A 113,715-nucleotide genomic window follows, 5' to 3' on the forward strand; every position below is an offset into this window, starting at 1 on the left:
GCTGCTGGCTGGCGTGCTGTTTAAAGATGGACTTCCGGCGCAGGACAATCCGCCGGAACAACAGAAACTCGCCGCCTGATGGCCCTACGCTTCAGGATTGGCATACACCAGATTTGACATTAGCTCCAGTCGCACTTGGGGGCATGACAGAGGATAACGGTGCAAGAGGGTTTTTTGCGGTCATTGTTGTTACGCCTGTGGCGAAGGCTTTGATGCCAAGTATCGCCCCGGACATGTTGCCGATGAGATCAACCATTGGGCCGGGTAGATATTTATAGGGTTCGCGTTCCAGAAGAACCTCATATCGCAAAACGATATTTTCTGCGGTCTCAGCAACCACTAGCGCAGGTCTTGTTTTTTGCTCTATGGTTGATTTGAAATATGAAACATGATTGATCAGGCTTGAAACAGTCGCCATCAGATGATGAGTGATCTTGACTAGCTCCTGACGTCGATCATCTTCCCTTTGTATGTCTCCCCTAACCAATATGTGCTTCGCGTTCCTGGATACTAAGAGCGCTGAAAGTGATGTAGCCAATGGCGTAAGGGTAGGCCATAGATCGCCACCCGTGCCAGCGACGTATGCTGTTCGAATACCGAACACAAGAACAAAGAACACTAAGCAATATGATATGCAGTCGATATCACGCTGTATTGCTGTAAGCACTGACAGGGAGGTTTTCAGTCGCATGTTTTTTACAACTGGTTAGGGGGGGCTTAAGTGTAGCTCACTACTCCTGATTGGTGGCAGCAAGAGGCATGACTGGGAGCTTTTGCGGAACTATGCCGAATTTGCGGAACCATTAGATTGGCGGTTCGCAACCTAAGTCTTTGATTTCATTGGAGCGGGTGAAGGGAATCGAACCCTCGTATGAAGCTTGGGAAGCTGCCGTTCTACCATTGAACTACACCCGCGTGCCCCGCATTCTACGCGGGTTCTAACGTTGTTGACAACCTTGCGGCGGTTAGAAGTGACGACTGGCGGTCACAACTTGCCCGCCACCGCCGCTCTCAAGGACGCTATGTTTTATAGTACCGCCAAAATCGTCGGTAATTCGAGGTCTCCTTAGTTCGAAATCAAAAAGAAGCAATAGGGATAAACATAGGTGAGGGTGCCGGGCTTTTATCGCCGTCCAAAAGGTGGAATCCCAGTTTTTGATAAAACCCCTTGGCGATTGCACCGGCATCCGCATCCAGATACATTCCATAACATCCAATATGCGCTGCGCCAGCCTTCGTAATGTCCAAGGCATGATTCATTAGCATCTTGCCGAATCCATTGTTGGAATCGCTGTGGTTAATCCCAAGCATGATCAACCTGACGCATGGAATGACTTTCGGCAATGATCCAAGTTGCAAAGCTGAAAGAGAATCCAAAGGAATGGAGTGGCTAGCTATCGTAAAAAAGCCCACAAACCTGTCATCTGAGTTGGCATCCTGGCTTTCTTCAAGCAGCGCGTAGGCGACACTCAATCCCTGCTTTACCTGCTTTTTCAGTGAGTCTTTGACAAATTTATTGATCTGCTGATGCTGACAGTCAAACTGGTTATAGCCTGCATATTTGGCTGAGGGGTCAAAGCGCGCGATGACAAAACTCATTCACGCACTTTCAGGCGAGGCTGGCGACGCAGCTCTTGCATGGCGTCGGTAGGTGCCGGCTGGTGCTGCAACAAATTGGCAAGTTCTATTTGCCCTTTTGCTGATAAGGCAATGGCGGTGTGGTCACGGACGATGGCGCGTGCTCGATCCATAGCGGAAGCGATCATGAAGGACGACAAGTCCATTCCCTGAAGAACAGCAGCCTTGCTTAAAAATTCTTTGGCCTCGGCCGTGGTTTTCAGCTCCAAGCGAGCGTCTTTGATGGCAAATGTACTCATATCTGATCTCCTGATTGCTCTTTTATTATACGGCTATTAGCCGTATTTTCAAACAAGACAAAGGTAATCGTCGAACGCTCAGTGCTCGCCCTGCTCCGCCCACAACGCCATGTATTCCGGCGAGCGGTTGAGCAGGTTCTGCTCCATGTCGGCCGTGCGCTGCTTCGGCGGCTGCGCGCGATGTGTGTTGAAGCCGCTGTAGCCCAGCCCCATGCGGCCGTCCGGCACGTCGTAGCCGACGAATTCCAGGATCGTAGGCAGCATGTCGAAGTGGAGCATCTGCGCGCGGTTCGGCGGCGGCGCGTCTTGCGCGATGAAGCGGTTGAAGATGGTGCGCTCGCTCACTTGCGACAGCTTCTCCGTCAACGGATTCTTGCGCGCCAGGTGGTCGCCGAGGATGACGATGTTGGTGTTCTGCAGATAGCCGTTGTCCCGCGCGTAGCGCACAAAGTCCGCCACCTCCTGCGCCGTGCACGACACCACGCCCTCAAAGCCGCGAAAGCCGCGCCGCGCGCAGGACGGCGACAGATGCCCTTCCGGTTCATGCATGTCCACCGTCAGCAAGGTCAGGTTGAATTTCTCGCCCGACGCCGACAACTCGCGCAGCCGGGTCCTGGCGCGCGCGAACAGGTCGGCGTCGTACAGGCCCCAGCCATTCATGGCGCTTTCCGGCACGCCGCTCTTCCGCCATTCCGCGCGCCCATACATCTCATGGTAATGATGCTGACTGAGGAATTTGTCCTTGCCGGCAAACGCGGTGGCCGCGCCGCCCATGAAGACGTTGCGGTAGCCGCGCGCCGCCAGCAGGTCGGTCAGGCACACGGCGTTCTTGAGGAAGGAGTCCATCGCCTGCCCCTGCGTATTGCCGTCGAGGAGAGTGACCCGTTCCAGCGGCACGCCGCACTGCGTCGCCACCATCGCGGCGATGGTCCAGCCGGTGCCGGCCACCTGCTGGTAGCTATCGAAGCTGAAGCCCGGCAGATTGTTCAATGGCGCCAGCAGATCGTGGCCGAACACCGCGCGCTGGCCGTAGCCTTGCTCCAGGCTTTCCACATAAATCAGCACCAGGTTCCTGGGCCGGTGCGCGGTGATCGTCACCACATCGGGACGCACGTAGTTGGCGCCGAAATAGTCCGGGCCGAAATCCTCCGTGACATATTTGAAGGCCGATACGTCAGACATCCAGAACAGCGCCGCGCCCAGCACCATCAGTTGCGGGAACCAGCGGTGCAGACGATACAGCAGCGCGCGTCCACGCGGCGGCGTCTTCTCGATCATCCCCAGCCAGCGCCGTTCGGCGTAGTACAGCAAGGCCAGGAAGATCGGCGGCGCCAGCACGCACCAGCGCACAAAGCGCCGCACCACGACCGGGTCGACGGCGTCCGCCAGTTCGACGCCGAAGCTGAGGTGGTAGGCGATCTGTCCCAGGTCCGGCTGGCCGAATGAGCGATGCAGCCAGTAGCTGAAACAGAGCAGGAACACGGCCAGCAAATACGCGCCGCCGCGCAAAAGAGAAGTGGGCATGGATGTCATTGCGCCATCTTGGTTGCCGCAGTTGTCTGCAACATTGCAGAAGGCTTCACTTTTGTATCGGAGTGTTGTGATGCGCTTACATGGATTTACGTTCGCCGGCATCTGATGCAGAATGGCCGGGCCTCCATTAAAACGATAAGGATGTCCCATGAAAGCAGTTGCAGCTTTGAGCGTGGCGCTGGCCTTGGCCGCGCCGATGGCGTTGGCCCAGGCGCCGACCGATCCCGTCTCGCAGTTGGTCAAGCAGTTGGAGCTTGCGCGCTACAAGGCCACCATCAAGGGCCTGACCCAATTCGGCGACCGCCGCCAGGGCACGCAGCGCAATCGCGATGCGCTGGACTGGATCGAGGCGCAACTCAAGTCCTACGGCTGTACCAACATCGAGCGCCTGCAGTATCAATACACCCAGCCGGCACCGGGCGCGCCAGCGCCCAAGCGCGCGCCCGGCATCCCCAGCGGCGGCGCCGGCGGCCCGCCGGGACAAGGCGGCAGCACGCTGTTCGGCAACCGCGTTCCGACCGGCGTCAACACCGACCCGCTGCGCCAGCCGGACGAACGCCTGCGCGCGCTGAACGCCGAGCAGACGCCGGTCGGCACCTCGCTGCGCGAGAACCTCTATTGCACCAAGGTGGGCACCAGCCATCCGGAGGAAATGTATATCGTCAGCGCCCACATGGACGGCATCGGCTTCGGCGAGGCGGCCAACGACGATGGCTCGGGCACGGCGCTGGTGATGGAGCTGGCGCGCATCTTCAGCCAGCCGGGCGTGGAGACCGACCGTTCGATCCGCTTCATCCTGTGGAACAACGAGGAGACCGGCCTGAATGGCGCCGCCGCCTACGTCGAACAGCGCAAGGATTTGCAGGGCATCGAGTCGCCGAAGGGCTCGGGCAAGTACCCCGAGCCGAAGTGGCTGGGCATGATCCAGCACGACATGATGATGTACGACCACGGCATGCCAGTTCCAAAACGCGACGCCAGCGGCAAGCAGGTGCTGGACGAGAAGGGCCAGCCGGTCTACGTGTCGCCGCCGGAGCAGCGTCTGGAGGCGGACGTCAACATCGAGTATCAGTCGGTCTCAAAGCAGGCCGAGGGCTCGGCCAAGCTGGCGTGGGCCTTCCGTGCCGCCAACGACAAGTACGCCACCAACTATCCGGCCGCTGTCGGCTTCCACATGACCAACACCGATTCGACGCCATTCATGGACCTGGTGCCGTCGATTTCGCTGCGCGAGAGCGAGCGCGGACAGCAGATCGGCGCCGGCTGGAATCCGCACTGGCACCAGCCGACCGATCTGTTCGCCAACTACTCCGATAAGGACTTCCTGCTAGGCCTGAACGCGGCCCAGACCACGCTGGCCGGCGTGGCGCGCTTGGCCGGCGTGCGCGTGACGGGTAAATAACGGTGATCAGCCGGGCAACGCGCCGATGCGCTCGCGCATCAGCGCCAGCTGCGCGTTGTCCAGGCGCGACGCGGCATGCTTCAGATAGCGGGCGGCGGCGGCGAAGCCGGCGCGTTCGGCCATCGTCAGCCACAGCCAGGCCTGGCCGGCGTCCGGCTGCACGCCCTGTCCGGCCAGATACATCAGGCCCAGGTTGAACTGCGCGCGCGCATGACCTTGCGACGCGGCCTGCAGATACCAGTGGTGCGCCTGCGCGTAATCGCGCGCCACGCCCAGCCCATTGTCGTGCCGCAGGCCCAGCGCGAACTGCGCCAGCGTGTGATTCTGCTCCGCCGCCTTGCGATACCAGTGATAGGCCTGCATGCAGTCAGGCTGCGGGCCGTCATCGCGGTCATACAGCAGGCCAAGGCTGTACTGGGCCGCCACATAATCCTGCTCGGCCGCGCGCCGGTACCAGCTCATCGCCTTGCGGACATCCTGCGGCACGCCGCGCCCCGTTTCATAGCGCAGGCCCAGGTCGAACTGCGCGCGCAGGTGGCCCTGGTCGGCCGCCTTGCGATACCAGAAGATCGCCTCCTGATGATCCAGCGCGACGCCATGGCCGGCGTCGTGCAACACCCCCAGATGATACTGCGCGCCGGGGAAGCCCTGCTCCGCCGCCTTGCGATACCAATACTCGGCCTGCTGATAATCCTGCGGCACGCCCTGGCCGTGGTGATAGCGCAGACCGAGGTTGTTCTGCGCCGCCGCGTGGCCCTGCTCGGCGGCCTTGCGATACCAGTCCAGCGCCTTCTGTTCGTCGCGCGGCACGCCCTGGCCGTTGTCGTAGATCAGGCCCAGGTTGAACTGCGAACTGGCATGCTCCTGCTCCGCCGCGCGGCGATACCACAGGATCGCTTTCTGCGCGTCGCGGGGGATGCCGTCGCCCTTGTCGAAGCGTAGCGCCAGGTTGAACTGCGCCGGCGCGTAACCCTGGTCGGCCGCCTTGCGGTACCACGACATCGCCTGCCCCACGTCCTGCGGCACGCCCTGGCCGTTGTCGTAGCGCAGGCCCAGATTGAACTGCGCACGCGCATAGCCCTGCTCGGCCGCCTTGCGATACCAGAAGATCGCCTGCTTGAAGTCCTGCGGCACGCCCTTGCCGGTGTCGTACATCATGCCGAGGTTGTTCTGGGCGCCGGCGTCGCCCTGCTCTGCCGCCTTGCTGAACCAGTGCATCGCCTGCTGCGTGTCGTTCGGCACGCCCTGGCCTTTGGCGTACAGCCAACCGAGGTTGTACTGCGCGGCGGCGTAGCCCTGCTCGGCGGCCTGGCGATACCACGCCGCCGCCTCTTCGAAATTCTGGCCGACGCCCTGGCCCTTCTGATACATCACGCCCAGGTTGTACTGCGCGTGTTCCAGTCCCGCCTGGGCGGCCTGGCGATACCACACCACGGCCAGCTCGTAGCTCTGCGCCACGCCCTGGCCGTTGAAGTACATGAAGCCCAGGGTGTGCTGCGCATTGGCGATGCCGCGTTCGGCCAGCCCCTTCACGCGCAGGAATTCCGCGCTGTGAGCACCGCCGTCGCCGGCGTCGGTGGAGCGGTAGTTCGTCATCAAGCCTGGATCGCGATCATGGCCGGGCGATATTCCAACGGCGCAGTAGCAGCGGCAGCGGCAGCGGCAGGCGCGGCGCGGCGGTTCTGCTCCTGCAGCACCTCGATAAAGCAGTTCAGCGACATCGGCCGGTGATACAGGTAGCCCTGCATGGTGCTGCAGCCGTTGGCTTCGAGGTAGCGCGCCTGCACGGCGGTCTCCACCCCTTCGGCCACCAGGTGCAGGCCCAGGCCGCGCGCGATCGAGATGATCGCCAGGATCACCGGGTAGTGGCCGCCCTCGTCATGGATCTCCTTGACGAAGGACTGGTCGATCTTGATGGTGTGGATCGGGAAGCGGTGCAGATACGACAGCGACGAATAGCCGGTGCCGAAATCGTCGATCGCCACCGACACGCCCAGCTGGCACAATTTGTTCAGCTGTTCGATCGCATATTGCGGATTGCGGATGCAGATGTTCTCGGTGATCTCCACCTCGATCTGCGCCGGTGAAATGCCGTAGCGCGTCAGCGCGCCGCGCATCTTCTCGAAGAAGTCGCCGCGGTCCAGATACTGCGGCGACAGGTTCAGCGACAGCCGCAACGCTTCGCCGCCGGCCGCGTTCCATTGCACCAGGTCGCGGCACAGCGCGCCCAGCATCCAGTCGGAGATCGGCAGCATCAGGCCATTGTCCTCGGCGAACGGCAGGAACTCGCCGGCCGACAGCAGGCCGCGCTGCGGATGGTTCCAGCGCATCAGCCCTTCGGCGCCAACGATGCGGCCGGTCGCCACGTCCACCTGCGGCTGAAAGTACATTTCCAGCTCGTTGTGCTCCAGCGCCTTGCGCAGCGCCTGTTCCAGCGCAATCTTCTGGTGCGACACGTCCAGCATCGAGTTGTGATAGAAGCTGTGGCCATTCTTGCCCAGCGCCTTCACCTGGTACATGGCGATGTCCGCATGGCGCAGCAGTTCGTCGATGGTCTCGCCGTCGGTCGGATACACGGCGATGCCGATCGAGGCCGAGATGTGCACCTCGTGCCCGTCCAGATCGAACGGCCGCTGCAGGCTTTCGAGGAACTTGTCGGCGATGGCCTTGGCGTCCTCGCGGTCGCGCAACTCCGGCAGCACGATGGTGAATTCGTCGCCGCCCTGGCGCGCCAGCGTGTCGCCGCGGCGCAGGCAATCCTTCAACCGCGCCGCCACCTGTTGCAGCAGCTCGTCGCCCTTCACATGGCCCAGCGTGTCGTTGACCAGCTTGAAGCGGTCCAGATCGATGAACATCACCGCCAGCTCGGTCAGTTTGCGCTTGGCCTGGATCACCGCCAGCCCAAGCCGGTCCTTGAACAGCATACGGTTCGGCAGGTCGGTCAGGATATCGTGGTAGGCCTGGTAGGAAATGACTTCCTCGGCGCGCTTGCGGTCGGTGATATCGCGCGCCACACCGTAGGTGCCGAAGAACTCGCGGGTGCGCGTGTCGTGATCCGGCACGTGCATGCCGATCGCGTTCAGCGCGATCGTCATCAGCGTGTTGTTGAAGGTGCGTTCGACGCCGGCGCCGGTGTTGCACTTCAGCCGCAGCTCGACGTTGCGCGACGCCCGCTCGTCGACGCGGCGCTCGTTGAAGGCGTAGCGCGCGCGCTCCTGGTCTTCGTCATGCACCAGCACCGAGTAGTGGCGGCCGATCAGCTCCTCGCGGCTGTAGCCGAGCAACTGCTGCACGCGGTCGTTGACGAAGGTAATCTTGCCCTCGTGGTTCAGCGTGTAGATGATGTCCGGCGACGAGTCCACCAGGTAGCGGTACATCTTCTCCGAGTTTTCCAGCTTGGAGGTGATGCGCTCGTTGTCGACCGCGAGGCGGCGCTTTTGCAGCGCGTTCTCCACCGTCTTGAGCAGCTCCTCGCGGCTGTACGGCTTGCGCAGGTAATCGTAGGCGCCGCGCTTGAGCGCGCCAATGGCGGCCTCGATGCCGACATCGCCGCTCATGACGATGACGTCGCCGTCGATCTCGCGCGCGTTGATATAGTCCATGATCTCATGCCCGCTCATATCCGGCAGGCGGAGATCGAGCAGGATCAGATCAAATTTAAGTTTGGTCAACTGGGCCAGCGCCTCGCTGCCGCAGGTCGCGGTCACCAGTTGGTAATCGCGATCGCGCAGCAGCTCATACAACGACGACAGCAGGCGCGGTTCATCGTCGACAAGCAAAAGACGCGGGCGATAATCAGAAGACAGCGATTCGACGGGGGCTAGGTCGAAAGAGTTCAGGTTCATCATGGCCTTAAGCGGAATCCATCGCCCGCGTTTGCACGCCTGCGACTTGGCTGTTACTGCCCTTGGCGGGCAGCAGGATTTCAAAAGTGGTACCCGTTTTTCCGGAACGGCAGGTAATCAGGCCTTGCATTTTCTTGACCAGGCTGTGGACGATGGACAGTCCAATGCCATGGTGGGCGCCCTCCTTGCCGCTGCGGACAGGAGAGAACAGGTTGGCCAGCACGTCTGCCGGCAAACCAGGACCGGTGTCGCTGACCACCAGTTCCAGGTACAGCTTGCGCTCACGATTGACGTGACCGCGGTTGGCGATCTCGATCCGGCCGCCGGCGGCCAGCGCTTCGACGGCGTTCTTGATCAGGTTCACCAGGATCTGCTTGAGCAGGTCGGCGTCGCCGTCGATCTCCGCCGGCTCCTCCTGCATGCGCACCACCATCTGCACCGAGGCCGGCACGAAATCGGTGGCGCGGAACAGGCGCAGCACGTCGTCCACCACCTTGGTGACGTCGGTCACGCGCGAGGTCTCGGTCGGCTGCAGGTCGGCCAGGCCGTTGATCAACTGGCCGACGCGGTCGATCTCCTCGTTCAGGATCGACATCTCGCCGACCACCGGCTCGCGCCGCGCCAGCTTGCTGTCCAACACCGACAGGTAGTTCTTGATGATCGACAGCGGGTTGTTCACCTCGTGCACCACGCGGCGCGAGGCTTCGCGGTACTCCTCCGCCACATGGGCGAGCTGGCGCTTGGCGTGACCGCGCTCGCTCATCGCCGTCTCCAGCGCGGCGGCGGCCTGGGTGCCGAACGACAGCAGGAAGCGCTCGCGCTTTTGCAGCAGTTGCAACTGCCAGGCCGGCGCGCCGCCGATCAGCACACCGAGGCAGCGCTGGTTGGCCACCAGCGGCAGACACACCATGCTGTCGCTGCCGAGGATGCGGAACAGCTGCTCTTCCGGCACGCTGTGGGTCTGGCCGTCGCGGTTGACGTAAGCCAGCGTGCGCTCCAGCGCCGCGCGCGCCATCGGCCCGCCCTGATTCAGCGGGATGACGAATTCGGCCAGCCGTTGCTGGCCTTCGCCGGTGGCCACGCCGTGCAGCGCGTGGCCGGTGGGGTTTTCCAGCAGCAGCACGGCGTTTTCCAGATCAAACAGGATGCGCGCCGAGCGGGTGATGGCTTCCAGCAGGCTGGCCTCGCCGTTCTGACGGGCGAAGGTCTGGCCCATTTCGGACACCAGCATGATGTTGCGCACTTCTTCCGACAGCCGCTGCTGCACCGGATCGACCAGCGGCGGCGCGTAGGCCGCCGGCGCGACGATGTCGTCGGCGCCGGCCAGGTCGATGCTCAGGTAGTCGGCCGATTGTTCCACCTGGCGCGCGGCGCTGTTGACGATCAGCTCCAGCTTGTCGCCATCCAGGTTGCACAGGCGGGCCGCCTCGTCGATGGCCTGCTGCTGGCCGGTATGGCAGCACAGCAGGTGCGCCAGGCGCACGATGCGGATCAGCGGATGCGCCGCCTCCAGCCGCGTGACCGGTTCATGGTGATACAGCACGCTGTCGGCCAGGAACGAATCCAGGCTCCAGCGTTCGATCAGCCAGGCGCCCGCTTCGGCGTGGGTAATTTGCAACGTGCGCTGCTCGACGGCGCACAGCGCCTCGTCGTCGCGGGCGGTGAAGTTGAACGCGTATTCCTTCGGCGCGGCGGCCAGCAGCGCCAGCCGGCCGACGTTGTGCAGCAGGCCGGCCAGGTAAGCCTCCTCGGCGTGCGGATAGTCGGTCTGCCGGGCGAGGTCGCGCGCGATGACGGCGGTGGTCAGCGAGCTTTTCCAGAAACCGCGCAGGTCGGTGCTGGCGGAATGCGGGAAGCTGTTAAAGGTCTGGAACACCGATTCGCTGATCACCAGCGTCTTGATCATGTCGGTGCCGAGCGACACCAGCGATTGCTCCAGCCCCACCGCGCGCTGATTGCGGTGGTAGGCCGAACTGTTGGCGACGGTCAGGATCTTGCTGGTCATCGCCGCGTCCTTGGCGATGAGGGCGGCCAGCTCCGGCATGCCGGCATCATCGGCTTGCAGGTGCTCAATCAGCTTGATCAGGATCTGCGGCATCGCCGGCAGACGGGCTATCAGCAGCCGATTGCGAATATCGTGGTCAGATTGTTGATGCATCGTATCAAACATTGCCGCCGGTAGACATCGATCAAGGGTCGTAACGCCACGGCGAAATGCCGTCAACGTGAGGTTTTATGCGGGTTGTGGCGCGTTTCAGCGGCGCCGCCCTGCCCGCCAAAAAATGATCTTAGCATAAAGTCTGATGCTTACTTAGCACGAGGAAAAATTTCTTACTCAACCAAGTCAATTTCCGTGGCGCAATAATTATCAACCGATATTGCGCGTTAGCATGCTCCGGTAATAGCGCGACGTCAACCACAAAGCCAGAGCAGCGCTACTAAACGCCATCTGTCCGGCGGCTAGCCACAGCGCCGAATGTGATAGGAAGGGGGCGATCACGCCGGCCACGATGGCGCCCAGCAGCGTCACCGCGAACGACTGCACCGAGGCCACCGTGCCGCGGATGTGCGGGAACAGGTCGAGCGCCAGCAGCGTGGCGCCGGGCGCCACGATCGACATGCCGAAGGTGTAGAACAACATCGGCAGCACGGTCCATGGCAGCGCCGGCGGCAGGAAGCTGTGGTACAGCAGGTTGACGCTGGACGCCGCCAGCAGGAAGCAAAAGCCGATGCCGATCTGGCGCGCAAAGGGCATCTTGCCGGCGATGCGGTTGGCCGCCAGCGCGCCGAGGAAGATGCCGGCCACCGACGGAATGAACAGCCAGGCGAATTCCGAGGCGCCCAGGTGCAGCTGCTCCGGCAGGAACACCGGCGCCGCCGCGATGTAGATAAACAATCCGCTGAAGTTCAGCGCCACCACGCCGGTCTTCAGGTGGAACAACGGCGAGCGCAGGATCTCACTATAGTTCCGGATCAGGAAGCGCGGATTGAACGGATGGCGTTTTTCCGGCGGCAGCGTTTCCGGCAGCCGGCGGTAGCAATAGATCAACAGCAGGATGCTGTAGGCCAGCAGCGACAGGAAGATGGCGCGCCAGTCAAACAGCGTGACGATCCAGCCACCCAGCACCGGCGCGATGGCCGGGGCGATGGCGAAGATCATGGTCACCAGCGACAGCAGGCGGGCGGCGGCGGCGTCCTCGTACAAGTCGCGGATGATGGCGCGGCCAACCACCACGCCGGCGCCGGCGGAAATGCCCTGCATGATGCGGAATACCCACAGATAGTGGACCGTATGCGCGGCGGCGCAGCCCAGCGTGCCGATGGCGAACATCGCCAGCGAGACCAGGATGACGTTGCGGCGGCCGAAGGCGTCCGACAGCGCGCCGTGCCACAACACCATGCCGGCGAAGGCCAGCATGTAGAAGGTCAGGCTTTGCTGCACCTCCAGCGGCGTGGCGTGCAGCGTGGCCTGGATGTTGGGGAAGGCCGGCAGGTAGGCGTCGATGGAGAACGGGCCAAGCATCGACAGGCCGGCCAGCATCACCGCCAGCGCGGCGGCGGTGAGCGGCTTGCGGTGCGGCGGTTCGGGTGGCGGGACATCATGGTCGATGTCCTGGTCCGGGAGGTCGGCGGGCGGTGTCGGCAGCATATCGGTTTCCAGTCAGATTGGCCCTGCGCGGGTACGGCGTCGCTTATTCTTTCGGCTTGGCGGCTTCGCGGCGGTTGAAGCCGGCCACCATGTCGAAGCGGAACAACCGGCATTCCAGCGCACCGTTGAAGAATGGCGTCTTGCGCGACTCCTTCAAGCGCAGCAGCTTCGGCACACCCAGGTCGGCCGTGAACAGATACACCGTCCAGCCGGCGAAGCGCTGCTTCAGCGTCGAGCTGAGTTCCGCGTAAAAGCTGTTGGCCAGTTCATCCTGCGGCATGGTGCTGTCGCCGCGCACGCCGATCCGCTCGCCGTAGGGAGGATTGGTCAGCAGGATGCCCGGCTGCGCGGTCGGCGCCTGCACCTGCTGCGCCTCGATCTGCTTCAGCGGCACCTCGAACAGGATGCCGGCGCTGCGCAGGTTGTGACGTGCCATCGCCACCATGTCGCCCGAGATATCGGAACCGAAGATGGTCGGCTCGGCCGGCAGCGGGTTCGGCTTGATGGCGGCCTTCATGTCCTGCCACACCTGGGTCTCGAAATCATGGAACTTCTCGAACGCGAAACGGCGGCGCGCGCCGGGCGGCACGCCCTGCACCATCTGCGCCGCTTCGCACAGGATGGTGCCGGAGCCGCACATCGGGTCGAACAGCGGCATGCCCGGCTTCCAGCCGGCCACGCGCAGCAGGCCGGCGGCCAGGTTCTCGCGCAGCGGCGCGTCGCCGGTCTCGGTGCGCCAGCCGCGCTTGAACAAGGCCTCGCCCGAGGTGTCCAGGTAGACGATAAACTGGTGCGCGTCGACGAAGCCGAAGATACGCATGTCCGGCTCCTTGGTATCGACCGACGGACGCTTTTTATACTGATCGAGGAAGCGGTCGCAGATGGCGTCCTTGATCTTCAGCGTGGTGAACTCCAGGCTTTTCAGCGGCGACTTGACGGCGGTGAGATCGACGCGGATGGTGTGGTCGTAGCTGAACCACTCTTCCCACGGCTGCGCCAGCGTCAGGTCGTAGATATCGTTCTCGTTCTTGTAGCCGCCGGCGGCCATGCGCATCAGCACACGCGAGGCGATGCGCGAGTGCAGATTCATGCGGTAGGCGTCGGTCAGCTCGCCGGAGGCGTGCACGCCGCCCGGCACTTCGTTGTGCACCTTCATGGTGGTGCTGTGTTGCGCGATCTCGCGCAGTTCTTCGGCTAACGCCGCTTCCATGCCACGCGGGCATGGGCAAAAGAAAGATGCCATAGGAGTACCTTTTGTCCGTTAAAAAATGCGCGCCGCCCACGCGGGCGCGGCGCCTGTTGCACGAAGCCTGTTGCAAACAGCTTGTTACTTCGTCATTGCGCGTTCCAGGAAGTCCAGGCGGTCCTGGCCCCAGAAGTTTTCGCCTTCCAGCACATACCACGGCGATCCGAACACGCTGGCGGCGTTCGCATCGTCGGTGTTACGGTCATACTCGGCCAGCACGCTGGCCGTCTCCGACGACTTGACCAGCGCCTTGCCATCGAGCTCGCAATCGCCGGCGATCTGCACCAGCGTGGCCTCGTCGCCGATATTGCGGTCCTCGGCCCACAGGCCGCGCATGATGGCGCCGGCCAGCTTGAGGCCAACTTCGGTGCCATGCGTCATGCGCGCGGCCACGATCATCTTGTTGGCCAGCTCCGGCGACACCGGGAAGAACCGCGGCTGCAGCGTCAGCGCGATCCCCAGATACTCCGCCCAGCGCGCCAGCTCCACCAGGCGGTACGCCTGCCGCTGCGGCGCACGTTTCGCCAGCGGCAGCCCGCCCGACACGCCAAACACCTTGCTCAAATCGCAGGGCTTTACATCAATCTGCACGCCATGTTTGCGCGCCATGGCGATGAACCGTTCGTGGCCCAGATAGGCCCACGGCGAGTGCGCGGCAAAGAAGTACTGACATACCTTGCTCATGAGGCTTCCTTTAGAAAGGCTTCACAACCACCAGCAGCACAATGCCCAGCATCAGGAACACCGGCAGCTCATTGAACACGCGGAACCACTTGTGGCTACGCTGGTTTTCACCACGCTCGAAGCGCTTCAGGATGCCGCCGCAGGCATGATGGTAGCCGATCAGCACCACCACCAGCGTCAACTTGGCGTGCAGCCAGCCAGGCATGTGCACGCCGTAGGCCAGATAGATCAGGTACGCCCCGAACGCCACCGCGAACACCGAGAGCCACATCGAAAACCGATACAGCTTGCGCGCCATGACCTGCAGGCGCGAGATGCTGTTCTTGTCGGTCTCCATCGCCAGGTTGACGAAGATGCGCGGCAGGTAGAACACGCCGGCCATCCAGGCGATGACGAAGAAGATGTGCAGTGCTTTAATCCAGAGGTACAACATGATCTATCCTTATTGTCGAACTTCTCCGTGGCCAAATACCACGTATTTCAGCGAGGTCAAACCTTCCAGTCCGACCGGGCCGCGTGCGTGCAGCTTGTCGTTGGAGATGCCGATCTCGGCGCCCAGGCCGTACTCGAAACCGTCGGCGAAGCGCGTCGAGGCGTTGACCATCACCGACGACGAATCGACTTCGCGCAGGAAACGCATCGCCGCCGTATGGTCTTCGGTGATGATCGCCTCGGTGTGCTTGGACGAGTAGGTGTTGATATGGTCCATCGCCTCATCCATGTCCGCCACGATCTTCACCGCCAGAACCGGCGCCAGATATTCGGTCGACCAGTCTTCCCCGGTGGCCGCCGCCAGATGCGGATAGCCTTGCAGGATCGCGGCCGCTTCCGGATCGGCGCGCAGCTCGACCTGTTTGGTCGCGTACAGCGCGGCCAGTTGCGGCAACACCGCCGGCGCCACCGCGCGCGCCACCAGCAGCGTTTCCATCGTGTTGCAGGTGCCGTAGCGGTGGCACTTGGCGTTGAAGCCGATGTCCAGCGCTTTCTTCAGGTCGGCCTTGGCGTCGATGTAGACGTGGCAGATGCCGTCCAGGTGCTTGATCATCGGCACCGTGGCTTCGGCCATCAGGCGCGCGATCAGGCTCTTGCCGCCGCGCGGCACGATCACGTCCACATACTGCGGCATGGTGATCAGCGCGCCGACGGCGGCGCGGTCGGTGGTGTCCACCACTTGCACGCCGTCGGCCGGCAGACCGGCGCCTTCCAGGCCTTCCTTGACCAGTTTCGCCAGCGCGCGGTTGCAGTGGATCGCTTCCGAGCCGCCGCGCAGGATGGTGGCGTTGCCGCTCTTGATGCACAGGCCGGCAGCGTCCACCGTCACGTTCGGGCGCGACTCGTAGATGATGCCGATCACGCCCAGCGGCACGCGCATCTGGCCGACCTGGATGCCGCTCGGGCGGAACTTCAGGCCGGAGATTTCGCCGATCGGGTCGGCCAGCGCGACGATCTGGCGCAGCCCTTCGATCATCGTGGCGATGGCCTTGTCGGACAGCGCCAGGCGGTCCAGCATGGCCGGCTCCAGGCCGTTGGCGGCGGCGGCGTCCATATCCAGTTGATTGGCGGCGCGCAGCGCGTCGGCGTCGCGTTCGATGGCGTCGGCGATCAGCGTCAGCGCGCGGTTGCGCGTGGCGGTGTCGGCGCGGGCCATGGCGCGCGATGCCGTGCGCGCCTGCCGCCCCAGTTGTTCCATGTACTGCTTGATGTCCATTCTTTATCCCCTGCCCGTCATGCCGGCGCAGGCCGGAATGACGCGCTTATCAGCCACGGGCGACCTTGAGGGCCAATTGCAGCATGGCGTCCCAGGCATCACCGGCAAACGCTTGCGCGCGCAGCCCTTTAATCATCTTGTCCACTTGCGCGGCCTCCTTCATCGCCGCTTCCAGCGTCGGCAACGAAATGCGGCGCAGCGCCGGGTCCATCATGCGTTCCTTCGGCCCCCAGATGCGATGCTCCTTGAGCAGCGCGCCGAGCGGCCGGCCTTGCGCCATGCCCGCCTTCAGCTTGAGCAGCGTGCGGATTTCCTCCGACACCGCCCACAACACCAGCGGCAGCGCCTCGCCCTCGCCTTTCAGGCCGTCCAGCATGCGGATCAGCCGCGCCGGATCGCCCGCCAGCATCGCCTCGCTGAGCTTGAACACATCGTAGCGCGCCACATTCAGCACCGCCGCGTGCACCTGCTCGTAGCTCAGCTTGCCCGGCTCGTGCAGCAAGGCCAGTTTTTGTATCTCCTGATGGGCCGCAAGCAGATTGCCTTCCACGCGATCGGCGATGAAGTCGATGCTCTGCCGGTCCGCGCTCAGCCCTTGTTGGGCGAGACGCTGGCCTATCCAATTGGGCAAATGCGCCCGTTCCACCTGCGGGATGTCGATATACACCGCCGCCTGTTGCAGCGCGGCCACCCAGGCCGCCTTCTGCGTCTGCCAGTCCAGCTTGGGCAACGTGATCAGCGTCAGGTTGTCCGGACTCAGATCCTTGACATAGTGTTGCAGCGCCGCGCCGCCATCCTTGCCCGGCTTGCCGGTCGGGATGCGCAGCTCGATCAGTTTCTTGTCGCCAAACAGCGACAGCGCCTGATTGGCCGCCAGCAGCTCGCCCCATTTGAAGCTGCGCTCCACGGTCAGCACGTCGCGCTCGGAATAGCCCTGGGCGCGGGCGGCCTTGCGGATCTTGTCCGCGGCCTCCAGCGCCAGCAAGTGCTCGTCGCTGGTGATGACGTACAGCTGCGACAGCGATTTGCTCACATGGCCGTCCAGCGCCTCCAACCGTAATTGCATGCGGCGCCTTTACTGAGCCGGCACGGCCGGCGGTGGCGGCAGCGACACGCCGGCCGTCTTGATGGCGGCGATGCGGCGCATCATCTGCTGCACCAGGTCGGTCTGCATATCCTTGTACAGCAGCGCCTCTTCCTGCTCTTTGGCCAGCAGCTGGCTGTCGCTGAAGTCGATCGGGCGCGACAACGCGATGTTGGTCGGCCCCAGCAACTCCTTGCCCTGCTTGTCGAGGACGCGGAAGACGATGCTGTAGCTCAGCAGGTACTGGCGCACGCGGCCATTGTTGTCCAGCGCCAGAATGGTCTTGGTCTTGGTCTTTTCCGGATTGGACAAGACCTCGATCACGCCATCGGCGTCCCTGGCGCTGCCGACCACCGTGGTGCCGCCGTTGGCGCGGATGTTGCGCTTCAAGTCGATCGCCAGCGGCGACGACTCCGGCAGCCCCACATACATCGTCGGGAATGGCAGCGTGTAGTGGCCGCCGTCGCCACGCAGGTGGAAACCGCAGCCCGACAGCGTCAGGGTGGCGGCCAGCACCGCCGCGCACATGAATTTGGAAGAAGTCGCCATATCTGCCTTTAGACCACGATGTTGACCAATTTACCCGGCACCACGATCACCTTCTTCGGCGTGCCCTCGATGAATTTCTGGACCGCTTCATTGGCCAGGGCGGCGGCTTCGATGGCGGCCTTGTCGGCGCCCTTGGCCACCACCACGCTGCCACGCAGCTTGCCGTTGACCTGGATCATCATCTCGATTTCCGACTGTTCCAGCGCGGCGGGATCGACCTGCGGCCAGGCCGCGTCCAGAATGTCGCCAGCGTAGCCGAACTCTTGCCACAGCACGTGGGTGATGTGCGGCGCCACCGGGTTCAGCAGGCGCAGGAAGATCGCATAGCCTTCCGACAGCACGGCCGCTTCCACATCCTTGGCCGATTCCAGCGTGTTGAGCATCTTCATGCAGGCCGACACCACGGTGTTGTACTGGATGCGCTTGACGTCGTAGTCGGCCTGCTGCAGCACCTTGTGCACCTCGCGGCGCAGCGTCTTGCCGGCGTCGGTGGTGGCGGCGGCGTTCAGCGGCGCGCCGGCGGCGGCGATGGCTTCACGCTGCGCGTAGCCGAAGGCCCACACGCGGCGCAGGAAGCGGTTGGCGCCCTCGACGCCGCTGCCCGACCATTCCAGCGTCTGCTCCGGCGGCGAGGCGAACATGGTGAACAGGCGCGCGGTGTCGGCGCCGTATTGTTCGATCTGCGCTTGCGGGTCGATGCCGTTGTTCTTCGACTTCGACATCTTCTCGGTGCCGCCGATCTTGACCGCTTCGCGCCCAAGCTTGAGGAACGCGGCGAAGGGGCGCCCCTTGTCATCCATCTCCACGTCGACGTCGGCCGGATTGAACCAGGTTTTCTTGCCCGACTCTTCCTCGCGGAAGTAGGTCTCATTGAGCACCATGCCTTGCGTGAGCAGGTTGGTGAACGGCTCGTCGAATTTGACCAGGCCGAAGTCGCGCATCACCTTGGTCCAGAAGCGCGCGTACAACAGGTGCAGCACGGCGTGCTCGATACCGCCGATGTACTGGTCCATCGGCATCCAGTAGTCGTTGCGGCTGTCGACCATGGCGTCGTTCGCGCCCGGCGAGGTATAGCGCATGTAGTACCACGACGAATCGACGAAGGTGTCCATGGTGTCGGTTTCGCGGCGCGCAGGCTTGCCGCACTGCGGGCAGTCGCATTGGAGGAAGGCTTCGTACTTGTTCAGCGGGTTGCCGCTGCCGTCCGGCACGCAGTCTTCCGGCAGCACCACCGGCAGGTCTTTTTCCGGCACCGGCACCGAACCGCAGTCCGGGCAGTTGATCATCGGGATCGGCGTGCCCCAGTAGCGCTGACGCGAGATGCCCCAGTCGCGCAGGCGGAAGGTGATCTTCTTCTCGCCCAGGCCGAGGGCGGCCATGTCGGCGGCCACCGCATCCACCGCCTCGGCGTAGCGCAGGCCATCGTACTTGCCGGAGTTGGTGACAATCGCCACTTCCTTGTCGCCATACCATTCCTGCCACGCCTCGGTGGAGAACTCCTGGCCTTCCGCCTTGATGACTTGCCTGATCGGCAGATGGTATTTTTTGGCGAAGGCGAAATCGCGCTCGTCGTGCGCCGGCACGCCCATCACGGCGCCGTCGCCGTAGGTCATCAGCACGTAGTTGCCGACCCAGACCTCGACCTTGTCGCCGGTGATCGGATGGGTGACGAACAGGCCGGTCGGCATGCCCTTCTTCTCCATCGTCGCCATGTCGGCCTCGATCACCGAGCCCAGTTTGCACTCGGCGTTGAAGGCGGCCAGTTCCGGGTTGCTCTGCGCGGCCAGCACCGCCAGCGGGTGCTCGGCGGCGACGGCGCAGAAGGTCACGCCCATCACGGTGTCCGGACGGGTGGTGAACACGTACATCTTGCCGTCGGTGATCAGCTTGCCTTCGGCGTCCTTGATATCGTGCGGGAAGGCGAAGCGCACGCCGGTCGACTTGCCGATCCAGTTCGACTGCATGACGCGCACACGCTCAGGCCAGCCTGGCAGCTTGCTGTCGACATGTTCCAGCAGCTCCTCGGCGTAGTCGGTGATGCGCGCGTAGTACATCGGGATTTCGCGCTTCTCGATCACCGCGCCCGAGCGCCAGCCCTTGCCGTCGATAACCTGCTCGTTGGCCAGTACGGTCTGGTCGATCGGGTCCCAGTTCACGGTGCCGGTTTTTTTGTAGATGATGCCTTTTTCCAGCATCTTGAGGAACATCCACTGGTTCCACTTGTAGTATTCCGGCTTGCACGCGGTCATTTCACGCGACCAGTCGATGGCCAGGCCCATCAGCTCCATCTGCGAACGCATGTGGGCGATGTTGGAATAGGTCCATTGCGCCGGCGGCACATTGTTGGCCATGGCGGCGTTTTCGGCCGGCATGCCGAAGGCGTCCCAGCCCATCGGCATCAGCACGTTGTAGCCGTTCATACGCAGATAGCGGTACATCACGTCATTGATCGTATAGTTGCGGACGTGGCCCATGTGCAGCTTGCCCGATGGGTAAGGCAGCATAGAGCAGGCGAAGTATTTACCCTTCGGGAAGCGCGGGTCGTTCTCGACGGCCTTGTAGGCGTCGATCGCCTTCCAGTGGGATTGCGCGGCTTGTTCAACGTCGGCGGGACTATATTTATCTTGCATGATGGTGTACGGCCATGAGTGAATATGAACCTTACATTATACCTTGAGCCACGCCAGTACAGCGCGGGCTGGCAGAGTCAAGTTGATCAGGAGCGTATCCGATGTTCTACCAGGAGTATCCACCGCATCCGGCGCTGGCGCGGCATGTGGCGTGCGTTTGGGCGGCGCGGGCGCCGGGCGGCGGGCCGGCGCATCGGGTGTTGCCGGATAATTGTGTGGACATGCTTTGGCAGGATGACGGCCAGGCCGGCTTCGCGGTCGGGATGATGTCGTCGGCGATTCTGGTTGCCAGCGCGCGGCCGGTGTGGACGCTGGCGGTGCGCTTCAAACCGGGCATGGCGGGCTCGTTCCTGGCGCTGCCGATGCAGGAAATTACCGATCAGCGCGCGGACATCGATTTGCTATGGGAACGCGGCGAGGCGGAGCGGCTGACCGATGCGCTGTGGACCGGCGACGCGCCGGTGCGGGCGCGGCTGGCGCTGATCGAGCGGGCCTTGCTGCGCCGGCTGCGGGACGGCGGCGACGACGGCGCCAGCACCGGGCTGGCGCAACGCGCCATCGCGGCGCTTGAGGGCAGCGGCGGCGAGGTGCGGGTGGCGGCGCTGGCCGCGCAATTGGGCGTGTCGCGGCAGCATCTGGCGGCGCAGTTCCGCCAGCATGTCGGCCTGTCGCCCAAGCTGTTTGCCAGGATTTGCCGTTTCCGCAAGGCGACGGCGGCGATCAAGGCCGCGCCAGCCCCCGACTGGGTGCAGCTGGCACTGGCCTGCGGCTATTTCGACCAATCCCACCTGATCCACGATTTCCAGGAATTCTGCGGCAGCGCGCCCGAGCGATTCCATTTTTCCAATCCAACCGTGGCCTGATGTGCCAAGATGGCGTTTTGACTAGTTGGAGACCCCCATGATCAACGGACTGCGCAGCGCCATCTACCCGGTGGCCGACCTGGCCAAGGCGAAACAGTGGTACACCGAGGTGTTCGGCGTCACGCCTTATTTCGACCAGCCGTTCTACGTCGGTTACAACGTCGGCGGCTTTGAGCTGGGCCTGCTGCCGGATGGCGGCACGCCGGGCAGGGCCGGCGCCATGGTCTACTGGGGCGTGCGGGATATCGAGGCGGAAGTCGCGCGCATCGTCGCGCTGGGCGCCGCCATCCACCACCCGATCACCGATGTCGGCGAGGGTATCAGGACGGTCGAACTGGCCGACCCGTTCGGCAACCTGCTCTGCCTGATCGACAACCCGCACTTCGATTTGACAGCGGTCCGCTAGCGGATGTGGGAAAATACCGCCTCTGCACATCAAGAGGTCGTCCCATGTCCCGCCCCCGCCACAACGCCAATCTCATCAAAACGCCCGAACAAATGGTGCAAGCCCGCGTCGCCGCCCAACTGGCGGCCGACGTGCTGACCATGATCGCGCCCCACGTCAAACCCGGCGTGACCACGGCCTACCTCGACCAGCTGTGCAACGACTACATCGTCAACGTGCAGCGGGCGATTGCGGCCAACGTCGGCTACGGCGGCTTCCCGGCCACCGTGTGCAGCTCGGTCAACCATGTGGTGTGCCACGGCATTCCGTCGGCCACCCAGGTGCTGAAGAACGGCGACATCATCAACATCGACGTCGCCGTCATCAAGGATGGCTGGCACGGCGACACCAGCCGCATGTACTACGTCGGCGAGCCGTCGAAACCGACCCGCAAGCTGGTCGAGACCACCTACGCCGCCATGTGGGCCGGCATCCGCGCGGTCAAGCCGAAGGCCACGCTGGGCGATGTCGGCTTCGCGATCCAGACCGTGGCCGAGAAAGCCGGCTACAGCGTGGTGCTGGATTACTGCGGCCATGGCATCGGCCAGGTCTACCACGAGGATCCACAGGTGACGCACTACGGCCGGCCAGGCCAGGGCATGGTGCTGAAGCCAGGCATGCTGTTCACCATCGAGCCGATGATCAACGCCGGCAAGGCGGCCACGAAGGAATTGAGCGACGGCTGGACCGTCGAGACGCGCGACAAATCGCTGTCGGCGCAATGGGAACACATGGTGCACGTCACCGACACCGGCTTCGAGGTGCTGACGCTGGCGCCGGGCGAAACCGGCGCGAAAGCCAATATCCCGAACGCCGTGCCGGCGGGACTGGCAATCAGCGCAGAGTGAGTTTCAGGGCCGGCTGCTCGCCGTAGTCCTCATAGCGCTCGTTGAGGCCGGCCACGCAGTAGGTGACTTCCTCCAGGATGTCCGGCTGCATGGCGGCCGCATCCTTGATGACAATTTCCAGCACCTCGTTCGGCTTCAGGCGGAACTTGCTCATGCTGTCTTCGTCGCGCAGGTAGCTCAGGCAATCGACCCAGGCGTCCATGGTGTCGCCATAGGTGTCGGGGAAGCCCATCGCCGCCTTGCACGCGGCGTGGAAGGCGGGAAAATCGTTGATGGCTGCGCCATTCAGTTCTGCGGTTGCCATTACTTTTGCTCTTTCTTGGGGTCCGTGACGAAGCCCAATTTGGTTAATCCATTGCTCTGCGCCGCGGCCATCACCTGGGCCACCACTTCATAGCGCGTGTCCTTGTCGGCGCGCAGCTGCAGTTCCGGTTGCGGGTCCAGCTTGGCCGCCGCGACCAGCCGCGCCGTCAGCGCGTCCTGCTCGACCGGATCGCTATTCCAGAAAATCTTGCCCTTGCCGTCGATCGACAGCGTCACCGTGGCGGCCGGCGGCGACTCCACCGCCGGCGCTTGCGCCTTCGGCAGCTCCAGCTGCACCGAGCCGGTGAACATCGGCGCGGCCAGGATAAAAATCACCAGCAGCACCAGCATCACGTCCACCATCGGCGTGACGTTGATATCGGCCATCGGGCCGGGATTGCGGTGGTGGTTGAAGGTGCCGAAGGCCATGATGCGCTTACCTGGTCACGCCGTTGGTCAAATACGCATGCAAATCATGGGCGAAGGCATCGAGCTCGGCCAGCGTCAGACGGTTGACGCGGTTGAAGCCGTTGTACGCCAGCACGGCGGGAATCGCCACGGTCAGGCCGATGGCGGTCATCACCAGCGCCTCGCCCACCGGGCCGGCCACTTTGTCGATCTGCACCGTGCCGTGCGACGACACATTGGCCAGCGCATGGTAAATGCCCCACACCGTGCCCAGCAGGCCGACGAAGGGCGCGGTGGCGCCGATCGACGCCAGCAGCGTCAGCCCGCCTTCGAGGCGGTTGGTCGAGCGCTGGATCGCCGTGCGCAGCACGCGGGTGACTTGCGCCGAACGGTCCATCTCGCCGCCCAGCGACGGCCGCGCGGCGGCCTTCAGCTGCGTGGCGCCCTGCTCGGCCAGCGGCAGGAAAATCTTTTCGGGATCGGCCAGCGTCAGGCCGGCCACGCCGTCCTGCATGCTTGGCGCCTCCCAGAATGCCTGCACCGCCGGCGCGCCGCGACGGATGCGGTAGGCGGCAAACGCCTTGGCCAGAATGAAGAACCAGCTGACCAACGACATGCCCAGCAGCACAAACGCGACCGCGTGGCTGACGGCGTCGCCCTGCTCCCAGAAGCGGGCCAGGGTGAACTGGCTGGCGGACGGGTTCATTGGTCCTTCAGTCCCAGCACATCGTACATGTCGAACAGGCCGGTCGGCTGGTCAGCCAGGAAGCGGCAGGCGCGCAGGGCGCCGTGCGCGTAGGTCACGCGGCTGCTGGATTTGTGGCTGATCTCGATGCGCTCGCCGATGCCGGCGAACAGCACGGTGTGATCGCCAACGATGTCGCCGCCGCGGATGGTGGCGAAACCGATCGACGACGGATCGCGCTCGCCGGTCACGCCTTCGCGCGCGAACACGCCATCCTTCTTCAGGTCGCGGCCCAGCGCGTCGGCGATCACCTCGCCCATTTTCAGCGCCGTGCCCGACGGCGCGTCGACCTTGTAGCGGTGGTGGGCTTCGACGATTTCGATGTCATAGCCGGTCGACAGCGCCTTGGCGGCCTGCTCCAGCAGTTTCATCGTCACGTTGACGCCGACCGAGAAGTTGGGCGAGAACACGATGGCGGTTTTCTTCGCGGCCTCGGCGATGGCGGCCTTGCCGGCGTCGTCGAAACCGGTGGTGCCGATCACCAGCTTGATGCCGTGCGCGGCGCAGTATTTCAGGTGTTCCAGCGTCGCTTCCGGGCGGGTGAAGTCGATCAGGTAGGCGGCGCCCGCCAGGCCTTGCGACAAGTCCGACGCCACCGGCACGCCGGCCGGCTGGCCCAGGAAAGCGGCGGCGTCCGGCTGCTCCGAGCCGGCGCGGTCCAGCGCGCCGGACAGGCGGGCGTCGTCGGCGTTCTGCACCGCTTCAATCAGGATGCGGCCCATGCGGCCGCCGGCGCCGGCGATGGCGATGTTCATGTGCGTCATGCTGGAGTTCCTGTTATTTCTTGTCGTTGCCGATCGTCGCTTCCACCGGGGCGGCGTTGGCCTTGTCCGGGCCGGAGGGCAGCGGTGCTGCCGGGGCCGGCTTGGCCAGCGCGGCATCCTGCGCCGCTTCCTTCTTGGCGTTCGGCGCCGGGCCGGCGATGCGGGCGATGTATTCCTTCTCGGTCGGCAGGTTGCCGCCTTCCCAGCGCGCCACCTTGCCGTCCTTGTCGAAGAACACGATCACGCGGCTGGTGGTGATTTCGCCGTTGCCCTTGACCAGGCGGAACGCATAATCCCAGCGGTTGGCGTGGAACGGGTCGGTCAGCAGCGCGGTGCCGAAGATGAAGCGGACCTGATCCTGCGTCATGCCGACTTTCAACTGCGACAACATTTCCTCGGACACGAAGTTGCCCTGCTGGATGTCCGGGCGATACGGCGAGAAGAACCACATGAAGCGCTGCAGGCGCGTGATGGTGGTGGTTTGCGCGCCTTTGCTGGCGTCCAGCGTTGGCTCGTGGTCTTTGACTTCGGAGGATGTCTCGCCCAGCGTGGTTTTGGTCGCGCAACCGCCCAGCGCCAGCGCCACGCACACGGCAGCAGCGGCGCCGGCGGCGGGAGTGAAACGGTGCAACAAAGACTGCGAAAAAGCCTGGGTGACGCGCATAAAGGTCCTCAATCTGGTCAAGCGGGAGTGCTGCAAAACGCTATATCATAAAGCACTCGCTGCGGGATGGGGCATTATCCGCCAAAACAAGTGCAAATCTTTGTAAATGAGAAATTCCCACAGGAAATTGTGCGATTTCGCAATGTGGTGCGGAGCGGGTCGGAGTACGTTAAACTAACGCCTAGCTATCGCCAACCACATTAAGAGTCATGACCATGGGTAACAATCCTGCCGATCTGAAGGCCAGCGGCCTGAAAGCCACCTTGCCACGCATCAAAATCCTGGACATTTTCCAGAATAGTGAGGTGCGTCACCTGACCGCCGAGGATGTCTACAAGATCCTGCTGGCCGATAATATGGATGTGGGCCTGGCCACCGTCTACCGGGTGCTGACCCAGTTCGAGCAGGCCGGCCTGCTGAACCGCAACCACTTTGAAACCGGCAAGGCGATCTTCGAGCTGAACGCCGGCTCGCACCACGATCACCTGGTGTGCATGGATTGCGGCCGCGTGGAGGAGTTCTTCGACGAGGCGATCGAAGAGCGTCAGAACGTTATCGCCAAGGAGCGCGGCTTCAAGATTGCCGAGCACGCGCTGGCGATCTACGGCAACTGCACCAAAACCGTCTGCCCGCACCGCCCCTGAGCTTGCCCCTGAGCGTATGCCTCAGTTATGGCTGAGCGCGTTGGACAGCAGCTTGGCCGTGATATCCACAATCGGGATCACCCGTTCGTAGGCCATGCGGGTCGGGCCGATCACGCCCAGCGTGCCGACGATCTTGCCGTTGGCGGTGTACGGCGCGGTCACCACGCTCATCTCGTCGAGCGGCACCAGGCTCGACTCGCCGCCGATGTAGATCTGCACGCCGCTGGCCTTGCTCGACACGTCGAGTAGCTGCATCAGGCCGGTTTTCTGCTCGAATATGTCGAACATCTGCCGCAGCGACGACATATTCGACGACAAATCGCTGACCGACAGCAGGTTGCGCTCGCCGGCGATGACCATGTCGTCGGAATCGTCCTTCATCGCCTCGCTGCCCGCCTCGACTGCGGCCTGCATCAGCCGGCCCATGTCGTCGCGCAGCTGGCGCACCTCGTTCTGCAGGCGCGCATGGACTTCGTCGAACGCCAGGCCGCCGTAATTCTGGTTGATGTAGTTGGCCGACTGCACCAGCTGCGCCGGCGTGTAATCGACCTCGGTCAGCAGCAAGCGGTTTTGCACGTCGCCGTTGGGCGCCACGATCACCAGCAGGATGCGCTTCTCGCCCAGGCGCAGGAACTCGATCTGCTGAAACACCGACTCGCGGCGCGGACTCAGCACCACACCGGCGAACTGCGACAGCGACGACAACATCTGCGCCGCGTTGGTGATCATCTTCTGCGGCTGCGGCGATTGCAGGCGCAGTTGCGCGCCGACCGTCTGCTCGTCGATGTGCTGCACCGTCAGCAGCGTGTCGACAAAGATGCGGTAGCCGCGCGGCGTCGGCACCCGGCCGGCCGAGGTGTGCGGACTGGCCACATAGCCCAGTTCCTCCAGGTCCGCCATGATGTTGCGGATGGTGGCCGGCGACAGCTCCAGCCCGGAAATCTTGGACAGCGCCCGCGAGCCCACCGGCTGACCGTCCGCGATATAGCGTTCCACCAGGGCCTTGAGCAGGGTTTGTGCGCGGATATCGAGTTGCATGCTAAATCTAGTCTCGGTGTTGATCAGTGATGACGGAGGGTTCTGCCTATTATGCACGGCTATGCTGCATCTGCCCACGTATCCAGACCAGCAGCTCGTCAAACGTGGCGCAAATGGCATCCGGCACCACGCCGGCGGCCAGATGCGCGGTGCTGCCGTGGCGGTTCATCCAGACCGCGCGCAGGCCGGCGCTCTGCGCGCCCTGCACGTCCAGCCGCAGATCGTCGCCGACGTAGACCGCGTCTTGCGGCGCCACGCCCATGGCGGCGCAGGCGGCGCGGAAAATCTCCGGGTCCGGCTTGGCGCGGCCGAACTGCGACGACGACAGCCGGTACTCGAAATGGTGGTCCATGCCGATCACTTCAAGATCGGCGTTGCCGTTGGTGATCACTCCCAGCCGCAACATGCCCTGCAACAGCGGCAACACCGGCAGCACGTCGGCATACGGCACCACCAGGTTGCGCTTGACGGCGAAATGCCGCATCGCGCCTTCGATATGCGCCGGGTCGTCGCCGGTTTCGGCAAACACCTCGGCCAGCGCCTCGCGGCGCAGCTGGTACAGGTCGGCAATCAGCTCCGGCCGGCGCTCCAGCAGCGCCATGCGGCGCACGCGCAGCTCGGCCGCGCTGAAGGCGGCGGCCACGCCGGGCGCGTGCTGGGCCAGCCAGGCGTGCCAGCTTTCCTCGGCGGCGGCGATCACCGGGCCGATCGGCCACAGGGTATCGTCCAGGTCGAACAACAGGGCGAGCGGGCGGCGTGCGGTCATATACGGTCAATAAGAATGACGAAATGCATATTGTAAGCCCATGGTAAATTATGCGGATTATTCCCGCTGGAGAACCCGTGCTGTCATCCCTGCTGAAACGCTGTTTACCCGCCGCGCTGCTGGCCGGCTGCGCCGCCACCAATCCATCGCCGCCACCGGACTTCACCGCCTACGTGGTAGTGGGGGAGTACGGCGCCGCCGTGGCGCGCGTGCTGATCGATGCGCCGGCCTGCCCCGCCATCGTGCTCAACCAGCGCAGCCAGCCGATGACGCTGCGCGCGCCGGCCGAGACCATTCCGCTGCGGAGCACGCCGTTCGCCCCGGCCGACTCCAAGCCGGCCGCTTTCCCGCTGCTGACCTGCGAGGCCAGCCTGCCCGCCGGCGTCACCAGCGCCAGCGTGCTGGGCCGCGCCCTGCCGCTGGCCAAGGCCGAACCGCGGCGCATCGTGGTCATCGGCGACACCGGCTGCCGGCTGCAAAAGAGCAGCAACGGCTGGCAGGCCTGCAACGACCGCGAGCAATACCCGTTCGCCACCGTGGCCGCCCAGGCCGCCGCGTGGAAACCCGATCTGGTGATCCACGTCGGCGATTATCACTACCGTGAAAATGCTTGCCCTGAAGGCAACGCCGGTTGCGCCGGCAGCCCGTGGGGCTACGGCTGGGATGCCTGGGACGAGGATTTCTTCGCCCCCGGCGCCAGGCTGCTGGAGGCCGCGCCATGGGTGATGGCGCGCGGCAACCACGAAAACTGCCTGCGCGGCGGCCAGGGCTACTGGCGCTTCCTCGATCCGCGACCACTGCTCAAGGGCCGCGACTGCAACGCCGCCGCCGATGACGACGCCGGCAACTACAGCGATCCCTACGCGATTCCGATCGGCCAGGACACCCAGCTGCTGGTGCTGGACACCGCCAACACCACGTGGAAGGGCCTGAAACCGGGCGACACCGGCTACGCCCGCTATCGCGACCTGTACCGCAAGGTGGACGCGCTGTCGCAACGCGCGCAGAACAACATCGGCATCAGCCACCACCCGCTGCTGGGCATGGGCGCCGACCGCAAGGCGGACGGCGGCATCGTGCTGCTGCCGGGCGACGCCGGCCTGCAGGCCAGTTTCGGCTCGGTCAACCCGCTGCTGTTCCCGCCGGCGATACAGGCCATGCTGTCCGGCCACATCCACCTGTGGCAGCAGTTGAGCTTTTCCAGCGCCCATCCGAGCCAGTTCGTCTCCGGCTTTGCCGGCACCTCGGAAGACATCGTGCCGCTGCCGGAACGGCTGCCGGCCGACAAGCCGCCGGCGCCGGGCGCGGTGGTCGAGCAATTCAGCTCCTGGGTGGACGGCTTCGGCTTCATGACCATGGAACGGCGTGGCCCGCAGCAATGGGAGGTGCTGGTGCACGACCGGCACGGCCAGATCCGCAACCGCTGCCAGCTGGACGGCCGCCGTTCGCAATGCGCGGTGGCCCAGGTGAAATAGCCGGCGGCGACACACGCTGTTACATCCATTTGCACGGACCGCGTTACCAAATGCACTAAAATACGCCGCACAAGTGTAATATGCTGCCTCCCGTGCGTGCTGCCGGGCCCTATTCGTTTTGGAGAGAGAGTTTTTATGAAAAGTTCGTTTCTGCGTGCGGGCCTGGCCCTGCTGTGTGGCGTCATACTGAGCGCCTGTGGCGGTAACAATGGCAGCCTGGCGCTGTCCGGCACGGTCACCTACAACGGCACCAGCACCTCGAGTGTGGTGCTCGCCAACCAGTCCAACGGCGACAAATTAACCGTCAGCATCGGCACCGGCTCCACCAGCTTTGTGTTCGGCAAACTGCTGGCGACCGACGAACAATTCAATGTGGTCGTCGAATCGTCGCCGCCCGGCGCAACGTGTACGACCACCGAAGCCAGCGGCACCGCCTCCTACTACACCGTCTACCGCGTCGCCATCACCTGCACCGCCAACCCCTACACGCTGGGCGGCACCGTCAAGGGCCTGAACAGCAAAGGCCTGGTGCTGGCCAACGGCAGCGACACCATCGGCGTGCTGCCGGCCGCCACCGCTGGCGCCGACGTCAACTTCGCGTTCTCGCTCAAGGTGGGCAACGGCTCCCCGTATGGCGTGACCGTGCTGAGCCAGCCAGACAAGCAGACTTGCGCCGTCAGCCCGAATCTGAATCCGGGCACGATGCCGTCCGCCGACCAGTTGGGCCTGGTCGTGAACTGCACCAACAATCCCAGCAACTAAGCCGCCGGCCGTTTAATTTTTGGAGAATCACATGAAATTTTCGTTAGTAAGCGGCGCCGTGGCGCTGGCCGTGGTGGCCGCGCTGGCCGGTTGCGGTGGCAAGCAGCAGTACACGGTGAAAGGCACGATCGTCAATCTGAGCAACAGCGGCCTGGTGCTGACCAATAACGGCGAAGACCTGACGGTGCCGAACGGCGCCACCAGCTTCGCCTTCGGCAAGCAGATCGACTACGGCACCACCTACAATGTGGCGATCAAGAGCCAGCCTGCCCACATGACCTGCAACTGGAGCAACGGAGCCACCACCATCACGGGCTCGGCCGGCTACAACGTTGAGATCGCATTAGCGCTGGCTTGCGTGCAGAACAGCTACAACCTGGGCGGCCAGGTCAGCGGCCTGACCGCCGCGGCCGACGGCACCGCGCGCACCATCACGCTGATCAACGGCTCGAACACTCAAACCGTGTTGAGCAGCGCCAGCGCCAACGCCGGCACGCTCGACTTCGTCACCGGCACCGTGCCATATGGCCAGGCCTACGGCGTGACCTTCCTCGACACCAACAACGGTCTGACCTGCGACGTCACCAATGGCGTTGGCGTCATGGGAGAAAGCCCCATCAGCAATATCGTGGTGGCCTGCCGCAACAAATAAAGGGGCGCGGAGGAGATATCCGTTATCGGAATAGTTGATATTCGGAAAATAAAGTAGCCTTATAGCTGTCAACGCACCATACTGCACCTGTCTCCTCCACTTCTCTCAAAGAAATGGATTTAAGCCCGCTCAACAGCGGGCTTTTTTTTATTTCACGCCATGATGTAGCCGGCGCCCCTGCCCAGCGCCCCCCTTCGATATGCGAAAACGCCATAGGTAGCGTCAAAAACCTTATACCACCTTAATTGTTGATAGCAATACACTTTATTGCGCGCACTACCTGCCCAACCCTAGCCTGGTTGTCGCCGGATTTGCTTGGTAGCGTACAGCAGCAATAGAGGGCACTGCCCAAAAAAACATTAAGGGGAGCTAGATGAGACACGAAAATACCAAAACGCTGAGAAAAACGATGGTGGCCCAAGCTTGTGCACTTGCACTGGCAGGGCCAATTGCCGCGCATGCGCAGGAAGCCGGAACTGCCAAGGCAAGCGAGGACACGGCTGCCCCGGTTGCCGTCGTCATCACGGGTCAGCGCGCGGCCTTGAAGTCGGCGCGAGATCTCAAGCAGGACTCCAACCAGATCGTCGACTCGATCCAGGCAACCGATATCGGCAAGCTGCCGGACGTGAATACTGTCGAGTCGCTGCAGCGGGTCGCCGGGGTGCAGATCCAGCGCCGCTATGGCGAGGGGGGCACCGATTACGACCATCGCACCGAGCCGGCGATCACGATCCGCGGCATTACCCAGGTCCGCAACCTGATCGACGGACGCGACTTCTTTACGGCCAACGGTGGTCGCGCACCGGACCTGGAAGGGCTGCCCTCTGAACTGATGGCCGGGGTTGATGTGTATAAGAACGCGGCATCCAACCTGATCGAAGGCGGTGTCGGCGGCGTGGTCAACATTCGCACGCGACTGCCATTCGACTCGAAAGAGGACCTCAATGTCATCACCGTCAAGTCCAATTACTATGATCGGATACGGAAGTCTTCACCGTCCGTTTCGGGCCTGTTGAGCCGTCAATTCAATACCGGCGCCGGACGCATGGGCATCCTGGTGAATGCAACCGGCAGTGAGACCTACTATCGCCAGGATGCCGTTCTGCAGCAGCAGCAGCACTGTCTTACCGCAACGGTGGGGAAATGCGGCAACGACCCGACGCAAGCCCCCTCGGCGGCAAAGGTTGCGGCCTTCAATTCGATGCCAAACAAGGGCTCGCTCACCGAACTCTATGTGCCGACTTCCTTCGAGATGTACCAGGACTCGGGGAGCCGGAAGCGCCAGGGCCTGTCGCTTGCCTACCAATGGCAGGTGAACGACGACATGCTGTTGACCGCACAAAATCTCTATTCCAACTACAAATTTATCCGGCGCGGCGAATATATCTACGGCGACGACAAGAACAACGACCCGCGCGCGGCGGCCGGTTCCACCTGGACTTGGGCTGCGGACGGCAGCGCCACGAGCGGCACGCTGGGGTCGCAGATTTTCTCGTCCTCGCGGTTTGACCAGGAAGTGCGCAATCGCACGAACTTATCCGCCGTGAACCTTAAGTGGCGCGTCTCGGAGAAGCTCAGGTCGAAGACTGATTTCGCCTACGAAAGCGCCCGCTATGACGCCGACCGCAATGGCGACTCCATCAAGCTTTACGATAACGAAAGCAGGAGCGTCGCGAATATCCCCAATCTGAATCTGGCCTTCGATGTGCGCGGCAAGATTCCCGCGTTTTCCATCGTTGATCCCGCCAACCCAAGCAACCCCTACGCCTATTTCGGCAATCCGAAGAATTGGAATTATGAGTGGCTGGCCAACGGGGTCGACCGCGACAAGCTGAAAATGTCGGCGCTGAGCCAGGATTTCGACTATGACGTCGGCGATCACTTCTTTACCAAGCTGCACGCCGGCGTTCGCCTGGCGGATACCAAGGTGTCATTGCGGGGTAACTGGAACAGCACCGGCGTCTGTAATGACACGGGCACCAACCCGAGCTGGGGAGCATGCCCGCTCATTCCAGTGGCACAACATCCGAATCTCGCCTACGCCGGGCCTGCCAGCAACTTCATGAAGCCGGGCGTGGGGTTCCCTGTCGCGGTGTTCCCCGAGTACGCCAATCCCAACGCCAGCGTTTTCGATCGCACGGTCGCGACTTACGCGCAGTTATTCGCCGGCAAGCCCAATTCCTATACGTTTGATACGTCGTTTGCTCCTGCCGATATCAATGAGCAACACGAAAAGACGCAGTCTCTCTTCGTTACGGGCGACTTCGCTACCGACGTATTCGGTTACGAACTCGATGGCACCGCCGGTGTTCGCGCGGTCAGGACGGATCATAAATCTATTGGCTATATTCAGGATAGCACCGGGTCTCATGCGGCCGTTTTCAATAACAAATACTCCAATATTCTCCCCAGCCTCAACACCCGTCTGCACCTGAACGAGGATGTACAGATCCGCTTCGGCTATGGCAAGACGATGACGCGGCCAAACTTCAGCGATATGGCCGCCCATGTTCAGCTGAATCCGAACATCCCCTCGCAGCTGAACGCCAACGGACGTCCTACCGGCAGTTCCGGTAACCCGTTCCTGGAACCGATGACCGCGACCTCCTATGATTTGACGTTGGAGAACTATTGGGGCACGTCGAATATGGCGTCCCTGGGAGTATTCAAGAAGGATATCAAGGGCTACCTCGCCAGCGGCATCGAAGCGATGAACTTCGGTGGCGTCGTCTACGATATTGGCACCAGCATCAATCTGGGCAAGGGTTCGGTAAAAGGCATTGAAGTTGGCTTTACGCAATTCTTTGATTTCCTGCCAGATCCATTCAAAGGATTTGGCGTACAGACCAACTATACCTATGTCGATTCAAGAGTTGAGCTTAGCCCTGGGGTCCTTATTCCCTTGCCGAAGTTGTCCAAGAACAGCTACAACCTGATCGGGCTCTACGAACAAGGTCCGCTGCAAGCCCGGATTGCGTACAACTGGCGCTCCTCTTACCTGGACCAAATCAATGGTAGTGGTGTTTCTGGTGCCAACCAATATGCAACGCCCTATTCGTCACTCGACGCCTCGGTGAGCTACCAAATCAACAAGACCTTCACGCTGTCGGCGGATGCCGTCAATGTGAGAAACTCGATGTACAAAACGTATGTCGAGCGCCCTTCGGGCGGCTTGTTGTGGCAACTCAACGACCGTCGGTATAGCGTAACGCTGAAAGCCACCTTCTAGCATCCCGCAGGGAGCCCCACGCAAAGCTGATATCAAGCAACGCGCCGCACGTCTTTCCGCGGCGCGTTTTTGCTCGATACAGAGTTCATTCGCGGCAGGATGTGCTGGCCCCGGCAACGTATCGCCACGCGGCCGGGGAAGGAGGTGTGATGCGCAAAAGTAGATGGATTTCGAAAGTAGTGATTCTCGGCGGCGGTACCGCCGGATGGATGACAGCGGCCGCGTTGTCCCACACATTTGGTCAGGCCGTCGAGATTATCCTGGTCGAGTCCGACATCATCGGCACGGTGGGTGTGGGCGAGGCGACGATTCCGCCGATCCGGATGTTTCATCACATGCTAGGCATTAATGAAGCCGAGTTCATGCGCGCCACCGGGGCGACGTTCAAACTGGGCATCGAATTTCGCGACTGGCTGAAGCAAGGCTCAACGTACTTCCACCCTTTTGGCGCGTATGGGGTGGAACGCGACATGGGCTACTTCTTCCAGTACTGGCTACGTTTGAAGGAGCAAGGGCAAGTCGCCGACTTGTCCGAATTCTCGCTCTGCACATTGGCAGCGCGAAGTAATGTCTTTGCGCCCACTTCTGAACGGCCAGGCGATCCGCTGCAGCATCTGCAGTCCGCCTATCATTTCGACGCGGGCCGTTATGCGCAATATTTGAAGGGTCTCTGCCTGGCGCGCGGGGTGTCGCACAAGATGGGCGACATGCTGACGGCGGAACGTGAGCCTGAGAATGGGTATGTCACCGGTCTGAAGCTGAAGTCGGGCGAGCTTCTTTCGGGCGACTTGTTTGTCGACTGCTCCGGAATGCGTGCAATGCTGATTGGGCAGGCGTTGGGTGTCGACTATGAAGACTGGTCGCACTGGCTGCCGATGAACCGCGCGTGCGCGGTGCCTTGTGAACAGCAACTGGCGCTGACGCCCTATACGATTTCCACGGCTAAACCTTTTGGCTGGCAATGGCGGATACCGCTGCAACATCGCGTTGGTAACGGTGTGGTGTATTCGAGCGAATTTGCCACGGATGAAGCGGCAGAGCGCTGTCTGCTGGAGGGATTGGAGGGGGCGCCACTGGCCCCGGTCAACCGCATCAAGTTCACCGCGGGAAGGCGTAGAACTCCTTGGCACAAGAACGTGGTCGCCATCGGACTTGCCAGCGGTTTTCTCGAACCGCTGGAATCGACCAGCATTCAGTTTATTCAATCCAGCATCCACCGGCTCATTCGCTATTTTCCGGATGCGGGGTTTTCTCCGTTGTGCGCGCAGGCTTTCAACCAAGACGCCATGCGGGAAATCGAAGACGTCAGGGACTTCCTCATCTTGCATTACCACGCCACTGAACGCGACGACGCGGAATTATGGCGCTACGTAAAAGCGATGCGGATTCCGGACAGTCTGCAGGAAAGAATTGAGCTGTTCCGTGAGCGTGGACAATTGAACCTTGCTGCCGAAGAACTGTTCCCAAGCACGTCGTGGCATGCCGTCCTGTTGGGGCAAGGCATTCGACCAAGAACCTACATGCCGACGATGGCCCTGCAAGACGACGCGATGCTCGCGACCGCGTACAGCAATCTTGAGCGCAAATTTAAACACATCGTTTCGCGGCTGTCGGACCACGCCAGCTACCTAAAAGAAAACAAGCTTACTTCGATAATGGAAACTCGCTGATGAAGTATTTACGGATTTTTTCCTTACCGTGCATGGTTTTAATGGGACTGTGTGTCCTTCAAAGCGGTGCGCGGGCCCAAAACAACGACGACCAGCCGGCGACGACGGTGTCCGCCGTTGTCAACGTCGACTGGCGGCATCCGAGTCAGCCGTTTGAAGGATGGGGAACCGCTCTGGCATGGTTTGCCCATGTGACCGGGAGATTCGCCGAGCCGCATCGCAGCCAGTTGGCCGATTTGCTTTATGGACGGGACGGTCTTGCACTCAATATCGCACGGTACAACATTGGTGGCGGCAATGCGCCCGAGACAGCTTCGTATTTGCGCCCCGGTGGCGACGTGCCGGGATTCTGGCGCAAGCCGGGTGGGCGAGACGGGACGGATGGGTGGAATCCGGACGCCGACGATGCCTGGGACTGGTCCGCGGATGCGGGGCAGCGCTGGTGGCTGGATGCGATCAAAGCCCGCGTCGCGTCGCAAGACTTGATTCTGGAGGCGTTTTCAAACTCTCCGCCCTATTTCATGACGCGCAGCGGTTTGGTGTCCGGGCACGCCGATGCGTTGGAGGACAATCTCAAGCCTGGTTTTGAAACGCAATTTTCAAGGTATCTGGCGCGAGTAAGCGCTGAGCTTGAGCGGCGGCATGGTATTCGTTTCCGAACATTGTCTCCAATTAACGAGCCCAATACACCCTATTGGTTTTCCAAGAACACCCAGGAAGGCGCTCATTGGTCGCCGGAAGCGCAGTCGCGCATGTACATCGCGTTGGCTCAAGTCTTGAGAGCCGACGGAATGCGGACAGAAATATCTGGGCCGGATGAAACAAATCCTCAGACGTTTTTTGTTGATTGGGCTGGTATGTCGGCCGATGCGAAAGCTGCCATCCAACAAATCAATGTCCATAGCTACGAATGGATCGGCAAAAGTGGCGTCAGGGATATCGCGCAAACATCCGGGAAGCGATTGTGGATGTCGGAAACCGATCTGTCCCCCGCCAATGTGCGTGAAGACATCAACGACATGCGTCCAGCCATTGCGTTGGCGCAGCAGATCATTGCTGACATCAACGGCATGAGCCCCCGCGCCTGGGTGCTATGGCAGGCGATCGAAAACAGGTCTTCTTCCGATCCCAAGAACAGCTCGAACTGGGGCTTAATCAAGGCCGACTTCGCCCATCCGGAGCGACCGGACTATCAGCTCACGAAGAAATTCTGGGCGTTTGCCAATTTCACCAAATTCATCAAGCCAGGATATCGGTTCCTGAAATCCGATCACCCGGATACGTTGGTGGCTGAAAATCCGCAGACGAAGGAAGTCGCCATCGTGGTCGTCAATCCAGGCATCGTTTCGCGCAGGCTGGACATCCGGCTGCCCGATGCACAACGCGGCAAATTGACATGCAAAACTTTTATTACGCAGGCAGAAGATAAGCCGGCGACGTTGAAACCCACATCATGCGCCGCCAGGTTGTCCATCCATTCACGCCCCATGTCCGTGGTAACGGTCGTCGCTAACATCCAGAGAGGAAATAAATGAGGTACTCCGCTATTTTGATGCTCATGTGTGCGATCCCGGCGCTTGCGCTTGGAGCACAGCCGATATCGCCGCGCTTCAGTGCCGATCCGTCCGCGCATTTTTTCAGCGATAAAGGCCAAGGCCAGTTCTACGTGTACGCCACGGACGACGCGTCAAACTCCGGCAAATATTGGGACTCGACCAGTTGGCGCTTGTACACTTCGCCGGACAGTATGCGCTGGAAAGATGCCGGCATTCCCTTAGCCGTGACGGTGTTTAAATGGGCCCGGCCGGATGCCAAGGCATGGGCTCCGGAAGTCGCCCAGCGCAATGGCAAGTATTATTTTTATGCCCCGGTTGGCGGTGACAAGATCGGTGTCGCGGTTTCCGACCGTCCCGATGGCGGCTACCGTGATGCGAGAACGACCGCGCTGGTCGACAAGGCACGCGATGCAAACGCCGGGGATGAACCGATCGATCCTGCGGTGTTCGTCGACAAGTCCGGGCAAGCCTATATGTACTTTGGCACGCGTGTTCCCAAGGTGGTCAAACTCAAATCTGATATGACCAGCACCGATGGCGCGATCAACAATGTGGTCATCCATAATATGCCGAACGCTAGCCAATACGGCGAAGCGCCGTTTTTGCACGAGCACGCCGGCGTTTATTATTTCAGTTTCTCGACGGGGTGGCCAGGACAGATAGTCTATGCGACCGGCGCGTCGCCATTGGGCCCCTTCACCTACCGGGGTGTGATCGTCGATTACCTGAAAATCTCGACCAATCACCATTCCATCGTTGAGCACGACGGGAAAAGTCTGCTGTTTTACCACGACAGTCTGCTGCCTGGCGGGAGTTCCTATCGTCGCTCGATCACCACCGCGCCTTTAGACTACACGTCTGATGGCGACATCCGGAAAATCGAGCTCGCCCCGTCACAACTGGGTTCGAAACCAAAACCATAAGGCCTTATTTCAGCAGGTTGGCCAGCGCGACGTACTGCGCCAGGCCGACGGCTTCCGGCCGGTCGGTCGGGTTGATGCCGGCGGCGACGATCTGCTCTTCGGTGAACATGCCGGCCAGGCAGTTGCGGATCACCTTGCGGCGCTGCGAGAAGGCTTTCTGCACCACCGCCTCCAGCGTGGCCTGGTCGCACGGCAGTGGATGGGCCACCGGGATCATGCGCACGATCGCCGAATCAACCTTCGGCGGCGGATCGAACGCTTCCGGCGGCACCACGAACAGCAGCGACATGTCATAGCGCCATTGCAGCATCACCGACAGACGGCCATAGACTTTGCTGCCCGGCTCGGCCACCATGCGCTCCACCACCTCTTTCTGCAGCATGAAATGCTGGTCCTGCACCTGCGGCGCGAACGTCGCCAGGTGGAACAGCAGCGGGCTGGAAATGTTGTACGGCAGATTGCCGACGATGCGCAGTTTCTGTCCCGGCGGCAGCGGAATGGCGCCGAAGTCGAACTTCAGCGCGTCGCCCGAGTGGACCGTCAGCTTGTCGCGCGGATAGGCTTTTTCCAGGCGCGCCACCAGGTCGCGGTCCAGCTCGACCACATGCATGTGTTTGAGCGAGCGCAGCAACTGGTCGGTCATGGCCGCCAGGCCGGGACCGATCTCGACCATCGTGTCGCCGGCCTGCGGGTGGATGGATTCGGTGATGCTGCTCAACACATTCTGGTCATGCAGGAAGTTTTGGCCGAAGCGTTTACGGGCTACGTGTTTCATATTTTCATCTAAAAGTTAAGGGGCGGCGTGCACCGCGTTGGCCATCGCCAGCGCCGTGCCGATCGCCTGTTCCATGCTGCCGCAGTCGGCCTTGCCCAGCCCTTGCGCGGCCAGGTCCAGCGCCGTGCCGTGATCGACCGAGGTGCGGATCAGCGGCAGGCCCAGCGTGATGTTGACACCGTTGCCGAAGGTGGCGTACTTCAGCACCGGCAAGCCCTGGTCGTGGTACATGGCCAGCACGCAGTCGGCGTCTTGCAGATACTTCGGCTGGAATAGCGTGTCGGCCGGATACGGGCCGCGCGCATCGATGCCGCGTGCCCGCGCCGCCTCGATGGCCGGCGTGATGACCTCGATTTCCTCGCGGCCCAGGTAGCCGTTCTCGCCGGCATGCGGGTTCAGGCCGCATACCAGGATGCGCGGGCTGGCGATGCCGAATTTGTGCCGCAGGTCGGCGTGGATGATGTCCAGCACGCGCGCCAGGCCGTCCCGGCTCAGCGCGGCGGCGACGTCCTTCAGCGGCAGGTGGGTGGTCGCCAACGCCACGCGCAACGGTGCGCCGTCGCCTTGCTGCGGACCGGCCAGCAGCATCACCACCTGCGGCGTGCCGGTCTGGTCGGCAAAGTATTCGGTGTGGCCGGAGAACTTCACGCCGGCGTCGTTGATGGTGCTCTTTTGCAGCGGCGCGGTGACCACCGCCTCGAACCAGCCGGCCCGCGTGCCTTCGATGGCGGCGTCCAGCGTGTCGAGCACGGCGCGGCCGTTTTCCTTGTTCAACTGGCCGGCCACGACGTGCGCGGTCAGCGGCACGTCGATCACCGTCAGGCGCTCGGCGCCGAAGTGCGGCAGGCCGCCGTTGCGCACCGCCATCAAGGACAGCGAGGATAAACGGATGTCGGGATCGATGTCGGCGGCCGTCATGGCCAGGAAGGCGGCGTCGCCCAGCAGCACGCAGTTGACCTCGTGCCGCCGCGCCCACGCCGCGCGAATCGAAATCTCGGGACCGATGCCGGCCGGTTCCCCGACCGTCACGGCGATGGCAGGGCGCACTCCCGGGCGCCGTTTGGATGAAGTGGCGCTCAAGCGTGCTCCCCTTTCTGCTTACTTGTTGGCGGCGGCGTTGGCGGCCTTGTCGTCGTCGTTGCGGTACTCGACGTAGGCGCGGTCGCGCACTTCGCGCTGCCAGCTCTCGGTCGCCTCCTCCAGCTTGCGCTCGCGCAGCGCCTGGCGCGCGTTGTTGCGCTCGCGCTCTTTCGAGACGTCGTCGCTCTTGCGCTCCAGCACCTCGATCAGGTGCACGCCGAAGCTGGTTTCCACCGGCTGCGACACTTCGCCGATCTTCAGCGCGTTCATCGCCGCCTCGAATTCCGGCATGGTGTCGCCCGGATACAGCCAGCCCAGGTCGCCGCCCTTGGAGGCCGAGCCGTCGTTCGACACCAGTCGCGCCAGGTCTTCGAACTTGGCGGCCTTGTTGTCCAGGCGCTCCTTCAGCTCCAGCAGCTTGCGCTTGGCGTCGGCCGCGCTCATGGTCGGCGTGACCTTGATCAGGATGTGGCGGGCGTGGGTCTGCTGTACGGCGGCCACGGCTTGCGCCTCGGCCAGACTGCGGCGGTCCACCGCCTTGAGGATGTGGAACGCGCCCACGCTCTTGATGATCGGCGTCACCTGGCCGGGGCTGAGCTTGCTCAGCGCCTCGGCGAACACCGGCGGCAGGCGCTCGGGCTGGCGCCAGCCGACCGCGCCGCCCTGTAGCGCGTCGCTGGCGTCCGAATAGGTGGCGGCCATCTTGGCGAAGTCGGCGCCGGTGCGCAGCTGGCGCATCACTTCCTCGGCGCGCGCGCGGCGCTGGGCGATCACCTCGGCCGAGGCGTTGTCCGGAATGCGGATCATGATCTGCGAGATATTGATCTCGAACTGGTTGGCGGCGGCGGCTTTTTCGGCGGCGATGAAGCTGTCCACCTCGGCGTCGGAAATCTGGATCTTGGCGTCGACCTCATGCTCGCGCAGGCGCTGCATGATGATCTCTTCGCGGATTTCTTCGCGGAACGCCGCATACGGCGTGCCGTCTTTTTCCATCTGGTCGCGCAGCTGCTGCACGGTCATCTTCTGCGCCTCGGCGATGCGCTGGATGGCGCGGTCCAGTTGCAGGTCGTCCACGCGCACGCCCATTTCCTTGGCCAGTTGCAGCTGCGAGCGCTCGACGATCATGCGCTCCAGCAGTTGGCGGCGCAGGTCGGCCGGGGACGGCATCTGCACGTTCTGCGCCTTCATGCGCGCGGTCACGCTCTTGATGCGGTTGGCCAGCTCGCGCTGGGTGATGACGTCATCATTGACCACCACCACGATCGAATCGATCTCCACATTGCCCGAGGAGCCTGGCGGCAGGAAGCCGCTGCCGTCTTTCTTGGCGACGGCGGCCGGCGCGGCGGGCGCGCTCTTGGCCGCGGCCGGCGCGGCGGCGGCCGGGACCGGGGCCGGCTCCGGTTTCTTTTTCGACGAGAACAGGCTACAACCGCTGAGCGCGGCCGTGCACAACAGGACTGCGAGGACTTTCATCTGGTACTTACTGGCATTACGCATGGTAGAAGAACGCTCAAAGGTGTAAAAAAGTCAAAAGGCGCCGCGACCCGAAATCGCGCGGCGGCCGCCCAGTGTACATGGGTTAGCGGCCATAACCATCATTCAGGCGCTGATAGCCGGGAATCGTGCTCTTCATCGCCTCCAGCGGGCTGCCGACGCCCAGGTGCGACAGGCCGTTCAGCTCCAGCTGGAAGAAGATCTGGGTCGACTGCTTGGTCGAGGTGGTGACGAAGCGCTGGGCGCCGGTGCGGAACACCCAGCAGTCGGCGTTGTATTCGAGGCCGACCAGGCTTTCCAGGATTTTCTTGGTCAGCATCGAATAGTTGATGCGACCGACGCCGTACCAGCGGTCGAAGATCGGCCACTGGCTCGACAGCTCGACGTTCTTGAAGCTGTCGCGCAGATAGCGGTAGCTCAGGTTCAGCACCTTCTTCGCCCCCGGTACCCACTGCGCCGAGTAGCTCTGCGACACGACGCTCTTATCGGCCTGGTTGTACTGCACCGCGCTGTCGAAGGTCCAGGTGTCCGAAATGCGGCCGGTGGCCGCCAGCAGGATGTCGGAGCGCGAATCGACCACCGGCGTGGACGAGTCGAGCTGCACCTGCTGGTCGCGGAAATAGAAGCGCTGGCCGAACGCCAGGCGCAGCATCTCGGCGCCGTTGGCGTCGAGGAAGCGCGAGGTCAGCGCGGCGGTCAGCTGGTTGGCGTCGCCGATGCGGTCGGAACCGACGAAGCGGTTCTCGCTGAAGATCTGGCTGAAGTTGAAGCTGGCGGCGTCGGTGTCGAAGGTCGGGAAGCGGCTCTGGTCGCGGTACGGCGTGTAGACGTAGAACAGGCGCGGTTCCAGCGTCTGCGTCATCTGCTTGCCGCGCCAGGTGACGTCGCGCTCGAACACCAGGCCGGAGTCCAGCGAGAAGGTCGGGATCGCCCGCGACATGTTCTCGGACGACTGCGTGTTGTACGCGTCCAGGCTGTAGGTGGCGGCGTTGACCATCACCTTCGGCGTGATGAAGTAGCTGGGCCCGATGATCGGATAGCTGACCTGCGGAATCGCCACCAGCCGGGTACCGTTGATCAGCGTCGGATGGTAGAAGCGGGTCAGCTCGGAATCGAAGGCCCAGTCAAAGCCGCCGGCCACGTCGTACTGCGCGGCGTGGAAGTTGACCGCCGGCAGACGGTCATACGGCCGCGGCACGGGGGTGGTCGAATCCGGGTCCTGCAGCACCTGATACTTCTGCACGCGCGCGGTCAGCGTCCAGATGTCGCCATGGTAGTCGGTGCGCAACTCGCGCAGCAACTGGCGCTCGGTCGAGTTGGCGACGGTCTTGGAAAAATCGTTCGGATAGTTATCGTCCGAGGCGGCGCGCACGTTCCAGCTGTACGCCCAGTCCGGCGTGATGTCCTGCGTATGGTTCGAGCGCACCATCCAGCGGTCGCTCTTCTTGTCCGGGTTGGCCTCGGCATAGGCGCGGTCGCGCGGCATGACCTCGAGATATGTCTCACCCCGGTACAGGCCGCCATCGGTTTCGCCCATGTAGCGGGCCAGCGCGCCGACCTGCAGGCCGCGGTTGCCGATCAGTTTGGGATACAGCGTCAGATCGCGGTTGGGCGCGATGTTGAAGTAGTACGGCACCACCAGCTCGGGACCGTTCTTGGAGCCGAAGCCCGGTGTCGGCGACAGCCAGCCGGAGCGGCGCGCGCCGGACAGCGAGAACGACAGCGCCGGCGTGCCAAGGATGGGCACGTCCTTGAAATAAATCAGCGTCTTGCTGGCGGTGCCGACATCGCGCCCGGAATCGAGGTTCAGCGTATCCGAGCGCAGATACCAGTCCGGCGTCACGCTCTGGCAGGTGCTGTAGGTGCCGTTGACCACCTGCGCCTCGTCCTCGTTGATGAAGTTGATGCGCTCGGCCTTGCCCTGGGCATGGTTGGCCTCCAGCTTGTACGTCGGGTTGAGCATATAGCCCTGGCCGCTGTCCAGGTTCAGTTTCAGCTCGTCGCCGGTGAAATAGTCGCCGAAGCGCCAGATTTTCACATCGCCCTCGGCCTGGACCTCGTTCTCCACCTGGCGGAAGCAGGCGGTGTCGGACTTGACCTTGGTCTTGTCCTTGATCACCTCGGCGTCGCGCTGCAGCACGATCTCGCGCTCGGGGCGGCCGCTGATGTCTTCCGCCATCAGGACGGTCGGCGCAGTCTTGTCTTCCACGCGCGGCGCGCGCTGCTTGGGCGTCTGGGCGTAGGCGTGCAACGGCAGCGCCGATACGGTAAAGATAGCGGACAGGGCATACGCCAAGCGCTGCAGTTTGGGCATGCGAGTCATGAAAAGAAAGGGCTTAGCACCATGAAAGGCGATTTTTTGATTTGAATCCCTTATTATATGGGAATTGTCACCAGACGCCGGTTTCCTCGGCACGCTTCAATGTCTTTATTACAGAATTTAACCTCCGACACCCGCCTGCAATTGCTGGCCACCTGGCTGCGCGGCCTGAACGTGGTCGACGTGGAAAGTATGCACCCGGCCTCGGCCGACGCCAGCTTCCGCCGCTATTTCCGCCTGAACGTCTTGCCTGAACAACAAGCCGCGCTGGGCCCGACGCTGATCGCCATGGACGCGCCGCCCGAGCGCGAGAATGTGCTGGGCTTCGTCAAGGTTGACGAAATGCTCACGCACGCCGGCGTCACCGTGCCGCGCATCATCGCCACCGACTACGAGGCCGGCCTGATGCTGCTGTCCGACCTGGGCAACACCACCTATCTGTCGGCGCTGAACCACGACAACGCCTCGACCATGTACGCCGAGGCGCTGGAGGCGCTGGTCAAGTTCCAGATCACCAGCCGTCCGGACGTGCTGCCGGAATACGACCGCGCCTTCCTGCAACGCGAGATGAGCCTGTTCCCCGAGTGGTACATCAGCAAGCATCTGAACGCCACGCTGACGGACCAACAGACCGCCGAGCTGCAGGGCGTGTTCGACGCCATCCTGGCCAACGTCACCGCGCAGGCGCAGGTGTTCGTGCACCGCGACTTCCATTCGCGCAACCTGATGGTGGTGGACGCCGGCAATCCGGGCGTGCTGGACTTCCAGGACGCGCTGTACGGTCCGATGACCTACGACCTGGCCTCGCTGCTGCGCGACGCCTACGTGCAGTGGGACGAGGAGCTGGTGCTGGACTGGGCGATCCGCTACTGGCAGCACGCCAAGTCGCTGGGGCTGCCGGTGAACAAGGACATCGACGCCTTCTACAAGGACTTCGAGTACATGGGCCTGCAGCGCCACCTGAAGATCCTCGGCCTGTTCTGCCGCCTCAACTACCGCGACGGCAAGGCGCAATACCTGGACGACCTGCCGACCGTGATGGACTATGTGCGCAAGACGGCCGGCCGCTACAAGGACCTGAAGCCGCTGATCAAGCTGCTGGACCTGCTGGAAGACAGCCAGCCGCAAGTCGGCTACACCTTCTGAAGGCCGCCGCATGAAAGCGATGATTTTCGCCGCCGGCCGCGGCGAGCGCATGCGTCCGCTGACCGACACCACGCCCAAGCCGCTGCTCAAAGTGCGCGGCCGGCCGCTGATCGTCTGGCACATTGTGAATCTGGTCAAGGCCGGCATCACCGACATCGTCATCAACCACGCCCACCTGGGCGAGCAGATTGAAGCGGCGCTGGGCGACGGCAGCCAGTTCGGCGCCCGACTGCTGTACTCGCGCGAAGAGACGGCGCTGGAAACGGCCGGCGGCATCGCCCAGGCGCGGCACCTGCTGGGCGAGGAACCGTTCGTCGCCATCTCCGGCGACATCTACGCGCCCTACTTCGACTTCGAGCAGGTCAAGGACGTGTTGCACGACAAGGACATGTGGGGCAATCGCTACCCGGCCGACCAGCGCGACATCTGCTGGCTGTACATGGTACCCAATCCCGACTGGCACCCGGAAGGCGACTTCGGCATGACCATGTATGCGCTGACCAACGACGGCACGCCGAAATGGACCTTCGGCAACATCGGCGTCTACCGCATGGAGATGTTCGACCGCATCGCCGCCGGCGAGCACGCCAAGCTGGGCCCGCTGATCCGCGAATACGCCGACAAGCGGCAGGTCGGCGGCGAAGTCTACGAAGGCGAATGGCATAACGTCGGCACCGTCACGCAGCTGGACCTGCTGAACGCCCCGCTGGCCGCGCTGGCGCCGGCCGGCAAGGGCGTGCAGTAATGACGACGCCCTACGCCGCCCGCCGCGCGCGCCTGCTGTCGCAAATGGCGCCGGGTGCGGTGGCGGTGCTGCCGACCGCGCCGGAAGTCACGCGCAACGGCGACAGCGATTACCTGTATCGCCACGACAGCAACTTCTACTACCTGACCGGCTTCACCGAGCCGGAAGCGGCGCTGGTGCTGGTGGCGGCCGTGGGCGACACGCCGGCCCTGTCGATCCTGTTCTGCCGCGAGAAAAATGTCGAGCGCGAGATCTGGGAAGGCTTGCGCCACGGCCCCGAAGCCGCGCGCGCGACCTTCGGCTTCGACGAGGCGCACCCCATCGACGCGCTGGACGACGACATGGCGCAGTTGCTGGCCAACGCACCGGCGCTGTATTACGCGCTGGGCGGCGCACTCGATGCGCGCGTGGCCGGCTGGCTGTCCGCCGTGCGCGCCAAATCGCGCACCGGCGTCACCGCGCCCGCGTCCACCGTCGACCTGCTGCCGCTGCTGGACGCAATGCGCCTGCTCAAGGACGAACACGAACAAGCCATCATGCGGCGCGCCGCCGACATCTCGGCCCGGGCCCACATCCGCGCCATGCGCGCCGCCCGCGCCGGCATCCACGAATATGAACTTGAAGCGGAACTGCTGTACGAGTTCCGCCGCAACGGCGCGCAAGCGCCGGCCTACAACGCCATCGTCGCGGCGGGCGCCAATGCCTGCGTGCTGCACTACAGCGCCAACAACGCGCCAACGCGCGACGGCGATCTGGTGCTGATCGACGCCGGCTGCGAACTCGATGGCTACGCCTCCGACATCACCCGCACCTTCCCGGTGAATGGCCGCTTCAGCGCACCGCAAAAGCGGCTGTATGAACTGGTGCTGGCCGCGCAAGCCGCCGCCCTCGACGCCATCGCTCCCGGTCTGCCGTACTCCGGCGCGCACGAGGCGGCGGTGCGGGTGCTGGCGCAAGGCATGCTGGATCTGGGCCTGCTGCACGGCACGCTGGACGACGTCATCGCCGACAAGCGCTACACCCAGTTCTATATGCACGGCACCGGCCACTGGCTGGGCATGGACGTGCACGATGTCGGCCAGTACCGCGACGTCACGCTGGCCGACAAGCCATCGCGCCCGCTGCAAGCCGGCATGGTGTTGACGGTGGAACCGGGCATCTACGTGCGCCCGGCCGAAGGCGTGCCGGAGGAATACTGGCACATCGGCATCCGCATCGAAGACGACGTGCTGGTGACCGCCGACGGCCACACCATCCTCAGCGCCGCCGCGCCCAAGACGGTGGCCGACATCGAACAACTGATGCAGCAATCATGAGTGAACCTATCTACGACATCGCCATCTGCGGCGCGGGGCCGGCCGGCATGGCGCTGGCGGCATTGCTGGTCAAGCGCGGCGTGGCCGCAGACCGCATCGCGCTGATCGACGCCAAGACGCTGGCCCAGGCCAGCAACGATCCGCGCTCGCTGGCGCTATCGTGGGGCAGCCGGCAGATCCTCGAAGAGATCAGCGCCTGGCCGACCGCCGCGACCGCCATCGAACAAATCCACGTCTCGCGGCGCGGGCAATTCGGCCGCAGCCTGATCGACCGCAAGGACTACGACCTGCCGGCGCTGGGCTACGTCACCCGCTACGGCGACATCGTCACCGCGCTGGGCGCCATGTGCCAACGCATCGGCGTCGCCTCGCTGCGTCCGACCCGCGTGACCGCGCTGGATGAGGGCGGCGACGCCGTCACCCTGACCATCGACGCCAACGGCGCGGCGCAAACCGTGCGCGCCGGCATCGTGGTGCAGGCGGAGGGGGGGCTGTTCAACGAACAGCAAGTCCGCAGCACCAACCGCGACTACCAGCAAACCGCGATCATCGCGCAGGTGCGCAGCAGCACACCGCCACCGCACCGCGCCTATGAACGTTTCACCGAACAAGGACCGCTGGCGCTGCTGCCGCAGGATGACGAGTATTCGCTGGTGTGGTGCGTGCGTCCGGAAAACGCCGGCGCGCTGCTGGCATTGAGCGACCAGGACTTCCTGAACGCGCTGGGCCAAGCCTTCGGCGACCGTGTCGGCAGCTTCACGCACGCCACGCCGCGCCTTGGTTTCCCGCTCGGATTGAACGCCGCCGCGCGCAGCACCGCGCGCACCGTCACCATCGGCAACGCCGCGCAGACGCTGCATCCGGTGGCCGGACAGGGTCTGAATCTTGGACTGCGCGACGTTACCGTGCTGGCGCGCCTGCTGGCGCAAGGCGCGACGCCGGCGATGCTGTCGCAATACACCGAACTGCGCCAGCGCGACCGCTCGACCACCGTGCGGGTGACCGACACCATGGCGCGCATCTTCGCCAACGACTCGCCGACGCAGGCGCTGCTGGGCCTCTCGCTGGCCGCGATCGACATGGTCGCCCCAGCGCGCGGCCTGCTGGCCGAACTGATGATGTACGGCCGCCGCTAACTCCCGTCATTCCGGCGAACGCCGGAATGACGATGACGGGGGCGATTACTCGACAGCTTTCACCATGTCCTCAATGACCTTCTTGGCATCACCGAAGACCATCATGGTATTGGCCTGGTAGAACAGCTCATTATCCAGCCCCGCGTAGCCGGAAGCCATCGAGCGCTTGTTGACGATGATGCTCTTGGCCTTGTACGCCTCCAGAATCGGCATGCCGGCGATCGGCGATTTCGGATCTTTGGCCGCCGGGTTGACCACGTCATTGGCACCGAGAATCAGCACCACATCGGTCTGGCCAAATTCCCCGTTGATATCCTCCATCTCGAACACCTGATCGTACGGCACCTCGGCCTCAGCCAGCAACACGTTCATATGGCCCGGCATACGCCCCGCCACCGGGTGGATCGCATACTTCACCGTCACGCCCTTGTGCGTCAGCTTCTCCACCAGCTCTTTCAGCGAGTGCTGCGCGCGCGCCACCGCCAGGCCGTAGCCCGGCACGATGATCACACTCTCCGCATTCGCCATGATGAACGACGCATCATCGGCCGAGCCGGATTTGACCGGCCGCTGTTCCTTCGCGCCGCCGCCCCCCGCCTCCGCCGGCGCGCCGCCAAAGCCGCCGAGAATCACGTTAAAGAACGAACGGTTCATCGCCTTGCACATGATGTACGACAGGATCGCGCCGCTGGAGCCCACCAGCGAACCGGCGATGATCAGCATCGAGTTATTCAGTGAAAAACCGATGCCCGCCGCCGCCCAGCCGGAGTAGGAATTCAGCATCGACACCACCACCGGCATGTCCGCGCCGCCGATCGGGATGATGATCAACACGCCCAGCACGAAGGCGATCGCGGTCATGATCAGGAACGGCGCCCATGCCGGCTCGGTGCCGCCGGCCGCGACGAACACCAGGCCCAGGCCCACCATCACAATCGCCAGAATCAAATTCAGCAAATGCTGACCGGGGAAACTCACCGGTGCGCCCTGGAACAGGCGGAACTTGTATTTGCCCGACAGCTTGCCGAACGCGATCACCGAACCGGAAAAGGTAATCGCGCCGACAAAGGTGCCGATAAACAGCTCGATCCGATTCCCGGTCGGCAGCGCCTCGCCCACCGCCGCAATGCCAAACGCATGCGGCTCGGACACCGCCGCCACCGCGATGCACACCGCCGCGAGACCGATCAGCGAATGCATCGCCGCCACCAGTTCCGGCATCTTGGTCATCTCGACCTTTTTGGCCAGCACCGCGCCAATGCCGCCGCCGACAACCACACCCATCGCCACCAGCCCCAGACCCATGCCGCCGCCGGTGCCGATGCGCGCCGCGGCCTCCGCCTGCAACTTGAGAATCAGCGCAATCGTCGTCACAAACGCGATCGCCATGCCGGTCATGCCGAAGGCGTTGCCGGCGCGCGCCGTCGCCGGCGACGACAAGCCTTTCAGCGCCTGAATAAAGCACACCGAGGCGATCAGATACAGCATCGTCACCAGGTTCATGGAGATGAAGTTCATTGCTTATCTCCCTGCTTGGCTTTCGGTTCCTTTTTCTTGAACATCTCCAGCATGCGCTGGGTGACCAGGAAGCCGCCGAACACATTGACGGCGGCCAGCGCCACCGCCACCGTGCCGGCGATCTGCCCGACCAGTCCCTCGGTCAGCGCCGCCGCCAGCATCGCGCCCACGATGATGATCGCCGATACCGCGTTGGTGACGGCCATCAGCGGCGTATGCAGCGCCGGCGTCACCGTCCAGACCACGTGGTAGCCGACATAAATCGCCAGAACAAAAATAATCAGATTGATGATGGTGTGGCTGATTTCCATGCTGTCTCCCCCGGTTATTTGCGCAGCAGTTCACCGCCGCTGCACAGCAGCGTGGCCTTGAGGATCTCGTCCTCGCGATCGATCACCAATTTGTCTTCCTTGTCGATGATCAGCTTGAGGAAGTCCAGCACATTGCGCGCGTACAGCGCCGACGCGTCGGCCGCCACATGCGTGGCCAGATCCGGCTCGCCGACGATATGCACGCCATGCTTGACCACCGTTTTATTCAATTCCGACAGCGGACAGTTGCCGCCCTGCGACACCGCCAGATCGACGATCACGGAGCCCGGCTTCATCGCCTTCACCGTCTCCTCGCCAATCAGCACCGGCGCTGGCCGGCCAGGGATCAGCGCGGTGGTGATGATGATGTCGGCCAGCCTGGCGCGTTCGTGCACCAGTTCGGACTGACGGCGCATCCAGTCGGCCGGCATCGGCCGCGCATAGCCGCCGACACCCTGCGCGATCTCTTTTTCCTCGTCGGTCAGATAAGGCACGTCAATGAACTTGGCGCCCAGCGACTCCACCTGCTCCTTCACCGGTGGCCGCACGTCGGACGCCTCGATCACCGCCCCCAGGCGCTTGGCGGTGGCGATGGCCTGCAAGCCGGCCACGCCGACGCCCATGATCAGCACCCGCGCCGCCTTCACCGTGCCGGCCGCCGTCATCAACATCGGCATGAAGCGCTGGTAGGTATTGGCCGCCACCATCACCGCCTTGTAGCCGGCGATGTTGGCCTGCGACGACAGCACGTCCATCGACTGCGCGCGCGTGATGCGCGGCACCGCCTCCAGCGCAAACGCCTGCAGGCCGGCCGTCGCCATGGCGGCGTTGTTTTCCGCGTCGAAGGGATTGAGCATGCCGATCACCACCGTGCCCGGCGCGATCCGCGCCCGCTCCTCGGGATTGGGGGCACGCACTTTCAGGATCACATCGGCCGCCCATACCGCGTCGGCGGGCACGATTTGTGCACCAGCCGCAACATAGGCATCGTCGGTGACGGAGGCGGCCAGACCGGCCCCGGACTGCACCACAACCTGATGCTTGGCGGCCAACTTTTTAACGGTTTCCGGGGTGGCGGCCACCCGGGTCTCCCCCGGCCTGGTCTCGGCCGGTACGCTTATTCTCATGGTGCCTCCAGAGGATTAATAAACTGACTACAATCTATCACGCTTTTTTAGCCCATGAAACCACGGTTTCATCAATTCAAGTATGACTATTTGTCATTAATTACCCTGTAAATTTGTTCCAGCGCAAACCAAATGCTTGGAACAAGCTAAAATATCGGCTCTTTCAAGGATGACTCATGCCGCGTATCTGGAAACCCTCTGTTACTGTTGCCGCCATCGTCGAAAAAGATGGCAAATTCTTGCTGATCGAAGAAGAAACCAGCGATGGCATCCGCATCAACCAGCCTGCCGGTCATCTCGATCCGTATGAATCGTTGGAGCAGGCCGTCATCCGTGAAACGCTGGAGGAAACCGCGTATGACTTCACGCCGACCGCGCTGGTCGGCATGTACATGGCGCGCTACACCTCCAACCGCACCGGCGAGGAAGTGACCTATCTGCGCTTCACCTTCTGCGGCTATCCGGGCGAACAACATGACCGTCCACTGGACGAGGGCATCCTGCGCACCATGTGGCTGACGCGCGACGAACTGGCGGCCTGCGCCGACCGTCACCGCAGCCCCACCGTGCTGCAATGCGTCGACGAATATCTGGCGGGCCAACGGGCGCCGCTGGCACTGTTACAAACACACGCTTCGGTCTATCGGGAAGCGGTTAGCACTGCGAATGGATAAGGAATAATGAGCAAAGGGTCGGGCAAACAACGGGTCGTGATCGGCATGTCGGGCGGGGTGGACTCCTCGGTCTCGGCATGGCTGCTGAAGGAGCAGGGCTACGAAGTGATCGGCCTGTTCATGAAGAACTGGGAAGACGACGACGACTCGGAATACTGCTCCACCCGCGAGGACTGGATCGACGCGGCGTCCGTCGCCGATGTGGTCGGCGTGGATATCGAGGCGGTCAACTTCGCCAGCGAATACAAGGACCGCGTGTTCGCCGACTTCCTGCGCGAATACCAGGCCGGCCGCACGCCGAACCCGGATGTGCTGTGCAACGCCGAAATCAAATTCAAGGCCTTCCTCGACCACGCGATGTCGCTCGGCGCCGACCTGATCGCCACCGGTCACTACGCGCGCGTGCGCCATCACAACGGTCAGAGCGAGCTGCTGAAGGCGGTCGATCACACCAAGGACCAGAGCTACTTCCTGCACCGCCTGAATCAGGCGCAGTTGTCGAAGACCTTGTTCCCGCTGGGCGAAATCCCGAAAACCGAAGTACGCAAGATCGCCGAAAAACTCAAGCTGCCGAATGCGGCCAAGAAGGATTCGACCGGCATCTGCTTCATCGGCGAGCGGCCGTTCCGCGAATTCCTGAACCGCTACCTGTCCTACAAACCGGGGCCGATGATGACGGCGGACGGCAAGGTGGTGGGCGAACACGTCGGTCTGTCGTTCTACACGCTGGGCCAGCGCAAGGGCATCGGCGTCGGCGGCGTCAAGGCATACCAGAACGCCGACGGCTCCAGCGACGCCTGGTATGTGGCGAAGAAGGACGTGGTCAACAACGTGCTGTACATCGTGCAGGGCCACGACCATCCATGGCTGCTGTCGTCGACCTTGCGCGCCGACCAGGCCAGCTGGATCGCCGGCGCGCCGCCGGCGGCGGGCGCGCTGTCGGCCAAGACCCGCTATCGCCAGGCCGATGTGGCATGCGAGATCGCGCCGGACGGCGCGTCCGACTTCGCGCTGAGGTTCATGGAGGCCCAGTGGGCCGTCACGCCGGGACAATCGGCGGTGCTGTACGACGGCGACGTCTGCCTGGGCGGCGGCATCATCGCCTGAGCCGCGACTTACGAAGCGCCGGGCTCGCCGCCGGGGGTGGCTGGTGCTGATGCCGGCGCGGATTCGCCGGCCGCGCCCTCTTCCGCCTTGGCCATCGCCGCGCGCTGACGCTTGACCATCGCGATCACCACGTTACGTATCGTATTGAGCACGGTGTCGGCCTTGAACGGCTTGACGATGAAGCCGCTCACGCCCAGCGCATGCGCCGACTGGATGGTGGCCGCGTCCAGCTCGCTGGAGACCATGAACACCAGCGTCTTCGGCCAGTTCTTGCGGATTTCACTCAGCGCCTCGCCCTCTTTTTCGATCTGCTCCCTGGCGATGCAGACGATGTGCGGATGGTGCTTGATAAACTGGACCATGGCGCTGGCGCAGGTATGGGTGGCGCCCACCACGTCGTAGCCGCCGTCCAGCAGCACGGTGTTGAGCAGGCCGCGCGCGACGGCGCTGGGGTCGATAATGACAGCTTTTAACATCTTGCAAACCTTGTTAGTGGGACCAGAGCAGCATGTTCCAGCTCACGCCGACCTTGACGTCCGTTTTCAACTGGACCAGTTGTCGAGAAAGATACAGCATTTCACGTTCTTTTCGTAGAGTTTCCCCCAAGGTATCCTTCAGAATGCCGGCGCCGGCCATGATGGCGTCCAGATTGCCGTAAGTACGCAACAGTTTGGCGGCGGTTTTGACGCCCACCTTGGACACGCCGGGCACCGAATCGGTCACATCGCCCATCAGCGCCAGCAGGTCGGGCAACTGGTCGGGCGGCACGCCCCACTTCTGCGCCACCCAAGCCTGGTCGTGCCATTCCGACTTGAAGTGGTCCCACACGCGCGCGCCCTGGGCGATCAGGCAATGCAGATCCTTGTCGGTGCTGGCGACGGTGGCCTCGCCGCGGCCCTCGGCCAGCCAGCGCAGCACCACGGTGCCGATGACATCGTCGGCCTCCACCTCCGGCAGCGCCACCACGTGCATGCCGAGGCCGCGCAACTTGTCGTAGAAGGCCGGCAGCGCATCGCGCAGCGGCGACGGCATCGGCGCGCGGCCGGCGCGGTAGCCGTCGTACAGATCGTGGCGCCAGGTGCGGCCGCCATAATCGAAGGCCGGCAGCAGATGGGTGGGGGCGTGGTCGTTGACCAGGGTGCGGAAGGACGACAGCGCGTGGCGCAGGGCGATGTCGGCCTTTTCGGGGCTGTCCGGTTCGGGGCTGGCTTCGTAGACGCGGCGCACAATATTGAGGCCGTCAATGGCAAGGAGTCTACCCATGTTCAACGTCATCCGGGCTTGATCAAGCCGCCATTCTACCCGACCTGCCTCAAACTCCGGACGCATCGGCGTTGCCCGGCTCATAAAAAGCCTATAATTTTTCCATGTCCTGAGCAAGGAGGGGCGACATGGTCACCGCAATTTCACTGTCGGAGTTCAAGAAAAGTGCGCCAGAGATTTATCGGCGCCTCATCGAATCAGACGGGCCAATTTACATTGAAACCGATGGCCGTGCAGTGATACAGATCCGCAGATTCCATCATGGCCCCGAGATCTCTCATATTCGTGAGGACTTAAGACTGAACGATGAGGATATCGTCTTTCCAATCGAGCCGGACGGATATGAGCCCTTCAAATGATCATGCTCGACACGCAAAGCGGCAGCATTGTCGTGTCTGCTTTTTCGCTTTGCGAAGTCGCCTTGCTGGTTGAATATAACCGACTATGGCCAACGCCAGATTTTGCAGGTTGGCAGAAGGCTGTAGAAGCAATAGACCGCCTGCGCTTCATCCCGGTCGATCATCACATCGCCGTATCTTCGGTTCAACTAACCGCCGGGCTGCATAAAGACCCGGCAGACCGCATTATTGTCGCAACTGCGCGACTATTATCCACACGTGCGGACGATCTGGTAGCGGCTTACTTCAGCAGCTCGTAGGGGCCGCCGCGTTCGAGGGCGCGCTGGAAGGCGGGGCGGCTGTGGATGCGTTTCAGGAAGGCCGTCAGCTGCGGCCGGCTGGCGTCCAGACCGGCGCGGGCGGCGGCGGCTTCCAGCGGGAAGCTCATCTGGATGTCGGCGGCGCTGAACGCGTTGCCGGCGAACCATTCGCGCTGGCCCAGCTCGGCCTCCAGGTAATCCAGGTGCATGGCGATCTGCGGCTGAATGTAGCTGCCCTTGACCTTGGCCGCGATCGCCTTCGCGATCGGCTTGACGAAGAACGGCGCCGGGCTGCTTTCGACGCGGTCGAAGATCAGCTTCATCAGCAGCGGCGCCATCGCCGAGCCTTCGGCGTAGTGCAGGAAGTAAGTCCAGCGGCGGCGGTCCTCGGTGCCGGCCGGCGGGATCAGGCGGCCATTGCCGTAGGTGTCGATCAGGTACTCGGCGATCGCGCCCGATTCGGCCACCACCACGTCGCCATCGGTGATCACCGGCGACTTGCCCAGCGGGTGGATGGCCTTCAACGCCGGCGGCGCCAGCATGGTCTGCGGATCGCGCTGGTAGCGCACGATCTCGTAGTCCAGACCCAGCTCCTCCAGCAGCCACAACACGCGCTGCGAGCGTGAATTATTCAAGTGATGAACGACGATCATGTGCGATATCCAGGAAAAAGAACGGCCGTGCGCCGCGATGCCGCTAGCTTAACATTGTTGCCCTTGCCCTGTCCTCCTCCGCCTGAAGTACACTCAACAGTATCCAAGCCGCCGTCGGAGAGTTCATGAATCTGTTATCCCCCCGTTACCTTGCCTTTACCGCAGCCATCGTCACCCTGCTGGCCTCGCTGGCCTTGCACGCCCCCTGGGAAATTCCGGCCGTGGCCGCCGCGCTGGTGGCGGTCGGCATCGCCGATCTGCTGCAAACCAAGCGCGCGCTGCGGCGCAACTACCCGATCCTGGCGCACTTCCGCTTCTTCTTCGAATCGATCCGCCCTGAAATCCGCCAGTACTTCCTGGAGGACGACACGGTGGCCGAACCGTTCTCGCGTAACCAGCGCAGCATCGTCTACCAGCGCGCCAAGCAGGACAGCGACAAGCGGCCGTTCGGCACGCAGATGAACGTCTACGCGCCCGGCTATGAATGGATCAACCACTCGATCGCGCCGGCGCCGGAGCAACCGCACGACTTCCGCATCGAGATCGGCAATCACCCCGATTGCCGGCGCGCGCAGCCGTATTCGGCCAGCGTGTTCAATATTTCGGCGATGAGCTTTGGCGCGCTATCGGCCAACGCGATTCTCGCGCTCAACGGCGGCGCCAAACTGGGCGGCTTCATGCACGATACCGGCGAGGGTAGCATCAGCCCCTACCACCGCCAGAACGGTGGCGATCTGGTGTGGGAAATCGGCTCCGGCTACTTCGGTTGCCGCAATGACGACGGCACCTTCTCGGAAGCCAACTTCATCGCCAACGCCACCACGCCGCAGGTGAAAATGATCGAGCTGAAGCTGTCGCAGGGCGCCAAGCCGGGCCACGGCGGCGTGCTGCCGGGCGCCAAGGTGACCATCGAAATCGCGCAGACGCGCGGCGTGCCGGTGGGCCGCGACTGCATCTCGCCGTCGCGCCATTCCGCCTTCAGCACGCCGATCGAAATGCTGAAGTTCATCGACCGCCTGCGTGAGCTGTCCGGCGGCAAGCCGACCGGCTTCAAACTGGCGATCGGCCACGCGTGGGAATTTTTCGGCATCGTCAAGGCGATGCTGGCGACCGGCATCGTGCCGGACTTTATCGTGGTCGATGGCGGCGAAGGCGGCACCGGCGCGGCGCCGGTGGAATTCACCGACCATATTGGCACGCCGTTGCAGGAAGCGCTGCTGCTGGTGCATAACACGCTGGTGGGCGCCAACCTGCGCGACCAGGTCAAACTCGGCGCCTCGGGCAAGATCATCACCGCCTTCGACATCGCCCGCACCCTGGCGCTGGGCGCGGACTGGTGCAATTCGGCGCGCGGCTTCATGTTCGCCCTGGGCTGCATCCAGTCGCAGAGCTGCCATACCGACCGCTGCCCGACCGGCGTCGCCACCCAGGACAAGGGCCGCCAGCGCGCGCTGGTGGTGCCGGACAAGATCCAGCGCGTGGCCCACTTCCACCAGAACACGATGGAAGCGCTGGCCCAGCTGATCGCCGCCGCCGGCCTGACACACCCGTCGCAACTGCGCCCGCGCCACCTGGTGCGGCGCATCTCGGAAAATCAGGTCAAGCTGGCCTCGGCGCTACTGCCCTACCTGGAGCCGGGCGAGCTGCTCGACCCGAGCCAACTGTCGCGCCTGCCGCCGGTGTTCGGCCACTACTGGCCGATGGCGCAAGCCGAATCCTTCGACCCTTTCTGCGGCTGAGGTTTATTCAGGAAACGGCACGTAACCGCGCCGGATCGCCCACTCTCGCAGCACAGCATTGATGCCCTGCTGCCAGTCATCGCCCTGGCGCTGGAATGCCGCGATCGTCGCGGCATCAAACGCCATCGTCAGCGTCACAGTCTCCGAGCCCGGCGGCGCCAGCAACCTGGCTCGCCAAGGACGAAACTGAGCCAGTTCTGCCGCAGTCAAGGGCTGCGCATCCGGATCAGACAGCGCCGCGGCAGTAATCGCAGCATCCTCCTCGTCTGTCGGCCAGATAATTTCAGGTCTTTTGTCGTACATAGTGCGTTCCTTCCTCTTTATTAGCTCGCCGCAAGCTGATAACTCTGATTAGATCAGCTTCAGCAGTAAAAACCAGAAAATATAAGTGATTGCCAATAAATCCCAGCGCACACTCCCGCAATTCAGTGTAGTGGTAACGCAGGTCGGGCCAGACTAGCGCGCTATCCCAGTCAAACTGCGAGGCAGCAGATAGCGAAACGCCGTGCTTGCCCCGGTTGAGTCTGTCTTTGCTGGGATCGAAGGTAATCACCATTTTTCATCTTATCCGCAGAAATTGAGAAAGCAATCATCTGCGGACAAGATTAAAACGATGCGGAGCAGGCGGCTTTGCGCCGCCGCAGGGGATGTGGTTAGCGCTGCACGTGCAGCTTGATCACGCGCTGCTTGGATGTGGTGGTGGATTTGCTGTCGCAAGACGTCGATGTCGACGGGCCGCAGTCGGAGCAGCCGCTGCCGCAGCCACCGCCGCCGCTGGTCTTGAAGAACCTGGCCAGTTTGGTTTCATTGAAGCCGCGCTTGCCCAGCGTGTAGACGATGCGGCGGCGCCAGGCCAGCGGCAGGTACTTGGTGCTGAAATGCACCAGCGCGCCCGCCACGATCAATGCCACCATCAGTTCTTGCCACATATCAGCCTCCCAACGCGCGCGCGACGTGGTACGTGATGAACGACGCCACATACGCCAGCGCAAACAAATAAGCCGCCATCAGCCACGCGTAACGCGCGCTGCCGGTTTCGCGGCGCACGGTACTGAGCGTCGCGATGCACTGCGGCGCGAACACATACCAGGCCAGCAGCGACAACGCGGTGGCCAGCGACCAGGTCGCCGAGATGATCGGCGCCAGCGTCTGCGCCACCTCGTCGCCGGTCTGCGACAGCGCGTACACCGTGCCCAGCGCGCCCACCGCCACTTCGCGCGCGGCCATGCCCGGCACCAGCGCGATACAGATCTGCCAGTTGAAGCCGATCGGCGCGAAGATGAACTCCAGGCCGCGACCGATGATGCCGGCCAGGCTGTAGTAGATCGGCGGATGGGTCGCGCCTTCCGGCGCGCCGGGGAAGGAACTCAGCACCCACAGCAATATGGTCAGCGTCAGGATCACCGTGCCGACGCGGGTGATGAAGATCTTGGCGCGCTCCCACAGGCCCAGCGCCAGATTGCGCAGGTGCGGCCAGTGGTAGGCCGGCAGCTCCATCATCAGCGGGTGCTTGCCCTGCGCGCCCATGAAGCGCTTCATCACATACGCCACCGCCATCGCCGAGACGATACCGGCGAAGTACAGCGCGAACAGCACCAGTCCCTGCAGATTGAACAGGCCGGCCACCGCGCGGTCGGGAATGAAGGCCGAGATCAGCAGCGCATACACCGGCAGGCGCGCCGAACAGGTCATCAGCGGCGCGATCATGATCGTCACCAGACGGTCGCGGCGGTTCTGGATGGTGCGCGCCGCCATCACGCCCGGAATGGCGCAGGCAAAGCTCGACAGCAGCGGGATGAAGGCACGGCCCGACAAGCCGACGCCACCCATCAGGCGGTCCAGCAGGAAGGCCGCGCGCGGCAGGTAGCCGCAGTCCTCCAGGAACAGAATGAAGAAGAACAGAATCAGAATCTGCGGCAGGAACACCAGCACGCCGCCGACGCCGCCCATGACGCCATCCACCAGCAGGCTGTGCAGCACGCCGTCCGGCATGGAGGCGGTCATCCACTTGGCCAGATGCTCGACGCCGTCCTTGATCATGTCCATCGGCGCCGCCGCCCAGCTGAACACGGCCTGAAACACCAGGAACATCAGCACCGCCAGGATCACCGGGCCGAGTACCGGATGCAGCACCACGTTGTCGATTTTTTCGCTCAGCGCGTCGCCGGCGTGCGCCGGTTCGGTCAGCGCCAGGTCGAGGATGCGGCGCACCTCGCGCTGCGTGTCCTCGACGCCGACGGCGTCGATCGCCGCCAGCGGCTGCGGCGTCGACACCGGCAGCGGCCACATCAGGTCAAGCGCGCGCAGCAGCGACTTCTCGCCGCCGGCCTGCACCGCCACGGTCTCCACCACCGGCATGCCCAGTTCCCTGGACAGCACATCGGCATCGACCACCAGGCCGCGCTTCTTGGCGACGTCGACCATGTTCAGCGCCAGCACCATCGGCAGGCCCAGGCGTTTTACTTCCAGCACCAGGCGCAGGTTCAGGCGCAGGTTGGTGGCGTTGACCACGCACACCACCACGTCCGGCGCGGCGTCGCCCTTGCGCAGGCCGGCCACCACGTCGCGCGTGATTTCCTCGTCCGGCGTTTGCGCGTTGAGGCTGTAGGCGCCGGGCAGGTCCAGCACGCGGAAGCCGTTGCCGGCGGCGGTGGTGAAGCCGCCTTCCTTGCGCTCGATGGTGACGCCGGCGTAGTTAGCCACCTTCTGGCGCGCGCCGGTCAGGCGGTTGAACAAGGCGGTCTTGCCGCAATTCGGATTGCCCAGCAACGCCAGCATCGGCGTGCGGACTGCGTTCGGCGACGACACCACCGCTTTATCGACTGCACCCATATTGTTATTCCGGTTGAATCGAGACCAGCGCGGCTTCAAAGCGGCGCAACGCAAAAGTGGAGTTGCCGACCCTGATCGCCAACGGCTCACCGCCCGGCATGCCGCGCTTGAGCATGCGGATTTTTTCGCCGGGCACAAAGCCCAGCTCCATCAGGCGGCGCGACAGGCTGACGCCGTCATCGGCGGGCTCGCCGGCAAAAACGCGCACCACGGTGGCGGTGGCGCCAACCGTCAGTGCATCCAGGGTCATCGGGGGAACAGCGTGCGTCATGAGCAAATCCGGTCGAAATTGCCGCTGGCAAGATAGCTGCGGCATGGAATGAGATACTAGCATTATAAACGGTAATGCGAATGACTACTATTTAGCTTGCATACTGCTGCGGTTTACGGCAGTATACGTTTAATGATAATGATTCGCATTAAGTTGCTAGCAATCATGTCAGAAAAGTCTTAATGAAGCCTTATCCCCAAGCCAGAAGGTGCATCAATGATTGTTTGTGTTTGCAATAACATCTCCGATCGCGAAATCCGTCAAGCCATGGAATTTGGAATCACGTCGATGGATGAGCTGCGTGACGCTCTCGGCGTGGCCACGTGCTGCGGTCAATGCTTCTCCTGCGCGGAAGACATCCTCAATGAACAGCTGGCCGCGCAAGCCGCCGCCGCAGACCTTCAGGAAACTGTGCTGAAACGTCCAGTCTTCACCAACTAATATGAATACAATGAGCTACAGTCGGACGGCGTCGTCGCTGTCCGCGGACGACGCCGGCTTCGCACTGGAATTCAAACGCCGCAGCCGCAAACTGGCGCCGCTGACCGCCATCATCGTCGGTCACGCCGTGGTCTTTTATCTGGCCTACTCGGGCCTGCTGCGCAGCGTGACGCAGGCCATCATCCCGCAAGTGGTCACCGTCACCTTCGTGGCGTCGCCGGAGCCGCTGAAGCCAGCCCCGCAGCCGAAGGAAGTGCCGCTGGTCACGCCGAAACAGACCTTCATTCCGCCGCTGCCGCAAGTGAACATCGTGCAGACCGAACCGACGATCACGCTGCCGCCGCCGCAACCGCGCCCGAGCGAACCGGCGCCGGCCAACGCCGTGCCGTCGTACACGGCCGCGCCACCGGCGCCGCCAGCGCCCGCCGCGCCTAAGACAGTCTCGGGGGTGGAGTACATCCGCGCGCCGCAGCCGGTCTATCCCAGCATCGCCCGTCGCATGGGCGAGAGCGGCACCGTGACGCTGCGTGTGCTGATCGGGGAAAAAGGCAACGCGGAGCAGGTGACGGTGCAGAAATCGTCGGGCTCCGCCAATCTGGACGAGGCTGGCCGTCAGGCGGTGCTGCGCGCGCTGTACAAACCGCATGTCGAGGATGGCAAGGCCATCCCCGTCTACGCGCTGGTGCCCATCAACTTCCAGCTCGGTTAATCACATCACAGGTCCAGGCGACCCTCGATCGAATCGTCGAGGGTCTTGCCGATCACAGCGCCGATCAGCATCTTCACGCTGGCCACGGCCTTGCCGTGCCTGGTGTCCCAATAGTAGCCGTAAGTCGGCGCGAACTTGATCAGCGTGATGCGCGGATCGTCCTCGCCGCCGCTGAACCAGGTCTTCATCGTAAAACTCCACAACGCCTTCAGCTTGACCGGGTCGCGCAGCACGGTGGCGATGCCTTCCAGATGCATGAACCCGGCATGCGCCGCGCCCTGGAAATACAGCGTGGCCGACGGGTCGAGCGCCAGCTCCTGATTCTTCAGGCTGTCGCTGGCGGAGATAAACCACAGATTGCCCAGGTCATCGACCTCAAGCGCCGTCATCGGCCGGGCGTCGCCGGGTCCGCCTTGCGCATCGCTGGTGCAGAAAAAGCAGCCCGGCGTGCTGTCGACGAATTCACGGATCTTGCGCACCGCGTCTTCGCCGATGAGATCCTGGTGGTTGTGCTCCGGTTGCTGGGCGTTGATGGAATCCATGGCAAGCTCCTTTTCGTTGAGCTTCCATGGTAACGGCGCGCCGGGGCCCCCTCAGTTGGGTGCCACACACTGCGGCATAACGAATGCTAATAGTTTTCATTTGCGCCAATGCTCTCAATAACCGAAGTTAGAGGCCATTTCGGCGAAATTATCGGAAATTCGCTACACATCCTGAGGAAAATCGTGCACAATGGCGCCATTCGTAACCAACACAGAAAGAACAGCCATGAAGGGCGACCAAGAAGTTATCCGTTTGCTGAACGCTCAGCTGACCAACGAACTCACCGCGATCAACCAGTACTTCCTGCACGCCAAGATGTACAAGCACTGGGGCCTGGAAAAAATCGGCAAGAAGGAGTGGGAAGAGTCGATTGGCGAGATGAAGCATGCGGACAAACTGATCGACCGCATCCTGATGCTCGATGGCCTGCCGAATCTGCAAGCCATGCATAAAGTCATGGTCGGCGAAAACACCGAAGAGATGCTGGGTTGCGACCTGAAGCTGGAAAAAGGCGCACAGATCACCGTCAAGGAAGGCATCGCCGCCGCCGAGAAGGCCGCCGACTACGTGTCGCGCGACCTGCTGCTGATGATCCTGGAAGACACCGAGGAACACATCGACTGGCTGGAAACCCAGCTCGACCTGATCGGCAAAGTGGGCATCCAGAACTACCTGCAAAGCCAGATGAACGGCGACGACTAATTACGTCGGCGTCACCGCATCACTCAAAGGCCGCAAGCTCGCTTGCGGCCTTTTTATTTTCACCATCAACACGGCGACCGCGCCGCACAGCATCAGCACGCCGGCCAGGCGGATCACGTTTTCCGGATTACCACCCAGCAGGCTGCGGTAGTACAGCGGCAGCGTGAAGATCTGGATGATCATCGGAATCACGATGAACATATTGAAGATGCCCATGTAGACGCCGGTGCGCTCCGGCGGTATGCAGCCGGCCAGCATCACATACGGATTGCCCATGATGCTGGCCCACGCCAGCCCGATGCCGATCATCGGCACGAACAGCCATGCCGGCGTATGAATGTGCGGAATGCTCAGCATGGCCACGCCAGCCAGCGCCAGGCAGATGCTATGGGTGATCTTCGGCCCATGGCGGCGCGTGAACGGCACCAGCGCCAGCGCGCCGACAAACGCGATGAAGTTGTAGAACGCGCCGACCTGGCCGGTCAGCAGGCCGGCATCGCGGAAGCCTTGCGAGGCCTGGTCGGTGGTGCCATACAGCGTGGTGGACAGCGACAGCATGATGTATTGCCAGTAGCAGAACATGGCGTACCACTGGAACAGCTTGACCCACGCCAGCTGGCGCATGGTCGACGGCATCTCGCGCACGGCGTCGACGATGTCGGCCAGCGCGTAACGCCAGCCTGCCGGCCGCGCGCGCATCGCCTGCAGCTCCGCCTCGGTGAGCGGATGTTCCTTGGTGGTCTTCAGCGTCCACAGCACCGACGTGATCGAGAACACCGCACCGATCATGAAGGCGACGATGACGATGTGCGGAATATGGCGGCTGTTCACCGCGTCCTTGTTCATGCCCAGCCAGACCAGCAGCGACGGCGTCAGATAGGCCAGCGTTTGTCCCAGCCCGGTGAAGGCGCTTTGCGTCAGGAAGCCAAGCGAATGCTGCTCCGGTTTGAGCTTGTCGCTGACGAAGGCGCGGTACGGCTCCATGGTGACGTTGTTGGCCGCGTCGAGTATCCACAGCAGGCTGGCCGCCATCCACAGCGTGGGGCTGAACGGCATGGCCAGCAGGCCAAGGCTGCAGAGAATGGCGCCGATCAGGAAGTACGGCGTGCGGCGTCCCCAGCGCGTGATGGTGCGGTCGCTCATGGCGCCGATCAGCGGCTGCACCAGCAAGCCGGTCATCGGTCCGGCCAGCCACAGGTAAGGCAGGCTGGCCTCGTCGGCGCCGAGGTATTTGTAGATCGGGCTCATGCTGCTCTGCTGCAGGCCGAAACTGAACTGGATGCCGAAGAATCCGATATTCATGTTGACGATCTGCCACAGCGACAGACGCGGCTTCATGACGCCGCTCCCGGCCGCACCGCGCCGCGCTGCCAGCTGGCGATCCACGGCGCATAGAAGCCGGCATCCGCCGGCACCGCGCCGGAGATGCCGCAGATGGCGCCTGCGAACGCGTTGGCGCGCGCCAGCGTCAACGGCAGCGGCCAGCCTTGCAGTTGGCCGAACAGAAACACCGAGGAGAAGGCGTCGCCGGCGCCCACGGTGTCGACGATGCGCGCCGGCGCGTGGCACTCGTGGTTGGCGGCGACCGCGCCGTCGGCGCTGAAATACAGCGCGCCGCGTTCACCCAGTGTGACGATCAGCCCTTGCAGGCCGAAGGTGCGCATCAGCGTCAGGCAGGCCTCGCGCATTGCCGGACTGTCGGCGTCGGTGGCGGGCTGCGTGTGCGTGTACCAGCGGAACAGGTCTTTCAGCTCGTCCTCGTTGACCTTGACGATGTCGGCCAGCTTCAGCGACTCGTGCGCGATACGCTCGGTGACCTGCCCTTCCCGCACATTCAGATCGAGGTAGCGCTGCGCGTCGGAGGCCTCCAGCATCGCGCGCAGCGTGGCGCGCGACTGCTCGTGGCGCTGCGCCATGGTGCCGAAGTAGATCACCCGCGGCCGCGCCGCAGCCAACGCCGCCAATGCCGGCGCGGTCTCCACATAATCGTAAGCCTGATCCGGCAGAATGATGAAGCGATGGCCGTCCGCATTGCGCTCGACCACCACGCGGCCGGTGGCGCCGCGTTCATCGACCTGCAATCCGGCCTCGCTCATGCCGAAGCGCGTGAACTCGTCGCAGATGCCGGCGCCATTCCTGTCGGCGCCGATGCGCGTGACCATCAGCGTGGCGACGCCGAACGCCGCCAGGTTGCGCGCCACATTGAACGGCGCACCGCCCACCACCTGTTCGGTGATGAAATCGTCCACCAGTGCCTCGCCGAAAACGGCGATGGAATGTTTGCTCATGCTGTCGCTCCACGTTCCAGCCAGTGCATCGCATACGGCGCCAGCGTCAGCGCGCCATCGACTATGCCACCGTCCAGGCAATCGGTCCAGCGGCCTTGCAGCGGGTAAGTCTGCGGCGCGCCGGAGAAGTTGAACAAGGTAATCAGGCGCTCGCCGCGCGCCACCGCCAGCACGCTGTCCGGCGCGTCGGCCAGTAGCGTGCGCGGCGCGTTGGCGGCCAGCGCGTCATGCTGGCGACGCGCGCGCACCAGCCGGATCAGCGACTGGTACATGCGGCCGACGTTGGCGCCGGCGTCGATGTCATACCGTTGTTGCCAGCGCGCGTCGTCAAACAGCGGGCGTTGCAGCCAGCGGCTGTCCATCGCGTGCTGCGGACGATCCAGGTAGGAGTAATCGTTCTCCATCGCCAGCTCGTCACCCATGTACAGCACCGGCAGCGCGCCGAAGCTCAGCGCCACGCCGTGCAGCAGCAGCAGGCGGCGCATGGCCAGCTCGCGTTCCTCGTCCGAGCCCGCGCGCTCCAGGCCCACCAGCGAGGCGGCCGAGCCGTTGCTGCCATGGGCGGCGTTCGGATCGGTGCTCTGGAATACCGCGCCCGATGCATAACTGCCTTCGGCGCCGGCGAAGAAGCGCGAGGCCCTCGCCAGGCGCGCGTTGGCGTCGCTGCCATCGGCAGCGGCTTCCGCGCGCAGCACATTCCAGCCGATGTCGTCGTGGCAGCGCACGTAACTGAGCCAGGTGGCGGCAGGCGGCAGCGCCGGCGTATTGCGGATCACTTCGCGCATCACGCCGGTGTTTTGTTCCGACAGAGCGACCCAGCCGGCGGCCATCAGGCTGCTGTGATAGGCGATGTGGCACTCGCGCGCGTCGGCACTGCCCAGGTAGGCCGGCAGCTCGCGCGTCGGCACAATGGCTTCGGCTTTCAGCAGCACGCCCGGCGCGACGATATCGACGATCGCGCGCAGCGCTTGCAGGATCTGGTGCGCCTCCGGCTGGTTCATGCTGTTGGTGCCTTCGCGCTTCCACAGGAAGGCGGTGGAGTCGAGGCGGAATACTTCGATGCCGCGATTGGCGAGGCGCAGCAGCGTCGCCGCCATCGCCGAGAACACCGCCGGATTGGCGTAGTTCAGGTCCCACTGATACGGATAGAAGGTGCTCCACACCCAGCCGCCCAGCGCGTCGACCGGCACGAAATTGCCCGGCGCGACCTGCGGGAACACCTGGCCCAGCGTGCGCTCGTAGCGGTCCGGCATTTCGCGGTCCGGGTAGACCAGGAACTTGGCGCGCGCCGCCGCGTCGCCAGCCTTGGCGGCCAGCGCCCACGCGTGGTCATCGGCCACGTGATTGAGGATGAAGTCCGAGCACAGGCTGATGCCGGCCGCGCGCAGCCGCGTGGTCAGTGCATCCAGATCGGCGTTGGTGCCCAGCGCCGGCTCCACATCATCAAAGCTGGACACGGCGAAGCCGCCGTCGTTCTCGCCGGCGCGGGCGCGCAGGAACGGCAGCAGGTGCAGATAGGTGACGCCCAGCTCCTGCAGATACGGAATCCGCTCGGCCACGCCATTCAGATCGCCGCCGAAATTCTGCACATACGCGCAGTAGCCCAGCATGCGCTGACTGAGGAACCAGTCCGGCTGCGCCGCGCGCTGTTCGTCCAGCGCGCGCAGCCCGGCGGGACGCGCCGCGTACAGCGCGCCCAGTGACGCCATCAACTCGGCCAGCCAGGCGTCGAAGTCGGCGTGCCGGCCGTACAATCCGGCCAGCAGCCGGCGCAGCACCGGTTCGCAGGCGGCCAGACGCTGCACGGCTTGCGGCCGCAGTTCCTCGGGCAGGACCGCGAGCATGCGGTCCGTCGTTACATTAGAAGGCATAGGACAGACTGACTTTGGCGGCACGGCCGGAGATGGAGCGCGCCGCGTGACCGTCGCCTTCCACTTCGGTGTAGCCGATCTTGTTGAGCAGGTTGTTCACGCTGAGCGACAGCGTGGCTTTCGGCGTCAGGCTGTAGTTGACGAAGGCGTTCACCACCTCATACGCCGGCAGCACGATGGTGTGCGCGTCATCGCCCCACGACTTGCCGGTGCCGATCAAGCTGGCGCCGATGGTGGCGTCGCCAAAGCTGTAGGTCGGTGCCACCTGATAGATGGTCTTGGCCTGACGACGCGGCGTGTTGCCGATGTTGGCCACGTCCGCCGCCGCGGCGCCGGTGATCTTGGCGTCGGTGTAGGTCATGCCGCCGGTGATGCGGAAGCCACCGTTGCTGTAGGCGCCCTCCAGCTCCACGCCCTTGGCGTCGTACTTGTTGGAGGTGCTGCGCTGGGTGGTCGCCTCGAAGTTGCTCTCGTCGGTCTTGGCCTGGAACAGCGTGACGAAGGTGCTCACGCCACCGCTGCGCCATTTGACGCCGCCCTCGATCTGCTTGACGGTGTTGATGGCGATCGGCGCCGTGCCATCGAGCGGGGTGCCGAACAGGATGCGGTCCGCGTTGAAGGCCACACCATCGCTGACGCGCGCAAACACCGACAGGTTCTTGGTGAACGCGTAGTTGCCGCCGACCGAGTACGAATTGTGGTTCAGTTCATAGTCGACGAACTGCTGGGTGGCGGCGTCGTAGCGCAGCGCGCCGTTGTTCAACGTCGCGATGTTGGCGGTGCCGTTGGCTTTCTGGCGGTCCTGGCGGAAGCTGGCGTCCACGCTCAGCGGGCCGGTCTCGTAGCCGACGTTAACGTAGGGCGAGGTGAATTTGTATTCCATGTCCACCGCGCGCGAGCAGCAACCGCCGAAGGCCGCGCCGACCAGGCCGGGCGTGGCGCTGGCCGTTTGCAGCAGCGCCGGTTTGGCGCCGGTGAGCTGCATCAGGTATTCGTTGAAGTTCCAGGTCAGCGCCAGCTTTTGCGTCGACAGGTACAGGCCGCCGGTGGTGGTCAGCTTGCTGCCGTCGGCCAGTTTGAAGGTCTTGGACAGCTTGGTGTCGTTCAGCGTGTTGCCGGCGTCGTCGATCGAGGTGTTGAACACCACGGCGGAGAAAGCCAGGCCGTTGTAGGCCTTGCCCTTGTTCGGGCCGGTGGCGAAGGTGTAGTTGCCGGCGACGCCGTTGTTGCCGGCGAAGACGCCCGCAAAGCGGCCGCTGTTGCTGGACGTGCGGAACTTGTTGTTCAGGTTCCAGCCGTCGCCCAGATCGAACGAGCCCTCCAGCCCCACCGAATTGCTCTTCACCTTCAGGCCGTCGTTGATGTCAGTCGAGACCGGCGTATTGTCCTTGCTCAGCACCACATCGCGCACCCAGTACGGCGAATAGAAGCTGACCGTGCGCGGATCGATGCCGGGGATTTCCTGAATCTGCTGGTTGACCACGCGCACCGGCACCGGCAGCGCGGTCGGCGCCTTGTCGTCCAGATGCTTGAACGACAGGCGGATGAAGCCGTTGTCCAGGTCGTGCGTGATGTTGCCGCGAATCTGGCCGCCGCCTTCGGTACTCATGCCAGTGTTGCGCACGCCTTCGCCAGTGCGGTAGTTGCCGCCGATGAAGAAGCGGGTCTTGTCCGAGATCGGCGCGCCGTAGTCGAAGTCATAGCGGGTTTCATCGTAGCCGAGGCCGCGGCTGATGCCGATGTGGCCGCCCTTCTCCTCGCCGGTCTTGCTGATGAAGTTGACGATGCCGCCTGGCGCGTTGGTCGCCAGCGTCGAGGCCGAGCCGCCGCGCACCACCTCCAGGTGGTCCAGCGTGCCGTCGATCTTGACGAAGCTGTCCGGCGTGGTGAAGTTGAAGTCGCCGAACTGCAGCACCGGCAGGCCGTCTTCCTGGATCTGCACATAGCGCGCGCCGCCGGCCGAGATCGGCACGCCGCGCACCGTGATGTTGGCGTTGCCCTCGCCGCCCGACGATTCCGAGCGCACGCCCGGCACCGAGCGCAGCACTTCGGCCGCGCTCAGCGGCGCGCTGTTCTTGATGGTGTCGGCTTCCAGCGTCGAGATCGAGACGCTGGTTTTCATTTTGGACGAAGCGGTGCTGGTGCCGGTGACGACCACGCGCTCCATGTTCAGGCCATCGGCCGGCGCGGCGGCCTCCTGGGCGTTGGCGGACATGTGCAGAACGGCGGTTGCGACAGCGGCGGCGATGCCGCCCAGTTTCAGGGTGCGTGGTTGCATGAATTGTCTCCAGTGTTATCGTTGTCTGCTGCTTTCTTGAGCAGGTGAGCGCATTATGCAATCGATTGCATCAACTTGCAAAAGACTTTTTTGTTATGCCTTTTGGCTTCTATGCAATCGGTTGCACAAATCAGACAGTGCTGTCGCGGACGATCAGCCGGGTCGGCAGTTGCAGCGAGGGCGCGGGACGGCCCTCGGTCAGTTCCAGCAGCGAGGCCACCAGCGCGCGGCCGGCGTCCTGGATCGGCTGCTGCACGGTGGTCAGCGGCGGGTGGAAATAGCTGGACAGCGGAATATCGTCATAGCCGACCACGGCCACGCGACCCGGCACATCCAGCCCCAGCTGACGGAAGGCGTTGATGGCGCCCATGGCCATCAGGTCGCTGCCGGCGAACACGGCGTCGAAGGCCACGCCGCGCGCCAGCAGTTCCTCGACCGCCAGGCGGCCGCCGTCCGGCACGAAGCCGGCGGGCACCAGCAGTTGCGGATCGGCCGCCACGCCGGCCTCGTTCAACGCCTGACACAGCCCGGCGTAGCGGTGGCCGATTTCCGGCAGGTTGATGTCGCCAAAGAAGGCGATGCGCCGGCGCCCGCGCGCCAGCAGGTGCGCGCCGGCCAGCGCGCCGCCGGCCACGTTGTCGCCGCCGACGGTGCAGTACAGCTGCTGCGGCAGCTGCGCGCCCCACACCACGATCGGCACGTGACGCGCCGCCAGCTGGTTCAGTTGGTCATGATGGCGCCACTGGCCGATCAGCACAATGCCGATGACGCGGCCGGTGTCGAACGGCGCGGCGGCGGCGTCGAGCTCGCTGGCGTCGACGCGCGACACCAGCATGTCGAAGCCCTGCTCGGTCAGCGCGTCGGCCAGGCTGCCCAGCATCGACAGGAAGAACGGATCGGACAGATGCTGGCGCGTGGCCGGATCATACGGCACCACCACGCCGACGGTGCGGTTCTGCTTGCGCCGCAGATTCTGCGCGCCGATATTGATGTTGTACTTGAGCGAACGCGCCAGCTCCAGCACGCGGCTACGCGTTTCCTCGCTGATCAGCTTGCTGCCGGCCAGCGCGCGCGACACGGTCGAGGTGGACACACCCGCCAGCCGCGCGATATCGGCCATTTGCAGGCGCCGCTGCTGGGCGCTGCCGCTGTCCGCGTCCGGCGGCGGCGTGGTTTTTGGCATCAGGCGGGAACCGTGTCCTTGAACGACGGGCGTTCGGACAGCTTGTCGTACAGCTTGGCCAGGTTGGGGTGGTCGTCGCGCCAGCCGATGTCCGGGAAGCGGAATGACAGCCAGCCCAGCGTGCAGCCGACCGCCACGTCGGCCAGCGAGTAGTGCACGCCGGTGCAGTAGGGCTGATCGCCCAGCTTGTCCGACAGCGCCTTCAGGCCCAGCTCGACCTTGCGCATCTGACGCGCCATCCACTCCTCGCTTTGCAACTCTGGCGGACGCATGGTGCGCTCCAGGCGCACGCTGACGGCGGCGTCCAGCATGCCGTCGGCCAGCGCTTCCCAGCACTTGACGTCGGCGCGGTCGCGGCCGGTCGGCGGCAGCAGCTTGCAGACCGGCGTCAGCGTGTCGAGATACTCGACCATGACGCGCGAGTCGAACAGCACCGTGCCGTCCTCCATGACCAGGCTCGGCACTTTGCCGAGCGGATTGAGCTGGCTGATGGTGGTGTCAGCCGCCCACACATTCTCCAGTTCGAACTGGTAATCGAGCTTTTTTTCCGCGAGGACGACACGCACCTTGCGGACGTAAGGGCTGGCGAGGGAACCGATGAGTTTCATAGCGACAGAGTGAACAATGGAGGGAATGACAATAGCCTTCAGTATAACATCGGCGATAACATCGGCGGCGCGGCCGTCCGCCAATGGTAAAATCCCGGACTGCTCTTTCAACTTCCGCTCTTTCCATCATGACCACTACTCCTTACTCCACGCTGTCGGCGCTGTCGCCGCTGGACGGCCGCTACGCCGGTAAAACCGATCTGCTGCGCCCGATCCTGTCCGAATCCGGCTTCATGCACCACCGCGTCAAAGTAGAAATCTCCTGGCTGCAAGCGCTGTCGCTGGCCGGTTTCGCCGAAATCAAACCGTTCTCGGCCGAGGCAAGCGCGCTGCTCGACAAGATCGCCGCCGACTTCACCGAACAGGACGCCGCCCGCATCAAGGAAATCGAAGCCGTCACCAACCATGACGTCAAGGCGGTGGAGTACTGGCTGAAAGAACAGGTCAAGGACGTGCCGGAACTGGTGGCGGCGTCGGAATTCATCCACTTCGCCTGCACCTCGGAAGACATCAACAACACCTCGCACGGCATGATGCTCAAGGCCGCGCGCGACAGCGTGATGCTGCCGTCGCTGCGCCAGGTGATCGCCCGGCTGACCGAGATCGCCCACGCCAACGCCGAACTGCCGATGCTGTCGCGCACCCACGGCCAGACCGCCAGCCCGACCACCCTGGGCAAGGAAATGGCCAACGTCGTGGCCCGTCTGCAACGCGCCGTCAAGCGCATCGAACAGGTGGAAATCCTCGGCAAGATGAACGGCGCGGTCGGCAACTACAACGCCCATCTGTCGGCCTACCCGTCGTTTGACTGGCCGGCGTTCTCGAAGAACGTGATCGAGCAGCGCCTGGGCCTGGTGTTCAACCCGTACACCATCCAGATCGAGCCGCACGACTACATGGCCGAGCTGTTCGACGCCTTCGCCCGCGCCAACACCATCCTGCTGGACCTGAACCGCGACATCTGGAGTTACGTCTCGCTGGGCTACTTCAAGCAGAAGCTGAAGGCCGGCGAAATCGGCTCGTCGACCATGCCGCACAAGGTCAACCCGATCGACTTCGAAAACTCCGAGGGCAACCTGGGCCTGGCGAACGCCGTGCTCAAGCACCTGTCCGAGAAGTTGCCAGTCTCGCGCCTGCAGCGCGACCTGACCGATTCGACCGTGCTGCGCAACATCGGCGTCGGCCTCGGCTACACGCTGCTGGCCTACGACAGCTGCCTGCGCGGCCTGAACAAGCTGGAAGTCAATCCGGCCCGCCTCGAAGCCGACCTGGACGCCAACTGGGAAGTGCTGGCCGAGCCGGTGCAGACCGTGATGCGCCGCTACGGCATCGCCAACCCGTATGAGCAACTGAAAGAGCTGACCCGCGGCAAAGGCATTTCGAAAGCCGCGCTGCAGGAGTTCATCAACGGCCTGGCCGTGCCGCAGGAAGCCAAGGACCTGATGCTGGCGATGACGCCGGCCAACTACACCGGCATCGCCGCGGCTCTGGCTAAAGCCATCTGATGTAATCAGGCAATCTGCTTTACACTAGTCCCGGCAGCGCCCAGCGCTCCCGGGGCTTTTTTTCGGCCCCGCCAGCGAAGATAACCATTTTTTGGTATATTTAGTCCTAATAAGTACTATTTTCTCCGGAGCCGTTTTATGCCACGCTATACCAAAACCGCCATGTTGCTGCACTGGCTAGTCGCCTTGCTCATCATCGCCACCTTCTTCCTCGGCCTGTCGATGGTCGCGATTCCCGGCTTTTCGCCGACCAAGCTGAAATACTTCTCCTGGCACAAATGGATGGGCGTGACGGTGCTGTTGCTGGCCGTGCTGCGCGTGCTGTGGCGCGTCACCCACCGGCCGCCGCCGAAGCTGGTCTCGATCCCCGACTGGCAGCACAAGATCGCCGAAGGCATGCACGTCCTGCTGTACCTGCTGATCTTCGCCGTGCCCTTGTCCGGCTACCTGTACTCGTATGCGGCGGGCGTGCCGGTGGTGTACCTGGGCCTGTGGCAGATGCCGGCGCCGTTCGCGCCCGATCCTGAACTTAAGGCAGCTTTAAAAACGGTCCATTATGTTTTGACCATGACGATGGCGGCATCGGTCGTCGCGCACGCCCTGGCCGCCCTGAAGCACCACTTTATCGACCGCGACGTGACGCTGAAGCGCATGTTGCCGCTGTAATCCCCCCACTGGAGCCTGAATCATGAAAACCCTGAACAAAATCGCCCTCGTCACCCTGATGGGTGTCGCCTTCGCCGCCGGCGCCGCCGTGCTGAAAACCGATCCGGCCAAGAGCACCGTCACCGCCACCTTCAAGCAGATGAACGTGCCGATCGACGCCAAATTCAAGAAGTTCACCGCCAACATCGACTACGACGCCGCCAAGCCGGACGCCGCCAAGGCCACCGTGGAAGTCGAGACCGGCAGCATGGACTTGGGCGACGCCGACTACAACAAGGAAGTGGCCAAGAAAGAATGGTTCAACGCGGCGCAATTCCCGAAAGCCACCTTCGTCTCGTCGTCGATCAAGCCGGCCGGCGCCGGCAAGCTCAACGTGACCGGCAAGCTGACCATCAAGGGCAAGACCACCGACGTCAGCTTCCCGCTGACCGTCAAGGCCGACGGCAAGGCGCAAGTGTTTGACGGCGTGCTGCCGATCAAGCGCCTGGCCTACAACATCGGCGAAGGCGAATGGAAAGACACCAGCATGGTGGCCGATGACGTCACCATCAAGTTCCACGTCGTAGCACAATAAAACCACCGACCACCAAAGGAGACACCGGAAGATGAAAGCACAGATCCTGATCGCCACGCTGCTGGCCGCCTCGGCCACGTCCGCCATGGCCGCGACCTACAACCTTGACCCGACGCACACCTACCCGAGCTTCGAGGCCGACCACATGGGCCTGTCGGTATGGCGTGGCAAGTTCAACAAAACCAGCGGCACGGTGACCCTGGATCGCGCGGCCAAGACCGGCGCGCTGGAGGTCAAGATCGAAGCCGACTCGATCGACTTCGGGCTGGAGGCGATGAACAAGCACGCCAGGGATGAATCGATGTTCAACGTCGCCAAGTTCCCGACCATCACCTACACCAGCAAATCGTTCAAGTTCGACGGCGACAAGCTGGTCGGCGTGGACGGCGAGCTGACGCTGCTGGGCGTGACCAAGCCGGTCTCGCTGAAGGTGGACAAGTTCAAGTGCATCATGCACCCGCGCTACAAGAAAGAAGTCTGCGGCGCCGACGCCACGGCCGAGTTCAAGCGCAGCGACTTCGGCCTGAACTACGGCCTGCCGAACTTCTCGCCGGAAGTCAAACTCGCGATCCAGATCGAGGCCATCAAAGCCGACTAAAACCCGGTGTCAGGTCTGACAAAAGCACACGGGCTCAACTGCTTCGCAGTTGAGCCCGTGTGCTTTTGTCAGACCTGACACCGGGTTTTTCCACCAAATTCTGGTTGACGTGCGCGGAAGGTCTGCGGATACTGCTGTGCGCCACATCTTTTTATCTGGAAAACCATGAAAAAATCTCTTCTCGCGCTCGCCATCCTGAGCACCGCCGCCCATGCCGATGAGGGCATGTGGATGCCACAGCAGCTGCCACAAGTAGCCAAGCAACTCAAAGCCGCCGGCCTCAAGCTGGACCCGGCCGCCCTGACCAAGCTGACCGAGTTCCCGATGGGCGCCATCGTCAGCCTCGGCGGCTGCTCGGCGTCCTTCGTGTCGCCGCAAGGCCTGGTCGCCACCAACCACCATTGCGTCTACGGCAGCGTCGCCCATAACTCGACGCCGGAACGCAATCTGCTGGCCAACGGCTTCCTGGCCCATAACCTGGCCGAGGAACTGCCGGCCGCGCCGGGCACCCGCATCTGGGTCACCAAGGCCGTGACCGAGGTGTCGCAACAGGTGATCACGCCGGCGGTCGCCAAACTGAGCGGCAAGGCGCGCAGCGACGCCATCGAGAAGAATCAGAAAGCCATCCAGGCCGCGTGCGAAAAAGACGCCGGCCACCGCTGCACCGTGTCGTCCTACTACGGCGGCCTGGAGTTCTACCTGATCAAGCAACTGGAAATCCGCGACGTGCGCCTGGTGCACGCGCCGCCGGAAGGCGTGGGCAAGTTCGGCGGCGACACCGACAACTGGATGTGGCCGCGCCACACCGGCGACTACGGCTTCTACCGCGCCTACGTCAGCAAGGACGGCAAGGCCGCCGACTTCAGTAAGGACAACGTGCCTTACGTGCCGCAGCACTTCCTGAAGCTGGCCAAGGAAGGCGTCAAGGAAGGCGACTTCATCATGGTGCTGGGCTATCCGGGCCGCACCAATCGCCACCGTCTGCCGTCGGAAGTGGCGTTCACCTTCGACTGGAACTATCCGGCGTATGTGCAGCAGTCGGCCGAAAGCCTGGCCATCATCGCCGACACCACCAAGGACAACAAGGACACCGCGCTGAAGTACGCGTCGCAAGTGGCCAGCATCAACAATTACTACAAGAACCGCCAGGGCATGCTGGACTCCTATGCCGGCAGCGACATGCTGCAGCGTAAGACCGCCGAGCACGAGGCGTTGAAGCAGTGGATCAACGCCGACGCCAAACGCAAGGCCGAGTACGCCGCCGACATCGACGCGGTGGAGAAACTGATCGCCCAGCGCGACGCCGAAATCAAGCGCGACTACTACCTCGGTTCGTCCAAGCCGCGCCTGCTGAACACCGCGCGCGTGCTGTACCGCCTGGCCAACGAGAACACCAAGCCGGACGCCGAGCGCAAGTCGGGCTATCAGGTGCGTGACGTGCCGCGCATCAAGGCCTCGGTCGATGCGCTGGTGCGCAACTACGACGAGAAGGTCGACAAGGCGCTGGTCATGAACAGCCTGGTCAAATACGCCGCGCAACCGGCGTCGCAGCGCAACGCCGCGTTCGACACGGTGGCCGGCGTCAAGGATGGCATGAGCAAGGCCGATCTGCAGGCGGCGCTGGACAAGCTGTACGCCGGCAGCAAACTGGGCGACGCCAATGAGCGCAACGCCTGGCTGGAACGCAAGCCGGCCGACTTCAAGGCCAGCGACGACAGCTTCATCCAGGCCGCCGTCGCGCTGTACGAGCCGGACCTGAAGTCCGAAGCCGAGGAAGAGGAACTGGGCGGCAAGCTGCAACAAGCCTACGCCAATTACATGAAGGCCAAGATCGCCTACATGCACAGCAAAGGCCAGGCCGTCTATCCGGACGCCAACAGCACGCTGCGTGTGACCTTCGGCAAGATCGCCGGCCGCGATCCGGGCGCCGACGGCACCACCTGGAAGGCCTTCACCACCGTGCAGGGCGTGGTCGCCAAAGCCACCGGCAAGGGCGAGTTCAACGCCCCGGCCGCGCAGCTGACAGCGATCAAGGCCAAGGAGTACGGCAAGTACGCCGATCCGGTGCTGAAAACCGTGCCGGTCAACTATCTGGCCACGCTGGACATCACCGGCGGCAACTCCGGCTCGGCCGCGCTGAACAGCAAGGGCGAATGGATCGGCCTGGCGTTCGACGGCACGCTCGATTCGATCATCTCCGACTGGGACTTCAACAAGAAGATGACGCGCGACATCCAGGTCGACCTGCGCTACATCCTGTGGAATATGAAACACGTCGACCACGCCGACAACCTGCTGAAGGAAATGGGCGCCGAATAATCAGCAGCGCCCCGCGCGCCTGATGCCCAAAGCCACGCCGTGGAAACGCGGCGTGGCTTTTTGTTTGGATCGGTTATGATGGTTTCAACTCACACCACCGAAAGGAGATGTCATGCCCGCCAAGAAAATCGCCGTTGTGATCGGCAGCCTGCGCAAGGCGTCGCTGAACCGCAAATTCGCCCACGAGGTCATGGCGCTGGCGCCGGAATCGCTGCGCCTGGAAATCGTCGAGATCGGCGAACTGGCCATCTACAACGAAGACCTGGAAGGCAATGGCGTCACGCCACCACAGGCGTGGACCCAGTTCCGCGACCGCCTCAAGGAATTCGAAGGTGTGCTGTTCTTTACCCCCGAATACAACCGCTCGACGCCGGCCGCGCTGAAGAATGCGCTGGACGTGGGCTCGCGCCCGTACGGCGGCAGCGTGTGGGGCGGCAAGCCGGCCGGCATCATCAGCGTGACGCCGGGCGCCACTGGCGCGTTCGGCGCCAACCACCATCTGCGCCAGTCGCTGGTGTTCCTCGACATGCCGGTGCTGCAGCAGCCGGAAGCCTACCTCGGCGGCGCCGCCAAACTGCTGGACGAGCACGGCAAGATCAACAACGACAGCACCCGGCAGTTCCTGAAGAAATTCATCGACGCCTACGCCGCCTGGGTCGAGCTGACCACCAAGAAATAATCAGCGCTTCAACGCCTTGAAGGCATAGCCGGCCGCCGTCAACGTGGCCGGCTCACCTGAGTCCGGCGTGCCGCGATTCAGCGCCAGCACACGCGTGCCGCCCTGCGCCGGCAGCAGCGCCAGATCGGCGCCCGGCAAGCGCTGCGCCAACTGCGCCAGTTCGTCCTCCGCGCCGCCTGCATACACCCGGTAGGAAGCGCGGCGATTGCCCAGGTCCAGCAGATAGCCGGCCAGCGCCGCCATGCCAGGCCGGCCCGGCAACGCGGTCACCCGCAACCGGGTGCCGTGCTTGCGCAGGTCCAGCGTGTTCCACGGCTGCATCGGATACAGACGCGGCCCCAGCGCGCCGCCGCCGCCATCGACCGCGCCCTCCGCCACAATCACCGGCGCGCCGTCGCGCAGCACACGCAGCGGCGCCAGACCGTCGTAGCGGCCGGCGCTGGCCGGCAAGATCACCAGCAGGTCCGCCGCCGGCCAGTCCGGCACCGCCTCCTGGCAGTAGGACTCGGCATCGGCCGCCACCACCAGCACGCTCAGCCCCTGAAAACGGATCAGCACCAGGCCTTTGCCGGCCAACTGCACCCGCCCCTGTGACGCCGCCGGCGCCGCCGTCCCCGGCAACTCGATCACATAACGCGGCCCCACCTGCGCCACGCCCCAGCGGCAAACCAGCGCCAGCAGCAACACCATCAGGCACCATCGCATCGCAGCCTCCCGTCGTCGTTGGTCATTGAGTGACCAGTAGAGCATCCGTCCGTCGTGTTTGCCTTGAAGCAACGCAAAGCCGGCGCTGCGGCCGCTCAAAAAACGGGCACGATGATACAATTCCGCCCTTCCCTCCATTCCCGCGGAAATCCAGACGACCATGCACGACATGCTGACGCCTTACGAAAAAGGCAATCAAAATCAAACCACCACCTGGAGCGAGTGCATCGCCTTCTACACCGAACTGGCGCAACGCTTCCCGCATGTGCTGCGGTTTGAGCAGATCGGTCTGTCCGACGGCGGTATTCCGGTGCACGCCGGCGTGGTCAGCGCCGACGGCGTGCACGACCGCAGCCTGATCAAGGCGGCGGGCCGCACCGTCTTCTTCAACAACAACGGCATCCACCCCGGCGAACCCGAAGGCGTGGATGCCTGCATGGCCATCGTGCGCGACCTGTGTGTCGATCCGGCCAGGCTGGCCGCGCTGGGCGAGACCGTGTTGCTGTTCGTCCCGCTGTACAACGTCGACGGCGCGCTCAACCGCGCCGATACCTCGCGCGTCAACCAGGACGGCCCGGAGCAGTTCGGCTTCCGCGGCAATAGCCGCCATCTCGACCTGAACCGCGACTTCGTCAAGTGCGATACGTATAACGCCCAGCTGTTCAATCAACTGCTGACCAGCTGGGACCCGGACGTGATGGTGGACACCCACACCTCCAACGGCGCCGACTATCCGTATACCATGACGCTGATTCATACCCAGGCGGACAAGCTGGGCTACGGCCTCGGCCCCTTCCTGCGCGAGACCATGCTGCCGCATATCTACAAAGAGATGGAGGCCAAAGGCTGGCCGACCTGCCCCTACGTCAATCCCGTCAAGGACACGCCGGACGACGGCATCGCCGAATTCCTCGAAGTCCCGCGCTTCTCGACCGGCTTCGCCGCCCTGCACCACGTGATCGGCTTCATGCCGGAGACGCACATGCTCAAGCCCTTCAAGGACCGCTACGAGTCGATGCGCGCCCTGCTGGACGTGACCATGGCCTTCACCGTCCAATACGGCGAACAAATCAAACAACTGCGCGCGGAAGCGAAAGAGCAAGCCGCCAACGCCAGCGAATGGACCGTCAGCTGGAGAATGGACGAGACCAATCCATCGACGTTCCGCTTCAAGGGCTACGAGGCGCAACGCAGTCCCAGCCTGCTGGGCGACTACCTGCGCCTGTCCTACGACCACAGCAAGCCGTGGGAAAAGGACATCGCCTACTACAACAGCTTCGTGCCATCGGCCGTGGTGCGCGCGCCAAAGGGCTACATCATTCCGCAAGCCTGGCGCGAAGCGATCGAGCGCCTGCAATGGAACGGCGTGGAGATGGCGCGCTTCGAAGACGCACAGGAAGTGGAAGCGCAGTACTACCACATCGTTTCCGTGACCTCGCGTCCCAACGCCTACGAAGGCCATATGTACCACGACGACGTGCAGCTGGAAGCGCGCACCGCGCTGTTCACCGTGCGGCCCGGCGACTGGTTCGTGCCGCTGAAGCAGGCCAACGCCCGCTACGCCGTCGAGACGCTGGAACCGCAAGGCCACGACTCCTTCTTCCGCTGGGGCTTCTTCAACAGCGTGTTGGAGAAGAAGGAAGCCTACTCCGATTACGTGTTCGAAGACCTGGCGCTGGAAATGCTGAACACCGAGCCGGAACTGAAAGCGAAGTTCGAAGCATGGAAGGCCAACAATCCATCGCTGCTATCGAGCCAGGACGCGGTGCTGGGCTTCATCTTCGCCAACGGCAAGCGTCACGAAGAACCTGAATGGCGCCGCTATCCGGTGCTGTCGGTCTTCTAAAAAACTCAACCCGCGTTACACACCATGCGCATCCTGGCGATCCTGGGATGCGCATGCTAGCTGCCCACAAGGCCATAGCCATGCATTACGCACTCAATCTGCGCACCTTCTTCTATAGCCATTATTTTTATCTTGGCTTGCGCTTCGCCGCCGGACTGGTCGGCGTTACGCTGATTACCCTTCAATTTGCCGACATGGCCGTCGCCATGACGGTCTGCATCGGCGCGCTGTGCACCGCGCTGATGGACATGCCCAGCCCCCTGCGTCACAAGTTCAACGAGATGAGCGCGTCGGTGCTGCTGTGCAGCGCCGTGACGCTGCTGATCAGCCTTTGCGCGCCGTATCACTGGCTGCTGATGGCGATGCTGGTGTTGATCAGCTTTGCCGCCTGCATGATGGTGGTCTACGGCCGCAAGTCGATGCCGCTGCAACTGGCCACGCTGTTCATCATGACGATGTCGATGGAGCACACCATGTCGGTGCGCCAGTCGTTTATCCACACTGGCCTGTTCACGCTGGGCGCGGTGGCGTATCTCGCCTATGCGATGGGCGTATCGTGGGTGCTGCGTCACCGCATCAAGCAGCAGGTGCTGGCGGAGGCGCTGTTCGAGCTGGCGGCGTATATCGACATCAAGGCCGATTTCTACGACACACGCTTTAACCTCAACGAGCAATTCAATAAGCTGATCCGCCATCAGAGCCTGCTGGCCGACCGTCAGCAGGCTTCGCGTGATCTGATCCTGCGCTCGCACAACAACGCCAAGGACGCGGTGGTGGTGCAGGTGCACGTCTGCATGCTGGATTTGTATGAGCTGATTCTGTCGACGCATACCGATTACGCGCTGCTGCGCACCCACCTGGCCGATTCGCCGGTGATGCAGACGCTGCACGATCTGGCCTACAAGGCGGCGCGCGATATCGAATCGGTGGCGTATGACGTCACGCGCAAGAAGTCGTCGTATCCCGAGATCAGCTACGCGCCGGAGCTGGAGGCGATCGAGGCCGAGCTGGCGGCGCTCCAGCGGCACATCGACGCGGGCAAGCCGCGACACGAGGCGCTGGCGGTGCTGCGCGCGCAGCGCAACAAGATCCGCGCCATCATCCGAATGATCGGCGAGCTGCATCAGGCCAGCCAGAAGGCCTACGACACCACGCCCTTCTGGGCGGACGCCGACATGGGACCGTTCCTGTCGCAGCAAAAGTACGAATTCCGCATGATCCTGTCGCATCTGCGCATGGATTCGCCGATCTTCCGCTTTTCGCTGCGGGTGGCGATGGCGATCTCGGTCGGGCTGGCGGTGGCGGCGTATCTGCCGTATGCGGCGCACAATTACTGGATCGTGCTGACGATTGTGATCATCCTGAAGCCGTCCTTCAGCATGACCAAGCAGCGGCGCTCGGACCGCATTATCGGCACCATCATCGGCTGCATCATCACCGCGCTGATCATCAAGTTTCTGAATTATCCGGCGGTGATACTGGGCATACTGGTGCTGGCGACGGTGGCGACGCCGACCTTCATCTACCTGCGCTACCGTTACGCCGCGATCGCCGTGTCGGTCATGATCCTGCTGCAGATGCACCTGATCGCGCCGGGCAATCATGACCTGATCATGGAACGGCTGGTGGACACCTTCATCGGCGCAGCGGTGGCGACGGCGTTCAGCTTTGTGCTGGCGAACTGGGAATATCAATCCCTGCCGCGCCTCGTCGGCGAGGTGCTGAATGTGAACCTGCGCTACATGCAGGCCAGCTTCGATCTGCTGCAGGGCAAAGGCAAGGACGATTTCGCCTATCGCATCGAACGCAAACGGCTGATGGATTCGCTGGCGGCGCTCAGCTCCGCGCTGGTGCGCATGCTGGACGAACCTTCCAGCAAACAGCGCGCGGTGGAGGACATCAATCTGTTCATCGTGCAGAACTACCTGCTGGTGGCGCACGTGGCGGCCTTGCGCGCGATTCTGCGCCGGCACACCACCGAGCTGCCGGTGGAAGCCGTCAACGCCATGCTGGCCGAGAGCCACGACCAGGTGGTGGCGATCCTCGAACGCGCACTGGCGCCAGACGGCGCGGCGGCGGCACAGGCACAGATGGCAAAGGTGGCGCCGGCGGCACCGGCGACGCAGGTGCCGTGGTCTGGCTGGCCGCTGGTGCAGCGCCGTATCCGCCTGCTGCAAGCCGACGCCGTCAAAATCAGCGTCCACCGCGCAGCCATCCTGCGCAACCTGGCCTGATTCCCCCGCCATCGCGAAGCCTGCTAGTATCGGTGGCATGACAACCTCGGCCACCACCTCCCGCTTCAGCAACCGCGACCTGCTGTCCGCCCTGCTGGTCATCGTCATCTGGGGCACCAACTTCGTCGCGATGAAAGTCGGCCTGCGCAACCTGACGCCGTTCCAGCTGGGTGCCGCGCGCTACCTCTTCGCGGTGCTGCCGCTGATCCTCTTCATCAAGCCGCCCAAGCTGCCGGCGAAGTGGGTGATCGCTTACGGCCTGAGCCAGGGTGTCGGCCAGTTCGGCTTCCTGTTCCTGTCGCTGAAGGTGGGCATGTCCGCCTCGCTGGCCTCGGTGATCCTGCAAACGCAGGTCTTCTTCACCGCCATCTTCGGCTTCATGCTGCTGCACGAACGCGCCAGCCGCGCGCTGCTCGCCGGCCTGGCGCTGGCCGCATTGGGCCTCGGTTGCTTCGCCATGAACTTTTTCGAAACAGGCCACGTCAGCGACATCACGCCCGCCGGCTTCGCGCTCTGCCTGACCGGCGCCGCCCTGTGGGCCACCTCCAACATCGTGGTGCGCGGCGCGCAGACAGCCTCGCCCGGCTTTGACGTCGTCAGCTTCATGGTCTGGTGCAGCCTGGTGCCCATCGTCCCGTTCATACTGCTGTCGCTGGCATTCGACGACCCGGCCACACGCTGGCAATGGACCGGCGCCCCGTTCGCCACGTGGATCGCGGTCGCCTATCTGGGCTGGATGGCCAACATCCTAGGCTACGCCATGTGGACTCGCCTGCTCAAACGCCACCCGGTCAACCGCGTCGCCCCATTCAGCCTCGGCGTGCCGGTGGCCGGCATCAGCTCCGGCATGCTGATCCTGGGCGACACCATCAACGGCTGGCAGTGGAGCGGCATCGCGCTGATCGTCGCCGCGCTGGTGTGCACCATGTTCGGCGGCCGCTGGCTGGACCCGAAATAGGCGGGCGACCACGCCTCCAGTTATACGCTTAATTTATCGCGCTCATCACAAATCAAAAGTTTATTTATCTCTGAAAGCGGAGCATACTGCAACGCAACAAACGGATATTTAAGGAGTTCATGATGAGCGCAACCACCTACACCACCATTAATAACAATGGCTACTTCGTTAATGTTGTCGGCGCAGTACGTCAGCTGATCGCCGCCGTGTTCGCCGTAAAGCCGAATATGTCGCAGCGCAACAAAGAAGAAGCTGTCTACGAGCTGAACAGCCTGGCCAATGACTGCGAGCGTCATTCCCCCAGCCTGTCCGCCGAACTGCGCTTCCTCGCATCGCGCGGCTAATCTGACTCACTGAATTGACGGAGAACCACCATGCTGACCATCATCGAAAATCTGCCTGCCGCAATCGCGGTATCGGCTCTGGCGCTGCGCCTCTACCTCGGCAGCAAGCCGGCGTCGAAAGCGTAAGCCACGCCTGACGACTGAGCATACATGGCAAAAAGCCCCGGCACGCGCAAGCGGCCGGGGCTTTTTTAGTGGCTGAACCGCTCAGTTCAGGCGCGAATGGCGCATGCCGTACAGCAGGTAGGTCAGCACCGCCGCACTCATCCAGATAGCGAACACGGTGTAGGTCGTCAGCGACAGGCCAAACATCAGGTACAGGCAGGCCGCGATGCTCAGGCCCGGCACCAGATAAGGGCCGCCGGGGACGCGGAAGCCTTTTTCCGCCGTCGGACCGGTCTTGCGGCGCATCACCGGCACCGCCAGCGACACCACGCTGAACGCCGTCAGCGTGCCCATGCTGACCATGTCCCACAGGAAGGTGGCGTCGACAAAGCCGGCCACCAGGCCCACCACGATGCAGACGATCAGCGTGTTGCGGGTTGGCGCGCCGGTGCGCGGGCTGACTTTCTGGAACACCGGCGAAATCAGCCCGTCCTTGGAGATGGCGTACAGAATGCGGGTCTGGCCATAGATGGTCACCAGCGTCACGCTGAACACCGACACCACGGCGCCCGCCGCCAGCACCAGCGCCGGCCAGGTGTGGCCGGTGACGTTTTGCAGAATCACCGCCAGGCCGGCTTCCTGGCCGGCGAACATCCTGGCCGGCTGCGCGCCCATCGCAGCCACCGCCACCAGCATATAGAAGATGGTGACGATGACCAGCGCGGCAAGGATGCCGACCGGTACGTTGCGTTTCGGATTTCTCACTTCCTCGCCGGCGGTGGCAACGGTATCCAGCCCGATGAAGGAGAAGAACACGGTGGCGGCGGCGGCCGTCACGCCGGCCGCGCCGGTGAAGTGGACGCCGTCCGGGCTGAAGAACGGATGGAAGTTGTTGATGTCAAACCCGGTGAACGCCACCACCACGAAAAAGATCAGAATCGCCAGCTTGATCAGCACCATGATGGCGTTGGTGGTGGCCGATTCCTTGGCGCCGCGAATCAGCAGCAGGCAGCACAGCACCACCAGGATGATCGGCGGCAGGTTGATGTGGCCGCTACGGAATTCGATGCCATGGGTGGCGGTGGCGACGATGCTGGGTGAACGCAACATCTCGGGGATGTGCCAGCCGAAGGCGTTGTTGAGGAAGTTGTTCAGATAGTCCGACCAGCCGATCGCCACGGCGCTGGCAGCCAGACCATATTCCAGCAACAGACAGGCCGCCATGACGAAGGCCAGGAACTCGCCGACGGTAGCGTAGGCGAACGAATACGAGGAGCCGGAGGCGGGAATGCGGAACGACAGCTCGGCGTAGCACAGCGCGGTCAGGCCGGCGGTGACGGCGGCGATCAGGAAGGACAGGATCACCGACGGGCCGGCCTTGGGCACGGCTTCGACCATGGTGAAGAAAATGCCGGTGCCGATGGTGGCGCCGACCCCGATCATGGTCAGGGGGAACAGGCCGACCGAGCGATGCAAGGTGTTGCTGCTTGTAGCGTGTTCACTGCTTTTACTATCGACCGGCTTGGTACGGGTCAGTTTCTGGACCAACGTTTGGTTCACAGGCGTTCCTTGTGGGAGGTTTGTTCGGGCAAAAACACAGCGATTATAGGGCCATCCGGGCCGCTGTCGCTAAAGGATTTTTGTGCCTAAAAAACAACCTCGTTACAAGTGCTTACTTTTGATACAGTGGTGCGTATAGATTGGAAACAAGGCTCGGGTTACGCTTGAGGCAAGTATTACTCTAGAGCCAAGAAGGAGAACCCCGCCATGCCGATCCAGAAAATCCCGACCGTCTCCCGCCGCATTCACCCAGCCGCCCTGACCGGCGCCGCGATGGTGCTGCTCGGCCTGGCCATCACGCTGACCACGCTGCTCATCCGCGCTTAACCGATATAGACCGCGCCGGGCAGCCTGGCTGCCCGGCGGTCAAAAGTCGCTACCTGCAAGCGGTTGGTCAGCCGAGATCTGACTTCGGCAAGATTCCCTTGAGCGAAGCGCGCTCCCGGTTCTTTGCGATCATCCGCAAGGGTCCGCATTTGGCCGCAAGCGGCCTCTCGGAACTCCAACTCATCTGACAGTTCGTGCCAGGTTAAGTCTGAGCTAGCAGAACTCAGGCCATGGCGTCGACGTTGTTGCCGAGCTTGTCGGCGCTGGTGGTGCTGGTGGTGCTGGCGCCGGACTTGGCGGCTTGGGCTCTGTCATAGACGAGTTGTTCTTGCTCAGTGACGGTGCCGTCTTCGTTTTTGTCGGCGGCTTCGTAGGTTTTGGTGCTGCTGGAGACCGTGGCGCTCGTGCCTCCTGCGCCGCCAGCTCCACGCGCTCCCTGAGTTCCGCCTTCACCGCCGCTTTGTGGGCGCTGCGGTTTGAAATCACCACTCTTGATGGCCGATTCCAGATCGCTCTTGGTGATCGAACCGGTGCCTTCCTTGTCGATCGCTTGGTATTGCTTGGTCGCGTCCTCTGACGAAACGCCTTTGGATTCGAGGCCTTTGACGAATTCGTCTTTGGTCACCGAACCGTCGGTGTCGGCGTCCATGTCGCTAAAGACTTTGGTGGCGAGGCGCGAGGCGGCTTTCGATGGGTCGAACGTGGTGGCGCTGGCGGCGGTGCTGCTGGACAGGCTGCGGATGGTACTCATGGCTCTTACTCCGTAGTTAAGGACAATGTATGTACTTATTAACGAACCAAACCATGTATCGATAAGCCCGCAGAGTGTAAAGGCGGGTAAAGATCAGCCAACCCGCACCACCATCAGGCCCGCACGCAGCCCCACCCGCACGTCGGGATTCGGGAACACCACCAGTTCTTCCGGATGCTGCACCGTGTAGATGGTGTCGCCATCGCGCGCAATCTCTTCACCCTGTTTCATGGCGGTGAAGTTATGCGTCTCCTTACCGAAAGCCATCTTGAACTGGTCGCTCAACTTGATGATCTGGCGGGCGGTGTTGAAGATGTGTGGCCGCTGCGCGCCCGCGCGTTTCGGCGCGCCGCGCAGCAGGTCGTCCAGCGCCTGCGAAGCATCCTTGAACTGCGCCAGGTCGTTCTGACCCAGCATGCCGATGCGGCCCAGTTCTATCGTGGTGCCGGCCGCCGCGTGGTGCTCGGCCGAGTAATAGCTGTAGGTGCCCACCGACGCCGGGTTCATGATGATGGCGCCGATGCCGGCGAGGCCCAGCCAGTCGATCAGCCGCGCGCGCGGCGCGTCGGCAATCAGCTCCGGCACGATGGCGAAGGTTGGATACACCGAGGGACGAATCGCCGTATGCAGGTCCAGATGCCAGCGCACCGGGCCTGCATCCTTGAAGAACGCGGCGGTGGCCGCGATCATCACATCGGCACGCGCGGCTTCGGCGGTGCCTTCCAGTGTGCCGCGCTGTTCGCGGAACATCCGATTCAGGTCGGCGTCGATGAAGCGTTTGCCGGCACGGATGGCGCCGATATTGCCGACGCAGAGCATCAGGTCCACCGCCAGCGCGGAGGGCTGATGCGACAAGGCGTCCAGCAGATAAGCCACCACTTCGATCGGCCCCGTCTCGTCGCCGTGCACGCCGACGGAGATCAGCACCGCCGGGCGAACGGCGGCGCTATCGCCGGCACGAATCGTGATGATGCCGTCCGCCGGCTCGGCGACCGTGAAGCCGGCCGCCATGAAGCGCGGCGCGATGGCGCTGAAGTCCGCCTCCGCCAGCGCGCGGACGGCTGGCGGCAATGCCGCTGGCAAATCGCTCATCGGCTTATGCCGCCAGCGCCAGGGTGCTGGCGTTGACCGCCTCGGACAAGGCCCACACGTCCAGCATCGCCTGTTCAAGGTCCGTGGCCGCAGCATAGCCCGACAAGCCCAGCGTGTTGGCGACGACTTCCACCGCCTCCACCGCCTCCAGCGCCGAATGGCCGCCGGTCGCCTGCTTCAGCACTTGCGACAGCAGGCGTTGCTGCGTGCGGCGCAGCGCGTTCTGTGCATAGGCGCGCAGCTGTTCCTGCGAACGGCTGGTGGCCGGCAGCTTCAGGCCACGTTCCAGCGTGTCGATGCCGATCTGCGCGCGCAGCGCCAGGCCTACTTGCAGGAAGGCCGGCAAGTCCATGCCCGCCGGGCGCGATACCGACAGCGCCGCGAACACAAACGCCGCCACCGCGTCGAGCGCATCGACCGCCATCCAGGCGCGCACGAATTCCACGCGCAGACCGGCGGTCAACTCGGCTTCCGACTGACCGCTGGCTGGCGTCAGTTGCGCCAGCGTTTCCGGTTGAGCGAACAAGCGGGTCAGCTCGGCCACGCCTCCCTGTGCCTGCAACTGCTCGGCCGACACCGACAACGCGCCTTCGATGACGGACTTCTGCAGCACGCGGGTATGCGCATCGACCTTGATCGATACGGCGCGCGGCACCTTCAGTGCATCTTCGTCCAGCGTGTTGAAGATAGGCGCCAGATTCAGCGCGGACCATGCCTGGCCCCAGGCCAGGATCACATCCGCTTCATCGACGCTATGCTCGCCGGCCAGCTGGCGCAGCATCAGCGGGCCGCAGCGGTTGACCGATTCATTGGCCAGCACGGTGGCCAGGATGGCGTTGGCCAGTGGGTGCGCCAGCGCCGGACGCGTGGCCACCAGCAGATCCGGGAAGTACGGCTTGAGCACCGACTCGGCCCAGCTGTTGCCGGTCAGCGGCAGCGCCGACAGAATGCGCTTGTAGCGGTTCTTGACGTTGGCGATAACCACCGCCAGCTCCGGCGTGGTCAGGCCGCGGCCATCGGCCTTGCGGCGCGCCAGTTCGGCCACCGACGGCAGTTGTTCCAGCTCGCGCGACAACGCGCCCTCTTCTTCCAGCGACGCGATCAGCGCGGCGTAACCGTCCTGCACATCCGGGTCGGCCTGCGCCTGCAATTCGCGCACCAGCAACTGCGTTTGCAGCGTGTTGTCGCGCAGGACCAGGCGTTCGATATCGTCGGTCATCTCGTTGAGGATGCGGTTGCGGTCCGCTTCGCTCAACTGGCCGGCGTTCATTTCCACGTCCAGCCACATCTTCGCGTTCACCTCGTGGTCCGAGCAATCCACGCCGGCCGAGTTGTCGATCGCATCGGTGAAGATGCGGCCGCCGGACAGCGCGAATTCGATACGGCCGGCCTGCGTCGCGCCCAGGTTGCCGCCCTCGGTGACGACCTTGCAGCGCAGCGCATTGCCGTTGACGCGGATGTTGTCGTTGGCGCGGTCCTTGACCTGCGCATGCGTTTCGGTCGACGCCTTGATGTAGGTGCCGATGCCGCCGTTGTAGAACAGATCCACCGGCGCCAGCAGGATGCGGTGCATCAGCTCTTCCGGCGCCAGCGCGGTTTCTTCAATATCCAGCACGGCGCGGATTTCAGGCGACAACGCGATCGAACGCGCCGTGCGCGGGAACACGCCACCACCTTGTGAGATCAGCTCCTTGTTGTAGTCCTCCCACGAGGAGCGCGGCAGCGCGAACATGCGCTCACGCTCCTTGAACGACACTTCCATGTCAGGATTAGGATCGAGGAAGATGTGGCGGTGATCGAACGCCGCCACGACTTTCAGTTTGCGCGACAACAGCGCGCCGTTGCCGAACACGTCGCCCGACATGTCGCCCACGCCGACCATGGTCACCGGCTGCGCGTGGATGTCGTGGTCCATTTCGTAGAAGTGGCGCTTGACCGCCTCGAACGCACCCTTGGCGGTAATGCCCATCTTCTTGTGGTCATAGCCGTTGGAGCCGCCGGAGGCGAAGGCGTCGCCCAGCCAGAAGCCGCGCTGCACGGCGATGCCGTTGGCGATGTCGGAGAAGGTCGCGGTGCCCTTGTCGGCCGCCACCACCAGGTATGGATCGCTGTCGTCATAGCAGACGGTATCCACCGGCGCGACGATGTTGCCCAGCACGCGGTTGTCGGTCACTTCCAGCAGGCTGGAAATGAACAGGCGGTAGACCGCTTCGCCTTCCGCCGCGATGACTTCGCGCGCGGCGTCCTTCGGCATCTGCTTGCATACGAAACCGCCCTTGGCGCCGGCCGGCACGATGACGGCGTTCTTCACCATCTGCGCCTTCACCAGGCCGAGCACCTCGGTGCGGTAGTCTTCCATGCGGTCCGACCAGCGCAAGCCGCCGCGCGCCACCGGGCCGCCGCGCAAATGCACGCCCTCGAAGCGGCGCGAGAACACGAAGATCTCGCGGAACGGGCGCGGTTCCGGCAGCAGCGTCAGATTGCTGGTGTCGAACTTGAAGATGATCTTGTCGCCCTGCTGCGCGTTCTGGAAGTAGTTGGTGCGCAGCGTGGCGCCGATCAGCGTGGCCATCGCGCCCAGCACTTCCTCGCTGTCGGCGTGGTTGATGGCCGGCAGGCGGCCGCGGATGTCGGCCATCTTGTCCAGCGCGGCGGCGCGGGTGGCTTCGTCGTTCGCCGGATTGAAGCGCTGCAGGAAGACGTCCACCAGTTCCTTGACCAGCACCGGCTGCTTGCGCAGCGTCTCCGCCATGTAGCGCACCGAGAACCGCGGGCTGGCCTGCCGCCAGTAGCTCATGTAGGCGCGCACCAGCTGCACTTCGCGCACACTCAGGCCGCCTTCGATGACCAGGCCATTCAGGCGGCCATCCTCGGCTTCGTTGTTGAACAGCGCGGCGAACAGCTCTTCGGCCACCGGCACGATTTCCGGCTTGGCCAGCTTGGCCGCGCTGGCGGCGTCCACCGACAGGCTGGTAACGTAGTGACGCTCACCGTTCACGCGCAGCGAGTGCGCCTGTTCGCGGTCGATCGCCACGCCGGCGTTATGCAGCGCCGGCAGAATGGTCGACAGCGACGGCACGCGCTCCACCGAATACAGGCGGATGGTGGTGTGGCCGTTGTCGGCGTCCACGCGGGCGTGAACACGCGAGGTGTCCGGGTGGCGCAAAATGGCGCCCAGATCGTGGAAGGCGGCCGATGGCGTGGTGCTGGCGACGTAGTCGGTCGGCAGCGTGGCGCACAGCTTGCGCAGGCTGGCGCGCAGCGGTACGTTGGTGACGGCGTCGGCCAGCACGGAGAATTTGTCGTGCCAGCCGTCCAGCACCGCCAGCAACGGCTGCTGAATATCGGTTTCCAGATCCAGCGGATAGCGGGCGCCATGGGCGATCAGGTAGACGCGGGCCAGCGGGCCGTCGGCCACCAGCGTCTGCGAGCTGACGTGCTGCGCGCCGGAACTGGCTTGCAGCGCCTTGGCCAGTGCCGAGGCAACGCTTGCGCTGTAACGCTCGCGCGGCAGGTAGACCAGCACATTCAGGTGGCGCGCATACACGTCGCGGCGGGCGAACACCTTGGCGCGCGGCTGTTTGTACAGCGAAACGACGGCGCCGCAGACTTCGGCCAGCCATTCAGGTTCCGCTTCCAGCGCCTCGGTGCGCGGCAGCGATTCGAGGATCTCGACGAACTTCTCGGCGCGGAAACCTTCCTGGCGCACGCCGGCGATGCTCAGCACACGCGCCACGCGGCCACGCGCGAACGGCAGGCGATTCAGCGGTGTGACGTTGCCGGCGCGGGTGAACAGGCCAACAAAGCAGTACTCGCCGAGGATCGCACCCTGCGCGTCGGTGTGGCGAATGCCGATGAAGTCCAGTTGCTGGTCGCGGTGCAGCGTGCCATCCACGTCGGCCTTGACGATCGACAGCGTGTGGGCGCGCTTGGACAGCGTGTCGAAGTCGCCGGGGATGTTGGCCAGGCAGGTGCCGTAGACCGGGTGCGAGGTATCCTGCAGCACGCCGATGCGGCTTGGGATGTCGCGTTCCAGTTCGCGCACGCCCGGCTTGACGGCGTAATAGGCGTAGCCGAACGGCTCGAAGCCTTCGGTCCTGGCCCAGTCGAGGAAGGCGGCGACTTCCTTGCCTTCTTCGCCATGGGCGGCGGCTTCGGCGCCGATGCGGCTGAAGTGTTCCAGCATGGAGGCGCGGTCGCGGCGCACCACGGCTGCGTCCCGCGAGACCATAACGATACGGTCGGTCAGCGCACCGATTTCCGCTTCCGGCAAATCTTCAGACAGCAGCACCAGAACATACGATTCCAGCTTGGCGCCATGCTCGCCCACGGCGGTCACCACGCCGTCGGCGTTGCGCGCCACCGGCAGCACGGCATTGAGCACGCTGTTGGCGGTCACGCGCAGTTTGCGCATGGCCATGACGATCGAGTCCACCAGATACGGCATGTCATCGTTGAGGATCAGCAGCGCGGTGGCTTTGCCGCCGCGGCCATCGTCGTAGTGCAGCCGGGCGATCTGCGCACCGCTGCCGCTACGTTTGGAGGCTTGGGTGAAACCATCCGCCAGGACCGGCGCCAGGCTGTCGGGCGCGGTGCCCGCCAGGTCTTCCGCGTCGATGGAGGCCAGCCATGCGCTGACCAGGGCAGCGACTTCGGTGGCGGGCTTGTTGACGTTGACCAGCTCCAGTGTTTGCTGGCGCAGGTCTTGTGGCGTTTGTTTCATCTTTGCTTCTCCAATACGTTATAGGTATTTTGTGCTGCAAGGGGCCGCGCCGGCTTGTGGCTGCGCGGTTTAGTCGTAGAGTCCCGGAAGACCAAGAAGTCGGCTCAACTCTTCCAGTGCATTATGCACTTCTATCGCCAGTTGTGGGTCCGCCAGATCGGCGGGTTCCAGCCGGTCGCGGTAGTGTTTTTCCACCCACGCCACCAGCGTGTGATACAGCGCTTCGGTCATCAACACGCCTTGATGCATGGCGGCGGCTTCGGCGTCGGTCAGCGCCACGCGCAAACGCAGGCATGCCGGACCACCACCGTTGCGCATCGACTGGCGCAGATCGAAATGTATCAGTTCATCGACAACGCCGCCACCCGCCACAAGGTTTTCCAGGTAGCGCGCCACCGAGCCGACTTCCTGGCACTCATGCGGAATCACCAGCGCCATTTTGCCATCGGCCTTGCTCAGCAACTGGCTGTTGAAAAGATAGCTGGCGACGGCATCGGCCACCGGCACGTGGGCGGTGTCGACGCGGATCGCGTTCAGGTCCGCGCCCACCGCGCCCATCGCACGGCGCAACTGATCGAGCGCGCCTGCTTCATCGGCGAATGCCTGCTCGTGGTAGAACAGAGCATTGGCGTTACCTACCGCGATCACGTCGTTATGGAACACGCCTTGATCGATGACATCGGGATTCTGCTGCACATAGACGGTACGCTCGGCCGACAGGCCATGCAGTCGCGCGACGGCCTGCGAGGCTTCCAAAGTCTGGCGTGCCGGGTACTTGCGCGGCGCGGGCGCCCCGGCGTCAAACTCGCTACGGCCGTAGACGAACAGTTCGACGCCAGCGCTGCCATGCTCCTTGCACAGGCGCGTGTGATTGGCCGCGCCCTCGTCGCCAAAGGCCGGCGTGCCAGGCAGCGCGTCATGCACGGCGAAGTGTTTCTCATCCTTGAAGATGGCGCGCAGCGCGCGCGCCGACTGCTCGTGCTCAAAGGCGCGGTGCAGCTTGTTGTTCAGGTTAGCGGCGGTGAAGTGGGTACGGCCATCGGCGCTGTCGGCCGAGGGGCTGACGGTGGCGGCGTTGGCGGTCCACATCGGCGAGGCCGAGTAAGCACAGGCCAGGATCACCGGCGCTTCCCTGGCGGCCTTCGACAACACCTCGGCGTCCGTGCCGGTGAAGCCTATGCTGCGCAGCAGGCGGAAATTCGGCCGGTCCTGCGGCGGCAGCAGCGCCTGGCCGAAACCCCGCGCCGCCAGCGCGCGCATCTTGGCCAGGCCTTGCAGCGCGGCCAGCTTGGGATTGGACGCGCTCTTGACGTTGCTGAACGAGGCGACGTTACCGAACGACAGGCCGGCGTAGTTATGCGAGGGGCCAACCAGGCCGTCGAAGTTGAATTCGCGTGCGGACATGAGGCGTTACCTTCAGAAGTGCATGCCGGGCGACAGCTTCGCCGGCATTTCGAGGACGTTGTTTTCGATCGACGCGACCGGATAGGCGCAGTAGTCGGCCGCGTAGTAGGCGCTCGGACGATGGTTGCCCGACTGGCCCACGCCGCCGAACGGCGCGCTGCTGGCGGCGCCGGTGGTCGGACGGTTCCAGTTGACGATGCCGGCGCGGGCACGCACCTGGAAGATCTTCCACAGCTTTTCGTCGTTGGAGATCAGCGCCGAGGCCAGGCCGAAGGCGGTGTTGTTGGCGGCGTCGATGGCGCTCTCGAAGTCCGGCACGCGGATAATCTGCAGCAGTGGGCCGAACCACTCTTCGTCCGGGATGCCCTTGGCGTCGGTCACGTCAACGATGCCGGCCGAGACGAAGCCGGTATTGGCATCCAGATGCTTCATCTCCAGCAGCAGCTTGCCGCCGCGCGCGACCATGTCAGCCTGCGCCTGCACCAGCCGTTTGGCGACGGCGGCGGAGACCACAGGCCCCATGAACGGCGCCGGTTCGGCATCCGATGGGCCGACGGTCAGGCGGCTGGCCACATCGACCAGGCGCGCGACGATGGCGTCACCCGCCGCGCCGACCGGCAGGATCAAACGGCGCGCGCAGGTGCAACGCTGGCCGGCCGAAATGAAGGCCGACGAAATCGCCATGAACACGGCGGCGTCGGTTTCTTTGGCGTCCCAGATAACGAGCGGGTTGTTGCCGCCCATTTCCAGCGCCAGCATCTTGCCCGGCTGGCCGCCGAATTGTTTATGCAGCGCGGTGCCGGTCTGGCAGCTGCCGGTGAACAGCACGCCGTCCAGCAGCTTGCTCTGGCCCAGCGCGACGCCGGTATCACGGCCGCCATTGACCAGATTCAGCACGCCATACGGCAGACCGGCCTTCTCCCACAGCTGCACCGTCTTGACGGCGGTGCGCGGCGCGTACTCGCTTGGCTTGAACACCAGCGTGTTCCCGGCGATCAGCGCCGGCACGATGTGGCCATTCGGCAGGTGGCCGGGGAAGTTGTACGGGCCGAACACGCCGAACACGCCGTGCGGACGATGACGCAGCACCGCTTCGCCGTCGGCGACCTTGCTGTGCGTTTCGCCGGTGCGCGCGCCGTAGGCCTGCACCGAGATGTCGATCTTGTTGGCGATGGTGGTCACTTCGGTGCGCGCTTCCCACAGCGGCTTGCCCACTTCCTCGGCGATCAGCAGCGCCAGCTCCTCGGCATCCTGCTTGAGCAGATCGCGGAAGCGGGTGCAGACGGCGATGCGGTCTTCCAGCGGCGTCAAGGCCCAGGCGTCGAAGGCGGCGCGGGCGGCGGTGGTGGCCTGCGCCACGTCCTGCGCGGTGGATGCGCGGCTGGACCAGGTCTGCTTGCCGGTGGCCGGATTGATGGTGATCAGTTCCGCGCCGCTGCCATGCAGCCACTCGCCGTTGATGAAGTTACTGATGTTGGTCGTTGCATTAGCCATTGTTCTTCCTCGGATTGAGAGTCAGGGTGCGCACGGTGTCGCCGCTGTGGCAGCGCAGGAGGTCTTGCTCCTCCTCCGGCAGGGAGATGGCGCCGTTGACCGGCACCGCCTGCGACAGAATCATGCGGAAGTCTTTCATGTTGGTGTTGGAGACCAGCATAGGCTCGGTCTCGCCGCCGGCCGGCGCGCAGGCGGCATCCCAGTCGGTCGCCGGGCCGATATCGGCCAGCGTGCTGTCGCGCATGGCGCGCAGTTCGGACACGCGCGCCTGCAGCACCGGGCCGGCGTCGAAGATGTCGACATAGCCTTCAAAGTACATGCCTTCCTGTTCCAGCAGGCGACGCGCCGGAGCGGTCGAGGTGTGGACCTTGCCGATGACTTCCCGCGCGTCCTCCGGCAGGTAGGCCACGTACAGCGGCTGGCGCGGCATCAGCTCCGCGATGAAAGACTTCTTGCCGACGGCGGTCAGCGCATCGACATGGTCGAATTCCATCTTGAAGAAGTGGCGGCCCAGCCCCTCGTAGAACGGCGACCGGCCGCTCTCCTCCTGGTAGCCGCGCATCTCGGCGATCAGCTTTTCGGTGAACAGATGCGGGAACTGCGCGATGAACAGGAAGCGGCTCTTGGACAGCAGCTTGCCGTTGTTGCCGCTGCGGTAATCGGGATGCAGGAACAGCGAACACAGTTCGGTGCTGCCGGTCAGGTCGTTCGACAGGTACAGCGTATCCATGCGGGTGAACACTTCCAGCTCGCGGCTGGAGTGCACCAGGGTGCCGATGCGGTAGTTGTAGAACGGTTCGTTCAGCCCCACCGCGCCCTTGATGGCGCACACGCCGGCCAGGCGGCCGTTGTCGGTATCCTCCATGACGAACATGTAGTCGCGCTTTTCGGGCGGGATGGTTTCGGCGAACGAGGCGACGGCGATGTTCAGGCGGTCGCCCATCATCTTCATGTCCGGCTTGAGCGTGGTCATGCCGCTGCCCACCTGGGTGGCCATCACGTACAGGGCGTCGAGGTCTGTGGCTTGGATTGCGCGTACTACTAGCATAGGGGGTCTCGTTTTTATATTCTGACGCAGATGACGGTGTCGCCTTCGGCGACGTGCAGCGCTTCCTGTACCTCGACAGACAGCGCCACGCTGAGTTGCGCGTCGAGCGCCGGGCAGTGCGTGATGACGGCGCGGAAGTCATGCTCGGAACCGGACGACACGGCGTAGCGCAGTTGCGGCTCGCGGCCGCGGTCCGGCTGTTCGGCCGACGTCGACACGCGCCGTTGCAGCGCGCCGGTGAAGGTGCGCAGCGAATTCTTGTGCGCCTGCAGAATCGGGCCGCCGTCGAAGATGTCGATGTAGTCGTCGGCCTCGAAGCCTTCGGCGGTCAGCAGGTTGAACGCCAGTTCGCCCGACGGATGGATCTGGCCCATGGCCGCCTGCGCGTCGCCCGGCAGCAGCGGCACGTAGACCGGATAGTGCGGCATCAGTTCGACGATCAGCGTGCGGTTGCGGGCGCCGCCGATGGTGCGTTCGGCGTCGAGGAAATCCATCTGGAAGAATTTTCGGCCCAGCGCATCCCAGAACGGCGAGCCGCCGTCGCTGTCGGTCACGCCGGCCAGCGGCACGAAGAAACGGTCGGCGAAGCGGTGCGGCGCCACCACGGCCAGCATCAGACGGGCGCGCGACAGCAGCGCGGCTTCGGCGGTGCCGTGTTCACGCTCGCCGACGTAGAACGACGACAGTTGCGAGTAGCCGGTCAGCTCGGAGCACAGCGTCAGCGCGTGCACGCTGTGGCTGATGTTGAGGTCACGCGAGACCTGCTGGATCACGTCGTTACGGAAGGAGAAGTAGGTGCCGTTGGAGCCGGCCGCCGCATACATGGCGGCGGTGCCGACGATTTTTTTCTCGTCCAGCGATTCCAGCACCAGCAGGTAGCCCTCCTCGCTCGGCAGATCGACCTGGGCGGCGAACGAGGCGATCGACAGTTCGACCATGGCGCGGATTTTCTCGCGCGTTTTGGGCAGGGTATGCACTCCCGGCATGGGGACCGCGGCCAGCGCTTCGAGGGCCGGGATATCCGCAAGTTCGACCGGACGGACTACATACATAGAAACTCCTTAAATAGTGGCCGTAAACGTCGTTCCCGCGCAGGCGGGAACCCATAGAACGCTGGCGACACACGCTCAGCATGGATCCCCGCGTGCGCGGGAATGACGGGGGATCAGGCGGCTTTCAGCAAACCATCCAGCGACAAGCGCAGGATGCGATCCGCCTCGGCGATCTGCTCGTCGGTGACGATCAGCGCCGGCGCCAGACGCACCACGTCCATGCCGGCGATCAGCACCATCAAGCCATTGGCTTCAGCGGCCTTCTGAATATCTTTCGAACGGCCCTTCCACGCGTCGGTGACCACCACGCCCAGCAGCAGGCCGGCGCCGCGTACCTGCGCGAACACCTGCGGATAATCGGCCGCCAGCGTCTCCATGGTCGAACGCAGCTTGGCGCCGGCTTCCTTGACGCGCGCCAGGAAGGCCGGCTGGTTGATGGTTTCCAGCACCGTCAGCGCGATGGTCGCGGCCATCGGGTTGCCGCCGTAGGTGGTGCCGTGCGAGCCGACGTTCAGCGTGGCGGCCAGCTCGTGGGTGGTCAGCATGGCCGCCACCGGGAAGCCGTTGCCCAGCGCCTTGGCCGAGGTCAGGATGTCCGGCACGATGCCGTAGCTCATGTAGTGGAACAGCTCGCCGGTACGGCCCATACCGCACTGCACCTCGTCGAAGATCAGCAGGGCGCCGGTTTTGGTGCACAGGTCGCGCAGCTCCTGCAGGAAGGCTTTGTCGCCCGGCACCACGCCACCCTCGCCTTGCAGCGGCTCGACGATCACCGCGCACACATCATCGCCGATGGCGGCGCGCGCCGACGCGATGTCGTTGTAGGTGATGTGATCGATCGATGGCGGCAGCGGCTCGAAACCCTCGGTGTATTTCGACTGGCCGCCGACCGACACGGTGAACAGCGTGCGGCCGTGGAACGACTGGTAGCACGAGATGATGCGCGATTTATGCGCGCCGAACTTGCTGTGCGCGTGCTTGCGTGCCAGCTTCAGCGCGGCCTCGTTGGCCTCGGCGCCGGAGTTGCAGAAGAAGGCGCGGTCGGCGAAGGTGGCTTCGGTCAGGGCCAGGCCGAGGCGCAGCACCGGCTCGTTGGTGTAGCCGTTGCCCAGGTGCCACAGGGTGTTGGCCTGGCGGGTCATGGCCTCGACCAGGATCGGATTGCAATGGCCCAGCGCGTTGACGGCGATGCCGGAGGTGAAGTCCAGGTAGTGTTTGCCCGACTGGTCCCACAGGTCCAGGCCCGAGCCTCGGACCGGCACCATCGCCGCTGGTGCATAGGTCGGCACCAGGACCTCGTCGAACGTCTGACGGGTCACAGGACGGTTGAGGGCGGTCGTATCTACTTTGGCATTCATGGCATTCCCTATCAAGATGTGGGTCATGCGCGGCACAGCGCCGCGTGGACCCATTGTAAAAGCCGGGATGCTAAAGTTCTTTTCAAATGGCGACAAGAATTTTTACTTTTGGCCGCAAAGTAAACTTGCCAGAATACAAACCCCGGTGTCAGGCCTGGAGTTTGCGCTGGCGTTCTTCGCGCGGGGTGTTGCCGAACAGCGCGCCGAAGGCGGTCGAGAAGTGCGAGCCGGAGGAGAAGCCGCACATCAGCCCCACCTGGACGATCGAATGGTTGGTTTCGAGCAAGAGCTGGCGCGCGCGCTGCAACCGCAGCTCCAGGTAGTAGCGCGACGGCAGGCTGCCCAGGTATTGCTTGAACAGCCGCTCCAGCTGGCGCCGCGACAGGCCCACCAGGTTGGCGATGTCGTCGGTCGACAGCGGTTCTTCGATATTGGTTTCCATCAGCGTCACCGCTTCCGACAAGCGCGGCTGCAGCGCGCCGAAGCGGGCTTGCAGCGCCACGCGCTGGCGCTCTTCGCCGCCGCGCACGCGCTCGATGCACAGGCTTTCCTTGACGCTGGCCTGGACGCCGGCGCCGAACAGTTGCTCGATCAGCGTCAGCGCGAAGTCGATCGAGGCGGCGCCGCCGCAGCAGCTCAGGTGCCGGCCGTCCAGCGCGAACAGTTGCGGGGTCAGGATGGCGCGCTCGGTGACCGGGTCGCTGTCGGCCGCCAGCGCCCATGGCAGCGCGATGCGCACGCCACCCATCAGCCCGGCCCTGGCCAGCCACAGCACGCCGGCGCCGACGCCGCCCCAGTAGCTGGCGGAGCGGCAGCGCTCGATGACGGCGCGCGCCTGCTCGGCCGGCAGCGGCGGCTGTTGTTCATCCGCCACCAGCAGCGCGATGTCCCAGCCCGGCTGCGCCAGCACCACCTGCGCCGGCGTCATGGTTTGCAATTGCAGCGCGTCGCGGCCGACCTGGGCGGCGGCCAGCCGCAGCGGCTGCACCAGCCCGGCCCAGCTCAGGGCGTCCGCCTCGCCGGCGTTGATCAGCAACAGCCGCAGGGGTTGCTGCCGGGCGAGACTGGAAAGGGGGGCAAAGGACATCAGCGGTTCGTGGCTTTCTTGGAAGTGCGCATAGTGTACCTCGCCGGAAAGCCGGATGCGAAGCGGCTATAATCTTGAACTATGGGTGAACGCTTCTTGAAAAGCATCCGGCTGCTGGCCGAGTGTATGCAAGGCTACGAAAGGCTGTCCGGCGAGTATGTGCGCCGGTGCGGCCTGACGCACGCGCAGTTCGACATCATCGCCACGCTGGGCAACACGCCCGGCATGTCGTATAAGGAACTGGGCGACAAGACCTTGATCACCAAGGGCACGCTGACCGGCGTCATCGAGCGGCTGGAGCAAAAAGGCCTGGTCGAACGTCAGCGCAGCGACTGTGACAAACGTTCTTTCTTTGTGCGGCTGACCAAGGCGGGCGAGCAGACCTTCTGCACCGCGTTTCCGGCAGTCGTCGCGCAAAGCGGCAAAGTGTTCAAGGATTACTCCGAGGACGACTTTGCCCGGCTGGAAAGCGCGCTGTCCGCCCTCAAACAGGTGATCATGGCCGGCCAGGCAGCAAGTGCGCCCCACCGTGAATGCGATTAAAAAACCAAGGATACAGATTTGAAAACCTCTCTGCTGGACGGCATTAAGCCTGCCAAATTCGACAAACATATCATCGGCAACCTGTTGCTGGACGTGGCGCCGCCGGACGAAGTGCGCCAGGAAGCGCTGATCGTCGGCGTGCGCAACGCCGACGGCCAGATCTACCGCCTGATCGGCGCCTCGACCCACAACAGTTTCATGAACGCGGTCGAGGAATTGTTCGACCTGGGCCTGACCGACGAGCTGCAGGAAACCGATGAGCCCGTAGAGGGCTGCGACGCCATCTTCAGCGAGCAATAACCAATTTGCTTGCTTGCGGGGAAAACCGTCATAAAAAGTCATGCTTTAAAAAGTTCCGCAAAGAAATATTGCGAGTATAATTTTTGGCAATGGACAGACTCGACGCCTTCAAGCATATCGCTGCTCAAGCGAGCCGGGGGGACATCACGTTCCCGGCCAACGTCAACGCTTCGCTGCGCCTGCAGCAGGCCTTGAATGACCCTGACTGCCACGTTGAAGAGGCAGCCAGGCTGATTCAGGCGGACCCGTTGCTGGCGGCGCGTAGCGTCGCCATCGCCAACTCGGTCGCCTACAACCGCTCCCGGACCGAAATTTCCAGCGTGCGCGCGGCCGTGCAGCGGCTCGGCGTGCGCACGCTGCAATCGCTGGTAGCGGCGCTGATCGTGCGCCAGATCGGCAGCCAGGTCAGCGAGCCGTCGCTGGCGGCCAAGATCAACCAGCTGTGGGAGCACACCGCCCATGTGGCCGCGCTGTCGCAGGTGATCGCGCGCCGCGTCACCCACGTCGATCCGGATACGGCGCTGTTCGCCGGCATCGTGCACGAGGTGGCCGGATTCTACATGCTGTCGCAGGCGGGCGACTATCCGCAGGCGATGGAAGGCGAGCCGGAGGATTGGGTCGAGCATGGCGAGATCGCCATCGGCCGTGGCGTGATGGCGCATCTGGGCGTGCCGGAGAGTGTGGTGCAGGCGATCGAGGCGATGTGGATCGGCTTGCGCGCGCTGCCGCCGGAGACCATGGGCGACACGCTGCTGCTGGCCAACGACCTGTCGCCGGTGCATTCGCCGCTGTATCAGCGCCCCGGCGCCGCCACCTTGCAAGGCGCGCGCACCATCGATTTCGTGGTCGGCGAAGGCACGCTGCACGCCATCATGACCGAGTCGGCGCAGGAAGTGCAGTCGCTGTACGCGGTGTTGATGCTGTAAAAAAAAAGCCCGCTAGGCAGCGGGCAAAGTCCAAAACTAGGGATCTCCTCCAGAGGAGACGGTTCCAGAATACTCCCCCGCCCGCTCGCACTCTGTGCGCTGGTTCACATAACGGGATGTTTCGCGGTTAATGCTCCTCGCGCAGGCCCAGCTCCTGTCGCCAGGTCTTCAGCAGCTCGCCGCGCCGCGCCGGATAGCGCTGGCCCAGCGATTCCACGGCGGCAATGCGGTCGATGCGGAAATGCCGGTACGCCTCGCGCAGCTCGCACCAGGCGGCCAGCAGGCGGCAGCCTTCGAGAAAAGCCAGCGCGAACGGCCACACCACCCGCTCGGACGGCGCGCCGTGCTCGTCGCGGTAGGACATGCGCAGCCGGTGCTGGTAACGGATGGCTTCGCGTACCGGTCGGACGTGGATATCGGTGGCGTCCGGCTGATTCTGGCCGATCGGCACCCACAAGCTGGTTTCGGCCATGTCGTCACGCAGGTCTTTCGGCGTGGCGGCGGCGATTTTCGCCAGCGCGTTGTTGGCGGCGGCGGCCAGCGCCTCGTCGCCTTGGCGGCGCACCCAGCGCGCGCCCAGCACCAGCGCCTCCAGCTCGTCGGCGCCGAACATCAGCGGCGGCAGGAAGAAGCCGCTCTTGAGCATGTAGCCGACGCCGGCCTCGCCCTGCACCGGCGCGCCGAGGCCGGCCAGCGTCTGGATGTCGCGGTAGATGGTGCGTTCGGAAACACCCAGCTGTTCAGCCAGGCGCGCGGCGGTGACGGGTCGCCGATAGCCGCGCATGGCGTCCATCAGCATGAAAAGGCGGCCGGTGCGGCTCATGGTGCGGTCTCACTCCACGGTGATTGATACAAGCGGTGAAGCTTGACCGCTGCCGGGCCGCCGGTCAAGCAGCTCACTCCAGCAGAAAGTTGCGCGGTGACGCCTCCAGGCTGGACCGCAGCTGCGCCGTCTCGTCCTTGAGGGCGACGCCCGACACCTGGCGGCGACGCGCCTCGCTCAGCAGATAATGCAGCTTGAACGCCGCCGCCTCGTAATCCAAGCCCTGCGGACGGACGTTGGAAATGCAGTTGCGGCCGGCATCGCTGAGCCCAAGTCGCGGCGCCCAGCTCAGGTACAAGCCCATGCTGTCGGGCGAGCTCAGACCGGGACGTTCGCCGATCAACACCACCACCATGCGCGCGCCCAGCAGTTCGCCGACCTCATCCCCCACCGCCACCCGTCCCTGACGGACCACGCTGAGCGGCGCCAGCGTCCAGTGCTCCAGCGCCAGCCGCGCCCGCAAGGCGTGCAGCAGCGGCGCGGCGTTTTGCGCCAGCGCCAGCGAGGACAGGCCGTCCGCCAGCACCAGCGCCAGGTCGACTCCGGCCGGGTCGCGCGGCAAGGCTTGCAGTTGCGCGCGCGAGGCCGCGTCGAGCCGCCGCCCCAGATCAGGCCGTTGCAGATAAACGCTGCGGCTGGATGCCGCGCTGTGCAGTTCCAGCAGCGGGCCGGGCAGATCCAGCGCCGCCAGCGCCGGCCGCAACGCCGCCACGTCCAGCGGCGCGTGCACGGCGTCGCGCGCGCGCGCATGATCGAGCTGGAAGGCCAGTTGCGCGGCGGTAGGCAGGCTGACGCCGGCGCGGCCAAGGCCGATGCGCGCGTCGGTGTGGCGGCGCAGCGCGCGCCAGGGGTTCTCAACCACCAGGTCTGATTTCATCGGCGCTCCGTCAAGCCAGGCGCGACAGCGCGCGTGCGAACGCCGGCGGCAGCGTTGCCGCCGGCGTGGCCGCCTCGTCGCTGGTGAAAATCGCCATCTGCCGCAGCCAGGCCTCGAATTCAGGCGCCGGCTTCAGGCCCAGCACGCGGCGCGCGTACAGCGCGTCGTGGAACGAGGTGGTCTGGTAGTTCAGCATGATGTCGTCCGAGCCGGGGATGCCCATGACAAAGGTGCAGCCGGCCGTGCCCAGCAGCGTCAGCAGCACATCCATATCGTCCTGGTCGGCCTCGGCATGGTTGGTGTAGCACACATCGCAACCCATCGGCAGGCCCAGCAGCTTGGCGCAGAAATGGTCCTCCAGCCCGGCCCGCACAATCTGCTTGCCGTCGTACAGATACTCGGGACCGATGAAGCCGACCACCGAGTTGACCAGCAGCGGTGCGTAGGCGCGCGCCACCGCATAGGCGCGCGCCTCGCAGGTCTGCTGGTCGACGCCATGGTGGGCGTTGGCCGACAGCGCGCTGCCCTGCCCGGTTTCAAAATACATGACGTTGTTGCCAACGCTGCCGCGCCCCAGCGACAGCGCCGCCTGTTGCGCCTCCGCCAGCAGCGCCAGGTTGATGCCGAAGCCGGCGTTGGCGGCCTCGGTGCCGGCGATCGACTGGAACACCAGGTCCACTGGCGCGCCGCGCTCGATGGCGGCGAGGGTGTTGGTCACATGGGTCAGCACGCAAGACTGGGTCGGGATGCCATAGCGGTCAATGATCTCGTCCAGCATGGTGACGATCTGGATCACCTGCGGCACGTTGTCGGTGGCCGGATTGATGCCGATGACGGCGTCGCCGCTGCCGTACAGCAGGCCGTCGAGCACGCTGGCGGCGATGCCGGTGGCGTCGTCGGTCGGGTGGTTCGGCTGCAGCCGGGTCGACAAGCGCCCCGGCAGGCCGATGGTGTTGCGGAAGGCAGTGACCACGCGGCATTTCCTGGCCACCAGGATCAAATCCTGCACCCGCATCAGCTTGGAGACCGCCGCCGCCATTTCCGGCGTGACGCCGGGCGCCACCGCGGCCAGCGCGGCGCTGTCGGCGGCGTCGCCCAGCAGCCAGTTGCGAAAGTCGCCCACGGTCAGATGGGCGATGGCGGCGAAGGCGGCGCGGTCGTGGCGGTCGATGATCAGCCGCGTCACCTCGTCGTTCTCGTAGGGAATCAGCGCCTGCCGCAGAAACACGCTGAGCGGCAGGGCGGCCAGCGTCATCTGCGCCGCCACGCGCTCCTCGGCGGTGGCGGCGGCCAGCCCGGCCAGATAGTCGCCGGAACGGGCCGGCGTGGCCTTCGCCATCAAGTCCTTCAGGTCGCGGAACTGATATGTCCTGCTGCCCACCATGTGCGAAAAACTGCTCATGCCCCCCCTCCGCGCTGCGCTATTCAGAAATTGCGGGTCACCGACAGCAACAGCCGTTTCTGCGCCACATACTTGCCGCTGCCATCGGCATTGTAGAAGGTCCACAACGGCGTGCCATCGCGCTCTTGCTTGCCGCTGTTGTACACGGCGGCGGCCGAAAACGCCCAGTTGCCCGCCGTCTTGGTCACGCCCGCCTTGACGTCGTAGAAATTGTACATGCCCAGATTGCGCACGCTCTGGCGGCCGGCGTGCAGATTCAGCGTCAGGCCCGGCGCCAGTTCCGGATTCCAGTTGACCTCGCCATACAGCGAGCCGCGCGTGTCGACCTGCCGGCCGCTGAACGGATCGGTGGTGAAGCCGAACCAGTACTTGCTCAGCGTTACCCAGCCGGTGACATTGAACGCGCCGGTGTTCCAGGCCAGCTTGGCGTCCTGGCTATGGTACTTGATGTCCTTGCCGCCCGCCGGGTAATGCGCGCCGGGGAACCAATAAGTGACGACGCCGGCGTCGAGCGTGCTGTCGGCCCCCACGGGCGCGCGGTAGCCGCCGTAGACGTCGATCTCGGCGCCGCCGCCGTTGTTATAGGCCGCGTGCGAGACGCCGGAGCCGAACAGGCCGACATACCAGCCGCTGGCGTGGGTGAAGTCCAGGTTGGCCTGCGCGGTCGGCTTGGCCTGGGTTTGCGAGATGCTGCGGAACAGGTAATCGGACACCACGGTGACATTGCCGGTGTCGGTCCATGCCGGCGCCGGATCGGCGGCGAAGGCGCCGCCGCTGACGGCGGCCAGCGTGAGAAGGGTCAGGGTACGGACGCGGGTGCGAGTAAGGGTCATGCGTAGTCTCCAGGGTTAAGCGGATAGGCGGATTAGCGGATTAAGCGGCGGCGTGCCGGATGCGGTTGCTCTTGGTGGCGAGGAAGAAGCCATAGCCCACCGCGAGGAAGGCGGCGAACAGGCCGAAGATCAGCGGGTTGTAATAGATCATGGTCACCATGCACACGCAGGCGCCGGCCAGCGCGATGGCCGGGAACAGCGGGAAGAACGGTGCGCGGAAGGGCCGCGCCATGGCCGGCTCGGCGCGGCGCAGCTTGAACAGGCTGAGCATGCTGAGGATGTACATGGTGATGGCGCCGAACACCGACATGGTGACGATGTTGGCGGTCAGCGTCTGGCCGCCAAACTTGATCAGCTCGTCGCTGTAGATGGCGGCGATGCCGACCACGCCGCCGGCGATGATGGCGCGGTGCGGCGTCTTGAAGCGCGGATGCACGGCGGCCAGGTAGCGCGGCAGGTAGGCCTCGCGCGCCAGCGCATAGATCTGCCGCGAGTAACCGAGGATGATGCCGTGGAACGAGGCGATCAAGCCGAACAGGCCCAGCCACACCAGCATGTGCAGCCACTTGCTGTGCTCGCCCACGATCAGCTTCATCGCCTGCGGCAGCGGGTCGTTGATGTTGGCCAGCTTGGTCCAGTCGCCGGCGCCGCCGGCAAACACCATGACGCCGATCGCCAGCAACACCAGGGTGATGATGCCGGTGATATAGGCGATCGGAATCGAACGGCTCGGCTCCTTGGCCTCCTCGGCCGCCATCGCCACGCCCTCGATCGCCAGGAAGAACCAGATGGCGAACGGAATCGCGGCAAACATGCCGGGGATGGCCAGCGCGCTGAAGCTGTCGTGGCCGGCCCAGCCACCCTTGGTGAAGTTGGTCATCGAGAAGCCCGGCGCCACCACGCCCATGAACACCAGCAGCTCGAAGATGGCCAGCAGCGCCATCAGCAGTTCAAAGCTGGCGGCGATCTGCACACCGACGATATTGAGCGTCATGAAGACCAGGTAGGCGCCGACCGCCGCCAGCTTGGGGTCGATGGTCGGAAACTGCACGTTGAGGTAGGCGCCGATGGCCAGCGCGATCGCCGGCGGCGCGAACACGAATTCGATCAAGGTCGCGGCGCCGGCCAGATAGCCGCCCAGCGGACCAAACGCGCGCTTGCTGTAGGCAAACGGGCCGCCGGCATGCGGGATCGACGTGGTCAGCTCGGTGAAGCTGAAGATGAAGGTGATGTACATCACGGCGACACACAGCGCGGTGATGATGAAGCCCAGCGTGCCGGCCGAGGCCCAGCCATAGCTCCAGCCAAAGTATTCGCCCGAAATCACCAGGCCGACCGCGATGCCCCATAGCTGGAAAGTACCCAGTGACTTCTGTAGCGCCGGGGAAGCCCCGGCTGCCGGTTGTGCGCTCATCTTATTCTCCTAAATAGCGGGTATGGAAGTTGCTCGATTTGAGTATAGGAGCGCGTGCGGCGCCGCCGTTATAGGAAATCGGCAAACCTGCGGCACGCGCAAAAACAACCACAGCAGGAATCGACATGCACCACACCGGCACACTCCTCCCGCACCAACAGAGCGCCATCCGCACAGTGCTGGCGCACGATGCCGACCAGTTGGCGAGCGAACTGACCAACTGGCACCAGTGTTACGACCAGATCAGCGCCGGCCTGTTCCACGGCGCGCTGACCGAGTTGCGCTTGCCGGAGCTGCAAGTGTTTCGTGAGGATCTGAATCAGGCAGTGCGGCAGTCCTGCCGGGTGTGGCCGGACGCCATCTGGTTCGGCCTGCCCGAACACGGCGCGCTAACGCGCATCAACGGCCGCCAGGTGGAAGCGGACTGGATCATGGTGCAGCCCGGCAATGTGGAATTTGAACTGGTGACGCCGGCGGCCTACCGCATCTACGGCATCGTGGTCAGCCGCCAGTCGCTGGTGGAGGCGGCGCGCCGCCAGGGCTGCCAGATCGACTGGCAACGGCTGCGGTCGGCCGAGGTGCTGCGGGTCGACCGTGACGCGCGCGCCGCCTGCGCGCGCCTGCTGGCGCGGCTGCTGCCGGAGGCCGGCGCCAGCTTGCCGGCGGACGCGGGCGGCCCATGGCGGCAGGACGTGCTGTCAGCACTGCTCGACATGCTGGACCAGCGCTGCGTCGAACCGGCGCTGGCCGCCAGCCTGCAACGCCGCCGCCAGACGGTGGCGCGGGTGCGCGACTACATCGCGGCCCACCACGGCGACAGCATCACGGTACCGGCGCTGTGCGCGCAGGCGCACGTCAGCCGGCGCACGCTGCAATACTGTTTCGAGGATGTGCTGGGCATGAGCCCGCTCGCCTACCTGCGCACGGTGCGGCTGAACGGCGTGCGGCGCCAGCTGCGGGACGGCCGCGCCATCGGCGAGCTGGCCGGCGAGTGGGGGCTGTGCAACTTCAGCCAGTTCTCGTCCGACTACCGCAAGCTGTTCGGCCTCAGCCCATCTGCCGCGCTGAAGCGGCGCGGCTAAAAAAAATCCCTCCGCGCGGGAGGGATCGGGACGACTTAGACGACGGCGCCGTCGGTTTCATCTTTCGGCTTGATCGGCTTGATCAGGTCTTCACGCTTGACGCCCAGCCACATGGCGACGGCGGCGGCGACGAACACCGACGAGTAGATACCGAAGCAAATACCGATGGTCAGCGCCATGGCGAAGTAGTGCAGCGTCGGACCGCCCAGGAACAGCATCGACAGCACCATCATCTGCGTGCAGCCGTGGGTGATGATGGTCCGCGAGATGGTCGACGTGATGGCGTTGTCGATCACCTCGTGCACGGTGGCGGTGCGCTGCTTGCGGAAGTTTTCGCGAATCCGGTCGAAAATCACCACCGACTCATTCACCGAGTAGCCCAGCACCGCCAGGATACCGGCCAGCACGGTCAGCGAAAATTCCCACTGGAAGAAGGCGAAGAAGCCCAGAATGATCACCACGTCGTGCAGGTTGGCGATAATCGCCGCCACCGCGTACTTCCACTCGAAGCGGATCGCCAGGTAGATCATCACGCCGATAATCACCATCACCAGCGCGTTCAGGCCGTTCTGCTTCAGCTCGTCACCGACCTGCGGGCCGACGAATTCCACTTTTTGCAGGCCGACCAGCTCACTGCCGGCGGCGTTCGAGCAGGACTGCTTGACCACGTGCTCGCCCTTGGCGGTCACGGTGTCGATCTGCTGCATGCTGCCGCTTTCGGCTTTGCACAGCGCGTCGTACACCTTGGCCGAGGCGTCTTTCGAGGTGATGCCCTTGATCACCGGCAGACGCAGCATGACGTCGTGCGCGGTGCCGAAGCCGGTGGCTTCAGGCTGCTCGTAGCCGATCGATTCCAGCGTGTGGCGGATCTTTTCCAGATTCGCCGCCTGCTGGTATTTCAGCTCCATCACGGTGCCGCCGGTGAACTCCACCGACAGGTGCAGGCCGCGATGCAGCAGGAAGAACACGGCCGCGACGAAGGTCAACGCCGAAACGACGTTGAACACCAGCGCGTGGCGCATGAACGGGATGTCTTTTTTAATGCGGAAAAATTCCATGTTTCGTGCCCCGAGTTATGTCCGACTATTTCTGACCCGGTACCCAAACGGTACCGATGGCGATCGATTGCAGCTTCTTCTTGCGGCCATACCAGAGGTTGACCACACCGCGCGACACAAACACGGCCGAGAACATCGAGGTCAGGATACCCAGCGTGTGCACCACGGCGAAGCCGCGGATCGGACCGGAACCGAACACCCACAGCGCCACACCGACGATCAGCGTGGTGACGTTGGAGTCGATAATCGTCGCCCAGGCGCGGTCGAAGCCGGCGGAGATCGCCTGCTGCGGCGAGGCGCCGGAACGCAGCTCTTCACGCACCCGTTCGTTAATCAGCACGTTCGAGTCAATCGCCATCCCCAGCGCCAGCGCGATCGCGGCCATGCCCGGCAAGGTCAGCGTGACCTGCATCAGCGACAGGATGGCCAGCAGGAACAGCAGGTTGCAGGCCAGTGCGAACACGCTGAAGAAGCCGAACATCATGTAGTAGATGATCATAAAGATGGCGATCGCGGCGAAGCCGTACACGGTCGAGTGAATACCCTTGTTGATATTCTCCGCGCCCAGTGCCGGACCGATGGTGCGCTCTTCGATCACGTCCATCGGCGCCGACAACGCGCCCGAGCGCAGCAGCAGCGCCAGCTCGGTCGAGTTTTCCATGCTGCCCATGCCGGTGATCTGGAAGCTGCTGCCCAGTTCCTGCTGAATGGTGGCCACCGACAGCACTTCGCCCGGCTTGCCCTTCTTCTCGAACAGCACGATGGCCATGCGCTTGCCCACGCGTTCGCGGGTGGCGTCGCGCATGCGGCGGCCGCCGTCGCCGTTCAGGTCGATGCTGACCGCAGGCTGGTTGTTCTGGTCGGTACGCGCCATGGCGCTGGAGATGTAGTCACCGGTCAGCACCACGTCCTTGCTGAGGATGACCGGCACGCCCTTGCCGACGGTGAACAGTTCCGAGTTGAATGGCACGGCGGCCGACAGCTCGGTGCCCGGCGTGATCGACTCGTCGACCATGCGCACTTCCAGCGTGGCGGTGCGGCCGATCACGGCGCGCGCGCGCGCCACGTCCTGCACGCCTGGCAGCTGGACCACGATGCGGTCCGGGCCCTGCTGCTGGATGATGGGTTCCGCCACGCCCAGCTCGTTGACGCGCTTGGACAGGGTGGAGATGTTCTGCTTGACGCCGTCATCGATGGTTTGCTTCAGCGCGGCCGGTTTCAGGCTCATCACCGTTTTCAGCTCGCTGCCGGTGCCGGCATCGACGAACTGCAGGTCGGTCATGGTGCCGTTCAGTACGTCCTTGGCCTTCTGGCGGGTGGCGTCGTCACGGAATTTGATTTCCACGGTGTTGCCGACTTTCTCGATACCGGCGTGGCGCACGTTCTTGTCGCGCAGCGCGACGCGGGCCGCCGTCTGCATGCCCTGCACGCGCTTGTTCAGCACGCCTTCGGCGTCGACTTGCATCAGGAAGTGCACACCGCCGCGCAGGTCAAGGCCGAGGTACATCGGCAGCGCGTGCAGCTTCTGCATCCATTTCGGCGTGTCGGCCTGCAGGTTCAGGGCCACCAGATAGGTCGGATCTTCGGGATCGGTGTTGAGGCCTTTTTCCAGCACCGACTTGGCGTGGAACTGGATGTCCGGGGTGGCGAAACGTACACGCACCGAGGCGTAGTTGCCAGTACCGTCGTAGGTGATGCCGTCATTGGCGATGCCGGCCTGGGCCAGCACATCGGCCACCTTGGCGGTCATGTCCGACGTCATTTTGACGGTCGACTTGCCGCTGGTCACCTGCACCGCCGGCGATTCGCCGAAGTAGTTGGGCACCGTGTACAGCGTGCCCAGTAGGATGGCCACCACGATCAGGATGTATTTCCAGACTGGATAACGATTCATATAGCTCTAACGTTCAGTGTAGACGTCAAAAGGCCCGCGCGACGGCGGGCCCGGGGAAGTTACAGGCTTTTCAGCGTGCCGTTCGGCAGCACGGTGGTGATCGCGTTCTTTTGCACGACCAGTTCCGCGCCGCTGGAGATTTCCAGCGTCACGTAGGCGTCGGCGATCTTGGTGATCTTGCCCAGCACGCCGCCGGCGGTCACCACTTCGGCGCCCTTGGTCAGCGCTTCCATCATGGCTTTCTGTTCCTTGGCGCGCTTCTGCTGAGGACGAATCATCAGGAAGTACATGGCCACGAACATCAGAATCAGGAAACCATACTGACCCAGGAAGCTGGACGAACCCAGAACGTCGGTCGCGGATTGGGCGTAAGCATTGGAAATGAAGAAGGACACAGTGACTCCGATATCTATAGTTTAAAAAACAGCGCTGTATTCTAGCACTGGCCGCCCGCCATGCAGGACTTTTAGACCCCGCGCGCGCGATCGGCGTGGAATTGCTGGACCCAGGCCGGGAAACGGTCGGCATCCAGGGCATCGCGCATCTGCTGCATGATGTCCAGGTAGTAATGCAGATTGTGGATGGTGTTCAGCCGCGCGCCGAGGATCTCCTGGGTGCGGTTCAGGTGGTGCAGATAGGCGCGCGAGAAGTTCTTGCAGGCGTAGCAGGAGCAGGTGCTGTCATACGGCTCCTTGTCCTCCTTGTAACGGGCGTTCTTGATCTTGATGTCGCCAAAGCGGGTGAAGATCCAGCCGTTGCGGGCATTCCGGGTCGGCATCACGCAGTCGAACATGTCGACGCCGTGGGACACGCCCTGCACCAGATCCTCCGGCGTGCCGACGCCCATCAGGTAGTGCGGCTTGTTGGCCGGCAGTTTCGGGCCGACGTGTTGCAAGATACGCATCATATCTTCCTTCGGCTCGCCGACCGACAGGCCGCCGATGGCCAGGCCCGGGAAGTCGATGTCCTCCAGACCGGCCAGCGATTCATCGCGCAGGTTCTCGAACATGCCGCCCTGGACGATGCCGAACAGCGCGTTCGGGTTCTCGCCGCGATGGAACTCGTCGTGCGAGCGCTGCGCCCAGCGCAGCGACATGCGCATCGACCTGGCCGCCTCGTCCAGCGTGGCCGGGCGGTTGTTGATTTCATACGGCGTGCACTCGTCGAACTGCATCACGATGTCCGAGTTCAGCACGCGCTGGATCTGCATCGACACTTCCGGCGACAGGAACAGCTTGTCGCCGTTGATCGGCGAGTTGAAGTGGACGCCCTCCTCCGTGATCTTGCGCATCGCGCCCAGCGAGAACACCTGGAAGCCGCCGGAGTCGGTCAGGATCGGCTTGTCCCACGCCATGAAGTCGTGCAGGCCGCCGAACTTGGCCATGACGTCGTTGCCCGGACGCAGCCACAGGTGGAAGGTATTACCCAGAATAATCTGGGCGTTGATTTCCTTCAGCTCCAGCGGCGACATCGCCTTGACCGAGCCGTAAGTGCCGACCGGCATGAAGATCGGCGTCTGCACCACGCCGTGGTTCAGCTTGACCTCACCGCGACGGGCTTTGGTCACGCCGGTGGTGTCGGTTTTGTGTAATTTAAATTCCAGCATTCTTATTCCTTGTTCTGCGTCGTCAGCAGCATGGCGTCGCCGTAGCTGAAGAAGCGGTATTCATTGGCGATCGCGTGGGCGTAGGCCTTGCGGATCTCTTCAAACCCGGCGAACGCCGACACCAGCATCAGCAGCGTCGATTTCGGCAGGTGGAAATTGGTGATCAGACGGGTCACCGTTTTGAACTGGTAGCCCGGCGTGATGAACAGCGCCGTATCCGCGCTGCCCGCCTCCAGCTGGCCGCTCTGCGACGCCGACTCCAGCGCGCGCAAGGACGTGGTGCCCACCGCCACCACATCGCGCCCGGCCGCGCGCGTCGCGCGCACCGCATCCACCGTCTCCTGCGGCATGGTGTACCACTCGGTGTGCATCTGGTGATCCGACAGCTTCTCATGGCGCACCGGCTGGAAAGTGCCGGCGCCGACGTGCAGCGTCACGTAAGCGAAGTTGACGCCCTTGGCCTTCAGCTTCTCCAGCAGCGGCTCATCGAAATGCAGGCCGGCGGTCGGCGCCGCCACAGCGCCCGGCACCTTGTTGAACACCGTCTGATAACGGTTCTCGTCGAACGAATCGGCATCGTGCTCGATGTACGGCGGCAGCGGCAGGCGGCCGTGCGCCTCGATCAGATCGAAGACATCGGCATCGAAGTGCAGCGTGAAGAACTCGCCGGCGCGCTCGCCGACCGTCACATCGAAGGCATCGGCCAGACGCATCTTGGTGCCGGCCAGCGGCGACCGCGAGGCGCGCACCTGGGCCAGCACCGTGCGGTTGTCCAGCACGCGCTCGACCAGCGCCTCGACCTTGCCGCCGCTTTCCTTGGTGCCGAAGAAGCGCGCCTTCAGCACCCGGGTATTGTTCATCACCAGCAGATCGCCGGCCTGCAACTGGTCGACGATATCGGCGAACTGGCGGTCGATAATCTTCTCCCCGTCCAGATGCAGCAGACGGGAAGCGCTGCGGTCTGGCAGCGGGAATTGCGCAATACGCTCTTGCGGCAAGTTAAAATCGAAATCGGAAAGCGAATACATTTGCGGACACTCTGTTCTTAACAAAAATACGGCAGGCCTTACAATACCGGCGGCCAACCCTCTATTTTACGCCATATGCCTGTTTCACCGTCTAAAACTGCTAAAAAAACCGTCAGCGCAGAAGCCAAACTGGCGAAATTGGGCTTGCACACCGATATGGACCTGGTGCTGCACCTGCCGATGCGCTACGAGGACGAAACCCAGGTCATCAGCATCGAAGAAGCCCGGCTGCATGGCGGCGACACGTCACAAGTTGAGGGCGTTGTCGTCAAAAACGAGATCGCCTACAAGCCAAGACGGCAATTATTGGTCCACATCAGCGACGGCAGCGGTGATTTGCAGTTGCGCTTCATGAATTTCTACGGCAGCCAGGTCAAGCAACTGGCCGAGGGCACGCGGGTGCGCGCGCGCGGCGAATTGAAGCACGGCTTCTTCGGCGCCGAGATGGTGCATCCGGCCTACAAGGTGGTCAACGAAGGCGCACCGCTGCCCACCTCCCTGACGCCGGTCTACCCGGCCGGCGAAGGGCTGTCGCAGCCGGTGCTGCGCAAAGCCATCGGCGACGCCATGAAACGGGTCGACTGGACCGACACCGTGCCGGCGGAGATTCGCCAGCAGTTGCAGCTGTCCGAGCTGGAACCGGCGGTCAAGCTGCTGCACTATCCGCCGCAACAGGTGGACGAACACGCGCTGGCCGACCGCTCGCATCCGGCCTGGACGCGCGTCAAGTTCGACGAACTGCTGGCGCAG

General features: G+C 63.7%; 104 protein-coding genes and 1 tRNA gene (1 of these 105 only partly in view). 39 read left to right on the forward strand and 66 right to left on the reverse strand.

Annotation, left to right across the window (positions count from 1 at the left end; genetic code table 11):
* Positions 1-91 precede the first annotated feature (91 nt).
* From GTP44_RS11140 to GTP44_RS11160, 5 genes are all read right to left on the reverse strand, one after another.
* The gene (locus tag GTP44_RS11140) at positions 92-691 is read right to left on the reverse strand and encodes a hypothetical protein (protein ID WP_161019481.1); all 600 of its coding nucleotides are present in this window, start codon (positions 689-691) and stop codon (positions 92-94) included.
* 150 nt (positions 692-841) lie between these two features.
* Positions 842-915, reverse strand: a tRNA-Gly gene (locus GTP44_RS11145).
* Between the two features lie 162 nt (positions 916-1,077).
* Entirely contained in the window at positions 1,078-1,599 is a 522-nt protein-coding gene (locus GTP44_RS11150; protein WP_161019482.1) for a GNAT family N-acetyltransferase, read from the reverse strand.
* Positions 1,596-1,877, reverse strand: coding sequence for a type II toxin-antitoxin system TacA family antitoxin (locus GTP44_RS11155; RefSeq protein WP_160989112.1), 282 nt, complete (start codon positions 1,875-1,877; stop codon positions 1,596-1,598). Before GTP44_RS11155 ends, GTP44_RS11150 begins: the two co-directional genes overlap by 4 nt.
* A gap of 78 nt (positions 1,878-1,955) precedes the next feature.
* Positions 1,956-3,401 (reverse strand): sulfatase-like hydrolase/transferase, encoded by a 1,446-nt coding sequence (locus GTP44_RS11160; RefSeq protein ID WP_161019483.1) that lies wholly within the window; start codon positions 3,399-3,401, stop codon positions 1,956-1,958.
* Positions 3,402-3,558: 157 nt separating this feature from the next.
* Between GTP44_RS11160 and GTP44_RS11165 the strand changes: the two genes are divergently transcribed.
* Positions 3,559-4,812: a M20/M25/M40 family metallo-hydrolase gene (locus GTP44_RS11165; RefSeq protein ID WP_161019484.1), complete on the forward strand. Its 1,254-nt coding sequence runs from the start codon at positions 3,559-3,561 to the stop codon at positions 4,810-4,812.
* Positions 4,813-4,818: 6 nt separating this feature from the next.
* On the opposite strand, the gene GTP44_RS11170 is transcribed toward GTP44_RS11165, so the two are convergent.
* From GTP44_RS11170 to leuS, 11 genes are all read right to left on the reverse strand, one after another.
* Positions 4,819-6,408, reverse strand: coding sequence for an SEL1-like repeat protein (locus GTP44_RS11170; protein WP_161019485.1), 1,590 nt, complete (start codon positions 6,406-6,408; stop codon positions 4,819-4,821).
* Complete coding sequence (locus GTP44_RS11175; protein WP_161019582.1) at positions 6,408-8,657, reverse strand: putative bifunctional diguanylate cyclase/phosphodiesterase; 2,250 nt, start codon at positions 8,655-8,657, stop codon at positions 6,408-6,410. The genes GTP44_RS11170 and GTP44_RS11175 overlap by 1 nt, the downstream gene beginning before the upstream one ends.
* Before the next feature lie 7 nt (positions 8,658-8,664).
* The gene (locus GTP44_RS11180; protein WP_229256326.1) at positions 8,665-10,815 is read right to left on the reverse strand and encodes an HDOD domain-containing protein; all 2,151 of its coding nucleotides are present in this window, start codon (positions 10,813-10,815) and stop codon (positions 8,665-8,667) included.
* Between the two features lie 210 nt (positions 10,816-11,025).
* The gene (locus tag GTP44_RS11185) at positions 11,026-12,306 is read right to left on the reverse strand and encodes a multidrug effflux MFS transporter (protein ID WP_161019486.1); all 1,281 of its coding nucleotides are present in this window, start codon (positions 12,304-12,306) and stop codon (positions 11,026-11,028) included.
* A gap of 43 nt (positions 12,307-12,349) precedes the next feature.
* Positions 12,350-13,549 carry a THUMP domain-containing class I SAM-dependent RNA methyltransferase gene (locus GTP44_RS11190; protein WP_371867202.1) on the reverse strand — a complete coding sequence of 400 codons (1,200 nt, stop codon included), beginning with the start codon at positions 13,547-13,549 and terminating at the stop codon, positions 12,350-12,352.
* 84 nt (positions 13,550-13,633) lie between these two features.
* The gene (locus GTP44_RS11195) at positions 13,634-14,236 is read right to left on the reverse strand and encodes a 2-hydroxychromene-2-carboxylate isomerase (protein ID WP_161019487.1); all 603 of its coding nucleotides are present in this window, start codon (positions 14,234-14,236) and stop codon (positions 13,634-13,636) included.
* A gap of 10 nt (positions 14,237-14,246) precedes the next feature.
* On the reverse strand, positions 14,247-14,669 hold the full coding sequence (locus GTP44_RS11200) for a CopD family protein (RefSeq protein WP_161019488.1): 423 nt from the start codon (positions 14,667-14,669) through the stop codon (positions 14,247-14,249).
* 9 nt (positions 14,670-14,678) lie between these two features.
* A complete protein-coding gene (locus tag GTP44_RS11205) occupies positions 14,679-15,944 on the reverse strand; it encodes a glutamate-5-semialdehyde dehydrogenase (RefSeq protein WP_161019489.1) in 1,266 nt (421 codons plus the stop codon).
* 49 nt (positions 15,945-15,993) lie between these two features.
* Complete coding sequence (gene holA / locus GTP44_RS11210; protein ID WP_161019490.1) at positions 15,994-17,010, reverse strand: DNA polymerase III subunit delta; 1,017 nt, start codon at positions 17,008-17,010, stop codon at positions 15,994-15,996.
* A 9-nt stretch (positions 17,011-17,019) separates the two neighbouring features.
* On the reverse strand, positions 17,020-17,577 hold the full coding sequence (locus GTP44_RS11215) for an LPS-assembly lipoprotein LptE (RefSeq protein WP_161019491.1): 558 nt from the start codon (positions 17,575-17,577) through the stop codon (positions 17,020-17,022).
* A gap of 8 nt (positions 17,578-17,585) precedes the next feature.
* Positions 17,586-20,207, reverse strand: coding sequence for a leucine--tRNA ligase (gene leuS / locus GTP44_RS11220; RefSeq protein ID WP_161019492.1), 2,622 nt, complete (start codon positions 20,205-20,207; stop codon positions 17,586-17,588).
* A 101-nt stretch (positions 20,208-20,308) separates the two neighbouring features.
* Between leuS and GTP44_RS11225 the strand changes: the two genes are divergently transcribed.
* From GTP44_RS11225 to map, 3 genes are read left to right on the forward strand one after another with little or no spacing between them, the layout of a single operon-like run.
* A complete protein-coding gene (locus GTP44_RS11225; RefSeq protein WP_161019493.1) occupies positions 20,309-21,070 on the forward strand; it encodes a helix-turn-helix domain-containing protein in 762 nt (253 codons plus the stop codon).
* Between the two features lie 37 nt (positions 21,071-21,107).
* The gene (locus GTP44_RS11230) at positions 21,108-21,476 is read left to right on the forward strand and encodes a VOC family protein (RefSeq protein ID WP_161019494.1); all 369 of its coding nucleotides are present in this window, start codon (positions 21,108-21,110) and stop codon (positions 21,474-21,476) included.
* A gap of 44 nt (positions 21,477-21,520) precedes the next feature.
* Complete coding sequence (gene map, locus GTP44_RS11235; RefSeq protein WP_161019495.1) at positions 21,521-22,363, forward strand: type I methionyl aminopeptidase; 843 nt, start codon at positions 21,521-21,523, stop codon at positions 22,361-22,363.
* Here map and GTP44_RS11240 read toward each other — a convergent pair.
* Genes GTP44_RS11240 through GTP44_RS11260 form a run of 5 tightly spaced genes read right to left on the reverse strand, consistent with a single transcriptional unit; the run spans position 22,350 to position 25,247 of the window.
* Positions 22,350-22,667: a barstar family protein gene (locus GTP44_RS11240; protein ID WP_160989098.1), complete on the reverse strand. Its 318-nt coding sequence runs from the start codon at positions 22,665-22,667 to the stop codon at positions 22,350-22,352. The genes map and GTP44_RS11240 overlap by 14 nt on opposite strands.
* Positions 22,667-23,095: an ExbD/TolR family protein gene (locus GTP44_RS11245; RefSeq protein WP_161019496.1), complete on the reverse strand. Its 429-nt coding sequence runs from the start codon at positions 23,093-23,095 to the stop codon at positions 22,667-22,669. Before GTP44_RS11245 ends, GTP44_RS11240 begins: the two co-directional genes overlap by 1 nt.
* Before the next feature lie 7 nt (positions 23,096-23,102).
* Positions 23,103-23,780, reverse strand: coding sequence for a MotA/TolQ/ExbB proton channel family protein (locus GTP44_RS11250; protein WP_161019497.1), 678 nt, complete (start codon positions 23,778-23,780; stop codon positions 23,103-23,105).
* Positions 23,777-24,583 carry a 4-hydroxy-tetrahydrodipicolinate reductase gene (gene dapB / locus GTP44_RS11255; RefSeq protein ID WP_161019498.1) on the reverse strand — a complete coding sequence of 269 codons (807 nt, stop codon included), beginning with the start codon at positions 24,581-24,583 and terminating at the stop codon, positions 23,777-23,779. Before dapB ends, GTP44_RS11250 begins: the two co-directional genes overlap by 4 nt.
* 13 nt (positions 24,584-24,596) lie before the next feature.
* Complete coding sequence (locus tag GTP44_RS11260; RefSeq protein WP_160989094.1) at positions 24,597-25,247, reverse strand: outer membrane protein assembly factor BamE; 651 nt, start codon at positions 25,245-25,247, stop codon at positions 24,597-24,599.
* A gap of 215 nt (positions 25,248-25,462) precedes the next feature.
* Between GTP44_RS11260 and fur the strand changes: the two genes are divergently transcribed.
* Entirely contained in the window at positions 25,463-25,891 is a 429-nt protein-coding gene (fur, locus tag GTP44_RS11265) for a ferric iron uptake transcriptional regulator (protein WP_160989093.1), read from the forward strand.
* Between the two features lie 21 nt (positions 25,892-25,912).
* On the opposite strand, the gene hrcA is transcribed toward fur, so the two are convergent.
* Together hrcA and GTP44_RS11275 are read right to left on the reverse strand one after the other, a co-directional pair.
* A complete protein-coding gene (gene hrcA, locus GTP44_RS11270) occupies positions 25,913-26,929 on the reverse strand; it encodes a heat-inducible transcriptional repressor HrcA (protein WP_161019499.1) in 1,017 nt (338 codons plus the stop codon).
* A 49-nt stretch (positions 26,930-26,978) separates the two neighbouring features.
* Positions 26,979-27,695: an HAD family hydrolase gene (locus GTP44_RS11275; protein WP_160989091.1), complete on the reverse strand. Its 717-nt coding sequence runs from the start codon at positions 27,693-27,695 to the stop codon at positions 26,979-26,981.
* Positions 27,696-27,772: 77 nt separating this feature from the next.
* Between GTP44_RS11275 and GTP44_RS11280 the strand changes: the two genes are divergently transcribed.
* The 7 genes from GTP44_RS11280 (at position 27,773) to GTP44_RS11310 (ending at position 37,962) form a co-directional block, all read left to right on the forward strand.
* A complete protein-coding gene (locus GTP44_RS11280; protein WP_371867203.1) occupies positions 27,773-29,170 on the forward strand; it encodes a metallophosphoesterase in 1,398 nt (465 codons plus the stop codon).
* Positions 29,171-29,305: 135 nt separating this feature from the next.
* On the forward strand, positions 29,306-29,932 hold the full coding sequence (locus GTP44_RS11285) for a hypothetical protein (RefSeq protein WP_160989089.1): 627 nt from the start codon (positions 29,306-29,308) through the stop codon (positions 29,930-29,932).
* 31 nt (positions 29,933-29,963) lie between these two features.
* On the forward strand, positions 29,964-30,584 hold the full coding sequence (locus GTP44_RS11290) for a hypothetical protein (protein WP_161019501.1): 621 nt from the start codon (positions 29,964-29,966) through the stop codon (positions 30,582-30,584).
* A 373-nt stretch (positions 30,585-30,957) separates the two neighbouring features.
* The gene (locus GTP44_RS11295; protein WP_161019502.1) at positions 30,958-33,813 is read left to right on the forward strand and encodes a TonB-dependent receptor; all 2,856 of its coding nucleotides are present in this window, start codon (positions 30,958-30,960) and stop codon (positions 33,811-33,813) included.
* A 149-nt stretch (positions 33,814-33,962) separates the two neighbouring features.
* A complete protein-coding gene (locus GTP44_RS11300) occupies positions 33,963-35,483 on the forward strand; it encodes a tryptophan halogenase family protein (protein ID WP_161019503.1) in 1,521 nt (506 codons plus the stop codon).
* Entirely contained in the window at positions 35,483-37,018 is a 1,536-nt protein-coding gene (locus GTP44_RS11305) for a glycoside hydrolase (protein ID WP_202424051.1), read from the forward strand. Before GTP44_RS11300 ends, GTP44_RS11305 begins: the two co-directional genes overlap by 1 nt.
* The gene (locus tag GTP44_RS11310; RefSeq protein WP_161019504.1) at positions 37,015-37,962 is read left to right on the forward strand and encodes a family 43 glycosylhydrolase; all 948 of its coding nucleotides are present in this window, start codon (positions 37,015-37,017) and stop codon (positions 37,960-37,962) included. Before GTP44_RS11305 ends, GTP44_RS11310 begins: the two co-directional genes overlap by 4 nt.
* Before the next feature lie 4 nt (positions 37,963-37,966).
* On the opposite strand, the gene rsmA is transcribed toward GTP44_RS11310, so the two are convergent.
* From rsmA to GTP44_RS11330, 4 genes are all read right to left on the reverse strand, one after another.
* The gene (gene rsmA, locus GTP44_RS11315) at positions 37,967-38,737 is read right to left on the reverse strand and encodes a 16S rRNA (adenine(1518)-N(6)/adenine(1519)-N(6))-dimethyltransferase RsmA (RefSeq protein ID WP_160989084.1); all 771 of its coding nucleotides are present in this window, start codon (positions 38,735-38,737) and stop codon (positions 37,967-37,969) included.
* 15 nt (positions 38,738-38,752) lie between these two features.
* Positions 38,753-39,784, reverse strand: coding sequence for a 4-hydroxythreonine-4-phosphate dehydrogenase PdxA (gene pdxA, locus GTP44_RS11320; protein WP_371867204.1), 1,032 nt, complete (start codon positions 39,782-39,784; stop codon positions 38,753-38,755).
* A 51-nt stretch (positions 39,785-39,835) separates the two neighbouring features.
* Positions 39,836-41,290, reverse strand: coding sequence for a peptidylprolyl isomerase (locus GTP44_RS11325; RefSeq protein WP_161019506.1), 1,455 nt, complete (start codon positions 41,288-41,290; stop codon positions 39,836-39,838).
* A 106-nt stretch (positions 41,291-41,396) separates the two neighbouring features.
* Positions 41,397-43,625: an LPS-assembly protein LptD gene (locus tag GTP44_RS11330; RefSeq protein WP_229256878.1), complete on the reverse strand. Its 2,229-nt coding sequence runs from the start codon at positions 43,623-43,625 to the stop codon at positions 41,397-41,399.
* Positions 43,626-43,733: 108 nt separating this feature from the next.
* On the opposite strand from GTP44_RS11330, the gene GTP44_RS11335 reads away from it, so the two are divergent.
* The 4 genes from GTP44_RS11335 to GTP44_RS11350 are packed head-to-tail and all read left to right on the forward strand — an operon-like array spanning position 43,734 to position 47,974.
* On the forward strand, positions 43,734-44,777 hold the full coding sequence (locus GTP44_RS11335) for an aminoglycoside phosphotransferase family protein (protein WP_161019508.1): 1,044 nt from the start codon (positions 43,734-43,736) through the stop codon (positions 44,775-44,777).
* Positions 44,778-44,787: 10 nt separating this feature from the next.
* Entirely contained in the window at positions 44,788-45,522 is a 735-nt protein-coding gene (murU, locus tag GTP44_RS11340; RefSeq protein ID WP_161019509.1) for an N-acetylmuramate alpha-1-phosphate uridylyltransferase MurU, read from the forward strand.
* The gene (gene pepP / locus GTP44_RS11345; RefSeq protein ID WP_161019510.1) at positions 45,522-46,838 is read left to right on the forward strand and encodes a Xaa-Pro aminopeptidase; all 1,317 of its coding nucleotides are present in this window, start codon (positions 45,522-45,524) and stop codon (positions 46,836-46,838) included. Before murU ends, pepP begins: the two co-directional genes overlap by 1 nt.
* On the forward strand, positions 46,835-47,974 hold the full coding sequence (locus tag GTP44_RS11350) for a UbiH/UbiF/VisC/COQ6 family ubiquinone biosynthesis hydroxylase (protein WP_161019511.1): 1,140 nt from the start codon (positions 46,835-46,837) through the stop codon (positions 47,972-47,974). The genes pepP and GTP44_RS11350 overlap by 4 nt, the downstream gene beginning before the upstream one ends.
* A gap of 45 nt (positions 47,975-48,019) precedes the next feature.
* On the opposite strand, the gene GTP44_RS11355 is transcribed toward GTP44_RS11350, so the two are convergent.
* From GTP44_RS11355 to GTP44_RS11365, 3 genes are read right to left on the reverse strand one after another with little or no spacing between them, the layout of a single operon-like run.
* Entirely contained in the window at positions 48,020-49,492 is a 1,473-nt protein-coding gene (locus GTP44_RS11355) for an NAD(P)(+) transhydrogenase (Re/Si-specific) subunit beta (RefSeq protein ID WP_161019512.1), read from the reverse strand.
* Positions 49,489-49,803 carry an NAD(P) transhydrogenase subunit alpha part 2 gene (locus tag GTP44_RS11360; protein ID WP_160989075.1) on the reverse strand — a complete coding sequence of 105 codons (315 nt, stop codon included), beginning with the start codon at positions 49,801-49,803 and terminating at the stop codon, positions 49,489-49,491. The genes GTP44_RS11355 and GTP44_RS11360 overlap by 4 nt, the downstream gene beginning before the upstream one ends.
* Before the next feature lie 14 nt (positions 49,804-49,817).
* Complete coding sequence (locus GTP44_RS11365) at positions 49,818-50,930, reverse strand: Re/Si-specific NAD(P)(+) transhydrogenase subunit alpha (RefSeq protein WP_161019513.1); 1,113 nt, start codon at positions 50,928-50,930, stop codon at positions 49,818-49,820.
* Between the two features lie 176 nt (positions 50,931-51,106).
* Between GTP44_RS11365 and GTP44_RS11370 the strand changes: the two genes are divergently transcribed.
* Positions 51,107-51,604, forward strand: a complete 498-nt coding sequence (locus tag GTP44_RS11370) for an NUDIX hydrolase (RefSeq protein WP_160989073.1) — start codon at positions 51,107-51,109, stop codon at positions 51,602-51,604.
* Between the two features lie 6 nt (positions 51,605-51,610).
* Positions 51,611-52,711, forward strand: a complete 1,101-nt coding sequence (gene mnmA / locus GTP44_RS11375) for a tRNA 2-thiouridine(34) synthase MnmA (RefSeq protein WP_160989072.1) — start codon at positions 51,611-51,613, stop codon at positions 52,709-52,711.
* Between the two features lie 8 nt (positions 52,712-52,719).
* Here the strand turns inward: mnmA and GTP44_RS11380 are convergent, their stop codons facing one another.
* Both GTP44_RS11380 and GTP44_RS11385 read right to left on the reverse strand, forming a co-directional pair.
* Positions 52,720-53,187 carry an ANTAR domain-containing response regulator gene (locus tag GTP44_RS11380; protein ID WP_161019514.1) on the reverse strand — a complete coding sequence of 156 codons (468 nt, stop codon included), beginning with the start codon at positions 53,185-53,187 and terminating at the stop codon, positions 52,720-52,722.
* 13 nt (positions 53,188-53,200) lie between these two features.
* The gene (locus tag GTP44_RS11385; protein ID WP_161019515.1) at positions 53,201-53,974 is read right to left on the reverse strand and encodes a 5'-3' exonuclease; all 774 of its coding nucleotides are present in this window, start codon (positions 53,972-53,974) and stop codon (positions 53,201-53,203) included.
* A gap of 128 nt (positions 53,975-54,102) precedes the next feature.
* Between GTP44_RS11385 and GTP44_RS11390 the strand changes: the two genes are divergently transcribed.
* A complete protein-coding gene (locus tag GTP44_RS11390; protein ID WP_161019516.1) occupies positions 54,103-54,333 on the forward strand; it encodes a hypothetical protein in 231 nt (76 codons plus the stop codon).
* Positions 54,330-54,632: a PIN domain-containing protein gene (locus GTP44_RS11395; RefSeq protein WP_161019517.1), complete on the forward strand. Its 303-nt coding sequence runs from the start codon at positions 54,330-54,332 to the stop codon at positions 54,630-54,632. The genes GTP44_RS11390 and GTP44_RS11395 overlap by 4 nt, the downstream gene beginning before the upstream one ends.
* Here GTP44_RS11395 and GTP44_RS11400 read toward each other — a convergent pair.
* The gene (locus GTP44_RS11400) at positions 54,614-55,285 is read right to left on the reverse strand and encodes a glutathione S-transferase family protein (RefSeq protein ID WP_161019518.1); all 672 of its coding nucleotides are present in this window, start codon (positions 55,283-55,285) and stop codon (positions 54,614-54,616) included. The genes GTP44_RS11395 and GTP44_RS11400 overlap by 19 nt on opposite strands.
* A 131-nt stretch (positions 55,286-55,416) precedes the next feature.
* Here GTP44_RS11400 and GTP44_RS11405 point away from each other — a divergent pair, with 131 nt between their 5' ends.
* On the forward strand, positions 55,417-57,024 hold the full coding sequence (locus GTP44_RS11405; RefSeq protein ID WP_371867205.1) for an FMN-binding glutamate synthase family protein: 1,608 nt from the start codon (positions 55,417-55,419) through the stop codon (positions 57,022-57,024).
* Between the two features lie 3 nt (positions 57,025-57,027).
* On the opposite strand, the gene GTP44_RS11410 is transcribed toward GTP44_RS11405, so the two are convergent.
* From GTP44_RS11410 to GTP44_RS11430, 5 genes are all read right to left on the reverse strand, one after another.
* Positions 57,028-57,327 carry a BrnA antitoxin family protein gene (locus tag GTP44_RS11410; protein WP_160989068.1) on the reverse strand — a complete coding sequence of 100 codons (300 nt, stop codon included), beginning with the start codon at positions 57,325-57,327 and terminating at the stop codon, positions 57,028-57,030.
* Entirely contained in the window at positions 57,308-57,580 is a 273-nt protein-coding gene (locus GTP44_RS11415; RefSeq protein ID WP_161019520.1) for a BrnT family toxin, read from the reverse strand. Before GTP44_RS11415 ends, GTP44_RS11410 begins: the two co-directional genes overlap by 20 nt.
* A 97-nt stretch (positions 57,581-57,677) precedes the next feature.
* Entirely contained in the window at positions 57,678-57,953 is a 276-nt protein-coding gene (locus tag GTP44_RS11420) for a DUF6587 family protein (RefSeq protein WP_161019521.1), read from the reverse strand.
* 1 nt (position 57,954) lies between these two features.
* Positions 57,955-59,856, reverse strand: a complete 1,902-nt coding sequence (feoB, locus tag GTP44_RS11425) for a ferrous iron transporter B (protein WP_161019522.1) — start codon at positions 59,854-59,856, stop codon at positions 57,955-57,957.
* Between the two features lie 4 nt (positions 59,857-59,860).
* Positions 59,861-60,127 carry a FeoA family protein gene (locus GTP44_RS11430; RefSeq protein ID WP_161019523.1) on the reverse strand — a complete coding sequence of 89 codons (267 nt, stop codon included), beginning with the start codon at positions 60,125-60,127 and terminating at the stop codon, positions 59,861-59,863.
* A 216-nt stretch (positions 60,128-60,343) separates the two neighbouring features.
* Between GTP44_RS11430 and GTP44_RS11435 the strand changes: the two genes are divergently transcribed.
* Together GTP44_RS11435 and GTP44_RS11440 are read left to right on the forward strand one after the other, a co-directional pair.
* Positions 60,344-60,568, forward strand: coding sequence for a (2Fe-2S)-binding protein (locus tag GTP44_RS11435; protein ID WP_161019524.1), 225 nt, complete (start codon positions 60,344-60,346; stop codon positions 60,566-60,568).
* 10 nt (positions 60,569-60,578) lie between these two features.
* A complete protein-coding gene (locus GTP44_RS11440) occupies positions 60,579-61,277 on the forward strand; it encodes an energy transducer TonB (RefSeq protein ID WP_308494337.1) in 699 nt (232 codons plus the stop codon).
* A 5-nt stretch (positions 61,278-61,282) separates the two neighbouring features.
* Here GTP44_RS11440 and GTP44_RS11445 read toward each other — a convergent pair whose 3' ends face one another.
* Complete coding sequence (locus GTP44_RS11445; RefSeq protein WP_161019525.1) at positions 61,283-61,819, reverse strand: pyridoxamine 5'-phosphate oxidase family protein; 537 nt, start codon at positions 61,817-61,819, stop codon at positions 61,283-61,285.
* A 226-nt stretch (positions 61,820-62,045) separates the two neighbouring features.
* Between GTP44_RS11445 and bfr the strand changes: the two genes are divergently transcribed.
* Positions 62,046-62,522 (forward strand): bacterioferritin, encoded by a 477-nt coding sequence (bfr, locus tag GTP44_RS11450; protein ID WP_160989060.1) that lies wholly within the window; start codon positions 62,046-62,048, stop codon positions 62,520-62,522.
* Here the strand turns inward: bfr and GTP44_RS11455 are convergent, their stop codons facing one another.
* The 6 genes from GTP44_RS11455 to GTP44_RS11480 all read right to left on the reverse strand — a co-directional run bounded on the left by GTP44_RS11455 (position 62,523) and on the right by GTP44_RS11480 (position 70,750).
* Positions 62,523-63,860, reverse strand: coding sequence for an MFS transporter (locus GTP44_RS11455; protein WP_161019526.1), 1,338 nt, complete (start codon positions 63,858-63,860; stop codon positions 62,523-62,525).
* Positions 63,857-64,810, reverse strand: a complete 954-nt coding sequence (locus GTP44_RS11460; protein WP_161019527.1) for a PfkB family carbohydrate kinase — start codon at positions 64,808-64,810, stop codon at positions 63,857-63,859. Before GTP44_RS11460 ends, GTP44_RS11455 begins: the two co-directional genes overlap by 4 nt.
* Entirely contained in the window at positions 64,807-66,654 is a 1,848-nt protein-coding gene (locus GTP44_RS11465; protein WP_161019528.1) for an alpha-amylase family glycosyl hydrolase, read from the reverse strand. Before GTP44_RS11465 ends, GTP44_RS11460 begins: the two co-directional genes overlap by 4 nt.
* 16 nt (positions 66,655-66,670) lie before the next feature.
* Positions 66,671-68,959, reverse strand: a complete 2,289-nt coding sequence (locus tag GTP44_RS11470; protein ID WP_161019529.1) for a TonB-dependent receptor — start codon at positions 68,957-68,959, stop codon at positions 66,671-66,673.
* Positions 68,960-69,089: 130 nt separating this feature from the next.
* The gene (locus tag GTP44_RS11475) at positions 69,090-70,142 is read right to left on the reverse strand and encodes a LacI family DNA-binding transcriptional regulator (RefSeq protein WP_161019530.1); all 1,053 of its coding nucleotides are present in this window, start codon (positions 70,140-70,142) and stop codon (positions 69,090-69,092) included.
* Positions 70,142-70,750: a glutathione S-transferase N-terminal domain-containing protein gene (locus GTP44_RS11480; RefSeq protein ID WP_161019531.1), complete on the reverse strand. Its 609-nt coding sequence runs from the start codon at positions 70,748-70,750 to the stop codon at positions 70,142-70,144. Before GTP44_RS11480 ends, GTP44_RS11475 begins: the two co-directional genes overlap by 1 nt.
* Before the next feature lie 128 nt (positions 70,751-70,878).
* Between GTP44_RS11480 and purB the strand changes: the two genes are divergently transcribed.
* The 6 genes from purB to GTP44_RS11510 all read left to right on the forward strand — a co-directional run bounded on the left by purB (position 70,879) and on the right by GTP44_RS11510 (position 77,091).
* Entirely contained in the window at positions 70,879-72,255 is a 1,377-nt protein-coding gene (gene purB, locus GTP44_RS11485) for an adenylosuccinate lyase (RefSeq protein WP_161019532.1), read from the forward strand.
* A gap of 138 nt (positions 72,256-72,393) precedes the next feature.
* The gene (locus GTP44_RS11490) at positions 72,394-72,921 is read left to right on the forward strand and encodes a cytochrome b (protein ID WP_161019533.1); all 528 of its coding nucleotides are present in this window, start codon (positions 72,394-72,396) and stop codon (positions 72,919-72,921) included.
* A 22-nt stretch (positions 72,922-72,943) separates the two neighbouring features.
* Positions 72,944-73,495, forward strand: a complete 552-nt coding sequence (locus GTP44_RS11495) for a YceI family protein (protein ID WP_161019534.1) — start codon at positions 72,944-72,946, stop codon at positions 73,493-73,495.
* Between the two features lie 31 nt (positions 73,496-73,526).
* A complete protein-coding gene (locus tag GTP44_RS11500; protein WP_160989050.1) occupies positions 73,527-74,093 on the forward strand; it encodes a YceI family protein in 567 nt (188 codons plus the stop codon).
* Between the two features lie 165 nt (positions 74,094-74,258).
* Positions 74,259-76,412, forward strand: coding sequence for a S46 family peptidase (locus GTP44_RS11505; protein ID WP_161019535.1), 2,154 nt, complete (start codon positions 74,259-74,261; stop codon positions 76,410-76,412).
* 112 nt (positions 76,413-76,524) lie between these two features.
* Positions 76,525-77,091, forward strand: a complete 567-nt coding sequence (locus tag GTP44_RS11510) for an NADPH-dependent FMN reductase (RefSeq protein WP_161019536.1) — start codon at positions 76,525-76,527, stop codon at positions 77,089-77,091.
* Here GTP44_RS11510 and GTP44_RS11515 read toward each other — a convergent pair whose 3' ends face one another.
* Positions 77,092-77,796, reverse strand: a complete 705-nt coding sequence (locus tag GTP44_RS11515) for a hypothetical protein (protein WP_161019537.1) — start codon at positions 77,794-77,796, stop codon at positions 77,092-77,094.
* Positions 77,797-77,956: 160 nt separating this feature from the next.
* On the opposite strand from GTP44_RS11515, the gene GTP44_RS11520 reads away from it, so the two are divergent.
* From GTP44_RS11520 to GTP44_RS11535, 4 genes are all read left to right on the forward strand, one after another.
* Positions 77,957-79,642 carry a M14 family zinc carboxypeptidase gene (locus GTP44_RS11520; RefSeq protein WP_161019538.1) on the forward strand — a complete coding sequence of 562 codons (1,686 nt, stop codon included), beginning with the start codon at positions 77,957-77,959 and terminating at the stop codon, positions 79,640-79,642.
* 80 nt (positions 79,643-79,722) lie between these two features.
* Positions 79,723-81,876 (forward strand): FUSC family protein, encoded by a 2,154-nt coding sequence (locus GTP44_RS11525; protein WP_161019539.1) that lies wholly within the window; start codon positions 79,723-79,725, stop codon positions 81,874-81,876.
* A 37-nt stretch (positions 81,877-81,913) separates the two neighbouring features.
* Positions 81,914-82,834, forward strand: coding sequence for an EamA family transporter (locus tag GTP44_RS11530; RefSeq protein WP_161019540.1), 921 nt, complete (start codon positions 81,914-81,916; stop codon positions 82,832-82,834).
* Positions 82,835-82,953: 119 nt separating this feature from the next.
* On the forward strand, positions 82,954-83,178 hold the full coding sequence (locus tag GTP44_RS11535; RefSeq protein WP_160989043.1) for a hypothetical protein: 225 nt from the start codon (positions 82,954-82,956) through the stop codon (positions 83,176-83,178).
* Positions 83,179-83,385: 207 nt separating this feature from the next.
* Here the strand turns inward: GTP44_RS11535 and GTP44_RS11540 are convergent, their stop codons facing one another.
* From GTP44_RS11540 to GTP44_RS11585, 10 genes are all read right to left on the reverse strand, one after another.
* The gene (locus GTP44_RS11540; RefSeq protein ID WP_160989042.1) at positions 83,386-84,843 is read right to left on the reverse strand and encodes an APC family permease; all 1,458 of its coding nucleotides are present in this window, start codon (positions 84,841-84,843) and stop codon (positions 83,386-83,388) included.
* A gap of 550 nt (positions 84,844-85,393) precedes the next feature.
* Positions 85,394-85,921: an EF-hand domain-containing protein gene (locus GTP44_RS11545; RefSeq protein WP_161019541.1), complete on the reverse strand. Its 528-nt coding sequence runs from the start codon at positions 85,919-85,921 to the stop codon at positions 85,394-85,396.
* Positions 85,922-86,014: 93 nt separating this feature from the next.
* Positions 86,015-87,013 (reverse strand): succinylglutamate desuccinylase, encoded by a 999-nt coding sequence (locus GTP44_RS11550; RefSeq protein ID WP_161019542.1) that lies wholly within the window; start codon positions 87,011-87,013, stop codon positions 86,015-86,017.
* 4 nt (positions 87,014-87,017) lie between these two features.
* Positions 87,018-91,736 (reverse strand): NAD-glutamate dehydrogenase domain-containing protein, encoded by a 4,719-nt coding sequence (locus GTP44_RS11555; RefSeq protein ID WP_161019543.1) that lies wholly within the window; start codon positions 91,734-91,736, stop codon positions 87,018-87,020.
* 69 nt (positions 91,737-91,805) lie between these two features.
* Positions 91,806-93,140 carry an N-succinylarginine dihydrolase gene (gene astB, locus GTP44_RS11560; protein WP_161019544.1) on the reverse strand — a complete coding sequence of 445 codons (1,335 nt, stop codon included), beginning with the start codon at positions 93,138-93,140 and terminating at the stop codon, positions 91,806-91,808.
* Positions 93,141-93,152: 12 nt separating this feature from the next.
* Positions 93,153-94,634: a succinylglutamate-semialdehyde dehydrogenase gene (astD, locus tag GTP44_RS11565; protein ID WP_161019545.1), complete on the reverse strand. Its 1,482-nt coding sequence runs from the start codon at positions 94,632-94,634 to the stop codon at positions 93,153-93,155.
* A complete protein-coding gene (gene astA / locus GTP44_RS11570; protein ID WP_161019546.1) occupies positions 94,627-95,682 on the reverse strand; it encodes an arginine N-succinyltransferase in 1,056 nt (351 codons plus the stop codon). The genes astD and astA overlap by 8 nt, the downstream gene beginning before the upstream one ends.
* 14 nt (positions 95,683-95,696) lie before the next feature.
* Positions 95,697-96,734, reverse strand: coding sequence for an arginine N-succinyltransferase (locus GTP44_RS11575; protein WP_160989034.1), 1,038 nt, complete (start codon positions 96,732-96,734; stop codon positions 95,697-95,699).
* Between the two features lie 113 nt (positions 96,735-96,847).
* Positions 96,848-98,092, reverse strand: a complete 1,245-nt coding sequence (locus tag GTP44_RS11580; RefSeq protein ID WP_161019547.1) for an acetylornithine/succinyldiaminopimelate transaminase — start codon at positions 98,090-98,092, stop codon at positions 96,848-96,850.
* A 148-nt stretch (positions 98,093-98,240) separates the two neighbouring features.
* Complete coding sequence (locus tag GTP44_RS11585; RefSeq protein ID WP_160989032.1) at positions 98,241-99,179, reverse strand: GlxA family transcriptional regulator; 939 nt, start codon at positions 99,177-99,179, stop codon at positions 98,241-98,243.
* 81 nt (positions 99,180-99,260) lie between these two features.
* Here GTP44_RS11585 and GTP44_RS11590 point away from each other — a divergent pair, with 81 nt between their 5' ends.
* The 3 genes from GTP44_RS11590 to GTP44_RS11600 all read left to right on the forward strand — a co-directional run bounded on the left by GTP44_RS11590 (position 99,261) and on the right by GTP44_RS11600 (position 100,948).
* Positions 99,261-99,722, forward strand: a complete 462-nt coding sequence (locus GTP44_RS11590) for a MarR family winged helix-turn-helix transcriptional regulator (protein WP_160989031.1) — start codon at positions 99,261-99,263, stop codon at positions 99,720-99,722.
* A gap of 18 nt (positions 99,723-99,740) precedes the next feature.
* Positions 99,741-100,022 carry a hypothetical protein gene (locus GTP44_RS11595; RefSeq protein ID WP_160989030.1) on the forward strand — a complete coding sequence of 94 codons (282 nt, stop codon included), beginning with the start codon at positions 99,741-99,743 and terminating at the stop codon, positions 100,020-100,022.
* Between the two features lie 89 nt (positions 100,023-100,111).
* A complete protein-coding gene (locus GTP44_RS11600) occupies positions 100,112-100,948 on the forward strand; it encodes an HDOD domain-containing protein (protein WP_160989029.1) in 837 nt (278 codons plus the stop codon).
* A 127-nt stretch (positions 100,949-101,075) separates the two neighbouring features.
* On the opposite strand, the gene GTP44_RS11605 is transcribed toward GTP44_RS11600, so the two are convergent.
* From GTP44_RS11605 to eat, 5 genes are all read right to left on the reverse strand, one after another.
* Entirely contained in the window at positions 101,076-101,771 is a 696-nt protein-coding gene (locus tag GTP44_RS11605) for a helix-turn-helix transcriptional regulator (protein WP_202424053.1), read from the reverse strand.
* Between the two features lie 73 nt (positions 101,772-101,844).
* Positions 101,845-102,648 carry an ethanolamine ammonia-lyase subunit EutC gene (gene eutC, locus GTP44_RS11610; RefSeq protein ID WP_161019548.1) on the reverse strand — a complete coding sequence of 268 codons (804 nt, stop codon included), beginning with the start codon at positions 102,646-102,648 and terminating at the stop codon, positions 101,845-101,847.
* Between the two features lie 10 nt (positions 102,649-102,658).
* A complete protein-coding gene (locus GTP44_RS11615; RefSeq protein ID WP_161019549.1) occupies positions 102,659-104,050 on the reverse strand; it encodes an ethanolamine ammonia-lyase subunit EutB in 1,392 nt (463 codons plus the stop codon).
* A gap of 23 nt (positions 104,051-104,073) precedes the next feature.
* Positions 104,074-104,883, reverse strand: coding sequence for a TorF family putative porin (locus GTP44_RS11620; protein WP_161019550.1), 810 nt, complete (start codon positions 104,881-104,883; stop codon positions 104,074-104,076).
* A gap of 40 nt (positions 104,884-104,923) precedes the next feature.
* A complete protein-coding gene (gene eat / locus GTP44_RS11625; protein WP_160989025.1) occupies positions 104,924-106,297 on the reverse strand; it encodes an ethanolamine permease in 1,374 nt (457 codons plus the stop codon).
* A gap of 125 nt (positions 106,298-106,422) precedes the next feature.
* On the opposite strand from eat, the gene GTP44_RS11630 reads away from it, so the two are divergent.
* Positions 106,423-107,379 (forward strand): helix-turn-helix domain-containing protein, encoded by a 957-nt coding sequence (locus GTP44_RS11630; protein WP_161019551.1) that lies wholly within the window; start codon positions 106,423-106,425, stop codon positions 107,377-107,379.
* Between the two features lie 35 nt (positions 107,380-107,414).
* Here the strand turns inward: GTP44_RS11630 and secF are convergent, their stop codons facing one another.
* From secF to queA, 5 genes are all read right to left on the reverse strand, one after another.
* Positions 107,415-108,437, reverse strand: a complete 1,023-nt coding sequence (gene secF, locus GTP44_RS11635) for a protein translocase subunit SecF (RefSeq protein ID WP_160989023.1) — start codon at positions 108,435-108,437, stop codon at positions 107,415-107,417.
* 25 nt (positions 108,438-108,462) lie between these two features.
* Positions 108,463-110,331, reverse strand: a complete 1,869-nt coding sequence (secD, locus tag GTP44_RS11640) for a protein translocase subunit SecD (RefSeq protein ID WP_161019552.1) — start codon at positions 110,329-110,331, stop codon at positions 108,463-108,465.
* A gap of 59 nt (positions 110,332-110,390) precedes the next feature.
* Entirely contained in the window at positions 110,391-110,726 is a 336-nt protein-coding gene (gene yajC / locus GTP44_RS11645; protein WP_161019553.1) for a preprotein translocase subunit YajC, read from the reverse strand.
* A 71-nt stretch (positions 110,727-110,797) separates the two neighbouring features.
* Positions 110,798-111,937: a tRNA guanosine(34) transglycosylase Tgt gene (gene tgt, locus GTP44_RS11650; protein WP_161019554.1), complete on the reverse strand. Its 1,140-nt coding sequence runs from the start codon at positions 111,935-111,937 to the stop codon at positions 110,798-110,800.
* 2 nt (positions 111,938-111,939) lie between these two features.
* Entirely contained in the window at positions 111,940-112,965 is a 1,026-nt protein-coding gene (queA, locus tag GTP44_RS11655; protein WP_161019555.1) for a tRNA preQ1(34) S-adenosylmethionine ribosyltransferase-isomerase QueA, read from the reverse strand.
* A gap of 75 nt (positions 112,966-113,040) precedes the next feature.
* Here queA and recG point away from each other — a divergent pair, with 75 nt between their 5' ends.
* Positions 113,041-113,715: the beginning of an ATP-dependent DNA helicase RecG gene (recG, locus tag GTP44_RS11660; RefSeq protein ID WP_161019556.1), read on the forward strand. 1,392 nt of this gene lie beyond the right edge of the window; only the first 675 of its 2,067 coding nucleotides appear in the window; its start codon is at positions 113,041-113,043; its stop codon lies beyond the right edge, outside the window.

The organism is Duganella lactea, from assembly GCF_009857505.1.
Taxonomy (GTDB): Bacteria; Pseudomonadota; Gammaproteobacteria; order Burkholderiales; family Burkholderiaceae_D; genus Rugamonas; species Rugamonas lactea.

What these genes read in the sequence shown, in the direction of transcription:
- GTP44_RS11615 (WP_161019549.1), bottom strand. Translation starts at nt 104,050, where the DNA reads ATGAGCAGTTTTTCGCACATGGTGGGCAGCAGGACATATCAGTTCCGC.
- GTP44_RS11420 (WP_161019521.1), bottom strand. Translation starts at nt 57,953, where the DNA reads ATGTGGCAAGAACTGATGGTGGCATTGATCGTGGCGGGCGCGCTGGTG.
- GTP44_RS11525 (WP_161019539.1), top strand. Translation starts at nt 79,723, where the DNA reads ATGCATTACGCACTCAATCTGCGCACCTTCTTCTATAGCCATTATTTT.
- rsmA (WP_160989084.1), bottom strand. Translation starts at nt 38,737, where the DNA reads ATGAAACACGTAGCCCGTAAACGCTTCGGCCAAAACTTCCTGCATGAC.
- GTP44_RS11180 (WP_229256326.1), bottom strand. Translation starts at nt 10,815, where the DNA reads ATGCATCAACAATCTGACCACGATATTCGCAATCGGCTGCTGATAGCC.
- GTP44_RS11415 (WP_161019520.1), bottom strand. Translation starts at nt 57,580, where the DNA reads ATGGTGATTACCTTCGATCCCAGCAAAGACAGACTCAACCGGGGCAAG.
- GTP44_RS11185 (WP_161019486.1), bottom strand. Translation starts at nt 12,306, where the DNA reads ATGCTGCCGACACCGCCCGCCGACCTCCCGGACCAGGACATCGACCAT.
- GTP44_RS11490 (WP_161019533.1), top strand. Translation starts at nt 72,394, where the DNA reads ATGCCACGCTATACCAAAACCGCCATGTTGCTGCACTGGCTAGTCGCC.
- murU (WP_161019509.1), top strand. Translation starts at nt 44,788, where the DNA reads ATGAAAGCGATGATTTTCGCCGCCGGCCGCGGCGAGCGCATGCGTCCG.
- GTP44_RS11515 (WP_161019537.1), bottom strand. Translation starts at nt 77,796, where the DNA reads ATGCGATGGTGCCTGATGGTGTTGCTGCTGGCGCTGGTTTGCCGCTGG.
- GTP44_RS11495 (WP_161019534.1), top strand. Translation starts at nt 72,944, where the DNA reads ATGAAAACCCTGAACAAAATCGCCCTCGTCACCCTGATGGGTGTCGCC.
- GTP44_RS11600 (WP_160989029.1), top strand. Translation starts at nt 100,112, where the DNA reads ATGGACAGACTCGACGCCTTCAAGCATATCGCTGCTCAAGCGAGCCGG.
- GTP44_RS11520 (WP_161019538.1), top strand. Translation starts at nt 77,957, where the DNA reads ATGCACGACATGCTGACGCCTTACGAAAAAGGCAATCAAAATCAAACC.
- GTP44_RS11470 (WP_161019529.1), bottom strand. Translation starts at nt 68,959, where the DNA reads ATGCAACCACGCACCCTGAAACTGGGCGGCATCGCCGCCGCTGTCGCA.
- GTP44_RS11230 (WP_161019494.1), top strand. Translation starts at nt 21,108, where the DNA reads ATGATCAACGGACTGCGCAGCGCCATCTACCCGGTGGCCGACCTGGCC.
- GTP44_RS11140 (WP_161019481.1), bottom strand. Translation starts at nt 691, where the DNA reads ATGCGACTGAAAACCTCCCTGTCAGTGCTTACAGCAATACAGCGTGAT.
- GTP44_RS11205 (WP_161019489.1), bottom strand. Translation starts at nt 15,944, where the DNA reads ATGGACATCAAGCAGTACATGGAACAACTGGGGCGGCAGGCGCGCACG.
- eat (WP_160989025.1), bottom strand. Translation starts at nt 106,297, where the DNA reads ATGAGCGCACAACCGGCAGCCGGGGCTTCCCCGGCGCTACAGAAGTCA.
- GTP44_RS11365 (WP_161019513.1), bottom strand. Translation starts at nt 50,930, where the DNA reads ATGAGAATAAGCGTACCGGCCGAGACCAGGCCGGGGGAGACCCGGGTG.
- map (WP_161019495.1), top strand. Translation starts at nt 21,521, where the DNA reads ATGTCCCGCCCCCGCCACAACGCCAATCTCATCAAAACGCCCGAACAA.
- GTP44_RS11175 (WP_161019582.1), bottom strand. Translation starts at nt 8,657, where the DNA reads ATGAACCTGAACTCTTTCGACCTAGCCCCCGTCGAATCGCTGTCTTCT.
- pepP (WP_161019510.1), top strand. Translation starts at nt 45,522, where the DNA reads ATGACGACGCCCTACGCCGCCCGCCGCGCGCGCCTGCTGTCGCAAATG.
- GTP44_RS11385 (WP_161019515.1), bottom strand. Translation starts at nt 53,974, where the DNA reads ATGGGTAGACTCCTTGCCATTGACGGCCTCAATATTGTGCGCCGCGTC.
- GTP44_RS11310 (WP_161019504.1), top strand. Translation starts at nt 37,015, where the DNA reads ATGAGGTACTCCGCTATTTTGATGCTCATGTGTGCGATCCCGGCGCTT.
- GTP44_RS11290 (WP_161019501.1), top strand. Translation starts at nt 29,964, where the DNA reads ATGAAATTTTCGTTAGTAAGCGGCGCCGTGGCGCTGGCCGTGGTGGCC.
- GTP44_RS11250 (WP_161019497.1), bottom strand. Translation starts at nt 23,780, where the DNA reads ATGAACCCGTCCGCCAGCCAGTTCACCCTGGCCCGCTTCTGGGAGCAG.
- GTP44_RS11460 (WP_161019527.1), bottom strand. Translation starts at nt 64,810, where the DNA reads ATGAGCAAACATTCCATCGCCGTTTTCGGCGAGGCACTGGTGGACGAT.
- GTP44_RS11390 (WP_161019516.1), top strand. Translation starts at nt 54,103, where the DNA reads ATGGTCACCGCAATTTCACTGTCGGAGTTCAAGAAAAGTGCGCCAGAG.
- queA (WP_161019555.1), bottom strand. Translation starts at nt 112,965, where the DNA reads ATGTATTCGCTTTCCGATTTCGATTTTAACTTGCCGCAAGAGCGTATT.
- GTP44_RS11445 (WP_161019525.1), bottom strand. Translation starts at nt 61,819, where the DNA reads ATGGATTCCATCAACGCCCAGCAACCGGAGCACAACCACCAGGATCTC.
- GTP44_RS11245 (WP_161019496.1), bottom strand. Translation starts at nt 23,095, where the DNA reads ATGGCCTTCGGCACCTTCAACCACCACCGCAATCCCGGCCCGATGGCC.
- GTP44_RS11335 (WP_161019508.1), top strand. Translation starts at nt 43,734, where the DNA reads ATGTCTTTATTACAGAATTTAACCTCCGACACCCGCCTGCAATTGCTG.
- purB (WP_161019532.1), top strand. Translation starts at nt 70,879, where the DNA reads ATGACCACTACTCCTTACTCCACGCTGTCGGCGCTGTCGCCGCTGGAC.
- GTP44_RS11535 (WP_160989043.1), top strand. Translation starts at nt 82,954, where the DNA reads ATGATGAGCGCAACCACCTACACCACCATTAATAACAATGGCTACTTC.
- astB (WP_161019544.1), bottom strand. Translation starts at nt 93,140, where the DNA reads ATGTCCGCACGCGAATTCAACTTCGACGGCCTGGTTGGCCCCTCGCAT.
- GTP44_RS11555 (WP_161019543.1), bottom strand. Translation starts at nt 91,736, where the DNA reads ATGAAACAAACGCCACAAGACCTGCGCCAGCAAACACTGGAGCTGGTC.
- GTP44_RS11285 (WP_160989089.1), top strand. Translation starts at nt 29,306, where the DNA reads ATGAAAAGTTCGTTTCTGCGTGCGGGCCTGGCCCTGCTGTGTGGCGTC.
- GTP44_RS11530 (WP_161019540.1), top strand. Translation starts at nt 81,914, where the DNA reads ATGACAACCTCGGCCACCACCTCCCGCTTCAGCAACCGCGACCTGCTG.
- GTP44_RS11435 (WP_161019524.1), top strand. Translation starts at nt 60,344, where the DNA reads ATGATTGTTTGTGTTTGCAATAACATCTCCGATCGCGAAATCCGTCAA.
- GTP44_RS11165 (WP_161019484.1), top strand. Translation starts at nt 3,559, where the DNA reads ATGAAAGCAGTTGCAGCTTTGAGCGTGGCGCTGGCCTTGGCCGCGCCG.
- GTP44_RS11215 (WP_161019491.1), bottom strand. Translation starts at nt 17,577, where the DNA reads ATGGCGACTTCTTCCAAATTCATGTGCGCGGCGGTGCTGGCCGCCACC.
- GTP44_RS11370 (WP_160989073.1), top strand. Translation starts at nt 51,107, where the DNA reads ATGCCGCGTATCTGGAAACCCTCTGTTACTGTTGCCGCCATCGTCGAA.
- GTP44_RS11155 (WP_160989112.1), bottom strand. Translation starts at nt 1,877, where the DNA reads ATGAGTACATTTGCCATCAAAGACGCTCGCTTGGAGCTGAAAACCACG.
- secD (WP_161019552.1), bottom strand. Translation starts at nt 110,331, where the DNA reads ATGAATCGTTATCCAGTCTGGAAATACATCCTGATCGTGGTGGCCATC.
- GTP44_RS11295 (WP_161019502.1), top strand. Translation starts at nt 30,958, where the DNA reads ATGAGACACGAAAATACCAAAACGCTGAGAAAAACGATGGTGGCCCAA.
- GTP44_RS11380 (WP_161019514.1), bottom strand. Translation starts at nt 53,187, where the DNA reads ATGTTAAAAGCTGTCATTATCGACCCCAGCGCCGTCGCGCGCGGCCTG.
- GTP44_RS11500 (WP_160989050.1), top strand. Translation starts at nt 73,527, where the DNA reads ATGAAAGCACAGATCCTGATCGCCACGCTGCTGGCCGCCTCGGCCACG.
- GTP44_RS11190 (WP_371867202.1), bottom strand. Translation starts at nt 13,549, where the DNA reads ATGGCATCTTTCTTTTGCCCATGCCCGCGTGGCATGGAAGCGGCGTTA.
- GTP44_RS11260 (WP_160989094.1), bottom strand. Translation starts at nt 25,247, where the DNA reads ATGCGCGTCACCCAGGCTTTTTCGCAGTCTTTGTTGCACCGTTTCACT.
- GTP44_RS11305 (WP_202424051.1), top strand. Translation starts at nt 35,483, where the DNA reads ATGAAGTATTTACGGATTTTTTCCTTACCGTGCATGGTTTTAATGGGA.
- GTP44_RS11400 (WP_161019518.1), bottom strand. Translation starts at nt 55,285, where the DNA reads ATGATCGTCGTTCATCACTTGAATAATTCACGCTCGCAGCGCGTGTTG.
- GTP44_RS11430 (WP_161019523.1), bottom strand. Translation starts at nt 60,127, where the DNA reads ATGACGCACGCTGTTCCCCCGATGACCCTGGATGCACTGACGGTTGGC.
- GTP44_RS11325 (WP_161019506.1), bottom strand. Translation starts at nt 41,290, where the DNA reads ATGAAAGTCCTCGCAGTCCTGTTGTGCACGGCCGCGCTCAGCGGTTGT.
- GTP44_RS11275 (WP_160989091.1), bottom strand. Translation starts at nt 27,695, where the DNA reads ATGACCGCACGCCGCCCGCTCGCCCTGTTGTTCGACCTGGACGATACC.
- GTP44_RS11395 (WP_161019517.1), top strand. Translation starts at nt 54,330, where the DNA reads ATGATCATGCTCGACACGCAAAGCGGCAGCATTGTCGTGTCTGCTTTT.
- GTP44_RS11505 (WP_161019535.1), top strand. Translation starts at nt 74,259, where the DNA reads ATGAAAAAATCTCTTCTCGCGCTCGCCATCCTGAGCACCGCCGCCCAT.
- feoB (WP_161019522.1), bottom strand. Translation starts at nt 59,856, where the DNA reads ATGGGTGCAGTCGATAAAGCGGTGGTGTCGTCGCCGAACGCAGTCCGC.
- GTP44_RS11240 (WP_160989098.1), bottom strand. Translation starts at nt 22,667, where the DNA reads ATGGCAACCGCAGAACTGAATGGCGCAGCCATCAACGATTTTCCCGCC.
- GTP44_RS11590 (WP_160989031.1), top strand. Translation starts at nt 99,261, where the DNA reads ATGGGTGAACGCTTCTTGAAAAGCATCCGGCTGCTGGCCGAGTGTATG.
- GTP44_RS11605 (WP_202424053.1), bottom strand. Translation starts at nt 101,771, where the DNA reads ATGAGCCGCACCGGCCGCCTTTTCATGCTGATGGACGCCATGCGCGGC.
- GTP44_RS11630 (WP_161019551.1), top strand. Translation starts at nt 106,423, where the DNA reads ATGCACCACACCGGCACACTCCTCCCGCACCAACAGAGCGCCATCCGC.
- eutC (WP_161019548.1), bottom strand. Translation starts at nt 102,648, where the DNA reads ATGAAATCAGACCTGGTGGTTGAGAACCCCTGGCGCGCGCTGCGCCGC.
- GTP44_RS11330 (WP_229256878.1), bottom strand. Translation starts at nt 43,625, where the DNA reads ATGCCCAAACTGCAGCGCTTGGCGTATGCCCTGTCCGCTATCTTTACC.
- GTP44_RS11195 (WP_161019487.1), bottom strand. Translation starts at nt 14,236, where the DNA reads ATGAGCAAGGTATGTCAGTACTTCTTTGCCGCGCACTCGCCGTGGGCC.
- GTP44_RS11200 (WP_161019488.1), bottom strand. Translation starts at nt 14,669, where the DNA reads ATGTTGTACCTCTGGATTAAAGCACTGCACATCTTCTTCGTCATCGCC.
- GTP44_RS11575 (WP_160989034.1), bottom strand. Translation starts at nt 96,734, where the DNA reads ATGTATGTAGTCCGTCCGGTCGAACTTGCGGATATCCCGGCCCTCGAA.
- GTP44_RS11510 (WP_161019536.1), top strand. Translation starts at nt 76,525, where the DNA reads ATGCCCGCCAAGAAAATCGCCGTTGTGATCGGCAGCCTGCGCAAGGCG.
- leuS (WP_161019492.1), bottom strand. Translation starts at nt 20,207, where the DNA reads ATGCAAGATAAATATAGTCCCGCCGACGTTGAACAAGCCGCGCAATCC.
- GTP44_RS11475 (WP_161019530.1), bottom strand. Translation starts at nt 70,142, where the DNA reads ATGCCAAAAACCACGCCGCCGCCGGACGCGGACAGCGGCAGCGCCCAG.
- fur (WP_160989093.1), top strand. Translation starts at nt 25,463, where the DNA reads ATGGGTAACAATCCTGCCGATCTGAAGGCCAGCGGCCTGAAAGCCACC.
- hrcA (WP_161019499.1), bottom strand. Translation starts at nt 26,929, where the DNA reads ATGCAACTCGATATCCGCGCACAAACCCTGCTCAAGGCCCTGGTGGAA.
- secF (WP_160989023.1), bottom strand. Translation starts at nt 108,437, where the DNA reads ATGGAATTTTTCCGCATTAAAAAAGACATCCCGTTCATGCGCCACGCG.
- GTP44_RS11550 (WP_161019542.1), bottom strand. Translation starts at nt 87,013, where the DNA reads ATGAGCGATTTGCCAGCGGCATTGCCGCCAGCCGTCCGCGCGCTGGCG.
- GTP44_RS11225 (WP_161019493.1), top strand. Translation starts at nt 20,309, where the DNA reads ATGTTCTACCAGGAGTATCCACCGCATCCGGCGCTGGCGCGGCATGTG.
- GTP44_RS11300 (WP_161019503.1), top strand. Translation starts at nt 33,963, where the DNA reads ATGCGCAAAAGTAGATGGATTTCGAAAGTAGTGATTCTCGGCGGCGGT.
- GTP44_RS11410 (WP_160989068.1), bottom strand. Translation starts at nt 57,327, where the DNA reads ATGTACGACAAAAGACCTGAAATTATCTGGCCGACAGACGAGGAGGAT.
- GTP44_RS11465 (WP_161019528.1), bottom strand. Translation starts at nt 66,654, where the DNA reads ATGCTCGCGGTCCTGCCCGAGGAACTGCGGCCGCAAGCCGTGCAGCGT.
- GTP44_RS11545 (WP_161019541.1), bottom strand. Translation starts at nt 85,921, where the DNA reads ATGAGTACCATCCGCAGCCTGTCCAGCAGCACCGCCGCCAGCGCCACC.
- GTP44_RS11355 (WP_161019512.1), bottom strand. Translation starts at nt 49,492, where the DNA reads ATGAACTTCATCTCCATGAACCTGGTGACGATGCTGTATCTGATCGCC.
- mnmA (WP_160989072.1), top strand. Translation starts at nt 51,611, where the DNA reads ATGAGCAAAGGGTCGGGCAAACAACGGGTCGTGATCGGCATGTCGGGC.
- GTP44_RS11440 (WP_308494337.1), top strand. Translation starts at nt 60,579, where the DNA reads ATGAGCTACAGTCGGACGGCGTCGTCGCTGTCCGCGGACGACGCCGGC.
- holA (WP_161019490.1), bottom strand. Translation starts at nt 17,010, where the DNA reads ATGCAATTACGGTTGGAGGCGCTGGACGGCCATGTGAGCAAATCGCTG.
- GTP44_RS11480 (WP_161019531.1), bottom strand. Translation starts at nt 70,750, where the DNA reads ATGAAACTCATCGGTTCCCTCGCCAGCCCTTACGTCCGCAAGGTGCGT.
- GTP44_RS11620 (WP_161019550.1), bottom strand. Translation starts at nt 104,883, where the DNA reads ATGACCCTTACTCGCACCCGCGTCCGTACCCTGACCCTTCTCACGCTG.
- GTP44_RS11160 (WP_161019483.1), bottom strand. Translation starts at nt 3,401, where the DNA reads ATGCCCACTTCTCTTTTGCGCGGCGGCGCGTATTTGCTGGCCGTGTTC.
- astD (WP_161019545.1), bottom strand. Translation starts at nt 94,634, where the DNA reads ATGGCTAATGCAACGACCAACATCAGTAACTTCATCAACGGCGAGTGG.
- astA (WP_161019546.1), bottom strand. Translation starts at nt 95,682, where the DNA reads ATGCTAGTAGTACGCGCAATCCAAGCCACAGACCTCGACGCCCTGTAC.
- GTP44_RS11455 (WP_161019526.1), bottom strand. Translation starts at nt 63,860, where the DNA reads ATGAAGCCGCGTCTGTCGCTGTGGCAGATCGTCAACATGAATATCGGA.
- bfr (WP_160989060.1), top strand. Translation starts at nt 62,046, where the DNA reads ATGAAGGGCGACCAAGAAGTTATCCGTTTGCTGAACGCTCAGCTGACC.
- GTP44_RS11585 (WP_160989032.1), bottom strand. Translation starts at nt 99,179, where the DNA reads ATGTCCTTTGCCCCCCTTTCCAGTCTCGCCCGGCAGCAACCCCTGCGG.
- GTP44_RS11360 (WP_160989075.1), bottom strand. Translation starts at nt 49,803, where the DNA reads ATGGAAATCAGCCACACCATCATCAATCTGATTATTTTTGTTCTGGCG.
- GTP44_RS11350 (WP_161019511.1), top strand. Translation starts at nt 46,835, where the DNA reads ATGAGTGAACCTATCTACGACATCGCCATCTGCGGCGCGGGGCCGGCC.
- GTP44_RS11150 (WP_161019482.1), bottom strand. Translation starts at nt 1,599, where the DNA reads ATGAGTTTTGTCATCGCGCGCTTTGACCCCTCAGCCAAATATGCAGGC.
- GTP44_RS11580 (WP_161019547.1), bottom strand. Translation starts at nt 98,092, where the DNA reads ATGAATGCCAAAGTAGATACGACCGCCCTCAACCGTCCTGTGACCCGT.
- GTP44_RS11170 (WP_161019485.1), bottom strand. Translation starts at nt 6,408, where the DNA reads ATGACGAACTACCGCTCCACCGACGCCGGCGACGGCGGTGCTCACAGC.
- dapB (WP_161019498.1), bottom strand. Translation starts at nt 24,583, where the DNA reads ATGACGCACATGAACATCGCCATCGCCGGCGCCGGCGGCCGCATGGGC.
- tgt (WP_161019554.1), bottom strand. Translation starts at nt 111,937, where the DNA reads ATGCTGGAATTTAAATTACACAAAACCGACACCACCGGCGTGACCAAA.